This is a genomic window from Novilysobacter longmucuonensis (assembly GCF_046600735.1).
Classification (GTDB): domain Bacteria; phylum Pseudomonadota; class Gammaproteobacteria; order Xanthomonadales; family Xanthomonadaceae; genus Novilysobacter_A; species Novilysobacter_A longmucuonensis.
The window spans coordinates 225,989-337,480 of record NZ_JBJMAW010000003.1; the positions used below are offsets into that span (position 1 = coordinate 225,989).

General features: G+C 68.1%; 95 protein-coding genes, 4 tRNA genes and 3 pseudogenes. 58 read left to right on the plus strand and 44 right to left on the minus strand.

The annotated features are described in order from the left end of the window. Window positions 1-16: 16 nt before the first annotated feature. Window positions 17-2,125, minus strand: a complete 2,109-nt coding sequence (locus ACJQWM_RS05065) for a glycosyltransferase (RefSeq protein WP_332706917.1) — start codon at window positions 2,123-2,125, stop codon at window positions 17-19. 137 nt (window positions 2,126-2,262) lie between these two features. Here ACJQWM_RS05065 and mrcB point away from each other — a divergent pair, with 137 nt between their 5' ends. From mrcB to ACJQWM_RS05090, 5 genes and pseudogenes are all read left to right on the plus strand, one after another. Beyond that, on the plus strand, window positions 2,263-4,671 hold the full coding sequence (gene mrcB / locus ACJQWM_RS05070; RefSeq protein ID WP_332706920.1) for a penicillin-binding protein 1B: 2,409 nt from the start codon (window positions 2,263-2,265) through the stop codon (window positions 4,669-4,671). Next, window positions 4,668-5,252 (plus strand): hypothetical protein, encoded by a 585-nt coding sequence (locus ACJQWM_RS05075; RefSeq protein WP_332706923.1) that lies wholly within the window; start codon window positions 4,668-4,670, stop codon window positions 5,250-5,252. Before mrcB ends, ACJQWM_RS05075 begins: the two co-directional genes overlap by 4 nt. Window positions 5,253-5,271: 19 nt before the next feature. Continuing rightward, a pseudogene (locus tag ACJQWM_RS05080) lies at window positions 5,272-7,398 on the plus strand (ATP-dependent DNA helicase); the annotation flags it as partial. A 192-nt stretch (window positions 7,399-7,590) separates the two neighbouring features. Then, window positions 7,591-8,307 (plus strand): tRNA (adenosine(37)-N6)-threonylcarbamoyltransferase complex dimerization subunit type 1 TsaB, encoded by a 717-nt coding sequence (gene tsaB, locus ACJQWM_RS05085; RefSeq protein ID WP_332706925.1) that lies wholly within the window; start codon window positions 7,591-7,593, stop codon window positions 8,305-8,307. Between the two features lie 156 nt (window positions 8,308-8,463). After that, window positions 8,464-9,087, plus strand: a complete 624-nt coding sequence (locus ACJQWM_RS05090; RefSeq protein WP_332706928.1) for a hypothetical protein — start codon at window positions 8,464-8,466, stop codon at window positions 9,085-9,087. A 62-nt stretch (window positions 9,088-9,149) separates the two neighbouring features. Here the strand turns inward: ACJQWM_RS05090 and ACJQWM_RS05095 are convergent, their stop codons facing one another. Both ACJQWM_RS05095 and gshB read right to left on the minus strand, forming a co-directional pair. After that, window positions 9,150-10,022: an energy transducer TonB gene (locus ACJQWM_RS05095; RefSeq protein ID WP_332706931.1), complete on the minus strand. Its 873-nt coding sequence runs from the start codon at window positions 10,020-10,022 to the stop codon at window positions 9,150-9,152. A 149-nt stretch (window positions 10,023-10,171) separates the two neighbouring features. Next, window positions 10,172-11,107 (minus strand): annotated as a pseudogene (gshB, locus tag ACJQWM_RS05100) (glutathione synthase); the annotation flags it as partial. 300 nt (window positions 11,108-11,407) lie between these two features. On the opposite strand from gshB, the gene ACJQWM_RS05105 reads away from it, so the two are divergent. The 7 genes from ACJQWM_RS05105 (at window position 11,408) to ACJQWM_RS05135 (ending at window position 23,243) form a co-directional block, all read left to right on the plus strand. Then, entirely contained in the window at window positions 11,408-11,821 is a 414-nt protein-coding gene (locus tag ACJQWM_RS05105) for a response regulator (RefSeq protein WP_332706934.1), read from the plus strand. Between the two features lie 19 nt (window positions 11,822-11,840). Next, on the plus strand, window positions 11,841-12,206 hold the full coding sequence (locus ACJQWM_RS05110; protein ID WP_332706937.1) for a response regulator: 366 nt from the start codon (window positions 11,841-11,843) through the stop codon (window positions 12,204-12,206). 49 nt (window positions 12,207-12,255) lie between these two features. Beyond that, entirely contained in the window at window positions 12,256-12,798 is a 543-nt protein-coding gene (locus tag ACJQWM_RS05115; RefSeq protein ID WP_332706940.1) for a chemotaxis protein CheW, read from the plus strand. Between the two features lie 60 nt (window positions 12,799-12,858). After that, window positions 12,859-14,880, plus strand: a complete 2,022-nt coding sequence (locus ACJQWM_RS05120; protein WP_332706943.1) for a methyl-accepting chemotaxis protein — start codon at window positions 12,859-12,861, stop codon at window positions 14,878-14,880. A gap of 214 nt (window positions 14,881-15,094) precedes the next feature. After that, window positions 15,095-21,184 carry an Hpt domain-containing protein gene (locus ACJQWM_RS05125; RefSeq protein WP_411306704.1) on the plus strand — a complete coding sequence of 2,030 codons (6,090 nt, stop codon included), beginning with the start codon at window positions 15,095-15,097 and terminating at the stop codon, window positions 21,182-21,184. A gap of 12 nt (window positions 21,185-21,196) precedes the next feature. After that, a complete protein-coding gene (locus tag ACJQWM_RS05130; RefSeq protein WP_332702567.1) occupies window positions 21,197-22,672 on the plus strand; it encodes a chemotaxis protein CheB in 1,476 nt (491 codons plus the stop codon). Window positions 22,673-22,682: 10 nt separating this feature from the next. Beyond that, the gene (locus tag ACJQWM_RS05135; RefSeq protein ID WP_332702565.1) at window positions 22,683-23,243 is read left to right on the plus strand and encodes a chemotaxis protein CheW; all 561 of its coding nucleotides are present in this window, start codon (window positions 22,683-22,685) and stop codon (window positions 23,241-23,243) included. A gap of 467 nt (window positions 23,244-23,710) precedes the next feature. On the opposite strand, the gene ACJQWM_RS05140 is transcribed toward ACJQWM_RS05135, so the two are convergent. Then, window positions 23,711-24,448 (minus strand): 16S rRNA (uracil(1498)-N(3))-methyltransferase, encoded by a 738-nt coding sequence (locus ACJQWM_RS05140; RefSeq protein WP_332702563.1) that lies wholly within the window; start codon window positions 24,446-24,448, stop codon window positions 23,711-23,713. Beyond that, a complete protein-coding gene (gene bioA, locus ACJQWM_RS05145) occupies window positions 24,439-25,875 on the minus strand; it encodes an adenosylmethionine--8-amino-7-oxononanoate transaminase (RefSeq protein WP_411306711.1) in 1,437 nt (478 codons plus the stop codon). The genes ACJQWM_RS05140 and bioA overlap by 10 nt, the downstream gene beginning before the upstream one ends. A gap of 104 nt (window positions 25,876-25,979) precedes the next feature. On the opposite strand from bioA, the gene nudE reads away from it, so the two are divergent. From nudE to ACJQWM_RS05180, 7 genes are all read left to right on the plus strand, one after another. Then, window positions 25,980-26,528, plus strand: a complete 549-nt coding sequence (gene nudE, locus ACJQWM_RS05150; protein WP_332702559.1) for an ADP compounds hydrolase NudE — start codon at window positions 25,980-25,982, stop codon at window positions 26,526-26,528. Further along, window positions 26,525-27,343 (plus strand): 3'(2'),5'-bisphosphate nucleotidase CysQ, encoded by an 819-nt coding sequence (cysQ, locus tag ACJQWM_RS05155; protein ID WP_332702557.1) that lies wholly within the window; start codon window positions 26,525-26,527, stop codon window positions 27,341-27,343. The genes nudE and cysQ overlap by 4 nt, the downstream gene beginning before the upstream one ends. A 252-nt stretch (window positions 27,344-27,595) precedes the next feature. Next, window positions 27,596-28,450, plus strand: coding sequence for a nucleoside triphosphate pyrophosphohydrolase (mazG, locus tag ACJQWM_RS05160; RefSeq protein ID WP_332702555.1), 855 nt, complete (start codon window positions 27,596-27,598; stop codon window positions 28,448-28,450). Window positions 28,451-28,633: 183 nt separating this feature from the next. Beyond that, window positions 28,634-29,344, plus strand: a complete 711-nt coding sequence (locus ACJQWM_RS05165; RefSeq protein ID WP_332702553.1) for a response regulator transcription factor — start codon at window positions 28,634-28,636, stop codon at window positions 29,342-29,344. A 27-nt stretch (window positions 29,345-29,371) separates the two neighbouring features. Continuing rightward, on the plus strand, window positions 29,372-30,652 hold the full coding sequence (locus ACJQWM_RS05170; RefSeq protein WP_332702551.1) for a sensor histidine kinase: 1,281 nt from the start codon (window positions 29,372-29,374) through the stop codon (window positions 30,650-30,652). Window positions 30,653-30,727: 75 nt separating this feature from the next. Next, window positions 30,728-30,901 carry a hypothetical protein gene (locus tag ACJQWM_RS05175; protein WP_332702549.1) on the plus strand — a complete coding sequence of 58 codons (174 nt, stop codon included), beginning with the start codon at window positions 30,728-30,730 and terminating at the stop codon, window positions 30,899-30,901. A 434-nt stretch (window positions 30,902-31,335) separates the two neighbouring features. After that, window positions 31,336-32,307 carry an isoaspartyl peptidase/L-asparaginase family protein gene (locus ACJQWM_RS05180; RefSeq protein ID WP_411306712.1) on the plus strand — a complete coding sequence of 324 codons (972 nt, stop codon included), beginning with the start codon at window positions 31,336-31,338 and terminating at the stop codon, window positions 32,305-32,307. A gap of 121 nt (window positions 32,308-32,428) precedes the next feature. Here ACJQWM_RS05180 and ACJQWM_RS05185 read toward each other — a convergent pair whose 3' ends face one another. Then, the gene (locus tag ACJQWM_RS05185; protein WP_332702545.1) at window positions 32,429-32,911 is read right to left on the minus strand and encodes a VOC family protein; all 483 of its coding nucleotides are present in this window, start codon (window positions 32,909-32,911) and stop codon (window positions 32,429-32,431) included. A 230-nt stretch (window positions 32,912-33,141) separates the two neighbouring features. On the opposite strand from ACJQWM_RS05185, the gene gcvPB reads away from it, so the two are divergent. The 6 genes from gcvPB (at window position 33,142) to ACJQWM_RS05215 (ending at window position 38,288) form a co-directional block, all read left to right on the plus strand. Next, window positions 33,142-34,710 (plus strand): aminomethyl-transferring glycine dehydrogenase subunit GcvPB, encoded by a 1,569-nt coding sequence (gcvPB, locus tag ACJQWM_RS05190; protein ID WP_332702543.1) that lies wholly within the window; start codon window positions 33,142-33,144, stop codon window positions 34,708-34,710. Between the two features lie 7 nt (window positions 34,711-34,717). Then, window positions 34,718-35,098: a diacylglycerol kinase gene (locus ACJQWM_RS05195; RefSeq protein ID WP_332702541.1), complete on the plus strand. Its 381-nt coding sequence runs from the start codon at window positions 34,718-34,720 to the stop codon at window positions 35,096-35,098. A 112-nt stretch (window positions 35,099-35,210) separates the two neighbouring features. Then, window positions 35,211-35,960, plus strand: a complete 750-nt coding sequence (locus ACJQWM_RS05200; protein WP_332702539.1) for a TerC family protein — start codon at window positions 35,211-35,213, stop codon at window positions 35,958-35,960. A gap of 123 nt (window positions 35,961-36,083) precedes the next feature. Beyond that, window positions 36,084-36,962, plus strand: coding sequence for a prolipoprotein diacylglyceryl transferase (gene lgt / locus ACJQWM_RS05205; protein ID WP_332702537.1), 879 nt, complete (start codon window positions 36,084-36,086; stop codon window positions 36,960-36,962). A gap of 3 nt (window positions 36,963-36,965) precedes the next feature. Then, window positions 36,966-37,760: a thymidylate synthase gene (locus ACJQWM_RS05210; RefSeq protein ID WP_332702535.1), complete on the plus strand. Its 795-nt coding sequence runs from the start codon at window positions 36,966-36,968 to the stop codon at window positions 37,758-37,760. Between the two features lie 24 nt (window positions 37,761-37,784). Next, the gene (locus tag ACJQWM_RS05215; RefSeq protein ID WP_332702585.1) at window positions 37,785-38,288 is read left to right on the plus strand and encodes a dihydrofolate reductase; all 504 of its coding nucleotides are present in this window, start codon (window positions 37,785-37,787) and stop codon (window positions 38,286-38,288) included. Between the two features lie 283 nt (window positions 38,289-38,571). Here ACJQWM_RS05215 and ACJQWM_RS05220 read toward each other — a convergent pair whose 3' ends face one another. From ACJQWM_RS05220 to lptD, 6 genes are all read right to left on the minus strand, one after another. Then, on the minus strand, window positions 38,572-39,453 hold the full coding sequence (locus ACJQWM_RS05220) for a symmetrical bis(5'-nucleosyl)-tetraphosphatase (protein WP_332702533.1): 882 nt from the start codon (window positions 39,451-39,453) through the stop codon (window positions 38,572-38,574). Between the two features lie 10 nt (window positions 39,454-39,463). Continuing rightward, window positions 39,464-39,847 (minus strand): Co2+/Mg2+ efflux facilitator ApaG/CorD, encoded by a 384-nt coding sequence (gene apaG, locus ACJQWM_RS05225; protein ID WP_332702531.1) that lies wholly within the window; start codon window positions 39,845-39,847, stop codon window positions 39,464-39,466. Between the two features lie 160 nt (window positions 39,848-40,007). Continuing rightward, the gene (rsmA, locus tag ACJQWM_RS05230; protein ID WP_332702583.1) at window positions 40,008-40,841 is read right to left on the minus strand and encodes a 16S rRNA (adenine(1518)-N(6)/adenine(1519)-N(6))-dimethyltransferase RsmA; all 834 of its coding nucleotides are present in this window, start codon (window positions 40,839-40,841) and stop codon (window positions 40,008-40,010) included. A gap of 225 nt (window positions 40,842-41,066) precedes the next feature. Next, a complete protein-coding gene (pdxA, locus tag ACJQWM_RS05235; protein WP_332702529.1) occupies window positions 41,067-42,080 on the minus strand; it encodes a 4-hydroxythreonine-4-phosphate dehydrogenase PdxA in 1,014 nt (337 codons plus the stop codon). A gap of 1 nt (window position 42,081) precedes the next feature. Next, a complete protein-coding gene (locus ACJQWM_RS05240; protein WP_332702526.1) occupies window positions 42,082-43,428 on the minus strand; it encodes a peptidylprolyl isomerase in 1,347 nt (448 codons plus the stop codon). Beyond that, the gene (gene lptD / locus ACJQWM_RS05245) at window positions 43,425-45,767 is read right to left on the minus strand and encodes an LPS assembly protein LptD (RefSeq protein WP_411306705.1); all 2,343 of its coding nucleotides are present in this window, start codon (window positions 45,765-45,767) and stop codon (window positions 43,425-43,427) included. The genes ACJQWM_RS05240 and lptD overlap by 4 nt, the downstream gene beginning before the upstream one ends. A 120-nt stretch (window positions 45,768-45,887) precedes the next feature. Here lptD and msrB point away from each other — a divergent pair, with 120 nt between their 5' ends. Next, window positions 45,888-46,304: a peptide-methionine (R)-S-oxide reductase MsrB gene (gene msrB / locus ACJQWM_RS05250; protein WP_332702522.1), complete on the plus strand. Its 417-nt coding sequence runs from the start codon at window positions 45,888-45,890 to the stop codon at window positions 46,302-46,304. A 796-nt stretch (window positions 46,305-47,100) separates the two neighbouring features. Here msrB and ACJQWM_RS05255 read toward each other — a convergent pair. The 3 genes from ACJQWM_RS05255 to ACJQWM_RS05265 form a co-directional block, all read right to left on the minus strand. Next, window positions 47,101-48,015, minus strand: a complete 915-nt coding sequence (locus tag ACJQWM_RS05255) for a histone deacetylase family protein (protein WP_332702519.1) — start codon at window positions 48,013-48,015, stop codon at window positions 47,101-47,103. A gap of 7 nt (window positions 48,016-48,022) precedes the next feature. Next, entirely contained in the window at window positions 48,023-48,577 is a 555-nt protein-coding gene (locus ACJQWM_RS05260; RefSeq protein WP_332702517.1) for a cob(I)yrinic acid a,c-diamide adenosyltransferase, read from the minus strand. Between the two features lie 198 nt (window positions 48,578-48,775). Beyond that, window positions 48,776-49,306 carry a DUF6580 family putative transport protein gene (locus ACJQWM_RS05265; protein WP_332702515.1) on the minus strand — a complete coding sequence of 177 codons (531 nt, stop codon included), beginning with the start codon at window positions 49,304-49,306 and terminating at the stop codon, window positions 48,776-48,778. 153 nt (window positions 49,307-49,459) lie between these two features. On the opposite strand from ACJQWM_RS05265, the gene ubiH reads away from it, so the two are divergent. Next, entirely contained in the window at window positions 49,460-50,788 is a 1,329-nt protein-coding gene (ubiH, locus tag ACJQWM_RS05270; RefSeq protein WP_332702513.1) for a 2-octaprenyl-6-methoxyphenyl hydroxylase, read from the plus strand. Beyond that, on the plus strand, window positions 50,785-51,972 hold the full coding sequence (locus ACJQWM_RS05275) for an FAD-dependent oxidoreductase (RefSeq protein ID WP_332702511.1): 1,188 nt from the start codon (window positions 50,785-50,787) through the stop codon (window positions 51,970-51,972). The genes ubiH and ACJQWM_RS05275 overlap by 4 nt, the downstream gene beginning before the upstream one ends. 157 nt (window positions 51,973-52,129) lie before the next feature. Here ACJQWM_RS05275 and rlmM read toward each other — a convergent pair whose 3' ends face one another. From rlmM to ACJQWM_RS05295, 4 genes are all read right to left on the minus strand, one after another. Further along, entirely contained in the window at window positions 52,130-53,200 is a 1,071-nt protein-coding gene (rlmM, locus tag ACJQWM_RS05280; protein WP_332702509.1) for a 23S rRNA (cytidine(2498)-2'-O)-methyltransferase RlmM, read from the minus strand. A gap of 136 nt (window positions 53,201-53,336) precedes the next feature. After that, a complete protein-coding gene (locus ACJQWM_RS05285) occupies window positions 53,337-53,912 on the minus strand; it encodes a nucleoside deaminase (RefSeq protein WP_332702581.1) in 576 nt (191 codons plus the stop codon). Between the two features lie 14 nt (window positions 53,913-53,926). Then, a complete protein-coding gene (locus tag ACJQWM_RS05290; protein ID WP_411306713.1) occupies window positions 53,927-54,235 on the minus strand; it encodes a hypothetical protein in 309 nt (102 codons plus the stop codon). 215 nt (window positions 54,236-54,450) lie between these two features. After that, on the minus strand, window positions 54,451-56,211 hold the full coding sequence (locus ACJQWM_RS05295) for a glutamine--tRNA ligase/YqeY domain fusion protein (RefSeq protein ID WP_332702507.1): 1,761 nt from the start codon (window positions 56,209-56,211) through the stop codon (window positions 54,451-54,453). A 165-nt stretch (window positions 56,212-56,376) separates the two neighbouring features. Between ACJQWM_RS05295 and ACJQWM_RS05300 the strand changes: the two genes are divergently transcribed. After that, entirely contained in the window at window positions 56,377-56,652 is a 276-nt protein-coding gene (locus ACJQWM_RS05300) for a putative signal transducing protein (protein WP_332702505.1), read from the plus strand. A gap of 122 nt (window positions 56,653-56,774) precedes the next feature. Beyond that, window positions 56,775-57,449, plus strand: coding sequence for a peptide-methionine (S)-S-oxide reductase MsrA (gene msrA, locus ACJQWM_RS05305; protein WP_332702503.1), 675 nt, complete (start codon window positions 56,775-56,777; stop codon window positions 57,447-57,449). A 118-nt stretch (window positions 57,450-57,567) separates the two neighbouring features. Here msrA and ACJQWM_RS05310 read toward each other — a convergent pair whose 3' ends face one another. From ACJQWM_RS05310 to ACJQWM_RS05325, 4 genes are all read right to left on the minus strand, one after another. Next, entirely contained in the window at window positions 57,568-58,485 is a 918-nt protein-coding gene (locus ACJQWM_RS05310) for a LysR substrate-binding domain-containing protein (RefSeq protein ID WP_332702501.1), read from the minus strand. Between the two features lie 168 nt (window positions 58,486-58,653). After that, entirely contained in the window at window positions 58,654-60,243 is a 1,590-nt protein-coding gene (gene ahpF / locus ACJQWM_RS05315) for an alkyl hydroperoxide reductase subunit F (RefSeq protein ID WP_332702499.1), read from the minus strand. 260 nt (window positions 60,244-60,503) lie between these two features. Next, window positions 60,504-61,067 (minus strand): alkyl hydroperoxide reductase subunit C, encoded by a 564-nt coding sequence (gene ahpC / locus ACJQWM_RS05320; RefSeq protein WP_332702497.1) that lies wholly within the window; start codon window positions 61,065-61,067, stop codon window positions 60,504-60,506. Window positions 61,068-61,335: 268 nt separating this feature from the next. Beyond that, entirely contained in the window at window positions 61,336-62,217 is an 882-nt protein-coding gene (locus tag ACJQWM_RS05325) for an alpha/beta hydrolase (RefSeq protein ID WP_332702495.1), read from the minus strand. Between the two features lie 138 nt (window positions 62,218-62,355). Between ACJQWM_RS05325 and prmC the strand changes: the two genes are divergently transcribed. The 5 genes from prmC to ACJQWM_RS05350 all read left to right on the plus strand — a co-directional run bounded on the left by prmC (window position 62,356) and on the right by ACJQWM_RS05350 (window position 70,104). Next, entirely contained in the window at window positions 62,356-63,180 is an 825-nt protein-coding gene (gene prmC, locus ACJQWM_RS05330; protein WP_332702579.1) for a peptide chain release factor N(5)-glutamine methyltransferase, read from the plus strand. 239 nt (window positions 63,181-63,419) lie between these two features. After that, window positions 63,420-64,361: a prolyl aminopeptidase gene (gene pip / locus ACJQWM_RS05335; RefSeq protein ID WP_332702493.1), complete on the plus strand. Its 942-nt coding sequence runs from the start codon at window positions 63,420-63,422 to the stop codon at window positions 64,359-64,361. Between the two features lie 241 nt (window positions 64,362-64,602). After that, complete coding sequence (locus tag ACJQWM_RS05340) at window positions 64,603-66,999, plus strand: glycosyltransferase (RefSeq protein WP_332702491.1); 2,397 nt, start codon at window positions 64,603-64,605, stop codon at window positions 66,997-66,999. Between the two features lie 360 nt (window positions 67,000-67,359). Continuing rightward, the gene (locus ACJQWM_RS05345; RefSeq protein ID WP_332702489.1) at window positions 67,360-68,319 is read left to right on the plus strand and encodes a glycosyltransferase; all 960 of its coding nucleotides are present in this window, start codon (window positions 67,360-67,362) and stop codon (window positions 68,317-68,319) included. Between the two features lie 3 nt (window positions 68,320-68,322). After that, complete coding sequence (locus ACJQWM_RS05350; protein ID WP_332702487.1) at window positions 68,323-70,104, plus strand: capsular polysaccharide export protein, LipB/KpsS family; 1,782 nt, start codon at window positions 68,323-68,325, stop codon at window positions 70,102-70,104. Between the two features lie 201 nt (window positions 70,105-70,305). Here the strand turns inward: ACJQWM_RS05350 and ACJQWM_RS05355 are convergent, their stop codons facing one another. From ACJQWM_RS05355 to ACJQWM_RS05365, 3 genes are all read right to left on the minus strand, one after another. Next, window positions 70,306-70,806 (minus strand): NUDIX hydrolase, encoded by a 501-nt coding sequence (locus ACJQWM_RS05355; protein ID WP_411306714.1) that lies wholly within the window; start codon window positions 70,804-70,806, stop codon window positions 70,306-70,308. A gap of 120 nt (window positions 70,807-70,926) precedes the next feature. After that, entirely contained in the window at window positions 70,927-71,874 is a 948-nt protein-coding gene (locus ACJQWM_RS05360) for a 5'-3' exonuclease (protein WP_332702483.1), read from the minus strand. Then, window positions 71,871-72,395: a nitroreductase family protein gene (locus tag ACJQWM_RS05365; RefSeq protein ID WP_332702577.1), complete on the minus strand. Its 525-nt coding sequence runs from the start codon at window positions 72,393-72,395 to the stop codon at window positions 71,871-71,873. The genes ACJQWM_RS05360 and ACJQWM_RS05365 overlap by 4 nt, the downstream gene beginning before the upstream one ends. Window positions 72,396-72,615: 220 nt before the next feature. Between ACJQWM_RS05365 and ACJQWM_RS05370 the strand changes: the two genes are divergently transcribed. Beyond that, a complete protein-coding gene (locus ACJQWM_RS05370) occupies window positions 72,616-74,913 on the plus strand; it encodes a DUF1631 family protein (protein WP_411306706.1) in 2,298 nt (765 codons plus the stop codon). A gap of 222 nt (window positions 74,914-75,135) precedes the next feature. Next, window positions 75,136-76,263, plus strand: coding sequence for an NAD(P) transhydrogenase subunit alpha (locus ACJQWM_RS05375; protein WP_332702479.1), 1,128 nt, complete (start codon window positions 75,136-75,138; stop codon window positions 76,261-76,263). Window positions 76,264-76,360: 97 nt separating this feature from the next. Here the strand turns inward: ACJQWM_RS05375 and ACJQWM_RS05380 are convergent, their stop codons facing one another. The 3 genes from ACJQWM_RS05380 to ACJQWM_RS05390 are packed head-to-tail and all read right to left on the minus strand — an operon-like array spanning window position 76,361 to window position 77,783. Continuing rightward, a complete protein-coding gene (locus ACJQWM_RS05380; protein WP_332702478.1) occupies window positions 76,361-76,819 on the minus strand; it encodes a DUF3106 domain-containing protein in 459 nt (152 codons plus the stop codon). 2 nt (window positions 76,820-76,821) lie between these two features. Then, window positions 76,822-77,229: a hypothetical protein gene (locus tag ACJQWM_RS05385; RefSeq protein ID WP_411306707.1), complete on the minus strand. Its 408-nt coding sequence runs from the start codon at window positions 77,227-77,229 to the stop codon at window positions 76,822-76,824. Beyond that, window positions 77,220-77,783: an RNA polymerase sigma factor gene (locus ACJQWM_RS05390; RefSeq protein WP_332702575.1), complete on the minus strand. Its 564-nt coding sequence runs from the start codon at window positions 77,781-77,783 to the stop codon at window positions 77,220-77,222. Before ACJQWM_RS05390 ends, ACJQWM_RS05385 begins: the two co-directional genes overlap by 10 nt. A gap of 330 nt (window positions 77,784-78,113) precedes the next feature. Here ACJQWM_RS05390 and ACJQWM_RS05395 point away from each other — a divergent pair, with 330 nt between their 5' ends. Both ACJQWM_RS05395 and ACJQWM_RS05400 read left to right on the plus strand, forming a co-directional pair. Next, window positions 78,114-78,413, plus strand: a complete 300-nt coding sequence (locus ACJQWM_RS05395) for an NAD(P) transhydrogenase subunit alpha part 2 (RefSeq protein ID WP_332702474.1) — start codon at window positions 78,114-78,116, stop codon at window positions 78,411-78,413. A 112-nt stretch (window positions 78,414-78,525) separates the two neighbouring features. Further along, window positions 78,526-79,962 (plus strand): NAD(P)(+) transhydrogenase (Re/Si-specific) subunit beta, encoded by a 1,437-nt coding sequence (locus tag ACJQWM_RS05400; protein ID WP_332702471.1) that lies wholly within the window; start codon window positions 78,526-78,528, stop codon window positions 79,960-79,962. A gap of 223 nt (window positions 79,963-80,185) precedes the next feature. Here ACJQWM_RS05400 and ACJQWM_RS05405 read toward each other — a convergent pair whose 3' ends face one another. After that, window positions 80,186-80,605 carry a hypothetical protein gene (locus ACJQWM_RS05405; protein ID WP_332702470.1) on the minus strand — a complete coding sequence of 140 codons (420 nt, stop codon included), beginning with the start codon at window positions 80,603-80,605 and terminating at the stop codon, window positions 80,186-80,188. 126 nt (window positions 80,606-80,731) lie between these two features. Between ACJQWM_RS05405 and sufT the strand changes: the two genes are divergently transcribed. Both sufT and ACJQWM_RS05415 read left to right on the plus strand, forming a co-directional pair. Continuing rightward, a complete protein-coding gene (gene sufT / locus ACJQWM_RS05410; protein WP_332702468.1) occupies window positions 80,732-81,283 on the plus strand; it encodes a putative Fe-S cluster assembly protein SufT in 552 nt (183 codons plus the stop codon). A gap of 491 nt (window positions 81,284-81,774) precedes the next feature. Then, window positions 81,775-83,493 (plus strand): annotated as a pseudogene (locus ACJQWM_RS05415) (S8 family peptidase); the annotation flags it as partial. Between the two features lie 558 nt (window positions 83,494-84,051). Here ACJQWM_RS05415 and ACJQWM_RS05420 read toward each other — a convergent pair. After that, entirely contained in the window at window positions 84,052-84,540 is a 489-nt protein-coding gene (locus ACJQWM_RS05420) for an asparaginase domain-containing protein (protein ID WP_332702466.1), read from the minus strand. 361 nt (window positions 84,541-84,901) lie between these two features. Next, a complete protein-coding gene (locus ACJQWM_RS05425; RefSeq protein ID WP_332702573.1) occupies window positions 84,902-85,252 on the minus strand; it encodes a helix-turn-helix transcriptional regulator in 351 nt (116 codons plus the stop codon). 328 nt (window positions 85,253-85,580) lie between these two features. Between ACJQWM_RS05425 and ACJQWM_RS05430 the strand changes: the two genes are divergently transcribed. Then, on the plus strand, window positions 85,581-90,776 hold the full coding sequence (locus tag ACJQWM_RS05430; protein WP_332702464.1) for an RHS repeat-associated core domain-containing protein: 5,196 nt from the start codon (window positions 85,581-85,583) through the stop codon (window positions 90,774-90,776). A gap of 737 nt (window positions 90,777-91,513) precedes the next feature. Further along, window positions 91,514-91,774, plus strand: coding sequence for a hypothetical protein (locus ACJQWM_RS05435; RefSeq protein WP_332702462.1), 261 nt, complete (start codon window positions 91,514-91,516; stop codon window positions 91,772-91,774). A gap of 252 nt (window positions 91,775-92,026) precedes the next feature. Here ACJQWM_RS05435 and ACJQWM_RS05440 read toward each other — a convergent pair whose 3' ends face one another. Together ACJQWM_RS05440 and wrbA are read right to left on the minus strand one after the other, a co-directional pair. Continuing rightward, window positions 92,027-92,368 carry a DUF2069 domain-containing protein gene (locus ACJQWM_RS05440; RefSeq protein ID WP_332702460.1) on the minus strand — a complete coding sequence of 114 codons (342 nt, stop codon included), beginning with the start codon at window positions 92,366-92,368 and terminating at the stop codon, window positions 92,027-92,029. Next, window positions 92,365-92,958: an NAD(P)H:quinone oxidoreductase gene (gene wrbA / locus ACJQWM_RS05445; RefSeq protein ID WP_332702458.1), complete on the minus strand. Its 594-nt coding sequence runs from the start codon at window positions 92,956-92,958 to the stop codon at window positions 92,365-92,367. The genes ACJQWM_RS05440 and wrbA overlap by 4 nt, the downstream gene beginning before the upstream one ends. Before the next feature lie 172 nt (window positions 92,959-93,130). Here wrbA and ACJQWM_RS05450 point away from each other — a divergent pair, with 172 nt between their 5' ends. From ACJQWM_RS05450 to ACJQWM_RS05460, 3 genes are read left to right on the plus strand one after another with little or no spacing between them, the layout of a single operon-like run. Further along, window positions 93,131-94,399 (plus strand): YihY family inner membrane protein, encoded by a 1,269-nt coding sequence (locus ACJQWM_RS05450; protein WP_332702456.1) that lies wholly within the window; start codon window positions 93,131-93,133, stop codon window positions 94,397-94,399. Window positions 94,400-94,403: 4 nt separating this feature from the next. Further along, a complete protein-coding gene (locus tag ACJQWM_RS05455; RefSeq protein WP_332702454.1) occupies window positions 94,404-94,988 on the plus strand; it encodes a TlpA family protein disulfide reductase in 585 nt (194 codons plus the stop codon). Further along, complete coding sequence (locus ACJQWM_RS05460; RefSeq protein ID WP_332702452.1) at window positions 94,985-95,254, plus strand: acylphosphatase; 270 nt, start codon at window positions 94,985-94,987, stop codon at window positions 95,252-95,254. Before ACJQWM_RS05455 ends, ACJQWM_RS05460 begins: the two co-directional genes overlap by 4 nt. A 60-nt stretch (window positions 95,255-95,314) precedes the next feature. On the opposite strand, the gene ACJQWM_RS05465 is transcribed toward ACJQWM_RS05460, so the two are convergent. The 10 genes from ACJQWM_RS05465 to hemA form a co-directional block, all read right to left on the minus strand. Next, a complete protein-coding gene (locus ACJQWM_RS05465; RefSeq protein ID WP_332702450.1) occupies window positions 95,315-95,983 on the minus strand; it encodes an NrsF family protein in 669 nt (222 codons plus the stop codon). Beyond that, entirely contained in the window at window positions 95,976-96,641 is a 666-nt protein-coding gene (locus ACJQWM_RS05470) for an RNA polymerase sigma factor (protein ID WP_411306708.1), read from the minus strand. The genes ACJQWM_RS05465 and ACJQWM_RS05470 overlap by 8 nt, the downstream gene beginning before the upstream one ends. Before the next feature lie 33 nt (window positions 96,642-96,674). Continuing rightward, window positions 96,675-97,202, minus strand: a complete 528-nt coding sequence (locus tag ACJQWM_RS05475; RefSeq protein WP_332702446.1) for a DoxX family protein — start codon at window positions 97,200-97,202, stop codon at window positions 96,675-96,677. A 1-nt stretch (window position 97,203) separates the two neighbouring features. After that, window positions 97,204-97,992 (minus strand): HvfC/BufC family peptide modification chaperone, encoded by a 789-nt coding sequence (locus tag ACJQWM_RS05480; protein ID WP_332702444.1) that lies wholly within the window; start codon window positions 97,990-97,992, stop codon window positions 97,204-97,206. Then, window positions 97,989-98,876, minus strand: a complete 888-nt coding sequence (bufB, locus tag ACJQWM_RS05485) for an MNIO family bufferin maturase (RefSeq protein ID WP_332702442.1) — start codon at window positions 98,874-98,876, stop codon at window positions 97,989-97,991. Before bufB ends, ACJQWM_RS05480 begins: the two co-directional genes overlap by 4 nt. A 57-nt stretch (window positions 98,877-98,933) precedes the next feature. Beyond that, window positions 98,934-99,248, minus strand: a complete 315-nt coding sequence (locus ACJQWM_RS05490; protein WP_332702440.1) for a BufA1 family periplasmic bufferin-type metallophore — start codon at window positions 99,246-99,248, stop codon at window positions 98,934-98,936. Between the two features lie 162 nt (window positions 99,249-99,410). Continuing rightward, the gene (gene moaB / locus ACJQWM_RS05495; protein WP_332702438.1) at window positions 99,411-99,932 is read right to left on the minus strand and encodes a molybdenum cofactor biosynthesis protein B; all 522 of its coding nucleotides are present in this window, start codon (window positions 99,930-99,932) and stop codon (window positions 99,411-99,413) included. Window positions 99,933-100,117: 185 nt separating this feature from the next. Continuing rightward, window positions 100,118-100,591 (minus strand): GNAT family N-acetyltransferase, encoded by a 474-nt coding sequence (locus ACJQWM_RS05500; RefSeq protein WP_332702436.1) that lies wholly within the window; start codon window positions 100,589-100,591, stop codon window positions 100,118-100,120. Window positions 100,592-100,725: 134 nt separating this feature from the next. Next, window positions 100,726-101,811 (minus strand): peptide chain release factor 1, encoded by a 1,086-nt coding sequence (gene prfA, locus ACJQWM_RS05505; protein ID WP_332702433.1) that lies wholly within the window; start codon window positions 101,809-101,811, stop codon window positions 100,726-100,728. Between the two features lie 52 nt (window positions 101,812-101,863). Further along, window positions 101,864-103,153, minus strand: coding sequence for a glutamyl-tRNA reductase (hemA, locus tag ACJQWM_RS05510; RefSeq protein ID WP_332702431.1), 1,290 nt, complete (start codon window positions 103,151-103,153; stop codon window positions 101,864-101,866). A gap of 281 nt (window positions 103,154-103,434) precedes the next feature. Between hemA and ACJQWM_RS05515 the strand changes: the two genes are divergently transcribed. The 12 genes from ACJQWM_RS05515 to ACJQWM_RS05570 form a co-directional block, all read left to right on the plus strand. Next, window positions 103,435-105,081: a tetratricopeptide repeat protein gene (locus tag ACJQWM_RS05515; RefSeq protein WP_332702571.1), complete on the plus strand. Its 1,647-nt coding sequence runs from the start codon at window positions 103,435-103,437 to the stop codon at window positions 105,079-105,081. Further along, complete coding sequence (lolB, locus tag ACJQWM_RS05520) at window positions 105,078-105,710, plus strand: lipoprotein insertase outer membrane protein LolB (protein ID WP_332702429.1); 633 nt, start codon at window positions 105,078-105,080, stop codon at window positions 105,708-105,710. The genes ACJQWM_RS05515 and lolB overlap by 4 nt, the downstream gene beginning before the upstream one ends. Before the next feature lie 249 nt (window positions 105,711-105,959). Beyond that, window positions 105,960-106,835, plus strand: a complete 876-nt coding sequence (gene ispE / locus ACJQWM_RS05525; RefSeq protein ID WP_411306709.1) for a 4-(cytidine 5'-diphospho)-2-C-methyl-D-erythritol kinase — start codon at window positions 105,960-105,962, stop codon at window positions 106,833-106,835. A gap of 24 nt (window positions 106,836-106,859) precedes the next feature. Beyond that, window positions 106,860-106,936: transfer RNA gene (locus tag ACJQWM_RS05530), tRNA-Gln, on the plus strand. A gap of 170 nt (window positions 106,937-107,106) precedes the next feature. Next, window positions 107,107-108,066 carry a ribose-phosphate diphosphokinase gene (locus ACJQWM_RS05535; protein WP_332702425.1) on the plus strand — a complete coding sequence of 320 codons (960 nt, stop codon included), beginning with the start codon at window positions 107,107-107,109 and terminating at the stop codon, window positions 108,064-108,066. A 105-nt stretch (window positions 108,067-108,171) separates the two neighbouring features. Then, a complete protein-coding gene (locus ACJQWM_RS05540; RefSeq protein ID WP_332702423.1) occupies window positions 108,172-108,804 on the plus strand; it encodes a 50S ribosomal protein L25/general stress protein Ctc in 633 nt (210 codons plus the stop codon). A gap of 71 nt (window positions 108,805-108,875) precedes the next feature. Next, window positions 108,876-109,481, plus strand: a complete 606-nt coding sequence (pth, locus tag ACJQWM_RS05545; RefSeq protein WP_332702420.1) for an aminoacyl-tRNA hydrolase — start codon at window positions 108,876-108,878, stop codon at window positions 109,479-109,481. Between the two features lie 174 nt (window positions 109,482-109,655). Then, on the plus strand, window positions 109,656-110,747 hold the full coding sequence (gene ychF / locus ACJQWM_RS05550) for a redox-regulated ATPase YchF (RefSeq protein ID WP_332702418.1): 1,092 nt from the start codon (window positions 109,656-109,658) through the stop codon (window positions 110,745-110,747). A gap of 120 nt (window positions 110,748-110,867) precedes the next feature. Next, window positions 110,868-110,953: transfer RNA gene (locus ACJQWM_RS05555), tRNA-Tyr, on the plus strand. A 92-nt stretch (window positions 110,954-111,045) separates the two neighbouring features. Next, window positions 111,046-111,119: transfer RNA gene (locus ACJQWM_RS05560), tRNA-Gly, on the plus strand. Window positions 111,120-111,154: 35 nt separating this feature from the next. Continuing rightward, window positions 111,155-111,230: transfer RNA gene (locus ACJQWM_RS05565), tRNA-Thr, on the plus strand. Between the two features lie 43 nt (window positions 111,231-111,273). Further along, the coding region (locus ACJQWM_RS05570; RefSeq protein ID WP_411306710.1) for a GTP-binding protein at window positions 111,274-111,492 on the plus strand (219 nt) is incomplete at its 3' end.

Consider the following 111,492-nt stretch of genomic DNA (forward strand, 5'->3'; position numbering starts at 1 on the left):
CGGAGCAAGCTCCGTTCTACGCCTGCGGCTCTCCAAGCAACACCCGCCGCACCACGCTGCGCCCGGCGTCGAGCGAGAAGTGCCGCTGGACATTGGTCCGGCCGTTGGCGGCCAGGCGCTGCCACAGGACCTCGTCGCAATAGCCGCGCAGCAAGGCCGCGGCGAAGCCTTCGGCATCATCGGCGACCAGCACGTCCTCGTCCTCGCGCAGGTGCATGCCCTCCACCGCGCAGCGCGTGGCGACCACCGGCTGGCCGTGCGCCATGCTCAGGTTGACCTTGCCCTTGACCCCGGCCCCGAAGCGCAGCGGCGCCACCGCCAGCCGCGCACCGTCCAGATGCGGGGTGAGGTCGGGCACGTGGCCGTGGATCACCACGCCGGGTCGGCGGGCGAGGGCGGCGATCTGCGCCGGCACGTCGCCGCCGATGCAGTGGAAGCGCATCGCCGGTTCGCGTGCGAGCACGCGCGGCCACACCTGATCGACAAACCAGCGCACCGCATCGACGTTGGGCGGATGGCGGAAACCGCCGACGAACACCACGTCGCGGCGCGCCTCGAAGCCCGGCCCGGCAGCGGCCACGCGATGCAGGTTGGACAGCACCGCAACCTGTGCGCCGGGCGCGTCGCTGGCCAGCAATTCGCGCTCGACCTCGCTGACCACCAGCGTCGTGTCGCTGCCGGCGATCACCTGGAGTTCGAGCGCGCGGGTACGCTCGGCCGCCCGCGCCAGCGCCGCATCGCCGGCCAGTTCGGCGCCGCGGCGCTCGCGCAGGTAGTGCAGATCGACCGTGTCGAACACCACCCGCGCCTGCGGCGCGTGCCGGCGCAACAGCGGCAGCAGCTCGCGCATTACGTAGTGGCGGCACACCAGCACCGTATCGAAGCGCGCCCCGTGCGCGCGCAACCAGTCCGGCATGGGCCGCGCGAACGGCGCGTACCAGACCTCCACCCCGAGTTGCTGCAGCGCTTGAGTATGGCGCCCGGCATGGTCGCGGTCGGCCGGCATGAACACGACATGCGCGCCCTCCTCGCGCAGCAGCCGCATCAGGTTGACCAGCCGCAGCGAGCCCGAATCGCGATCCGGTTGCGGGGTCAGCGCATCGACGATCAGCACGCAGCGACGGCCGCGCCCGAGCGCGGCACGGTCCGCAGGCGTGTCGCTGCCGGGCTGGCGCGACAGCGCGTCGCGCCATTTCTCCGCGAACACGGCCTGGTTAAGGCGCTGGTAGGCCTTGGCCCCCGCGGCCAGATCGGTGCCGGCGGTCGAGCCTTCCTCGTGCACGACCCGCGAGGCGGGCTGGTACCGCACCGCCAGTCCGCAAGCGCGCACTGCCATGGCCAGGTCGGTGTCCTCGTAGTAGGCCGGCGAGAAGCGCGGGTCGAACCCGCCGAGGCGCCCGAACAGCGCGCGCGGGATCGCGATGGCCGCGCCCGAGCAGTAGTCGGCGTCGCGGACGAAGGCGTAGCGCGGATCGGCCGGCGCGCCGAAGCGTCCGTAATTGAAGCCGGCGCCATCGGCGAACACCAGCCCGCCGGCCTCCTGCAAGCGCCCGTCCGGATACAGCAGCTGCGCCCCGGCCAGCCCGGTGCCGGGGTGCTCCTCGAACGTCGCCAGCAATGCGTCCAGCCAGCCCGGTTGCGGCACCGTGTCGTTGTTGAGGAACACCAGGTACTCGCCGCGCGCGAGCGCCGCACCGTCGTTGCAGGCGGCGATGAAACCGCCGTTGGCGGCGCGCCGGTGATAGCGCAGGCCGTCGATGCGCGGCAGCAGGACGGCGCTCTGGTCGGTCGAGCCGTCGTCGACCACGATCAGCTCGACCGCGACCCGCGGCGGGTGCGCGGCGAGCGCGCGCAGGCACGCCAGGGTGTGGGCGAACTGGCCGTAGACCGGGATCACGATGCTGGCGCGCGGCGCGTCGCTCGCGGGCACCGCGAACGCGGCAAACGGCGCCGCTTCGGGCAGGTACAGCGCCGCGCGCTGCGCCGCCGGAACGCGCTGGAACTGCTTCAGCACGCGCTGCCAGGAGGCCGCCGCGCCGCGCGTGCGCAGGCTGGCCACGCCGCGCCGGAACAGGCCCGTCCCCCGGTCGAGAAGGAACCGAAGGTCGGTCCACGACATCGGCATGCTGCAGAGACTCCTGTCTTGATGAACTTGTTGATGAGTGTGTTCGATGAACGAGTGTCGTGGCGGCCGGCGGAGGCGTGCGCCGGCTGCGTTAGACTCGTGTTTGCGGGGGCGCAGCCCTGTCATTGTCCCATGCCGTGGCTCGAACCGATTACGACAAAGCCGCCAAGTCCAACAGGCGCGGCGGCCAGCGCGCCTCCGACGGCAAGGCGCCGCAGTGGCGCTGGCGACTGGTGACCTGGGCACTGGCCGCCATCGGGTTGGGGCTGGGCTTCCTGATTCCCTACACGCTGTATCTCAATGCCGAGGTCGGCGAGCGTTTCGGCCAGTTGCAGTGGCAGATCCCGACCCGGGTCTACGCGCGACCGCTGGAGCTGGCGCCGGGCCTGGCGCTGGACGCCGCCACACTGAAGACCGAACTCGATGCGGCCGCCTACCACGAAGGCGACGGCCGTCGCGAAGGCAGCTATGCGCAAGACGGGAATCGTTGGCTGATCTCCAGCCGCGGCTTCAACGATGTCGACGGGCCGGTCGCGCCGCGCCGGCTCGAAGTGGTGCTGTCGGGTGGACGGGTCAGCGCGCTGCGAGATGCGCGCAGCGAGCAGGCGCTGGATTCGGCGCGGCTCGATCCGGCCCGCATCGCCACGCTGTATGGCCAGAAGCAGGAAGAGCGCCGCCTGGTCCGCATCGAGGAAGTGCCGGAGCTGCTGGTGACCGGCCTGCAGGCGGTCGAGGACCGCGGTTTCGGCACTCATCACGGCATCGACCTGGGCGGCATGCTGCGCGCGGCCTGGGTCAACCTGCGCTCGGGCGAGGCCCGGCAGGGTGCCAGCACGTTGACCCAGCAGCTGGCACGTAGTGGATTGCTCGGCATCGGCCGGGAGCAGACCTTCGCCCGCAAGGGCAAGGAGATCCTCTACGCGCTGCTGATCGAGGCGCACTACGACAAACAGGTGATCCTGGAGGCCTACCTCAACCAGGTCTATCTCGGCCAGCGCGGTGCGCAGGCCATCCGCGGGGTCGCCGCCGGTGCGGAATTCTGGTTCGGCCGCGACCTGTCGGACCTGAGCACCGAGCAGATCGCGCTGCTGATCGGCATCGTGCGCGGGCCGTCGTACTACGACCCGCGGCGCAATCCCGACAACGCCACCGAGCGGCGCAATTTCGCTCTCGGCGAGATGCACGAGACCGGCCTGATCGACGACGCCGAATACCGGCGTGCGCTGAGCGCTCCGCTGGGGGTGACCCCGACCCCCGGCAGCACCGCGGCCAATCGCTTTCCGGCCTACGTCGACCTGATCCGCCGGCAGCTCGCGCGCGAGTACCCGGCCGACGCGCTCGCCGGTGCCGGCCTGGCGGTGATGAGCGGCATGGCGCCATCGGCCCAGGCCCAGGCCGAGGGCGCGGTCAGGCGCACGCTGGAGAGCCTGGACGGCAGGGATCGCCCACCGCTGCAGGCCGGCGTGGTAGTGACCGACGTGCACAACGGCGAGGTGCTCGCGGTGGTCGGCAGCCGCAACTTCGCCCAGCACGGCTTCAACCGCGCGGTCGAGGCGCGGCGCCCGGTCGGCTCGCTGCTCAAGCCGTTCGTCAGCCTGCTGGCGCTGGCGCAGCCCGGGCAGTGGTCGCTGGCCAGTTGGGTCGATGACTCGCCGGTCACCGTGACCCTGGGCCGCGGCAGGACCTGGAGCCCGGGCAATTCCGACGGCCGCAGCCACGGCAGCGTGCGCCTGATCGATGCGCTGGCGCTGTCCTACAACCAGGCCACGGTGCGCATCGGCATGCAGGTCGCGCCGGAGCGGCTGGCCGACCTGATCCGCGTGCTGGCCGGGATCGAGGCCGAGCCGAACCCGGCGCTGATCCTCGGCTCGCTCGACCAGAGCCCCTACGCGATGGCGCAGCTCTACCAGTTCCTCGCATCCGGCGGCGAGATCCAGCCGCTGCACGCGGTGCGCGGGGTGATCGACGCCAGCGGCCGCACCCTGAACCGCTATGACAAGGAGCCCGCCCCGGCGCAGGAGGGCGATGCGATTGCCGCGCGGCTGATCACCATCGCCTTGCAGCACGCGGTATCGGGCGGCACCGGTCGGCGGCTGGTGGCCGACGGCCTGGGGCGGCTGTCGCCGGCCGGCAAGACCGGCACCAGCAACGACAGCCGCGACAGCTGGTTTGCCGGCTGGACCGGTGACCACCTGGCGGTGGTCTGGGTCGGCAACGACCAGAACGAATCGACCGGCCTGTATGGCGCCAGCGGCGCGATGCGGGTGTGGTCGAACCTGTTCCTGCGGCTGCCGAGTGCGCCGCTGACGGTCGGCGACGCAGGGCTGGACTGGCGCTGGGTGGTCGGCGACAACGTCAGCGGCGCCGATTGCGCCGGTGCGCGGCGGTTCCCGTTTGTTGCCGGGTTCGCGCCGCCTTATGCGCCCTGCCCGTTGCCGGAGCCGGAACCGGAAGAGAACGGCGGCTGGCGCGAATGGTTCGGCTTCGGGCGCGACCGCGAGCGGACGCCGCCGCAAGCCGAACGTGCTCCCGCGGAGACCCCATGAACACCTTGCGTATCGCACCCGGCCTGGCGTGTGCCGCGCTGGCCCTGATCCTCGGCGCATGCGTCTCGACCGCGCCGGTGGCGCCGGTGGTGTCGCCCGATTTCGATGCCGCGGCCGCGATCGGCGCGATCCGCGCGGCCGGCGCCGCCGATGCCGACGAACTCCAGGTGCAGCCGCTGCGCGACCCGCAGGTCGAGGACCTGCGCGAGCAGGCCGCAGCACTCGAAGCACAAGGCGCCCATCGCGCCGCGGCCGACCGCCTCGACCAGGCCTTGGCCATCAATCCCGATGATCCGGCCTTGCTGCAGGAGCGCGCCGAAGCGGCACTGCTGCTGCGCGAGATCGACGATGCCGAGCGGCTGGCGCTGCAGGCGTTCGAACTCGGCTCGCAGGTCGGGCCGCTGTGCCGGCGGCACTGGGAGACGATCGCGCAGGTGCGTAGCGCGCGGCCGCCGGCGGCGCCTGGCTCGTCATCTCAAAGCCCGTCATCGCCGGATGCGTCATCGCCGGGGCCGGCCACGCCGGAGGCGGCGCGCGAACGCCGCGATGCCTGCACCGTCGCCCCGCCTGCGCGCTTCTGACTGCGCGGCACCGATCACCATGGGCAACAGCCGCCTCAGCGAGGCCTCGCGCGCCGCCCTGAGCGACGGCGGCGACCTCGCGCGCAACATCGCCGCGTTCGCCCCGCGCATCGCCCAGCAGGATCTGGCCGCGGCGATCGCCGATGCCTTCGACCGCCGCGGCACGCTGATCGCCGAAGCCGGCACCGGCACCGGCAAGACCTTCGCCTACCTGGTCCCGGCAATCCTGTCGGGCCTCAAGACCATCGTCTCCACCGGCACCCGCGCGCTGCAGGACCAGCTCTATCACCGCGACCTGCCGCGCGTGCGCGACGCGCTCGGGGTCGGGTTCAAGACCGCGCTGCTCAAGGGCCGGGCGAACTACCTGTGCCATTACCGCGTTGCCCAGGCCAAGGGCGAACCGAAGTTCCACAGCCGCGAAATGGCCGCGCAGTTCCAGCGCATCGTCGCCTGGGGCGGGCGCACGCGGATGGGCGACCTGGCAGAGCTGGAAGCGCTGCCAGAGGACTCGCCGCTGCTGCCGATGGTCACCAGCACCGCCGAGAACTGCCTCGGCAGCGAGTGTCCGTTCTTTTCGGACTGCTTCGTGGTGCAGGCGCGCCAGCGCGCGCAGGCCGCCGACGTGGTGGTGGTCAACCACCACCTGCTGCTGGCCGACCTGGCGCTCAAGCAGGAAGGCTTCGGCGAGATCCTGCCGGGCGCGCAGGCGTTCGTGGTCGACGAGGCCCACCAGTTGCCGGAGCTGGCCGCGCAGTTCTTCGGTGAGGCGCTGAGCGCGCGGCCGCTGGTCGAGCTTGCGCGCGATTCGCTGGCCGAATGCAAGGAGGTGGCCGGCACGCTCGCGGCGGTGCAGGTCCCGGCCCGCGCACTGGAACACCAGGTGCGTGCGCTACGGGCGGCGATGGACGAGCTGCCCGTGCGTGGCACCCGTCGCCGCGCGGGCGAGCTGAGTGCGGTCGAAGACGCCTTCGATGCACTGGCCGCGGCACTGCGGCAATTGCAGGAAACGCTGGCGCCGCTACGCGAAGCGGCGCCGGGCCTGGATGGTTGCCACGCGCGCGCGCGCGAGTTCGAGGCGCGCTTGCAGCGCTGGCGTGGGTGCGAGCCGGAGCCGGGGACAGGGGACCGGGGACCGGCAATCGCCGCGTCGGGTGGTGCGTCGCCATCCGCGGCCGGCGTGCCTTCGATTTCGGGGCGCGAAGCACCACCCGACGCAGTGCTCGCCGGTCCCCGGTCCCCGGTCCCCGGTCCCGATGAAGGTGGCGCCGGCGCGGGCGAGTCGCTCTGCGATGAACCGGCTACAGGCACCGCTGACGGCGACAGCGCTAGCGTGCTCTGGTACGAGCTCACCGCACGCGGCTTCCGCCTGAGCCGCACGCCGCTGGACGTCGCCGGCCCCCTGGCCGATCACCGCGAGAAATCGCACGCGGCGTGGGTGTTCACCTCGGCGACGCTCGCCGTCGGCGGGCGCTTCGAGCACTACGCGACCAAGCTCGGCCTGCGCGAGCCGGCCACGCTGCTGGCACCCAGCCCGTTCGACTGGCCGCGGCAGGCCTTGTGCTACCTGCCGCCGGGTCTGCCGGAGCCTGCCGCGCGCGGTTACAACGAAGCGCTGGTCGAAGCCCTGAGACCGGTGCTGGAAGCCTCGGGCGGCCGCGCGTTCGTGCTGTTCGCCTCGCACCGCGCCCTGCGCGATGCCGCCGGATTGTTGCGTGGTGGTCCCTGGCCGCTGTTCGTGCAGGGCGAGGCGCCGCGTCCGGCGCTGCTCGAGCGCTTCCGCGCGTCCGGCAACGGCGTGCTGCTGGGCGCGGCGAGTTTTCGCGAGGGCGTCGATGTCGCCGGCGATGCGCTCAGCGTGGTGGTGATCGACAAGCTGCCGTTCGCTGCCCCCGATGATCCGGTGTTCGAGGCCCGGCTGGAGGCGATCCGCCGCAGCGGCGGCAATCCGTTCCGCGACGAGCAACTGCCGCAGGCGGTGATTGCGCTCAAGCAGGGCGCCGGCCGCCTGATCCGCAGCGAGACCGACCGCGGCGTGCTGGTGCTGTGCGATCCGCGGCTGTCGACCAAGAGCTACGGCCGGATATTCATGGAATCATTGCCGCCGCTGCCCAGGACCCGCGCGGTCGCCGACGTGGAGGCATTCTTTGCAGCGACCGCCGTTGCGGACCCGGTCTCCGGACTGTCGTCCTGAGCGCAGCGAAGGATCTGCTTCCCGCCTTCAACCTGGCCTGCGCCGCTCGGGGCCAGGCTGGTTTAGCCTTTCCGAGTCCCGAGTCCCGAGTCCCGAGTCCCGAGTCCCGAGTCCCGAGTCCCGTCCCGCCAACCGACCATTCCGCCGATGAAACTGCTCGCGTTCGAACTTGCCACCGAAGCCTGCTCGGTCGCGCTGTGGCTCGACGGCGAGGTGCGCGAGCGCTTCGAGATCGCCCCGCGCCGCCACGCCGAACTGGCGCTGCCGTGGGCCGAGCAGCTGCTGGCCGAAGCCGGCATCGGCAAAAAGCAACTTGATGCGATCGCCGTCGGCCGCGGCCCCGGTGCCTTCACCGGGGTGCGGCTGGCGATTGCGGTTGCGCAAGGCATCGCGCTGGCACTCGACAAGCCGGTGGTGCCAGTCTCCACGCTGGCCGCGCTCGCCGCGTCGCGCCAGCTTCCGGCGGCGGGAGAAGTCGGAGCAGAGCATCGCGTCCTCGCCGCGATCGACGCACGCATGGGCGAGGTTTATCACGGTGCGTTCGCAGTGCGGGACGGCAGCGCCGTGGCAATCGGCGAAGAAGGCATCCACGCGCCGGACGGCGTGCCGGTGCCGAGCGAAGGCGAATGGCACGGCCGCGGCACCGGCTTTGCCGCGGCCGACGGATTGCTGCGGCGGCACTGCGGACATTTCGCCTCGATCGAGCCGAGTGCGCTGCCGCACGCGGCCGCTGTCGCGCGCCTGGGCGCGGCGGCGTTCGCCCACGGCACCGCAGTGGCGCCCGATCGGATCGAACCGGCGTACCTGCGCAACCAGGTCGCGCTGACGCTCGAGGAGCAGCGGGTGCTGCGTTCGCGTCGTTAGCGCAGTACGTACTGAATGATTGCTTAGCGCTGATGTGCGATCACCTGCCGGCAAAGCGGCGGCGCCTGCACACGCGGCCTGCACCGCGCGGTCACGTCGGCTTATCGCGGGTTCGTGCAGCCTGATCGAAGGGGAACCAACCTTCAGGAGAACATCATGCACACCAAGAAAACCGTGGCCCTGCTTGTATCGGCGTTCCTGCTCGCCTCGACCTCCCATTCGATGGCGCAAGGGCGCAGCGACGAGCGCGGCGCGCAGGGTCGGATGAATCCGGCGCAGGTCGAGCAGATGACGCAGGGCTGGCCGGAGTCGTCGCGCAAGGCGATCGAGTTCATGACCGACACCTATGGTCCGCCGGCCGCAGTCACCGCCGACAGCGCGATCTGGGGCGAGACCGGGCCTTGGAAGCGCACCGTCGTCTACCGCAACGAAGTGCAGCACGACTTCCCGATGCCGCATCCCGACGTGCTGCAGCAATGGGTCGACTTCGAGGCGCCGCTGGATAAGTACGATGAGCTGGCGCAATTCGATGGCAGCGTCGTGGTCGAGCGTACGACTGGCGAAGCCTCAGCCCGCTGCGACAAGGAAGCCGCCAATTTCCTGGCCTTGAACCTGGCTCACGATGTCGCCATGGACGGACGCTCGGTCGAGGAGGCGCGCATGGAGTACGGCCGACAGATCAAGGCGATGAAGGCGAACCAGCCGGCGCCGCTGACCGAGCGCCTGACCTTCGATATGAACAATACGAAGGATCCGGGCGAGGCGCTGCCGGGCATGTAGTTGGAGTGCCGTCCGCTGGCGGGCGATAGCCGAGGACGCGGTGTCCGGCCCTGTCGCGCCTACTACTCGTCGACCAGCTCGCCACCGGCCAGGAAGCTCCAGGTCCGGGTCACGTGCAGGATGTCCGGATCGTCCTGGGTCTCGGGCAGCGGCGGGTAGGGTTCGGCCAGCCGCGCGATGCGCAGCGCGGAGGCGTCCAGCAGCGCGATCCCGCTGGAGCGCACGATCTGTGCGTTTTCGACGCTGCCGTCGCGGCGGATCGCCACGCTGATCACGACCTGCCCGGCAAGCCGGCGGCGGCGAGCCTCGTCGGGGTAGTTAAGGTTGCCGACGCGCTCGACCCGGGTCACCCAGTCGCGCAGGTAGGCGGCCCACGCGTATTCCTGGGTGCTGGCCGAGACGAACTTGCGCTTGGGCCGCTTGGCGTACTGCTCCGAGCGCAGGTGGATTTCGGCGGCCAGCCGCGCCATCGCCATGTCGCGCTCGATCTTCTCGCGGCCCGGCGGCAGAAGCTGCTCGCTCGGGGTCGGCGTGGCCTGGGGCGTCGGCGTGAGCGCCTCACCGCGCGTGCTGCTGATGATGCGTGCCTGCGGCGGCGGTTGCGGCAGCGGTGACTGCGCACGCAGCGGTCGCGGCGCGATGCCGGGCTCGGCCTGTGGCGCGGGTCCCGATTGCGGCGAGCGCGGCCGCCTGCTCTGGTCGTGCTCGCCGCCGCCCTGGTTGCTGGCCTGGGCGAGAAAGTCGGCCTGCTGCTGGGTGAGCGGACTCTGCGTCTGGGTCAGGATCACGTCGAGCGTCGGCATCACCGGCGCGGCGCTGTCCAGCGCAAACCCGACACCGAGCAGCAGCACGCCGTGCACCAGCAAGGACAGCACCAGGGTGGCGGTCAGTCGCTGGTTTTCGCCGATGGCTGGGGGCGCCGCGGCTGCGTTCATGCGCGCGCGTCGGGACCCGGGACCGGGGACCGGGGACCCGGAAAAGCGGATTCGTGGTGATCCGGTCGCATCGCATCCGGCGGCAGGTGCTGCGCTTGCTCTTGCTCTTTCCCCGGTCCCCGGTCCCCGGTCCCCGGTCCCGGATGCCGCGCCTCGATCGCATCAAACAGATCGCCCGCGATATTCAGCCCGAACTGCGCATCGAGTTCGCGGATGCAGGTCGGGCTGGTGACGTTGACCTCGGTCAGGTAGTCGCCGATCACGTCCAGGCCGACAAACACCATGCCGCGGCGTTTCATCTCCGGGCCGACCTGCGCGGCGATCCAACGGTCGCGCTCGCTCAGCGGGCGGCCTTCGCCGCGGCCGCCGGTGGCCAGGTTGCCGCGGAACTCGTCGCCCTGCGGAATACGCGCCAGGCAGTAGTCCACCGGTTCGCCGTCGACCAGCAGGATGCGTTTGTCGCCGGTGGTGATCTCGGGAATGTAGCGCTGCGCCATCGCCAGGCTGTGACCGCCATTGGTCAGCGTCTCCAGGATCACGTTGAGGTTGGCTTCGCCCCGGCTGGCGCGGAAGATCGAACGCCCGCCCATACCGTCCAGCGGCTTGAGCACCGCCTGGCCGTGTTCGCCGACGAAGGCCTTAAGCGTGGCGATGTCCCGGGTGACCACGGTCGGCGGGCAGCACTGCGGAAACAGCAGCGCGGCCAGTTTCTCGTTGTAGTCGCGCAATCCCTGCGGGTCGTTGACCACCCGCGCGCCGGCCTGCTGGGCGATGCCGAGGATCTGGGTGTCGTGGATGTATTCGGCGTCGACCGGCGGGTCCTTGCGCATCAGCACGACGTGGCCGTGGCCAAGCGCGACCTGGGTCATCGGGCCGAGCTCGAACCAGCCCTCGGCGTCCTCGCGCACCCGCAGCGGCGCGGTCCAGGCCATCGCCGCGCCATCGCGCAGTCCGAGCCCGCCGGGCCGCACGTAGTGCAGGCGGTGACCGCGGCGCTGCGCTTCGAGCAGCATCGCGAAAGTGGAGTCCTTGGCGATCCTGATCGAGCCGATCGGATCCATCACGACGACGATGTCGAGCGGCATGGGCGAGCCGTGGTGGAAAGCTACGCCGATGGTAGCAGGCGGGCCGGACGGGACTCCGTGGCCGATGCGCCGCGCGCCCCGGGGGCACGCCGCTTGCGTGGGCCGGCTGCCGCGGTCACAAAGCGCCTCTTTGCGACCCTTTGCGACAGCCGCAGTCGCGCCGGCGGCGGACGGGTGCTGGTTGCCGCATTCACAATCGCGATACGGCACGCCGTGCTTGACAGCGTGCGTGCAGCTTGGAATAAAGGCACCATCGCGAAACGCCACCAACGAGTGGCGACCGCACCAGGGGAATTCTGAATGCTCGACGAGAGCCGCAGCGGCAGTCTCGACGGTTTGCGGGTCATGGTCATCGATGACTCGAAAACGATCCGTCGTACCGCCGAGACATTGCTCAAGCGCGAAGGCTGCGACGTGGCTACCGCCACCGACGGCTTCGAGGCCTTGGCCAAGATCGCCGACCAGCAGCCGCAGATCATCTTCGTGGACATCATGATGCCGCGGCTGGACGGCTATCAGACCTGCGCGCTGATCAAGAACAACCAGTTGTTCAGGAGCACGCCGGTGATCATGCTGTCGTCCAAGGACGGCTTGTTCGACAAGGCGCGTGGCCGCATCGTCGGCTCCGAGCAGTACCTGACCAAACCATTCACGCGCGAGGAACTCCTCGGCGCGATCCGCACGCACGTATCCGACGGCGTACGCAACGCCTGACCGGGGGGCAAGGCATCCAATGGCACGCATTCTTCTGATCGAGGACTCGCCGACTGACACGGCGGTCCTGACCCAACTGCTCGAGCGCAATGGCCACCAGGTCATGGCCTCGGGCAGTGCCGAGGACGGCATCGAGACCTGTCGCCGAGAGCAGCCCGACCTGGTCCTGATGGACGTGATCCTGCCGGGCATGAACGGCTTCCAGGCCACCCGGGCGCTGTCGCGCGACACCGACACCAAGGCGATCCCGGTGCTGATCGTCAGCACCAAGGGCATGGACACCGACAAGGCCTGGGGGCTGCGCCAGGGCGCCAAGGACTACATCGTCAAGCCGCCGCGCGAAGACGAACTGATCGCACGCATCAACGACCTGCTGGGCGATTGACGATGCCGGGGCCGCTTTCATGGGCGTGGAACGCACGGTGACGCAGCACATGAGTCCCTTCGAGGTGCTGTCGGACTATGAGCGCCGCAGCCTCGCGCATGTCGCCGGCCTGCCCGAGCAGCTCGATGCGCCGGGCCTGTGGCGCGGCGTCGGCTACCGCATCGGCGAGCGCCGGCTGGCCTCGGGCTTCGAGGAGGTGCGCGAGATCCTGCCGTTGCCGCAGGTCACCCCGGTGCCAGGCGCGCAGCCATGGATGCTGGGCCTGGCCAACGTGCGCGGCAACCTGCTGCCGATCGTCGACCTCAAGCAGTTCCTCGAAGGCGAGCGCACGGTGCTGCACGACGGCCAGCGCATCCTGCTGGTGCGCCAGCCCGGTGGCGACGTCGCGGTGCTGATCGACGAACTGTTCGGCCAGCGCAGCTTCAACGAGCAGCAGCAGATCTCAGACGAGCAGGTCGAAGCCGAACAACTCGCCGCCGGCCGCTACACCCACTTCATCGACCGGGCCTACCGCCTGGGGGACCAGCCGTGGGGGGTGTTCAGCCTCGAGCGGCTCGCCCGTACGCCCGAATTCCGACAAGCCGCGGCGTAAGCCTTCATCGCGCCCGATCAATAAACCCTCTGCCGCAAACGCATCACACCGAGGTCGAACATGAGCACTGAGATGAATTCCGCAGCCGGCAAGGTCCGCAACCTCGGCGTCAACACCTGGTTGGTGGTGCTGGGCCTGGCGGTGCTGGTGTTCGGCCTCAACACCGGTTACGCAACCTGGAAAGCCGCGCGCCTGGGCGGTGCCAGCAGCGCGGCCTCCGATTTGCGCGTGTTCTCGCAGCAGCTCGCCAACCAGGGCCGCGAGGCCGCCGCCGGCGATGCCGAGGCCTTCTCCGCGTTCAAGGCGACCAAGGCCGAGATCGACCAGGCGGTCAGCCAGCTCAACAGCGACTTCGGCGCCGAGCCCGGCGTGGCCGACCCGATCGAGACCGTGAGCACCACCTGGGTCGACCTCGGGGAAAACGCCGAACAGGTGATCGCCAGCGAGCGTGCGGTGATGGCGCTGGCCGGCAACGCCGAAAGCTTCGCCGACCAGGTGCCGCAGCTGCAGGCGCGCCTGGACGAGCTGGTCCGCGCGATGTCGACCAGCGGTTCGCCGTCCTCGCAGGTCTACTACGCGCTGCGCCAGGTCGTGCTGTCGGGCACCATGGATCGCCGCCTGACCGAGATCCGCGCCGGTGGCCCCGGCGCCGCGGCCGCGGGCGAAGGCCTGATGCGCGACGCGGCCGTGTTCGGCAACGTGCTGGCCGGATTGCGCGAGGGCGACGAGTCGCTCGGCGTGACCGCGCTCAGCAACGCCAACGCGGTGGCCGCGCTGGGCCAGGCCGAGAGCTTGTGGCTGGACATGAAGGAGGACCTCGACGCGATCCTCGCGACCGCCGAGAACCTGTTCCGCGCCCAGGCCGCCGCCGATGCGATCACGGTCGGCTCCGACCAGTTGCTGGCCGACGCCGAGCGCGTGTTCGATGCCTTCACCGCATTCGGCTCGCTGCGCGACACCAGCATCCTGGGCAACCTGTGGATCAGCCTGATCTCCGGTGCGCTCGGACTGCTGGCGATCGCCGGCCTGCTGGTCTCGCTCAACCGCGCCCAGCAGAAGCGCTACCAGACCACCAAGGAACTCAACGACCGCAACCAGGAGGCGATCATGCGCCTGCTGGACGAAATGGGTTCGCTCGCGGAAGGCGACCTCACCGTCAAGGCCACCGTCACAGAGGACATGACCGGCGCGATCGCCGACTCGATCAACTTCGCGGTCGAGCAGCTGCGCAGCCTGGTGCAGACGATCACCGACACCTCGGTGCAGGTCGCCTCCAGCGCGCAGGAGACGCAGGCCACCGCCATGCACCTGGCCGAGGCCGCCGAGCACCAGGCGCAGGAAATCTCCTCCGCGTCGGGGCGCATCAGCGAAATCGCCGCCAGCATCGACCAGGTGTCGAAGAACTCGGCCGAGTCGGCCGAGGTGGCGCAGCGCTCGGTGCAGATCGCCACCAAGGGCGCCGGCGTGGTGCGCCAGACCATCCAGGGCATGGACAGCATCCGCGACCAGATCCAGGAAACCTCCAAGCGCATCAAGCGCTTGGGCGAGTCCTCGCAGGAGATCGGCTCGATCGTCGAACTGATCAACGACATCTCCGAGCAGACCAACATTCTGGCGCTGAACGCCGCGATCCAGGCGGCCTCCGCCGGTGAAGCCGGTCGCGGCTTCGCGGTCGTGGCCGACGAAGTGCAGCGCCTGGCCGAACGCGCCTCCAATGCGACCAAGCGCATCGAGACGCTGGTGCAGACCATTCAGTCCGATACCAACGAAGCGGTCAGCTCGATGGAGCAGACGACCTCGGAAGTGGTCGCCGGTGCGCGCCTGGCCGAGGACGCCGGTACCGCGCTGGGCGAGATCGAAAAGGTGTCGTCGGATCTGTCCGGTTTGATTCAAGGCATCTCGACCGCGGCGCAGCAGCAGTCCGGCGCCGCGGCCAACATCACCCAGACCATGCACACGATCCAGCAGATCACCTCCCAGACCACACAGGGTGCCAACCAGACCGCCGAGTCGATCGGAAACCTGGCGCAGCTGGCCGCCGACCTGCGCCGTTCGGTTGCCGACTTCAAGCTGCCGGCGTGAGGGGCGGGGAGTCGCGCCGGCGGCGCCCGGGAGGCAGTCAGTCGCGCCTGCGGCGCTGTGAGTAATCAATCGCGCCTTCGGCGCTGTCAGTAGGTTCAGTCGGTCAGTCAGTGGATTCCAGTTCAGTGAATGTTTTTACTCACTATTTGCAGGCGGCGCAGCCGCCGACTGACAGCCCGCATCGCGGGCGACTGACCGCATGCGGAGCAGCGCGATGACCGTGATGCGCGATGCCATCGACACCACCACGCTCGGCTGGATCAAGCCCGAGCTCGACCAGACCTTGCGCCAGGCGCGCGAGGAGATTGAGGCGTTCGCCGAAAACCCGTCCGACGGCGCGCGCATGCGCGCCTGCGCCGGCCACCTGCACCAGGTGCACGGCACGCTGCGCATGGTCGAGCTGTACGCCCCGGCGATGGTCGCCGAGGAGATGGAGCGCCTAGCGTTGGCGCTGCAGCACGGCGAGGTCGGCGGACGCGACGACGCCTGCGCGGTGCTGATGCGCGGCGTGGTGCAGCTGCCCGACTACCTGGAGCGCCTGCAGGGTGGGCACCGCGACATTCCGATCGTGCTGTTGCCGTTGCTCAACGAGCTACGCGCGACCCGCGGCGAATCGGGCCTGAACGAAAGCGTGCTGTTCGCGCCGAACCTGGACCGGCCGTTGCCCGCGCACCTGCCGGCGCCAGTGCCGAGCGCGATGGCGCCGGCAACCACGCCGCACCTGGCCGATTTCCGCGCGGCGCTGGCGGCGTGGCCGGAAGATGGCGCGCCGGCCGACCCGGCGCGGCTGGCCGCGGCGGTCGACGGCATGCTGGCCGACGTCTCGGTCGAGCCGCTGCGGCGCATGCTGTGGGTGGCCTCGTCGGTCGCCGGCGCACTGCGCGACGGCGCCCTGCCGGCGACGCGTGCGCTGCGCCAGGCCTTCGGCGGCGTCGAGCGCGAAGCCCGGCAAATGCTCGAGGGCGATGATTTCAGCGGCCCGCGCAGCGAACCGGCGGCCGAGCCGACCCGCCAACTGCTCTACCACGTCGCCCACAGCGACGGCGGGCATCCGGCGCTGGACGATCTGCGCCAGACCTTCGACCTCAGTGTGCAGGCGCCGAGCGAATCGGAGATCGAGCATGCCCGCGGCAGCCTCAGCGGCCGCAACCGCGCGCTGCTCGACACCGTCTCGGCCGCGATCAAGGAAGACCTGCTGCGGGTCAAGGACGCGCTGGACCTGTACCTGCGCACCCACCAGACCGACATCGGCGAGTTGCGTCCGCAGGTCGAGGCGCTGGACCGCGTCGGCGACACCCTCGGCATGATGGGCCTGGGCATCGCGCGTGGCGTGGTGCAGCAGCAGCGCGACGCGATGCACGAGATCGTCTCCGGCCAGCGCGCCGCTGACGAAAGCGCGCTGCTCGACGTGGCCGGCGCCCTGCTTTACGTCGACGCCTCGCTGGACGACCAGGTCTCGCGCCTGGGCCTGCCCGAGGACAAGGCCGACGAGGACCTGCTGGCCGGTGAATCGCGCAAGGTGCTGGAAGTGGTCGTGCGCGAGGCGATCGCCAACTTCGGCGACGCGCGCCAGTCGTTCGTGGCGTTCGTGGAGACCAACTGGGACCACGCCGAGCTGACCGACGTGCCCCGCCTGCTCGATGAGGTTGGCGGCGCATTGCGCATCATCGAGCTGCCGCAACCGGCGGAGTACCTGGTCGGCATCAAGCGCTATGCCGAGGTCGAGCTGATCGCCCGCAAGCGCGTGCCCAACGGACAGCAGTTGGACACCATCGCCGATGCGCTGGCCAGTATCGAGTACTACCTCGAGGCGGTGCGCGAGCAGCGCCCGAACCGCGCCCGGATCCTCGACATCGCCCGCCAGAGCCTGGAGTCGTTGGGCTACTGGCCGGTGCCGGACACCGCTGGCGAGACCCACGAGCCGGTCACGGAGATTCCGCGCGGCAGCGATTTCTCCGAGATCGAGCCGTCGCAAGCACCGACGGTCGACAGCGCTTCGCCCGGCAGTTCCGGCGATGCAGCCACGCCGGTCGCTTCGCCGCAACAACCGGCGACGCCCAAGCCCGCGCCCGCCGAACCCGCGCCGACGGCGGAATTGATGCCCGGCACTGCACAGCCCGCCGCCGGCGGATTTGAGCACAGCGACGACATTGACGACGAGATCCGCGAGGTCTTCCTGGAAGAACTCGAGGAGGAGATCGCCAATCTCGGCCAGATGCTGCCGCCCTGGCGTGCCGCACCGGACAACGCCGAGCTGCTGCGCCCGATCCGCCGCGTGTTCCACACGCTCAAGGGCAGCGGCCGGCTGGTCGGCGCCAAAACCCTGGGCGAGTTCAGCTGGAAGGTCGAGAACATGCTCAACCGCGTGCTTGATGGCACGCGCGGCGCATCGCCGGCGGTGATCGCGCTGGTCGGGCAAGCCCACCAGGTCCTGCCGCAGCTGCATGCGGCACTGCATGGCAGCGCTTCGATCAGCGCCGACCTGGCCGGGATCCAGGCGGTTGCCGACCGCCTGGCCGCCGGCGAAGAAGTGCTGTACACCCCGCCCGAGCCGGTGGCGGCAGAACCCGGGCTTCCCGACGAGGGAACCGGCGTGGCCGATGGCGATACGGCCGCCGCGGATGGCGAGCAGGCCGCGGCAGACGCGCCCGACACCGCGGAGCAGGCCGCTGACCAGGCCGATGCGCCTGCGCCCGAGGACCTCCCCGGCGTGCCGGCGTCGGTCGACCCGGTGCTGCTGGAAATCCTCGGCACCGAGGTCAACGGCCACCTGGCCACGATCGAGCAGTGGCTCGCCGCCGCACAGGTCGCGCCGCGTCCGGCCGACGACCGCCTGCAACGCGCGATCCACACGCTCAACGGCGCCTTCGCGATGACCGAAGTGCCGGTGATCACCGAAATCACCGGGCCGACCGAAGCCTACGTCAAGCGCCTGCTGGCGGCCGGCACCCCCGCCAGCATCGAGGGCGTGGCCGCGATGGCCGCGGTATCGGCGGCCATCGAGCGCACCCTGAGCGCGCTGCAGTCCGATAATCCGCGGGTGCCGGTGTTCGAAGGCCTCGCTGACCGCATGGCGGCGCTGCGCGACGAATTGCCCGACGCGCGCGCGATGCGACCCTACGAGGACGAGCAGGAACCATCCGGGGACGCGGCGCCGCAGGAAGACTCACCGGCGTTGACCGCGCTCGACCTGAGCGCGTTCACCGACTTGGCCGACGGCCTCGCATCCGCGCCGGTCTCCGGCGACGCGAACGGGGAAGCCGAGAGCCCACAGACGCCGCAGGAAAACGCCGGAGACGAGCCGCTCGCATCCGAAGAAACCCAGGCCGAACAGATCGACGCGCAGCGCGTCGAGGCCGAAGCCGAAGCCGAGAAAGCCAGGGCCGAAGCCGAGCGCGCCGAGGCGGAAAAAGCCGAAGCCGATCGTATCGAAGCCGAGCAGGCCGAGGCCGAACGGATCGAAGCGGAGAAGGCCGAAGCCGAGCGCATCGAGGCCGAACGGGTCGAAGCGGAAAAGGCCGAAGCCCAGCGTGCCGAAGCCGAACGGGTCGAGGCGGAAAAAGCCGAAGCAGAACGCATAGAGGCCGAACGCGCCGAAGCCGAGAAGGCCCAAGCCGAACAAGCTCAAGCCGAGCAAGCTCAAGCCGAGGCCGAGCGCCTCGCCGAAGAAGAGCGCCTGGAATACGAGCGGCTGGAAGCCGAGTACGCCGAGGCCGACCGCCTGGCGCGCGAACAAGCCGCCGCCGCGGCCGCCGACCAGTCCGATGCTGCTGCCGATAGCGATGTCGAGCCAGCGACAGAGACCTCGCCTGCCGACGCTGAAGACACGGCCGACGACGACACGACCGCGCCGACCGCGCCGGCCGAGGCAATCGAGCCGGTGCAGGCGCTCGACCATGCCGCCGCCAGCCTGCTGGCCTTGGCGATCGCCACCGAACAGGACCCCGACGAAGCGCTCGACCTGAGCGACCTCGATCCGGAGCTGGTCGATATCTTCGTCGAGGAAGGCAGCGACCTGCTGGATCATTCCGACGGCCTGCTTGCGCAGCTGCGCGAGGCGCCGGCCGAGCGCGAGCCACTGGTCGGCCTGCAGCGTGACCTGCACACCCTCAAGGGCGGCGCGCGCATGGCCGGCATCATGCCGGTGGGCGAACTCGGCCACGTCATGGAGTCGCTGCTCGAAGCGGTGGTCGACCAGCGCCGTGAGCTCGGCCATGACGGCATCCCGCTGCTCGAGCGCGGCTTCGACCGCCTGCACGCGATGCTGACCCGGGTCGGCGAGCGTCTGGCGATCGCCATGCCTGAGGCGCTGATCGCCGAGTTCGACGCGCGCTCGCGTGGCGTGGTCAGCCCGGCTGCGGTTTCGGCCGCTGCGCTTGCGGGCGATCAGCCGGCCGCGCCCCAGGATCTCAGGCCGCTGTCGGCACCGATGGGCGACGCCGCCGGCGACGACGAGGACGACATCGGTGTTCGCGCCCCGCAGGAGCAGGTCCGCATCCGCGCCGACCTGCTCGACCGGCTGGTCAACTATGCCGGCGAGGTGGCGATCTACCGCGCCCGCCTGGAGCAGCAGCTCGGTGCATTCCGCGGTGCGATCTCGGAGATGGGCGCGACCAACACGCGTATGCGCGATCAGCTGCGCCGGCTGGAAATCGAGACCGAAGCGCAGATCATCGCGCGCTACCAGCGCGAAGGCGACGACGGCGAGCAGGCGTTCGATCCACTCGAGCTCGATCGCTTCTCCAACCTGCAGCAGCTTTCGCGCGCGCTGTCGGAATCGGCGGCCGACCAGAACAGCCTGCAGCTCACGCTCGACGACCTGACGCGCCAGTACGAAACCCTGCTGCTGCAGCAGTCGCGGGTCAGTTCCGACCTGCAGGAAGGCCTCATGCGCACGCGCATGGTGCCCCTGGACGCGCTGCTGCCGCGCCTGCGCCGGGTGATCCGCCAGGCCTCCGGTGAGCTGGGCAAGCACGTCCAGCTCAAGCTCGACGGCGCCCAGGGCGAGCTCGACCGCAACGTGCTCGAGCGCATGACCGCGCCGTTGGAGCACATGCTGCGCAACTCGGTCGCGCACGGCCTGGAAAGCCCGGCTCAGCGCAAGCAGGCCGGCAAGTCCGAGGAGGGCGTGATCCGCATCGCGGTCCGCCGCGAAGGCTCCGAGGTGGTGCTGGAGGTCGGCGATGACGGCCGCGGCCTGGACCGCGCCGCCATCCGCCGCCGCGGCGAGGAGCGCGGCCTGGTCCGCAGCGGTGCGATCCTGGCCGATCACGACCTCGACGCGCTGATCCTGGAGCCGGGCTTCTCCACCGCCGACGAAGTCAGCCGGCTGTCCGGCCGCGGCGTCGGCATGGACGTGGTCGCCAGCGAAGTGCGCCAGCTCGGCGGCACCCTCGACATCCACTCCACCCCGGGCCAGGGCGTCACCTTCACCCTGCGCCTGCCGCAGACGCTGGCGGTCACCCAGGCGGTGTTCGTCAGGATCGGCGAGACCAGCTTCGCTGTGCCGATCGCTTCGGTGCGCGGCGTCGGTCGCATCGCCCGCGACGAACTCGGCGGCGACGCGCCGAACTACAGCTACGGCGGTGAGGACTATGCCGTGCACGACCTCGGGCGCCTGGTCGGCCACGCGCCGGCCAAGGCCGAGGGCAGCCTGCAGATGCCGGTGCTGCTGATCCGTTCCGGTGACCTGCGTGCGGCGGTGAGCGTCGACCAGGTACTGGGCAACCGCGAGATCGTGGTCAAGCCGGTCGGCCCGCAGGTCGCCTCGGTGCCGGGCATCTTCGGCGCCACGATCATGGGCGATGGCCGCGTCGTGGTGATCCTGGACGTCGCACCGCTGGTGCGCCGCCAGGCCTCGCTGCCGCGCGACCACGTGCCGGCGCCTGCCGCGGCGGCCGAATCGCGCCCGGTGCCGCTGGTCATGGTAGTCGACGATTCGGTGACCATGCGCAAGGTCACCGGCCGCGTGCTGGAGCGCCACAACTTCGAGGTCGCCACCGCCAAGGACGGGATCGACGCGCTCGAGCGCATGACCGATGTCGTGCCAGACCTGATGCTGCTCGACATCGAGATGCCGCGGATGGACGGCTACGAGCTGGCCACGACGATGAAGGCCGACCCGCGCCTGCGCAACGTGCCGATCGTGATGATCACCTCGCGCACCGGCGACAAGCACCGCCAGCGCGCCTTCGAGATCGGCGTGGAGCGCTACCTCGGCAAGCCCTACCAGGAGCCGGAGTTGATGCGCAATGTCTATGACCTGCTCGGTATCACGGTGCGCCAGGACGACGCTTCGCCATGACGGCCAGTCGCCATGAACAATGAGCCCCGCCGCGTTGCCCTGCTGGCGCGCCCGGGACCGGCCAGCGACCGCCTGGGCGAAGCGCTGGCCGCGGCGGGCGTGATCCGGGTGCTGCACGCCGACCCGACCCAGCTCGACACGCCGGAACTGCTGGCGGCCGAGCCGCAGGTGGTGCTGGTTGCGCTGGATGCGGCCACCGAGGACGTGCTCGAACGCTTCGACGCGGTGCTGGGCGATCCGGCCATCGACGTCATCTACGAGGAAGCCGATCTCGCCGCGGCGCGGGACGGCTGGGACGCGGCACGCTGGATGCGGCATCTGGTCGCCAAGCTGCAGGGCCACGCCGACGTGCTGCCGCCCGGTGCCGGGCCGGCACCGGAAAGCGCCCGCCGCGAGGCGGATGCCGCGGCGCCGGCTTCGCCCACCGGGGCGCTGGCCACCGATGCGGCCGATGGGGGTGGCTCGGACTTCGACCAGACCGAGCCTGCAAGCTTCGATGCCGATGCCGCGCCCAACGGCACGGCAGCCACCGATTTTTCCGCGTTCGATCCGCTCAACGCCGAAGCCTCGGACTACGAGTTCCAGGACTTCGACGTCGCCATCAGCCAAGCCGACGGGGAGGGCGCAGCGCCCGATCCCGCCACGGAGGAGGTCGAGTTCGACGCGGCGTTCAACCCGATGCTGGCCGAGGCGACGGCCCAAGCCTTCCCGAACGAAGCGACCGCCGCTGACGGGGACAACCTGGAAGCCGAACTCGCCGCCGCGCTGGAGGCGCAGGATGCCGTGGCGCTGGGCGCATTCGACAGCCGGCTGAGCCTGGAGGTCGAGTCTCCCGACGCCCCGGCGTCGCGCGAGGCGCCTTCGCCGCAGTTCCAGCGTGACCTGACCGACCTGGAGCGTCGCATCTCGTCGCTGGAACTGGTCGACGACACTCCCGCGAATGGCCCTGAACAGCCGCGTGACGCGGTGCTGGCGTGCGGCGCCGTGCTGGTGATGGCCGGGATCGGCGGGCCGGACGCGGTGCGCCAGCTGCTCGGTGCGCTGCCCGCCGGTTTTTCCCGCCCGGTGCTGGTGCGCCAGCGCCTCGATGGCGGCCGCTACGACAAACTGGTCGCGCAGATGCAGCGGGCGACGTCGTTGCCGGTCGAGCTGGCCGAGTCGGGCCTGCCGGCACTCGCCGGCACCGTCTACATCATGCCGCCGGAACTGGGCGTAAGCGCGTCGGCCGACGGGCTGCACTTCAGTGACGATGGCGACGTGCTGTCGAACCTGGTCGATGGCGACAGCGCAATCGTGCTGCTCAGCGGCAGCGATCCAGCCGACGTCGAGGCGGTGATGAACCACGGCAGCGCCGGTGCCCTCGTCGCCGGACAGTCTCCCGACGGCTGCTACGACGCCGCGGCGCCGACCGAACTGGCCGCGCGCGGCGGCGACACCGGACAACCGGCCGAACTGGCGCAGCGCCTGACGCAGCGCTGGCCGGCCTGAGGACCTGCAGATGCCCAAGCACAACAAGAAAAACCCGCAAGCGCCCCGCCAGCCGACCGCCTCGGGCACGACCACGCCCGCTGCGCACGCTCCCGCTGCGCCGCCGCCGACCGCCGACATCCGCGGCGTGTTGATCCAGATCGCCGGTGCGCGCCTGCTGCTGCCCAATGCCACCATCGCCGAGGTGCTGTCGTACGCGCCGCCGGAACCGATTGGCGAGGCCGCCCCGGACTGGCTGCTCGGCCGCATCCGCTGGCGTGGCTGGCAGTTGCCGCTGGTCGCGTTCTCGCAGCTGGCCGGGATCGGCCCGGAGCAGGCCGGGCTCGGCAGCAAGGTCATCGTGCTGAAGGCACTCGGCGGCGATGCCAAGGCGCCGTACTTCGCGATGCTGACCCAGGGCTTCCCGCGCCTGGTCACGGTGTCGCGCGACGGCCTGGTCGTCGACAACAGCGACCAGGCGCTGCCCCAGGGCGTCCAGTCCCGGGTGATGCTCAACCAGGACGATGCCTTCGTACCCGATCTCGAAGCCATCGAGACCCTGGTCGGCAATGCGATCGCGCAGGCGGCCTGAACTCGAACCTAGCGGCTGCGCCGCCCCTGTAGGAGCGCCCCATGGGCGCGGACGCAAACCGGACAGGCGCGATAGCTCGATTTCCATCGCGGCCATGGGCCGCTCCTACAAAAGCGCTCGATGATGCTGTAGAGCCGCGTGCTCGGCTGCGCATCCACGCTACGCTGCGCGCACCCACCGAACCGCAGCGGAGCAAGCTCCGCTTTACGCCCGCACCGCCGCACTCCGGCCGCCGCTACTCTGTAGGAGCGCCCCATGGGCGCGAACGCAAACCGGACAGGCGCGATAGCTCGATTTCCATCGCGGCCATGGGCCGCTCCTACAAAAGCGCTCGATGATCCCGTAGAGCCGAGCTCGCTCGGCTGCGGCCGCACCGCAGGGTTCGCGATAGCCGTGCAGGCGCAGCGGAGCAAGCTCCGCTCTACGCGAACGTGGGAGCGCTCCATTGGCGTGAGAGCTACGGCGCCCTAGCCGAGATCGCCAAAACCGGCCTGCAGGGCAGCGATGGCCGCCAGTCCCGCGGTTTCGGTGCGCAGTATCCGCGGGCCCAGGCGCAAACCCTGGAAGCCGGCGGCCTGCAACTGCTCGCGATCCAGCGGCGACCAACCGCCTTCGGGGCCGACCGCGAGCCGCACCGCCGCGTCCGGCGCGATCGCCAGGGTTGAAAATGCCAGGTCACCCGCGGGATCTAGGATCAGGCGCAAGCCGCCGCCGGGCAGCTCGGTGAGCGCGGCCGCCAGCGTTTGCGGTGGGAGCACCTGGGGCACGCGTGCGCGGCCGCTCTGTTCGCAGGCCGACACCACCACGCTGCGCCAGTGCGCCAGACGCTTCTCGGCGCGCGCGGCGTCCAGCTTGACCTCGCTGCGTTGCGACGACAGCGGCCGGATCTCGGTTACGCCCAGTTCGGTCGCCTTCTGCAGGATCAGGTCCATCTTTTCGCCGCGCGCGATCCCCTGCAACAACGTCATGCGCAGCGGCGACTCGTTGGTCAGCGCAGCGGCCGAGTCGATCGCCACGCGCAACTCGCGCTTGCCCAGTGCGACGATGCGTGCGGCGTAGTCGTGGCCATCGCCGTTGAACAGCACGCAGGCATCGCCGACGCCGAGCCGCAGTACCCGGCCCAGGTGCGCCGACGCCGCGTCCGGCAGCGCGAGATCGCTGCCCGGATGCAGCGGCGCATCGACGTGGACCCGGGTCAGTCGCATGCACCGGTCCGCAGCGCGTGCTCGATGGCGATGCCGGTGGTGTCGGCGAGCAGTTGCAGTGCATCGTCGTCGATACAGTACGGCGGCATCCAGTACAGCACGTCGCCCAGCGGGCGCAGCACCACGCCACGTGCCAGTGCCGCGCGGTAGGCATGCAGGCCGAGCCGCGCGGCCGGCGCGAAGGGTGTGCGTCGCTCGCCATTGCGGCTCAGCTCGAACGCCACCACCATCCCTGCCTGGCGCACATCGGCGATCTGCGGATGGTCGACGAACGGCGCGGCGAGCTCGGCCATCCGTGCCGCGGTGGCGCGGTTGCCGGCGATCACCGCGTCGGTCTCGAAGATGTCCAGTGTCGCCAGCGCCGCCGCGCACGCCAGCGGATTGCCCGTGTAGCTGTGCGAATGCAGGAACGCGCGCTCGCGCGAATCGTCCAGGAAGCCGTCGTAGATCCCCTGCGTGGTCAGCACCGCCGCCAGCGGCAGTGCGCCGCCGGTCAGGCCCTTGGACAGGCACAGGAAATCCGGCGCGATGCCATCCGCACCGCCGGCCCCGGCGGGGGCCTGCTCGCAGGCGAACATCGTGCCGGTCCGGCCGAAGCCCACCGCGATCTCGTCGGCGATCAGGAACACGCCGTGCGCGTCGCACAGCTCGCGCGCGAGCCGCAGGTACACCGAGTCGTGCATGCGCATGCCACCGGCGCACTGCACGCGCGGCTCCAGGATCAGCGCGCAGACTTCGCCGGCGTGGCGCTCGAGCAGTTCGCGCAGGCCCTCGGCGGCGCGGTGCGCTCGCTGCGCGGGGGTCTCGCCCGGTTCGCACAGGTACGCGTCGGGCGACGGGGCGAACATCGCCTCGGCCAGCAGCGGCGCATAGACCCGGCGATACAGCGGGATGTCGCCGACCGCGAGCGCACCCAGGGTCTCGCCGTGGTAGCCGCCCTCCAGCGCGATGAACTTGCGTCGACCGGTCTCGCCGCGATTGTGGAACCAGTGAAACGCCATCTTCAGCGCCACCTCGACCCCGGCCGAACCGTTGTCGGCGTAGAACACCTTCGCCAAGGGCGCGCGCCCGGTCTCGCGCGGCGCGAGCGCCAGCAGCTTCTCGGCCAGCTCCACCGCCGGTGCGTGCGAGCAGCCGGCCAGCATCACGTGCTCCAGGGTGCGGGCCTGGGTGGCGATCGCCTCGGCGATGCGCGGTTCGGCATGGCCGAACAGGTTGGTCCACCAGCTCGAAATCGCATCCAGATAGCGGCGGCCGTCGTGACCGATCAGCCACGGTCCCTCGCCGCGCGCGATCGGCAGCAGCGGCAGGGTTTCGGGGTGCTCGCGCATTTGCGTGCATGGGTGCCACAGCACCGCCAGGTCGCGCTTGCGCCAGTGTTCGGCACGTTCCTCGCCGGCGGCGGAGTCGCCGGCCTCTGCTAGCATCGCCGCATCGTGAGTCGTCTTCTGCATCCCGTCATTATCGCCTCTGTGGCCGCGAGCGCATCCCGCCCGCGGCGCCTCGCCGCGCGGCGGGGCGAGGTGCTCCAGTGAGCCGGCGCCTGCCGGTCATCCACGGGGTGACCGAACACGAGGCCGGGCCATATCGGCTGGAGCGTCTCGACCTGGAGTTCAGCAACGGCGAGCGCCGCCAGTTCCAGCGCCTGCACGGGCGCGGCCACGGCGCGGTGATCGTGGTGCCGCTGCTCGATGACGACACCGTGCTGCTGGTGCGCGAGTACGCCGCCGGGATGCATCGCTACGAGCTGGGCCTGGTCAAAGGCCGCATCGATGCGGGCGAAACCGCGCTGCAGGCGGCCGATCGCGAGCTCAAGGAAGAGGCCGGTTATGGCGCGCGTTCGCTCATCGAGCTGCGCGCGCTGAGCCTGGCGCCGACCTACATGAGCCACCAGGCGCAGCTGGTGATTGCGCGCGATCTCTACCCCGAGCGCCTGCCCGGCGACGAGCCCGAGGAGCTCGAACGGGTGCCGTGGAAGCTCGACGCGTTGCACGAGCTGATCCTGCGCGAGGACTTCTCCGAAGGCCGCAGCATCGCGGCGTTGTTCATCACCCGCGAATGGCTGAGAAACCATCAATGACGACCCGCACGACCATCACCGCGGCACTGCGCGACGGCGTCATCGGCATCGCGCGCGCGGCCGCCGCCGAGATCCTGCGCGTCTACGGCGAGGACTTCGATGTGGTGCGCAAGGCCGACGCCTCGCCGGTGACCGCAGCCGATCTGGCGGCGCACCACTGCATCGTCGACGGATTGGCGCGGCTGACCCCCGACATCCCGGTGCTGTCGGAAGAGGCCGCGCACGAGGTGCCCGCCGCGCAGCGGCGCCAGTGGCGGCGGCTGTGGGTGGTCGATCCGCTCGACGGCACCCGCGAATTCGTCAAGCGTAACGGCGAGTTCACCGTCAACATCGCCCTGATCGAGGGCGGCGAGCCGGTCTTCGGCGTGGTCCAGGCGCCGGTGACCGGGGTGCTCTGGCATGGCGGGCGCGGCCTGGACGCGCTGCGCTGCGACGACCGCGGCGAAACCCGGTTGCACGTGCGCAAGCCGGCCACCGCGCCGCTGCGCATCGCCGCCAGCCGCTCGCACCGCGACGCCCGCACCGAAGCCTTCATCGCGCGCATGGGCGAGGTCGAGGAGGTCGGGCTCGGTTCCTCGCTCAAGTTCTGCCTGCTCGCCGGCGGGGGCCTGGACGTCTACCCGCGCTTCGGGCCGACCAGCGAATGGGACACCGCCGCCGGCCAGTGCGTGCTGGAGGCCGCGGGCGGCTGCGTGCTCGACCGCAAAGGCCGCCCGCTGCGCTACAACCAGCGCGACACGATCCTCAATGGCGACTTCATCGCGCTGGGTGATCCGTCGCTGCCGTGGCGCGATTGGGCGGGGCAAAGCCTTTGACGCGGATCAGAGCGAAAAAGGCGAAAAGGGCATACAAAAGGGAAATCATGAGTAAGGCGAACAAGTGAAGCGCCGGCGGAATAGCTGATCAGTGCAATGCTCGGCACGTCCGGGATGGATTTCCGGTTTTCACCGATGAGCAAGAAAGGCCTGTTCACGCACCGGCATCAGGACTCCGCAACCCAACCCGATTTTTGCCTGATCCGCCTTTTTTGCTCTGATCCGCGCCAAATGCTTTTATCGGAACCCCACATGAGCGACCGACCTTCGAGCGACATCCAGCGCCTGATCGAGATCATGGCCAGGCTGCGCGACCCACAGCACGGCTGTCCATGGGACCTGCAGCAGGACTTCGCGACGATCGCGCCGTACACGATCGAGGAGGCCTACGAGGTCGCCGACGCGATCGACCGCGGCGACCTGCCCGCGTTGAAGGACGAGTTGGGCGACCTGCTGCTGCAGGTGGTGTTCCACGCCCGCCTGGCCGAAGAGCAGGGCGTATTCGCATTTGGCGACGTGGTCACCGCGATCAGCGACAAGATGGTGCGGCGCCACCCGCATGTGTTCGCTGGCGTCGCGGTCGAGAATGGCGAGGCGCAGACCCGCGCCTGGGAGCAGCACAAGCGCGACGAGCGTGAAGCCGCCGGCGAAACCGACCCCTCGGCGCTGGCCGGCATCGCCCGCGGCCTGCCGGAGTGGCAACGCGCGGTGAAGTTGCAGAAGCGCGCCGCGCGGGTGGGGTTCGACTGGCCCTCGGTGGCGCCGGTGATCGCCAAGCTGCACGAGGAGATCGACGAGGTGCGCGCCGAGTTCGATGCCGTCGCGGCCGACCCCGGCGATGGCGCGGCGCATGCGCGCCTGCAGGACGAGATCGGCGATCTGTTGTTCGTCTGCGCCAATATCGCGCGCCACGCGGAGGTCGACGTCGGCACTGCGCTGCGCCTGGCCAACGGCAAGTTCGAGCGCCGCTTCCGCGCCATGGAAGCCCAGGCCGCAGGCGACGGCGTGTCACTGGCCGAGCTGCCGCTGGACGCCCAGGAGCGCTACTGGCAAGGGGCCAAGGCCCGCGAGCGCCAGGACCACGACGCGCCGCAACAGCCCCTGTAGGAGCGGCTTCAGCCGCGATCGCGATACCAACGCTGCCGGCCGCACCTCGCACTTCGCACCGCTCCGGCAATCGCATGACCTCCGACGATCGCTTCCGCGGTTTGCGCGCCCGGGCATATCTTCACAACGCGTAAACCCCGACTTCGGCACCCTTCACAAAACTGAAGGTATGGAGAACTCTGTATGCAGAGCACGCGGGACGGGGGTCTGGTCCTCATCGTCGAGGACAACCGCAACATTTCCGAGATGGTCGGCGAGTACCTGGAAGGGCGCGGCTTCGAAGTGGACTACGCGGCCGATGGGCTGGACGGTTACCGCCTGGCCGCGGAGAACAGCTACGACGTGATCGTGCTGGACCTGATGCTGCCGCGCCTGGACGGCACCGAGGTCTGCAAGCGCCTGCGCGAGGAGGCACGCAAGTCCACGCCGGTACTCATGCTGACCGCGCGGGACACGCTCGATGAAAAACTCACCGGCTTGTCCGCCGGCGCCGACGACTACCTGATCAAGCCGTTCGCGATCCAGGAGCTCGAAGCCCGGCTGCGCGCGCTGATCCGCCGCGAGCGGCGCCAGGTCGGTGGTGAGGTGCTCAAGGTCGCCGACCTGGTGCTCGACCCGGCCAGCCTGCGCGTCACCCGCAGCGGCAGCGAACTGCAACTCTCGCCGATCGGCCTGCGCCTGCTGACCATCCTGATGCGTGAGTCGCCGCGGGTGGTCAGCCGCCAGGAGATCGAGCGCGAGATCTGGGGCAATGGCCTGCCCGATTCGGACACGCTACGCAGCCATCTCTACAACCTGCGCAAGACCATCGACAAGCCTTTCGATAAACAGCTGCTGCACACCGTGCAGAGCGCGGGCTACCGCGTCGCCGACATTTCGCAGCCACCGGACTGACCCGGCAGCGGATCGCCGGGGGACGGCATGGCACAGGGGCTCGCACGGAAGGTCAGGCTTGCGTTCATCACGCAGGCTTTGATCGGCAGTGTCCTGATTTCGGGCGGCATCCTGCTGGCCGGCGTGCTCGTGCGCGATGCCGTGCTCACCGATCGCATGCAGCGCGAAGCGGACGACTTCTGGACGGGCCACCGGCTCGACCCGAGCCATCCGCTGCCGCTCACCTCCAGCGTCACCGGCTACCTCGACCTGCCGGGTGCGCCGAGCGCCGACCTGCCGCCGCAGTTGCGTACGCTCGATCCGGGCCTGCACGCGTTCTCCGAGCAGGCCAGGATGGTCTACATCGATGAGGACGAACGCAGCGATGGCCGCTTCTATGTGACATTCACCTCGGCCCTGGTCGACCGCGCGATCCTCTACACGGGCCTGGTCTCGCTGTTGCTGTCGCTGCTGGCAACCTACCTGACCACCTGGCGGACATACCGGCTGTCGCAGCGGCTGGTCGCGCCGGTCAGCTGGCTGGCCAATGTCGTGCGCCAGTGGGATCCGCGGGATCCGGACGTCAGCACCATTGCCCCGGCCAACCTGCCCGGCGATTCGGGTTTCGAAGTCCAGCGGCTGGCGCGATCGCTCAGCGGCCTGGCCGACCGCGTCGCCGACTTCGTCCAGCGCGAGCGTGACTTCACCCGCGATGCCAGCCACGAGCTGCGCACACCGCTGACGGTAATCCGCGTCGCCACCGACCTGATGCTGGCCGACTCCGAACTCACCGCGCGCGCGCAGCGTTCGCTGAGCCGCATACAACGCGCCGGCCGCGACATGGAGGCGGTGATCGACGCCTTCCTGATCCTCGCGCGCGAGGCCGACATGTCGACGCAAAATGAGGAGTTCGAGGTCCGGTCGGTGGTCGACGAGGAGATCGAGCGCGTGCGTCCGCTGCTGGTCGGCAAGCCGGTCGAGCTGACCCTGGTCGATGAAGGCGGTCCGCAACTAAACGCGCCGCCGCACGTCCTCAACGTGATGCTCGGCAACCTGCTCACCAACGCCGCGCGCTTCACCGACCGCGGCCGGATCGAGGTGAGGATCGAAGCCCGGCGCATCGAGGTGCGCGACAGCGGCATCGGCATGACGCCAGAGGCACTGGCGAAGGTGTTCAATCCGTTCTACCGCGTCGACATCACCCGCGAGGACGCCAAGGGCATGGGCCTGTCGATCGTACGCCGGCTGGGCGACCGCTTCGGCTGGCCGGTCACCCTGGAGAGCGTCGCCGGCGAGGGCACCGTCGCCACCATCCGCTTCGACGGCTGATCGCCTTGCCGTTGCTGCGCCGGGGGGGCAGCCGCACGTGTCCGTCATTCCGGCGAAGTGGAGTCCACTTTGATCTTGACCTCGACCTCGACCCTGCCGTTGCCGTTGCTGTTGTCGTTGCTGTTATCAGGCAAACAGGCGGAAGCTCTTGATCTTGATCTTGATCTTGATCTTGATCTTGATCTTGATCTTGATCTTGATCTTGTTTCTGATCGCGCCGGGACTCCTGGAAAGATCCGCAGGCGGTAGACAGGCAAGGATCAAATGCTTTCGCCTGAAGGCGAGTCAGTTTCTTTGGTTGGGCTTACAAAGAAAGTAACCAAAGAAAGGCCCTTCCCCGACACTTCAAACACCTCGCCGTGCGGGCGACGCGGGGATTTTCCGACTCGGCATCCTGCCTCGGTCGAAAAACGGCGCACATCCATGTGCGCCGCCCCTTCGGGGTCTGTGGAGATGCGAGGTGGATTGATTTGCGTTGAACAGCAAATCAACGACCAAGGCACAGGCGCATGCGCACGCATAGCGGAATCAGAGGCAGAGGCAGACCCCCCGGACCCCTTCTTTGCCAAAAAGGGGAGCTTGCTTGTAAGGAGTACGGCGTGGTGCCGACAGCGTTATCCTCGGCCTACGCCAAAGAGAGAGTCATCATGCGCCCACTGATCCTGCTGCTCGCCCTCACCGCCATGACCGCCCACGCCCACGACCCAGCGACGCCCGCGCCGGCCACCGAAGCCGGGCCGAAGACCGCGCTGGTGATCCACGGCGGCGCCGGCTTCGTGCCCAAGGACGCACTCAGCGAGGCCGACGTGCGTGACGTGCATGCCACCCTGAATCGCGCGCTGGATGCCGGCCACGCGATCCTCGCCGATGGCGGTGCCGCGCTGGATGCGGTCGAGGCCGCGGTCCTGGTGCTGGAGGAGTCGTCGCGCTTCAATGCAGGCAAGGGTGCGGTGTTCAACGCCGAGGGCCGGCACGACCTTGATGCCTCAGTGATGGAAGGCCATACGCGCCGCGCCGGCGCGGTGGCCGGGCTCACCACCGTACGCAATCCGGTCAAGCTGGCGCGTGCGGTGATGGAGCACAGCCCGCACGTGATGCTGGCCGGCGATGGCGCGGAAGCGTTCGCCGACACGCGCGAAGACATCGCCCGGGTGCCCAACGAATGGTTCGATACCGACCACCGTCGCCGCGCCCTGGAAAAGGCGCAGCAGCAGGCCTCGCTCGGTGACGCGCCGGACAAGTACTTCGGCACCGTGGGCGCGGTCGCGCTGGACGCGCACGGCCACATCGCCGCGGCGACCAGCACCGGCGGCATGACCAACAAGAAGTGGGGCCGGGTCGGCGACGTGCCGGTGATCGGTGCCGGCACCTGGGCCGACGAGCGTTGCGGCGTGTCGGGCACCGGCTGGGGCGAGTTTTACATCCGCAACGCGGTGGCGCACGACATCTGCGCGCGCGTGGCCTACCGCGGCGACAGCCTGGAGGCTGCGGCCAACGAAGTGGTGAACAAGGTCGTGCCGGCAGCCGGCGGCAATGGCGGGGCGATCGCACTGGACGCCGACGGCAACATCGCCATGCCGTTCAACAGTGGCAGCATGTTCCGCGGCTGGATCAAGCCCGACGGCAGCCGCGGCACCGCGATCCACGAGGAGTAGCCCTAGGGCGGTTGGCCCGGATGTACTAGGAGCGCCCCATGGGCGCAATGCCGTTGGTGGGCGGTCGCAGTAAAGCATCGCGGCCATGGGGCGCTCCTACAGGAACGCGGAAGCGGGAAGGTCAAGCGCCCTGCTGCTCGCTCCACGCTTTCATGCGCTGCTGCAGCTCCTCCGGCGGCACGTCCTGGACATGCGTCGCCAGGGTCCATTTGTGGCCGAACGGGTCGATGATCGAGCCGGTGCGGTCGCCCCAGAACTGATCCTCGACCTGGCCCCTGGGCTTGCCGCCGGCGTCGATCGCCTTCTGCACCGCCGCGTCGGCATCGGGCACGTAGATCATGAAGCCGGTGGTCGCGCCGCCGCGCTTGCTCGGCCCCAGCGCGTCCATGTCCGGCCATTCGTCGGAAAGCATGAGGTTGCAGTCGCCGATGCGGATCTCGGCGTGTGCGATCTTCTCGCCGCCGTTGCCGTCGGGCATCGGCAGCCGGAACAGCTCCTCGGCGCCGAACGCGCGCTGGTAGAAGTCGATCGCGGCGGCGGCATCGTCGACGGTCAGGTACGGGGTGACGCTGTGGTAGCCATCGGGGACGGGGTTCACGGCCATCGGGCGGGTTCCTTGTGCGGGTGGGTCGAAACGGCAGCCTAGCGCGGATCTGCCCCTTCCGGCGCAGGACACCGCCGCAGGCGCGGGGGGTCGCGATGAACGCGGCCGGCGCGGCGGCGGGCCGCCCCTTGTGGCAAAATTCGCGGTCTGCCGCGGCTCGCGCCGCATCTGCCCAGCACCTGCCCAGCATTTGCCCAGCACTTGCCCAAACCAGGGACGTTTCCGACTTCATGTTGATCTTCGAGCAATCCCAGCCCGGCCGCAGCGCGGTCGCCCAGCATCCCGCCCACGCGCCGACGGCACCGACGGACATTCCCGCGGCGTTGCTGCGCGATACGCCGGTCGGCCTGCCGGAGGTCTCCGAGCTGCAGGTGGTGCGGCACTACACCAACCTGTCGCGCAAGAACTTCTCGATCGACACCAACTTCTACCCGTTGGGTAGCTGCACGATGAAGTACAACCCGCGGGCCTGCCATTCGCTGGCGCTGCTGGACGGCTTCGCCGGCCGCCACCCGTACGCGCCGGAATCGCTGAGCCAGGGTTTCCTGGCGTGCATGCACGACCTGCAGGAAATCCTCGCCGGGGTGACCGGCATGAAGGGCGGGGTATCGCTGGCGCCGATGGCCGGGGCGCAGGGCGAATTCGCCGGCGTTGCGATGATCATGGCCTACCACAAGCACCGCGGCGATCACGAGCGCAACGAGATCATCGTGCCCGATGCCGCCCACGGCACCAATCCGGCGACCGCGGTGATGTGCGGCTGCGTGGTCCGGGAGATCCCGACCCAGGCCGATGGCGACATCGACGTGGAGGCGCTGAAGAAGGTGCTCGGTCCGAAGACCGCCGGCATCATGCTGACCAACCCCTCGACGATCGGCCTGTTCGAGCGCCGCATCCAGGAGATCGCCCGGCTCGTGCACGAGGCCGGCGGCCTGCTGTACTACGACGGCGCCAACCTCAACGCGATCCTCGGCAAGGTGCGGCCCGGCGACATGGGTTTCGACGCGATCCACATGAACCTGCACAAGACCTTCTCCACCCCGCACGGCGGCGGTGGCCCGGGGTCCGGGGCGGTCGGCGTGTCGGAGCGTCTGCGCGATTTCCTGCCGATCCCCATGATAGAAAAGGTCGTTCGCGAAGCGGACGACACCGGTTCCCTTCCCCCGTCTGCGGGGGAAGGTGCACGCAGTACGGATGGGGGCAGCGGAAACAATGCTCCCGCGAAAGTCTGGTACCGCTTCATCCGCAAGAAGGACCGCCCGCTGTCAATCGGCCGGCTGTCGGCGTTCGCGGGCAATGTCGGGGTACTGCTGCGTGCCTATGTCTACGCACGCATGCTCGGCCGCGAGGGCATGACCCGGGTGGCCGAATACGCCACCCTCAACGCCAACTATCTGGCCGCCCGGCTCAGGGATGTTGGCTTCACCCTGGCCTATCCGGAGCGTCGCGCCGGCCACGAGTTCATCCTCACCGTGCAGCCGCAGAAGAAGGCCAGCGGCGTGACCGCGATGGACTTCTCCAAGGGCCTGCTGGACCGCGGCATCCACGCCCCGACCAACTACTTCCCGCTGCTGGTGCCCGAGTGCATGCTGATCGAGCCGACCGAGACCGAGAGCAAGGAGACGCTCGACGAGTTCGTCGCGGCGATGGCCGAGCTGCTGCGCGAGTCCTCGGAGAATCCCGAGCGCATGAAAGGCGCGCCCTACACCATGCCGGTGCGCCGGCTGGATGACGTCAAGGCGGTGCGCGAGCTGGACGTGACGTTCGTGCCGGCGGCGGACCCGGTGCGGGCCGCCTGAGTACGCCATGGCGGACGAGTACGGCCACCTGCCGCGTCGTCCCGGGCGCATCCTCCAGGCGGCCCGATGGTCGATGCAGGGACTGGGCGCGGCATGGCTGCACGAGTCCTCGTTCCGGCTGGAGGTCTACCTGTTCGTGCTGCTCACGCCGCTGGGCTGGTGGCTCGGCGACACTGCGGTCGAGCGTGTATTGCTGGTCGGCTCGATGCTGCTGGTGCTCAGCGTCGAGTTGGTCAATTCGGCGGTGGAGGCGCTGATCGAGCGCTACGGCGCCGAGTTCCACGAGCTGGCCGGGCGCGCCAAGGACATGGGTTCGGCCGCGGTGATGCTGGTGATGCTCAACGTGCTGCTGACCTGGGCGACGATCCTCGGGCCGAAATTGTTCTGATTGCACCGTGGGGCGGGCACTTTTTTGGTGTCCACCATCTTTGGTGCCGGTGGGCGCAGAAAACGTGCCCACCCTACGTTTTTTTTGACGTGTTCGCCAAGGAATCTTGCAAGTGATCGAACTTTTCAGCGACCCGCAAACCTGGATCACCCTGCTGACGCTCAGCGCGATCGAGATCGTGCTCGGTATCGACAACCTGGTGTTCATCTCGATCGCGGTCAGCCGCCTGCCGGTGCACAAGCGCGAGGTCGCGCGCAAGTTCGGCATCGCGGTCGCCTGCATCACCCGCATCTTGCTGCTGCTGACCCTGGCCTGGCTGGCCGGGCTCACCCACGACCTGTTCCAGGTGCTGGGCCAGGGGATCTCGGTGCGCGACCTGGTGCTGATCCTCGGCGGCGCGTTCCTGCTGGTGAAGGGCACGATGGAGATACGCGAGCTGATCGGCGGCGAGAAGGAGCACGACGACATCCAGCACAAAGTCGCGACCTCGTTCTGGATGGTGATCGCGCAGATCGCGGTGATCGACATCGTGTTCTCGCTGGACTCGGTGATCGCCGCGGTCGGCATGGCCAACGACACCATCATCATGGTGATCGCAATCCTCTCGGCGGTCGCGGTGATGCTGCTGGCGGCGCGGCCACTGGGCCAGTTCATCGACCGCAACCCGACCATCAAGATGCTGGCGCTGGCCTTCATCGTGCTGATCGGCGTCTATCTGGTCGCCGACGGGCTGGACATGCACATCCCGCGTGGCTACATCTACGGGGCGATGGGCTTCTCCGCGCTGGTCGAGGTGTTGAACCTGATGGCCAAGCGCCGTGCGGCCCAGCGCCTTGCCACGGCGGAGCAGCACAAGGCGTAAGCGGCATGCCGCGCAGCCCGCCGGTCACGCGGGCCAGGCGCGGCGATGCCTGAGGCGCCCGGACGTGCGTCGGCCGCTCGGGCACAATAGCCGCTTCGCCGCCGCCCGGAAGCGCATCAAAGCATGACCGTCCTGCACCAGATCGACCCGATCGCCCTCGACCTCGGCCCGTTGCAGGTCCACTGGTACGGCATCATGTACCTGCTCGGCTTCGGCCTGGCGTGGTGGCTCGGCCGCCGCCGCGTGCGCGCCGGCCGCCTGCCCGGGGTCAACGAGCAGGCCTACGGCGACCTGCTGTTCTATTCGATGCTCGGCGTGGTGCTCGGCGGCCGTTTCGGTTACGTGCTGTTCTACTCCTTCGGCGAGTTCCTGCGCGATCCCTTGATGCTGCTGCGCATCTGGGAAGGCGGCATGAGCTTCCACGGCGGGCTGCTCGGGGTCATGGCCGCGGCGCTGTGGTGGGCGCGCAAGTACCGGCTGCATTTCTTCGACGTGATGGATTTCGTCGCGCCACTGGTGCCGCCGGGGCTGGGCTTCGGCCGGCTCGGCAATTACATCGGCGGCGAGCTGTGGGGCAAGTTCACCGACGGCGGCTGGGGGGTGATCTTCCCGCGTGCGCCGGAGTTTGCCGGCTGGAGCCAGACGCAGTTGCAGGCGCAGTTCGCCAGCGGTGCGCTGGAGCGGTTCGCGCGGCATCCCTCGCAGCTTTACCAGGCCGCGCTGGAAGGGCTGGCGATGTTCGTCATCCTCTGGTGGTACTCGCGCAAGCCGCGGCCGCGTTACGCGGTGTCGGGCCTGTTCGCGCTGCTGTACGGCAGCTTCCGCTTCCTGGTCGAATTCGTGCGCATGCCCGATCCGCAACTGGGCTACCTTGCGTTCGGCTGGCTGACCATGGGCCAGGTGCTGAGCCTGCCGCTGATCGCGCTCGGCCTGTTCTGGCTCGGCCTGTCGCGGCGTGCGCCGACGCTGATGCCCGCTCCGATCACCGCGTCCAAGGGTTGACCGATGCGTCCCTATCTCGATCTGCTGCGCCACGTACTGGACCACGGCACCGACAAGGCCGACCGCACCGGCACCGGCACGCGCAGCGTGTTCGGCTGGCAGATGCGGTTCGACCTGCGCCAGGGCTTCCCGCTGGTCACCACCAAGAAGCTGCACCTGCGCTCGATCGTGCACGAGCTGTTGTGGTTCCTGCAGGGAGCCACCAACATCGGCTACCTGAAGGAGCACAAGGTCGGCATCTGGGACGAGTGGGCCGACGAGCACGGCGAACTCGGGCCGGTGTACGGCAAGCAGTGGCGGCGCTGGGCGGGCGCGGACGGAATCGAGATCGACCAGATCCGCTGGGTGATCGAGGAGATCAAGCGCAACCCCGATTCCCGGCGGTTGATCGTCAGCGCCTGGAACGTCGCCGACCTGCCGCAGATGGCGCTGATGCCATGCCACACGCTGTTCCAGTTCTACGTGGCCGACGGCAGGCTCAGCTGTCAGCTCTACCAGCGCAGCGGTGACATCTTCCTTGGCGTGCCGTTCAACATCGCCAGCTACGCGCTGCTGACGCAGATGGTGGCGCAGGTATGCGACCTGGAGGTCGGCGATTTCGTGCACACCCTTGGCGATGCGCACCTGTATTCGAACCATCATGAGCAGGCCCGCGAACAACTCGCGCGCGAGCCGCGGTCCCTGCCGACGCTGAAACTCAATCCGCAGGTCCGCGACATCTTCAACTTCGGCTTTGAGGACATCGTGATCGAAGGCTACGAGCCACACCCGGCGATCCGGGCACCGGTGGCGGTCTGACCGGTGGAGCCGGTCTTGCCGGAGCTGGTTCTGATCGCCGCGCTGGACCGCCACCGCGCGATCGGTCGCGGCAACGAACTGCCGTGGCGACTGCCCGACGATCTCAAGCGCTTCAAGGCGCTGACGCTGGGCAAGCCGGTGCTGATGGGGCGCAGGACCGCTGAATCCCTGGGCCGGGCGTTGCCGGGGCGCCGCAACCTGGTGCTGACCCGGTCGGGCCGGGTGCCGTTCGAGGGCATGCAGGCGGTCGCGTCACTGGATGCCGCGCGCATCGCCGCGACCGATGGCGGCAGCGCCGCCGGGGCTCCGCACGAGCTGTGCGTGATCGGCGGCGGCGAGGTCTATGCGCTGTGCCTGCCGCAGGCGCAGCGGATGCACCTGACCCACGTCGATACCGTGGTTGGGGACGCCGATGCGTTCTTTCCCGTGTTCGACCCGGGGCAGTGGCAGGTCACCGCGCGCGAGCCGCACGCGGCCGACGCCCGCCACGCGCATGCATTCGCCTTCACCGACTACCGCCGCCTGTAGGAGCGGCTTCAGCCGCGCTGGTTTGACACCACAGGTGGGAACCGGATCGCAACCGGCGGCGTCCGGCCGCCCTCGTCGCTCCAGCTGCAGCGCTCAGCTCCCTCCTTGGGAAAAGGAGGGTTGGGGAGGATTTGCTTCTGCTCTTCAAGCAACGGCACCAGCAACAGCAAATCCCCCCAACCCCCTTTTTCAAAGGGGGGAACTGCCGGCAGCCACAAGCGGCATCACTCGATGCTTGGCTCGATATGCCGTCGGCCTTAGAACTTAAAACCTCCGTTCCGTATCACCGCCGCCCACGCTGCTTCTGCGGCCGCCGCGGCGGCCGCGACCTCGGCGGATCGGCCGGTACATCGCGCCCGGGCACCTGCACCACGCGCAGTTCCTCGGTGTCGAGCTGCAGCGCGGTGAGCTTGCCGCCCCAGACCGCGCCGGTGTCGATCGCATGCACGCCGTGGCCGATGAACAGCCCCAGCGCCGACCAGTGGCCGCAGACGATCTTCAGGTCGCGCTCCGCCCGCCCCGGCACCGCGTACCACGGGTACAGGCCGGCCGGCTGGGTGCCGGGGACGCCCTTGTCCTCGAATGCGATGCGGCCGCGCGGAGAGCAGTAGCGCAGCCGCGTCATCGTGTTGATGATCGCGCGATCGCGCTCGACCCCGCTGAGCTGCGGGTTCCACGCCGGCCCGTCGCCGTACATGTTCTTGAGCAGGCGCCGGTACTGTTCGCCCTGCAGTTTCTCCTCGATCTCGCGTGCGTGGCGCTGGGCGAGTTGGGTGGTCCACTTCGGGGCGAGCCCGGCGTGCACCATCATCCAGCCGAGTTCGCGGTCGACATGCACCAGCTTCTGCATGCGCAGCCAGCCGAGCAGCACGTCGCGGTCCTCGGCCAGCACGATGCGCTGCAGGTCCGGGTTGACCTTGCGTTGCTCCTCCTCGCGGCGCTCGCCGATTGCCAGCAGCGACAGGTCGTGGTTGCCCAGCACGACGCTCGCGCACTCGCGCAGCGAATGCACCAGCCGCAGGGTCTCAAGCGACTGCCCGCCGCGGTTGACCAGGTCGCCGCAGAACCACAGCCGGTCGCTTGCCGGGTCGAACGAGATGCGCTCGAGCAGGCGCGCGGTGGCGTCGTAACAGCCCTGCAGGTCGCCGATGGCCCAGGTGGTCATGCGATGCCCATCAGTGCAGCGTGCGCGGCACAGTCAGGGTGAATGCCGGGACCGGCGCCTCGAACTCGGTGCCATCGTCGGCGAGCATCGCGTAGCTGCCCTGCATCGTGCCCAGGTCGGTCTCCAGCACCGCCCCGGAGGTGTAGCGGAAGCCTTCGCCCGGCTTCAGCCACGGCTGCTCGCCGACCACCCCTTCGCCCCGGACCTGCTGCACCTTGCCGTTGGCATCGGTGATCTCCCAGCGGCGCGACAGCAGGCGCGCCGGCACGCGGCCGCTGTTACGGATGTGGATGGTGTAGGCGAAGACATAGCGAGCCTGCTCGGGCTCGGACTGGTCGTGGAGGTAACGCGTGGCGACTTCGATGTCGAAGACGTAATCGGTGTGGGGATCCATGCAGGCAGTGTAGTTGCAGGGCGGGGTGAGCGGAATGATGGTGAAGCGGGAAACAGTGAAGCGGCAACAATGAAGCGGGAGTGGGGAACGGAGGCGGGTTGGCAAACAAGTTTTCGTCCAGGGGCGCGATAGCGGTAAGGCAGCACCCCAGCGACGCGGTTCAACCCTCCGTTCCCTGTTCCCTGTTCCCCGTTCCCTGCTCCGAAAGCGCATTGGCCAGGCGTACGAAGTCGGCCACCGGCAGTTGCTCGGCGCGCGCGTCGGACCGTACGCCGGCGGCTTCGATCATGCCCGCCTCGCAGATCCTCGACAGAGCATTGCGCAGCGTCTTGCGGCGCTGGCCGAATGCGTCGCGTACGACATTGGCGAACGTCGTGCGGTCGGCGATGCCGATGCTTTCTGGCGCATGCGGCAGCAGGTGCACGACCGCCGATTCAACCTTGGGCGGCGGGTGGAACGCACCCGGCGGCACGCTGAACAGCGACGTGACCGTGCAATACGCCTGCAGCATCACGCTGAGGCGGCCGTATATCTTGCTGCCCGGCCCGGCCGCCATGCGGTCGACAACCTCTTTTTGCAGCATGAACACCATGTCGCGGATCGACGCGGCGTGGTCCAGCGCATGGAACAGGATCGGCGAGGACAGGTTGTAGGGCAGGTTGCCGACCAGCCGGATCGGACCTTCGTCGCCGGCCAACGCGTCGAAGTCAACGCTCAGCACGTCGCGGTGGATCACCGTCAGCGTGCCGTGCGCATGCGCGGCCTCGGTCAGCGGGAAGATCAGGTCGCGGTCGAACTCGATCACGGTGAGCTCGCCGTGGCGGTCGAGCAGCGGGAAGGTGATCGCGCCCTGGCCCGGGCCGATCTCGACCAGCCGGTCACCGGGCTTGGGGTTCACCGCCTGCACGATCTTGTCGATGATGCCGCGCTCGTGCAGGAAGTGCTGGCCGAGGCTCTTCTTGGGCGGCTCGTGGAAATGGCTGCTGCGGGTCATGGCGGATGGCCGGTTGAAGGGGCGTTTTTTGACGCGGATTAACGCGGATGGACGCGGATGGACGCGGATCAAGGTGAAGAAGCAGAGGGGAATTCTGTTGCGAATGCCGGTATTGGGAGTCATCGCAAAACAGTTCCCACTCTGGAGATCCGTTTTCGCGGGGATAGGGCTTGGTCCGGCGGGCGGCAAGGCCCGATCCGCCGAACAGCATCGTTCCACTGATTCTTATCCGCTCTTATCCGTGTTCATCCGCGTCAAAACCGCTTCACTCCGAACCCGCACGATCCGCGCACAGGCCTCGGCGGCGGCGAACAGGCTCGACGGGTCGGCCGTGCCGGTCCCGGCCAGGTCGAGCGCGGTGCCGTGGTCGACCGCGACGCGCGGGTAGGGCAGGCCGAGGGTGAAATTAACCGCCTGCTCGAAGCCGCTGTACTTGAGCACCGGCAGGCCTTGGTCGTGGTACATCGCCAGCACCGCATCGAAATCGTGCAGCTTGCCGGGCAGGAACGCGGTGTCGGCCGGCAACGGGCCGATCAGCTGCAGGCCCTCGCCGCGCAGGTGCTCGAGCACGGGCTCGATGATGTCGATTTCCTCGCGGCCGAGATGCCCGGCCTCGCCGGCGTGCGGGTTCAGGCCGAGCACCGCGATGGCCGGCGCGGCGATCCCGAAATCGCGCTGCAGGGCGCGATGCAGGATGCGGATGGTGCCGGCCAGCCGCGGGCCATCGATCGCGTCGGCGACCTGGCGCAACGGCAGGTGGGTGGTGGCCAGGGCGACGCGGACGATGTGATTGGCCAGCATCATCACCACCTCGCATCGGGCGTGGGCGGCGAGCAGCTCGGTGGTGCCGGTGTAGGCGATGCCGGCCTGGTTGATCACGGCCTTGTGCACCGGCCCGGTCACCAGGCCATCGAAGCGGCCCTGCAGGCATGCCTCCGCGGCGGTGTGCAGCGCATCGATCACCGCGCCGGCGTTGCGCGGCTCCAGCACCCCCGGGCGCGAGGGTGCGGCGTTGCGGATCTCGACCAGACCGAGCGTGCCCGGCACGGTCGCCGGCGCATCCGGATCGTCGGAAAAGGCCAGCGGCAGGCCGAGCCGTTCGGCCGCCTGCCGCAGCACATCGGGATCGCCGAATGCGGTCAGCCCGTAGTCGCGGCGCTGCTGCGCGAGCCGGACACACAGCTCCGGGCCGACGCCGGCCGGTTCGCCCGGTACCAGCGCGAGCCGGCGCGGGGGCATCTCAGCCGTCGCTGGCGGGCGCCGGCGCGTCCGGCGCATTGCCAGAGGCGTCGTCGTCGGGCGGGCCGATGCGGTAGTCGACGTACGCTTCGCCGCGCATCTCGCGCAGGAAGCGGTTCCACTCGTCCTCGAGCTTGCGGCGGCCGATGGTTTCGCTGACCTGGGCGCGGCGGTTGTCGGCGCCCACGTCGCTCTGGCGGCTGCCGAGGCGCTCGACGATGTGCCAGCCGGCCGGGGTGCGGAACGGCTTGGACACCTGGCCGTCCTGCAGTGAGGTGATCTGGGCGCCAAAATCAGGGCCGAACTGATCCGCCGTGAACCAGCCCAGATCGCCGCCACGGCTCTGCGAACTCGGGTCGTCGGAATGCTCGCGTGCGACTTCCGCGAAGTCGGCACCGCCGGCGATGCGCGCGCCCAAGGTGTCGATCTCGGCCTTGGCCGCGGCATCACTGACGTTGGGGTCCACGCGGACCAGGATGTGTCGGCCGTGGTACTGGGTCACCAGGTCGGGGCCGTCCTCGGAGGCGTCGCGGGTTTCCACCATCTGCAGCAACTGGAAGCCGCTGGGGCCACGCAACGTCGCGCTGACCTCGCCGGGCGCCATGTCTCTGACCAGCGTGGCGAACGCGACCGGGATCTCATCGAGGCTGCGCCAGCCCAGATCGCCGCCTTCCAGCGCATTGGGACTGTCGGAATAACGCACCGCCGCGGCCGCAAAATCCATCTCGCCGCGATCGAGCAGGCCCTTGATGCCTTCGACCTTCTGCTGTGCGATCGCGATCTGCTCCGGGGTCGCGCCTTCGGGCAGCGCCACCAGGATGTGGGCGAGGTGGAACTGTGCCCCCGACGCCTGCTGCGACTCCAGCGCCGCGTCGATCTCGGCATCGCTGACCGACACCCGGGTCTGCGCAAACCGCTGGCGCAGCCGCTGGATGATCAGTTCGTCACGAATGGAGTCGCGGAATTCGGCATAGGAGGTGCCGTCGCTGGCGACCTGCCGGGCCAGTTGTTCGACGCTGACCTGGTTCTGGGCGGCGATGCCGGCGATCGCCTGGTCGACTTCCTGGTCGCCGACGCGCACGCCGGTGCCCGCCGCCCGCGCCACCTGCAGGTTGATGAGCACCAGCCGCTCCAGTACCTGCCGCTCGAGGATCTCGCGCGGCGGCAGCTGCTCGCTGCGGCCGGCGTACTGCAGCAGCACGTTGTTCAGCGCACGGTCGAGCTCGCTGCGCAGGATCACATCCTCATCGACCACCGCGGCGATGCCGTCGATGGGCTGCACCTGCTGGGCCTGTACGGAGGCAGCCAGTAACGCGGCGGCAAGGAGACACGCGAATAGTTTCTTCATAGGATCGAGTCGGGGGAGGGGTCGACTTCGCCGGGCGGCACGAAGGACGGTGGTACGAGATAAAGATCGTCGCGATCGTAGCCGAGGATAGCACGGCGCAATACGCCTTCGGTCTTCTGGCCGGCCGAGCCCAGGCCCTTGAGTTCGATCTCCAGGCGCAGTGAATCGTCCAGATCGCCGTCGCGGTCGCGCACGTAGCGCCGCGCGACCAGGCGCACCGCCACGCAGCAGCTTTCCCACTGCACGCCGGCGATGGATTCCAGCAGTTTGTCCTCCTCGATCGAGTAGTAGTAGCGGCCGACCAGGCTCCAGTTGCGGTCGATCGGGTACAGGAACGAGAAGTCCGCCTGCTCGACCAGCCCGCGCCGGTAGCGATAGCCCAGGTTGACCACGCCGCTGTCACCGACCAGGTAGCGCGCGCGGATGCTGGCCAGGTCTTCGCGGCGGAAGTTGGGGTCCCACTGGTAGGCGGCGTTGATCGTCCAGCGGTCTCCGGGCGAGACGCCGATGTCGGCGACCCAGGCCGACTGGCCGCGCTGGACCGCGTTGGTCTCGCCGGCGGAGACCCGGCTGTCCTCGAAATAGTGGATCTGGCCGACGCTGGCCGACAACCGCTCGCGCCCGTCGTCCTCGCTGATCAGGCGCGTGGTCAGCGCGGTGGTCAACTGGTTGGCGTCGATCTGCCGGTCCGGACCGGTATAGCGGTTGTCGCGGAACAACTGGCCCCAGCTGAAGGTCATCGGCCGGGTGTCGAACCGCGGTATCCCGCTCTGGTCGCGGTAGGGCACGTTGAGGTAGTAGATGCGCGGCTCGAGCGTGTGCAGGTAGGACTCGCCGAACAAGCGCGCCGGCCGGTCGAAGAACATGCCGGCGTCCACCGAGGTGATCGGCAGGGTGCGCGTGGGCGAGCCGTCACCGGTGCGGGCCGCCAGCGAGTCGTCCAGCTGGTAGGTGGTATAGCGCCAGGCGAGTCTCGGATTGACGAACCAGCTCGCGCCTTCCAGCGGCATGGCGATGTAGGGCTTGACGTCCAGCCGGCTGCCTTCTTCACGCACCGAGTGCTGGAAGCGCACCGCCTCGGCGTTGAGTCCGGCCTCGAACCAGCGCCCGACCGGCTGCGACCAGTTGAAGTATGCGCGCGGCAGCCGGTCGTACTGCAGGTTGCGTTCGGTCAGCGTGTAGTCGGCCAGCTGGTAGTGGTACGCCATCAATCCGGTGTTCCAGTGCCGGCCGCCGCCGAAAATGCCGGCCGTGCTGCGGATGGTGTAGGTCGATACCGCGTACAGGCTGTTGCTGAAGTCCTCCAGGTAGTGCGGGTCGCTGACCCAGCCCAGATTGGCGCGTACCCGCCAGCGGCGACTCAGGTCATGGCTGGCATTGAGCCGGAACAGGCCGCGCTGGTCAGGCAGGGTGTCGCCCGCCACTCGCAGGTACCGCTCCGGCTCCCGCTCGGGCAGCTCGTCGCTGGGCATCCACTCGCCCGACACCGTGCCGCGGCCGTCGGGATACAGCCAGCGGAACTCGCCGCCCAGTTGCGTGCCGCGATCGGTCATCAGGCGCGGCGTCAGGGTGGCGTCGTAGTTGGGCGCCAGGTTGAGGTAGATCGGCTGCTTCCAGTCGAAGCCGTTGCGGCTGGATAACGAGATCGACGGATACAGCAGGCCGGTGCGGCGGCGGTCGTCGATCGGAAACATCAGCCACGGCACGTAGAGCACCGGCACGCGGCCGATCTGCACGACCGCGCCGTGGGCGACGCCCATGCCTTCCTCGGTGTCGATGTCGATGCGGCGCGCGCGCAGCTGCCAGGCGCGCTGGTCGGGGTCGCAGGTCGAGTAGGTCGAGCCGATCAGTGCACCCTGCGCGCCCTCGAGCTGGATGCGCTCGGCGCCGCCATTGCCGCGGCGCTCGACCAGCTGATATTGCAGGTTCTCGATCCGGTGGCGGTCGGCGGTCTGGTTGCCTTGCGCGCGTTCGGCGACGATGCGCATGCCCGCGTCCTGGTAGCGCACGCTGCCCTCGGCGACGTACTGCCCGGTCTCCTCGTCGTAGGTCAGCTTGTCGGTGCCCAGGAACTGGTCGCCGCGGCTGAGCCGCACGTTGTCCTGCACCACGAGGTTCTCGCCCTCGCCGGAGCGCGACAGCTGGCCGCCTTCGATGTCGGTCGGCTCCTGTGCGCGTTGTTGCGCGGTCCCCTGCGGCACCGGCGCGTCGTCGAACGCCGGCACCACATCGCCGATCGGGCACAGGCCCCAGTCGTCGGCGTCCTCGTCCTGTGCATGGACCGGCAGGGCCAGCGAGATGCACAGCGTGAGCGGAAGCAGGCGAAGGGGTTTGCGCACGCGGCGATCCGATGGGTAAAAGCGGCGGTTAGCTTGCCGCATACCTTGCAGGGGGGCAACGCGGACACCATCTTCACGGCCAGGGCATTCATCTTGACCGGTATTTCGCAGGAGACCACCGTGAGCACCCATCCGATCGAAAAAACCGAAGCGCAGTGGCGTGAGCAGCTATCGCCGGAGCAGTACGCGGTCTGCCGTTGCTCGGCCACCGAACGCGCGTTCACCGGCCGGTTCTGGAACCACAAGGAGCCCGGCACCTACACCTGCGCGGCGTGCGGCGCGCCGCTGTTCTCCTCGGAGACCAAGTACGAATCCGGCAGCGGCTGGCCGAGCTATTGGCAGCCGCTCACCCCCGAGGCGATCCACGAAGTCAGCGATGACAGCCATGGCATGCGTCGGATCGAAGCCAAGTGCGCGCATTGCGATTCGCACCTGGGGCACGTATTTTCCGACGGCCCCAAGCCGACCGGACTGCGCTATTGCGTCAATTCGGCGGCACTGGAGTTCGTGCCGCAAGCGGCGATCGGCGGCGGCTGACCCGGTACCCGCCATTCCAGCGAAAGCTGGAAGCCAGATGACCTCGATCTTGGCCTGCCCTTGTCCTTGCCCTTGCCCTTGCCTTTGCCCTTGCCCTTGCCCTTGCCCTTGCCCTTGCCCTTGCCCTTGCCCTTGCGCTTGCCGTTGCCGTTGCGCTTGCTATTGATTCAACGCAGATCAATCAACGACGCCTCTCCACAGACCCCGAAGGGGCGGCGGGGGATGCCCGCCGTTTTTCGACCGAGCCATGGATGGCGAGTCGAAAAATCCCCGCGCTACTCCATGCCCGCACGGGAGGTGTGTCGGGGAAAGCCCTTTCTTTGTCTTTGGGCTTAGCAAAGAAAGTGACCCGCCTTCAGGCGGAAGCTCTTGATCTTGATCTTGAGCGCGCGCTGCGATCTTAAAAACATCCGCAGGCGGTAGACAGGCAAGGATCAAATGCTTTCGCCTGAAGGCGAGTCACTTTCTTTGCGAGGGCCAAAGAAAGTAGCCAAAGAAAGGCCCTTCCCCGACACTTCAAACACCTCGGCGTGCGGGCGACGCAGGGATTTTCCGACTCGGCATCCTGCCTCGATCGGAAAACGGCGCACATCCATGTGCGCCGCCCCTTCGGGGTCTGTGGAGATGCGAGGTGGATTGATTTGCGTTTGCAAGATCAACGGCAACGGCAACGGCAACGGCAACGGCAACGGAAAGGCGCCGCGAACCGCGCACCAGCGGCATGACCGTAGCCACGGCGAAGCCGGTGCGGAGTCGGGCGGGAAAGTAGTGCCTACAGCGAGGCGGGCAGCATGCCTCAGGGCGCCAGCAGCGCCCCGACGTGCGCCACGCTGCACTCGCGCAACGCCTGCAGGTCGTAGCCGCCCTCGAGCATCGACACCAGCCGCCCATGCGCATGGCGCTCGGCAATGGCGACCAGTTCGGTGGTCAGCCAGCGGTAGTCGTCGGTCTCCAGTTCGAGTTGGGCCAGCGGGTCTAGCCGATGCGCATCGAAACCGGCCGAGATCAGCAGCATCTGAGGGCGGAAGGCGTCCAGCGCCGGCAGCAGGTGCTCGCGCCATGCCGCCCTGAAGGGCTCGCTGCCCGCGCCCGGCGGCAGCGGCGCATTGATCACGTTGCCGACGCCGTGCTCGTCGGCTCGGCCGGTCTCCGGGTACAGCGGCAACTGGTGCGAGCTGAGATACATCACCCGCAGGTCGGTCTCGAAGATGGCCTGGGTGCCATTGCCGTGGTGCACGTCGAAATCGACCACCGCGACTCGGCTCAGGCCATGCTTCTCACACGCATGCGACGCGGCCACCGCGATGCTGTTGAACAGGCAAAAGCCCATGGCCGCCGAGCCGGTGGCGTGGTGACCGGGCGGGCGTACGGCGCAGAACACGCGGCGCTGGCCGCCGACAAGCACCGCGTCGACGGCCGCCACGCCGGCACCGGCGGCGCGCAGCGCGGCTTCGGCCGAACCCGGCCCGAGCATGGTGTCGGGATCGAGCGCGATGCGGGTGTCCACCGGGTTATCGAGCACCAGCGCCAGCAGTGCGTCGTCGTGCACGCGCAGCAACTGGCCGCGGGTCGCGCGCGGCGCCTCCTGCCACTGCAGGGCATCGAACGTGGCACGCAGTGCGTCGGTGACGGCCGAGAGCCGCTCGGGCCGCTCCGCGTGCGTGGGGCCGGGATCGTGCCGCAGGCAGGCCGGATGGGTGTAGACGTACACGCGGCGCTCAGCCCTTGCGACGCTCGTGGTTCCAGAGCACCTCGCCGTGACCGCTATCGCGTGCGAGCACGCGGGCCAGTACGAACAGTAGGTCTGACAAGCGATTAAGGTATCGCACTGCTTCGGGCCGCACCGTTTCCAGCTGCGCCAATGTGACTGCCTCGCGCTCGGCGCGGCGGACGATGGTGCGGGCGAGGTGGCAGCGTGCCGCGGCCTCGCCGCCGCCGGGCAGGATGAAGTCCTTCAGCGGCGGCAGCGATTCGTTGAAAGCGTCGAGCTGCTGCTCGAGACGTTCGACATCGGTATCGAAGATCGCGGCATGGCCGGGAATGCACAGCTCGCCGCCGAGGTCGAACAGCTGGTGCTGCACTGAGGTCAGCAGGTCGCGCACCGGATCGGGCAGCTCGGCGGCGAGCAACAGCCCGATGCTCGAGTTGGCCTCGTCGACGGTGCCGTAGGCGGTGACCCGAGCCGAGTCCTTGCCGACGCGGCTGCCGTCGCCCAGGCCGGTGCTGCCGTCATCGCCGGTGCGGGTGTAGATCTTGGAGAGGCGGTTACCCATGGGAGCGGGTGCGGGTCAATGGTGGGGAGTGAGAAGTGAGAAGTGAGGAGGGGCTCCTTCGCTTGCGCTTGGGAGAGAGGCGTTTAGCCTTTCCCGAGTCCCGAGTCCCGAGTCCCGAGTCCCGAGTCCCGAGTCCCGAGTCCCGAGTCCCGAGTCCCGAGTCCCGAGTCCCGAGTCCCGAGTCCCGAGTCCCGACCTTCAGACCGTCTGTGCCCGCAACGCCGGGATGCGATGGCGCAGCAGGGCGAAGCCGCCGAACAGCGCCGCCGCGTAGAACAATGTGCCGAGCACGGTCCACTGGAAGAACGGGATGCCGGCGGCATATGAGGCGGCCAGGCCGCCGGCGTTCTGCGGGTACATCGGATTGCCCAGCCACGCACCGAAATTGGTGATCAGGAAAAACAGCGCCGAGCCGGCCAGCGAGTAGCCCAGAACGCGGGCGCCGCTGACCTTGCCGCGCAGCCCCAGGCCCAGCACGGTGGTCAGCGCGATGCAGGCATACACCAGCCACATGCCGGCGCCGCCGAAGTAGCCCGCGTACAGGCCGCCCAGGGTCGCAGCCATCACCAGATCCGATATCAGCAGCGCCGCCAGCGGGACCAGCAGCGCCCAGCCGCGCGAGGCGAAATACGCCCCGCCGAACAGCGCGATCGCCGCGACCGGCGAGAAATTCGGCGGATGCGGCAACAGCCGGGTCAGCGCCGCGACCACGATCAACGCGGCGAGCACCCACGGGCCGGGCGCAAAGAGTTTGTCGGAAAGCCCGGCCTTGTCGGAAGCGCGCTTGCCGGAAGCGTGGGAAGACGGGCCGGAAGGGCGGGAAGCGGGACGGTTCATAGTGTGCAGACAGGCGATGCCGACGGGAGCCGGTAGCATAGCGCAATGCCTGCCAGCTCCCTGTCGTCACAGTCCGCGCCCACGTCCCGCTCCGGTGCGTCGGACGCATCCGGCGAAGCACCGCTGCACGACGTGCTGATCGTCGGCGGCGGGCTGGTCGGCGCCAGCCTGGCGATTGCACTGGTGCGTATCGGGCTCGATGTCGGCCTGATCGAAGCCGCGTCGCCGGGTGCGCTTCCAGCCGCGTTCGACCAGCGCAACCTCAGCTTTGCCGAAGCCACGGTCAATGCCCTGACCGCGCTGGGCGTGATGCAGAAGCTGCGCGCGCCGACCGGGGCGATCGAGCGGATCCACCTCAGCCGCCAGGGCGACTTCGGCCGTGCCGTGCTCGACGCGCGTCGGCATGGGCGTACCCAATTCGGGCAGGTCGTGGTGGCGCGCGATTTCGGCGAGGCGCTGGAGACGCGGCTGGCGGAGTTGCCGCAACTGGCGCGCTACCGGCCGATGCGCTTCCTCGGACTCGCCAATTCGACTGATCCCGGCATGGCCGCTACTGGCGTGCGCCAGTTGCGGGTGGCCGACGGCGGCGGCGAACGCCTGTTGCGCGCGCGCCTGCTGGTCGGCGCCGACGGCACCCGCAGCGGTGTGCGCGATGCGCTGGGCATCCACGCCCGGCAGCATGACTACCGGCAGAGCCTGCTGGTCACGCGCCTGCGCGCCGAGCGCGCGCCCGACGGCACCGCTTACGAGCGATTGACCGAGCACGGCCCGACCGCGTTGCTACCGCGCGGCGACCGACACTACGGGCTGGTGCTGGGGGTCGCGCGCGAGCAGGCCGATGCCGTGGCCGCGCTCGACCAAAGCGGCTTTCTCGCCCGTGCGCAGGCGAGCTTCGGCTGGCGGGTCGGTCGTTTTCTCGGCTGCGGCGAGCGCAGCGCCTATCCGGCGATCCGGGTGCTGGCCGAGCGCACCACCGCGTCGCGCGCGGTGCTGGTCGGCAATGCCGCGCAGACCATCCACCCGATCGGCGCGCAAGGATTCAACCTCGGCCTGCGCGACGCGCTGACTCTGGCCGAGCTGATCGAGCAGGGCCGCGCGGGCGCAGGCGCGGGCGACCTGGACTGCGGCGCGCCGGCATTGCTGCAGGCTTACGTCAGCCGCCGTCGTGAGGACCGCAAACGCACCCTGGCGTTCTCCGACGGGCTGGCACGGCTGAGCGCGAATCCCGCCGGCCTGCTGCGGCCCTTGCGCAGCCTCGGCCTGTTCGCCTTCGACCGGCTGCCGTCGGTGCAGGCGGCGCTGGTCGGCGGGGCGCTGGGCTATCGCGGCGAGGTCCCGGCGCTGTGCCGGGAACCAAACATGGACCGCGCATGAGCCGGCGCGATCCATTCGACGTCGCGGTGGTCGGCGCCGGCGTGGTCGGCGCGGCGGCAGCGTTGGCGTTTGCCCGCGACGGCCTGCGCGTGGCGCTGGTGGAAGCGCGCGAGCCGCGGCCGTGGCGCGCCGCTGCCCCCGACCTGCGCGTGTACGCGTTCGCGCCCGACAACGCCGCGTTGCTCGACGACCTGGGCGTGTGGCACGAGGTGCGCAAGGCCCGCGCGCAGCCGTATCGCGCGATGCGGGTATGGGACGCGGGCGGTGGCGGTGAACTGGCTTTCGATGCCGATGTCTTGGCCCGGCGCGAACTGGGCTGGATCGTCGAGCACGGGCTGCTGGTCGATCGCCTGTGGGCGGCGCTACCGGCCGCCGGCGTGCAGCTGTACTGCCCGGAACAGGTGGTTGCGCTGGACCAGGACGAAGGCGGCGTCCGGCTGCAGCTCGACTCCGGCCCGAGCCTGCATGCGCGGCTGGTGGTCGCCGCCGACGGGGCCGACTCGCGGCTGCGTGCACTCGCCGGCATCGAAGTCGAGCAACACGATTACCGGCAGCGCGGCCTGGTTGCGTTCGTCGACAGCGAGCGCCCGCATGAGGCGACGTGCTGGCAACGCTTCCTGCCCGGTGGGCCGCTGGCATTCCTGCCGTTTGCGGACGCGTCCGAGCGGCGCAGCTCGATCGTCTGGACCTTGCCCGAGGCCGAGGCCGCGCGGCTGCTGGAGGCCGATGACGCGGCCTTTTTGCTGGAGCTCGAGCGAGCGTTCGACGGGCCGCTCGGTTCGATGCAAGCGGTGTCTCGACGCATCGCGTTCCCGCTGCGGCGGAAACTGGCCCGGTCCTGCGTCGCCGGCCGCGTCGTGGTGATCGGCGATGCCGCGCATGTCGTGCACCCGCTGGCCGGTCAAGGCGTCAACCTCGGCCTGCGCGATGTGGCGGCATTGCGTGCGGCAGTGGCAGCTGGCCGCCAGCGCGATGTCGACATCGCCGCCCCGGCGCGGCTCGCGCGCTGGGCGCGGCAGCGCCGCAGCGAGAACGCACTGGCGGCGTACGCATTCGACGGACTCAACCGGCTGTTCTCCAACGATGCGGTGGCGGCCACGTTGTTGCGCGGGCCCTTGCTCGGCCTCGCCGGCCGGCTGCCGCCATTGACGCATGCGTTGTGGAGGCGGGCGGCGGGGCTGTAGCACCGGAAAACCCGCTGCGTGTGCCGGCGAACCTGCGGTCTTTGTAGGAGCTGCGACCGCGCAGGCTCCCGTGGCGCCGTCATCGCGACTCACGTCGCTCCTACCAAGGAGCCCGCGGCGTAGGCTGGGCTGACAAGCCCAGCAGCCGCGGCGTTGCTCAGGGCGCCGGCGTCGCAAACACGGTGATCTCCTCGCGGTCGTGGAACAGCTGCTTGGCACGCACGATCATCGGCTTGCGCGCGTGCTGCTCGAACAGGTCCAGGCAGAGCCGGGTTTCGTCCCAGCGCTTCTTCATCGGTAGCTTGAGGTTGAAGATCGCGTGGCGGCACCAGCCTTCGCGGAACCAGACCCCCATGCGTTCGGCGACGCGTCGGGGCTGCTCGACCATGTCGCAGACCATCCAGTCCAGCGGGGCCTTGGGCTGCCACTGGAATCCGTCGGCACGCAGGTGCTCGACGCGGCCGCTTTCCAGCAGTTGCGGCCGCAGCGGACCGTTGTCGATCGCGACCACGCGCAAGCCGTTGCGCATCAACACCCAGGTCCAGCCGCCGGGCGCGGCGCCGAGGTCGGCGGCGCGCATCTCGTCGCGCAGCATGCGTGCGCGCTCCTCGTCGTCGAGCAGGGTGAACAGCGCTTCTTCCAGCTTCAGCGCCGACCGGCTTGGCGCGTCGGCATGCATGCGCAGGCGCGGGATGCCCTGGGGCCATGGCGAGCTGTCACGGGTGTGGCCGGTGGCGAGCACCGCATGGTGGCCGCCGAGGAACACCACGTGCAGCCGCGGCCGGGTCGGGTCCTCGCTGCGGGCCAGCCATCCCGACTTGCGCAGCACCGGGCGCAGCGCGTTGCCGAAGCTGCGCGCCAGTCCGGCCAGCGGCTTGCCGGTGTCGGAGTCGGGGTGCTCGACCCAGAGGTCGCCGTAGGTGGTGTGGCCGTGCGCAGCGGCGTGCGCCTGCAGCGCCTGCACGATCGGAGTGATGCGGTCGGTCGCGTCGAGCCCCGGCAGGTCGGCCAGGCGCAGCAGTTTCTGGCGGGCGAAGATCAGCTGCGCGAACGGCAGCGCACGCCACAGCGCGGTGGCGTTGTCGCTGATGAACTCGACATAGCCGTCGCCGCGCTGGGTGCGCGCATAGCCGTGCAGCCCGAGCGCGCCGGCGCGTTCGGCCAGTTCGGCCGCCAACTCGGGCTCGAAGCCCGGTCGGCACCAGCAGAACAACGCGTCGGGAGTCATTCGGCCAGCCCCTGTAGGAGCGGCTTCAGCCGCGATGACGGTCGGGTGGAGACCGGTTCGGCCCCCGCTTTGGGGACTGCCCATGACGGGCACCGAAAACGTGCCCGCCCTACGCGATCCGGCGCGGTGCGCCGCATCAGTACGGCACGCCGCCGAGTTCGCCGTAGCGGGCGAGCACCGCACGCGCCTGCTCCCGGAGCAGGTCGCGCACGACCGCGATCCCGCGCTTTTCCAGTTCGCCGATCCAGTCGGCCGGCAGCGGGCCTTCGTCGAACTCGGTCAGCGCCTCGACGTCCTGGCTGCGCGCGCCGATCAGCAGCCGGTCGATGCCGGCCCACATCGTGGCGCCGTAGCACTGGCAGCATGGCTGCGCTGAGCTCGCCAGGGTGATCGGGCCGCAGGGCTCGTCGTCGTCGGTCCGGTTGAGGCGCGGGCGCTGGGTGCGCTGCTGGGCGAGCATGTAGGCCATCGCCTCGGCATGCGCGAGCGAGCACGCCTGCGGCCGCACCCGGTTGACGCCGATGGCGATGATGCGGTCGCCGGCGCCGAACACCACCGCGCCGAACGGCCCGCCGCTGTGCGCCTCGATATTCCGCCGCGACAGGTCGATCGCCAGTGCCACCTTGGCCTCGTCGCCGGGGTAGGTCCGTGCGGTGTCGACCGCGTCATGGACCCACGCCGGCAGGGTCAGGTGGATCTGTGAATGCACCATCTGCGCGTTGGCCATCAATGCACGACCGCCGCGTTGCTGCCTTCGCACTCGCCCTGCACGCACTGGCAACTGCTGATCGCCGGGAAACCACAGGTCGAGACCATGCCCTGCGCGGCGCAGCGTGCCTGTACGCCGGCCGGATCGGTCGGGCTGTCGACGTTGACGCAGGCCGGATATTCGCCGCAGCAGTTGCCGACGTTCTTGATGGTGCAGTCGGCATCGCGGTGGCAGCTGCGGTCGAGCGTCACGCCTGCGTCGCCGGGCGCGGTTTGCGGCGGTGCGGGCTGCTCGGGCGCGACCTGGGGAGGCAGGGGGTCGCTCATCGGCGGCGCCTGGCGACCGGGAGGTGTGCTGGCCTCGGCCGGCGCGCCGGACGCAGGCAGGTGCGCGCGCGCGGCGTCGCCATCGCCCTGCATGGGCGCGGTGCAGGCAGCCAGCGCGAGCAGGCAGGTCGAGATCGACAACACGAACAGACGGCGCAGGGACAGACGGTACATGGCCGGACGGTACATGGCATGTCTCCGGAGTGGTTGGATCCTCAAGCCTTGCTCGCCCAGGTGTCACGCAAGGTGACGCTGCGGTTGAACACCGGCGCGCCCGGGCTGTAATCGCGGCGGTCGGCCACAAAATACCCGAGCCGCTCGAACTGCAACGCCTGCTCGGGCGCGACCTCGGCCGCGGACGGCTCGACATAGCCGGTGACGATGCGGCGCGACTCCGGATTGAGATGGTCCTGGTAGGTCTTGCCGTCGCCGGTGTCGTCGGGGTCGGCCACCGAGAACAACCGGTCATACAGGCGGATCTCGGCGGCGACCGCATGGCGCGCGCTGACCCAGTGGATCGTGCCCTTGATCTTGCGGTTGGCGCCTTCCATGCCGGGTCGGGACTCGGGATCGAGCTCGCCGCGCAGCTCGACCACCACGCCATCGGAGTCCTTGACGACCTCGTCGCAGCGGAAGATGCCGGCGCCGCGCAGGCGCACCTCGCCCCCGGGGACCAGGCGCTTGAAGCCCTTCGGCGGCACCTCGGCGAAATCCTCGCGCTCGATCCACAGCTCGCCCGAGAACGGCACATCGCGCGAGCCAAAGCTCTCGTCCTTGGGGTGGTTGGGGAACCTCAGTGATTCCTCGTGTCCGGCGTCGAGGTTGGTGATGACCAGCCTGAGCGGTTCGACCACCGCCATGCGGCGCGCGGCCGCGGCGTCAAGGTCCTCGCGCAGGCAACCCTCCAGCACCGAGAAGTCGATCAGCGAGTTCTGCTTGCTTACGCCCAGGCGTTCGGCAAACAGGCGCAGCGATGCCGGGGTATAGCCGCGGCGGCGGATGCCCTGCAGGGTCGGCATGCGCGGGTCGTCCCAGCCGTCGACCAGCCCGGCCTGCACCAGCGCGGCGAGCTTGCGCTTGCTCATCACCGTGTAGTTGAGGTTGAACCGCGAGAACTCGATCTGGCGCGGCTTGCTGGCCTCCAGCGGCAGCCCCCTGGCGGCCAGCGGCGCCAGCAGCTCGGGGCTGTGGGCGAGGTCGACCTTGTCCACGCACCAGTCGTACAGCGGCCGATGATCCTCGAACTCCAGCGTGCACAGCGAGTGGGTGATGCCCTCGATCGCATCGCTGAGCGCGTGCGCGAAGTCGTACATCGGGTAGATCGGCCAGGCATCGCCGGTGTTCTGGTGCGCGACCTGCTTGATCCGGTACAGCGCCGGATCGCGCATGTTGATGTTGCCGCTGGCCATGTCGATTCTGGCGCGCAGGGTGTGGCTGCCGTCGGCGAACTCGCCCGCCCGCATGCGCCGGAACAGGGCGAGGCTGTCCTCGGCGCTGCGCTCGCGGAACGGCGAGGGCCGGCCCGGCTCGGTCAGGGTGCCGCGGTACTCGCGGATCTGCTCGGCGCTCAGGTCGCAGACGAACGCATCGCCCTGGCGGATCAGTTTTTCCGCGGCCAGGTAGAACACCTCGAAATAGTCGGAGGCATGGCGCAGCTCGTGCCAGTCGAAGCCGAGCCAGCGCACGTCCTGCTGGATCGCGGCGGCGTACTCGGGGTCTTCCTTGGCCGGGTTGGTGTCGTCCAGGCGCAGGTTGCAGGCGCCGCCGAATTCGCCGGAAAGCCCGAAGTTCAGGCAGATCGCCTTGGCGTGGCCCAGGTGCAGGTAGCCGTTGGGCTCGGGCGGGAAGCGCGTCTTGATCGCGTCGTGCTTTCCGCTGGCGAGATCGTCACGAACGATTTGCCGTATGAAGTCCTGGCGTGCCGGGGGAGCGACGATGGGGTTCTCGGTGACGGAGGGCGGGGGCGTTGCGGACATGCGGCACGACACGGCGGGGGACGAACGCGCAGTTTAGCCGGTGGGGATGGGCCCCGCGGTTGAAAGCCGGGAGCCCACCCCCTCCAGCCCCCGACGGTTTCACCAGGGCAGGGGCGGGCGCCGCCTTCGCAAGCCCAACATTGCCCCCGGCGTATGCTCATCGCGATGAGAACCGTGTACGACGCCGCCAACCTGATCGACGCCCACCTCGTGCGCCATGCGCTGGAGGACGCCGACATTCCGGTGTTCCTCAAGGGCGAGGCGCTGGTCGGCGGCATGGGCGAGCTGCCGCTGTTCGGCGTGGTGCAGGTCTGCGTGCCCGAGTCGGCGGTGCCGAAGGCGCGCGAGGTGGTGGACGCGCTGGGCTTCGGCACGCCGGCCGCGCGAGACGAGGAATCACCGGATGCCGGGGTGTTTCCATCCGGCGCGCCGCGATCTTGATGGTAGGAGCGGCTTCAGCCGCGATCGGGAACGGTTCGCGCGCGCCGACTTCGGATCGCGGCTGAAGCCGCTCCTACAGAGGACCGCTTCCAGGAACCCACGACAACACCAGGAGACCCCCCATGCTCGGTATCGGAGCCTTCAAACAACGCCTGCCGCAGCCGGACGCGGCATTGCCTGGTCGCGCCGACGAAATGCGGCTGCGTCGCAACGCCCACCACGTCCACGGCCGGCCGCTGCGCGATGCATTTGCCGGTCTGGCGCAGGTGCAGTTCGGCATGGGTTGTTTCTGGGGCGCCGAGCGCCTGTTCTGGTCGATTCCGGGGGTGTTCACCACCGCGGTCGGATACGCCGGCGGCTATACGCCCAACCCGACCTACCGCGAGGTCTGCAGCGGCGAAACCGGGCACACCGAGGCGGTGCTGGTGGTCTACGATCCCGCCGAGATCGCCTTCGAGACGCTGCTGCGGACGTTCTGGGAAGGCCATGATCCGACCCAGGGCATGCGCCAGGGCAACGATACCGGCACCCAATACCGCTCGGTGATCCATTGCGACACTGAGGCGCAGCACCGCGCGGCATTAAACAGCCGCGATGCGTTCCAGGCGCGGCTGCGCGCCGCCGGCGTGGGCGAGATCACCACCGAGATCGTCTATCCGGCGCCAAAGTTCTATTACGCCGAGGACGAGCACCAGCAGTACCTGTCGAAGAACCCGGGCGGCTACTGCGGCTTGGGCGGGACTGGCGTGAGCTGCCCGATCGGCGCGGCGGTTCCGGCCCAGTCTACGCAGCCGTAGGAGCGGCTTCAGCCGCGATGCCTTTGGTCCGGGATGGTCGCTGGCGCGCCGGGGAGGCGATCGTCGCGATCGGCCGGGGCGTGGGATAACCCGTTCTGGCTCGCGGCTGAAGCCGCTCCTACAGGGGGTTGATGGGCGGCTGCAGCAGGGCGGGGGGCAGCTGGCGGAACTGCTCGGCCAGTTGCCGCAGGAAGCCATCCATCGCCGAGCTCTTGCGCCAGACCATCGCGATCTGCCGGTGCGGCGGCTGGCCGCGGAACGGGATCAGCGCGAGGTCCGGCGAGGCCGGCATTGGCGGCTGCACCGCCAGCACCGGCAGCAAAGTGATGCCGACGCCGGCGGCGACCATCTGCCGCAGGGTTTCCAGGCTGGTCGCGCGGAAGCCGTCGCGCTCGTTGGCGCCGGCCAGGCGGCAGACATCGAGGGCCTGGTCGCGCAGGCAATGGCCTTCCTCCAGCAGCAGCAGGTGCTGGTCGTCGAGTTCGCCCAGGGCCAGTGATGCCTGCCGCGCCATCGCATGCTGGCGCGGCACCGCGAGCAGGAACGGCTCGTCGAACAACGGCTCAATGTGCAATTGCTCGTCATGGATAGGCAGGGCGAGGATGCCGGCATCGAGCTGACCATCGCGCAGCCGCGCGAGGATCTGGTCGGTCTTCTCCTCCACCAGCAGCAGCTCCAGCCGCGCGAAGCGCTGGCGCACGCCAGGCAGCACGTGCGGCAGCAGGTACGGCGCCAGGGTCGGGAACAGCCCCAGCTTGACCGTGCCGGCCTCGGGGTCCTGGCTGCGGCGGGCGATCTCGGCCATCTGCTCGACCTCCGCGATCACCCGGCGCGCACGCTGGGCGATGTCCAGCCCGATCGGGGTCAGCATCACCCGCCGCGGCGCGCGCTCGACCAGCGATACCCCCAGCTCGTCCTCGAGCTTCCGGATCTGGGTCGACAGGGTCGGCTGACTGACGAAGCTGGCCGCGGCCGCGCGGCCGAAGTGCTTGTGCTCGGCCAGGGCCACCAGGTACTTGAGGTCGCGCAGGTTCATATGGGCGTCCCACGGTGAGGCGACTCTTGCTTCTGCACTTATCCGGCTTGCGGGAGAAGGTGCCCGAAGGGCGGATGAGGACGCTTTTCGGCGACTTGCGCCGCACGCCGGCTGTCGCGTGCCCTCACCCCAGCCCTCTCCCGCAAACAGCGGGAGAGGGGGCAACACTCATGCCGCAGCCGCCTGTTCCGCCGGCGCCGAGCTGCGGATCAGATGGTCGAACGCGCTCAGCGCGGCGGTCGAACCGGCGCCCATTGCCACCACGATCTGCTTGTAGGGCACCGTGGTGGCATCGCCGGCGGCGAACACGCCCGGCATCGAGGTCTGGCCGCGCTCATCGATCACGATCTCGCCGCGCGGCGACAGCTCGATCGCACCCTTGAGCCACTCGGTATTGGGCAGCAGCCCGATCTGCACGAACACCCCTTCCAGCGCGATCGTGTGGCTCTCGCCACTGCTGCGGTCGCGGTAGACCAGTTCATTGACCTTGTGGCCGTCGCCGAGCACTTCGGTGGTCTGCGCGCTGACGATGACGTCGACGTTGGGCAGGCTGCGCAGCTTGCGCTGCAGCACCTCGTCGGCGCGCAGCTGGCTGTCGAATTCGATCAGGGTGACGTGGGCGACGATGCCGGCCAGGTCAATGGCCGCCTCGACCCCGGAATTTCCACCGCCGATAACCGCCACGCGCTTGCCCTTGAACAGCGGCCCGTCGCAGTGCGGGCAGTAGGCCACGCCCTTGTTGCGGTACTGGTCCTCGCCGGGCACGCCCATTTGCCGCCAGCGCGCGCCGGTGGACAACACCACCGACTTGGACTTCAGCGAGGCGCCGTTGGCCAGTTGCACCTCGACCAGGCCATCGCTGCCGGCACTGGCCGGCACCAGTTTCTGCGCACGCTGCAGGTTCATGATGTCGACGTCGTACTCGCGCACGTGCTGCTCCAGCGCGGTGGCGAACTGGGGGCCCTCGGTGTACTGCACCGAGACGAAGTTCTCGATCGCCATCGTGTCCAGCACCTGGCCGCCGAAGCGCTCGGCGGCGATGCCGGTGCGGATGCCCTTGCGCGCGGCATAGATCGCCGCGGCCGCGCCGGCGGGGCCGCCGCCGATCACGAGCACGTCGAACGCCTCCTTGGCGCGGAGCTTCTCCGCGTCGCGCTTCTCGGTGCCGCGGTCGATGCGGGCGACGATCTGCTCCAGGCTCATCCGGCCCTGGTCGAACACCTCGCCGTTGAGGAACACGGTCGGCACCGACATCACCTGGCGCGCGTCGACCTCGTCCTGGAACAGCGCGCCGTCGATCGCGACGTGCTCGATGCGCGGGTTCAGCACGCTCATCAGGTTCAGCGCCTGCACCACGTCGGGGCAGCTCTGGCACGACAGCGAGTAGTAGGTCTCGAACCGATAGTCGCCGTCGAGCCCCTGGACCTGCTCGATCACATCCTGCGCGGCCTTGGACGGATGGCCGCCGACCTGCAGCAGGGCGAGCACCAGCGAGGTGAACTCATGGCCCATCGGGATGCCGGCAAAACGCACGCCGATATCGGTGCCGAGCCGGTTGATCGCGAACGAAGGCTTGCGCACGTCGTCCCCGTCACGGCGGACCAGGGTGATCTTGTCGGACATCGAGGCGATGTCGTGCAGCAGCACGTCGAGCTCCTGCGACTTCTCGCCCTCCTCGAGGGACGCCACGATCTCGATCGGGTGCGTGACCTTTTCGAGGTAGGTTTTGAGTTGGGTCTTGAGCGTGTCGTCGAGCATGGTCACGGCTCCAAACAGAAGGGGGAGGGAAGCGGAGGACACTTGCAGAAGCGGCCCGGGCCAGGGGAGGGAGCCGATGGGGAAATCGGCGCCGCCCGGGCCGCTGATGCAAACATCCGCGCTTTCGGCATGCGCGCGTTTGCTGCGCTGTTGCTTGCTGCGCGGGCTTTTTGCTGCGGCGGTACTGCGGTCGGGACAGCGGGCGCCGCGGGGGAATCCGGGCGCGGACGCCCGGGTTCCAGTGCCTTGCGGCGGCCTGATCAGATCTTGCCGACCAGGTCCAGCGACGGGGCGAGGGTCTTCTCGCCTTCCTTCCACTTGGCCGGGCAGACCTCGTTGGGATGCGCGGCGACGTACTGCGCCGCCTTGACCTTGCGCAGCAGCTCGGAGGCGTCACGGCCGATGCCGCCGGCGTTGATCTCGATGATCTGGATCTTGCCGTCCGGGTCGATGACGAAGGTGCCGCGATCGGCCAGGCCGACCTCCTCGATCATCACCTCGAAGTTGCGGCTGACCAGCCCGGTCGGGTCGCCGATCATCGTGTACTGGATCTTCTTGATCGCCTCGGAGGTGTCGTGCCAGGCCTTGTGGGCGAAATGGGTATCGGTGGAGACGCTGTAGATCTCCGCGCCCAGCTTCTGGAACTCGGCATAGTTCTCGGCCAGGTCCTCAAGTTCGGTCGGGCAGACGAAGGTGAAATCGGCCGGGTAGAAGAACACCACCGACCATTTGCCTTTCAGGTCGGCCTCGGACACTTCAAAGAACTTGCCGTTCTTGAATGCCTGCGCCTTGAACGGCTTGATTTCGGTATTGATCAAAGACATTTCGATGGTCCTCTGGGTTGGGAGTGGAAATCGGGAATGGCCATCCTAGAGTTGCCTATCGTTTTGATCAAATCGATTGATACAATTGAAACGATAGGTCTAGGCTATGAATTGCGGTCCGGGCGAAGGCCTTCTGCTTCTTCAGCCGCGCGTATTTCCCTTCTCCCGCTGCGGCGCCCGAAGGCTGTGCAGAGCTGAAAAGGTGCCCGAAGGGCGGATGAGGGCGCGCGACAACCCGGCAGCCGACGCAAGCCGGTTCCGCGTGCCCTTACCCCTGCCCGCTCGCCGGCTGGCCGGCCGCCTCCGCCGCCCGGATGAATCCCAGCACCGCCGGCAGCACCGCCGGCGCGCGCTGCGGCTGGTACAAGCCGAGAAGCGTTGTGCTGTGACCCGCATCCGGCAGGACCAGCAGTTCGGCCGCCACCCCGTGCTCGCGCAGCTTCCCGGCCATCTGCACGCTGTCGCGCGCCTCCACCACGCCATCGTCGGCGCCATGGATCAGCAGGAACGGCGGCTCGTCGCCATCGACATGGTTGATCGCCTGCGCCTGCGGCCACTGCGCCGGCGGGCCGAAGACCTTGCGATAGCGGCCACTGATCACGAAATCGTACGGCCCCGACAACCCGACCACGCCCGCGATGTCGGCCAGTTCGAGCCCGTGCCTGTCCAGATAGCGCCCGTCGCTGCCGAGCAGGCCGGCAATCTGCGCACCGGCGGAATGCCCGGCGATGAACAACTGCCGCGGTTCGCCGCCGTACTCCTGGGCGTGCTCGCGCGCCCAGGCCACTGCTCGTGCGGCGTCGTCCATGAAGCCCGGAAATTCCGCATCGGGCCAGGTGCGGTAGTCGGCGACGATCGCGAGCACGCCGTTGCGGGCCAGGCGCCGGGCGACGAACCGGTACTGCCCGCGCTCGCCGCGCTGCCAGTTCCCGCCGTAGAAGAACACCACCACCGGCGAAGTACCGGCGCCCGCGCGTTGCGGCCGGTAGACATCCAGCGCCAGCCCGAGTTCGGGTGCATAGGTGACGGTGGTCTCGGGCGGCTCCAGTCCGCCGTTGGCGAAGCCGAACAGCAGGCTCTCGCAGCCGGTGGTGAACACGGCGGCCACCGCCAGCGTCGAGCCGGCCAGTACGTTTCGCAGGGATCGCATGCAGCGATGATGGAGCGCCGCGGGTGAGGCCGATGTCCTCGCAGGGGTCGGCCTCGCCGGCCGTGGCCTCGCCGGGTAGGATGCGCGCTGATGCGGCAGCGCGCCGCATCGAGACTCGTACAGGGTGGCCGCGGCGCAATGATCCGGATAGATGCAGTGCTGCGCGCGACGCGCGAGCGGATCGACAGCGCCGATGCCGAACTGCTGCTCGGCCACGCGCTGCAGCGGCCCCGCAGCTGGCTGTTCGCGCATGGCGACGAGTCGATACCGGAGGCGGCGCAGGCCCGGTTCGAGGACTTGCTCGCCCGGCGCATCGCCGGCGAGCCGGTGGCCTACCTGACCGGCCGCCGCGGCTTCTGGCGCCTGGAGTTGCAGGTCACGCCGGCCACGCTGATCCCGCGGGCCGAGACCGAACTTCTGGTGGAGCTGGCGCTGGCGCGATTGCCCGATGGCGCCCGGTCGCGGGTGGCCGATCTGGGTACCGGCAGCGGCGCCATCGCGCTGGCGCTGGCGCTCGAGCGGCCGGCCGCGCGGGTGGTCGCTACCGACGCCAGCAGCGCCGCCGTGGCGATCGCCCGCGACAACGCCCGTTCGCTGGGCGCGACCAATGTCGAGCTGCGCCACGGCGACTGGTTCACGCCGTTGGCCGGTGAGTGCTTTGACCTGATCGCCAGCAATCCGCCTTACATCGCCGAGGCCGACACGCATCTGCGCGAGGGCGACCTGCGGCATGAACCGCGCACGGCGCTGGTCTCGGGCATCGACGGACTCGATGCGATCCGCGCGATCAGCCGCGGCGCACCGGCGCACCTGGTGCCTGGCGGTTGGCTGCTGATCGAGCATGGCTGGGAGCAGGGCGCCGCGGTACGTGCGCTGCTGAACGCGGCCGGCTTGATCGATATCCGGACCGACCGCGACCTGGAGCAGCGCGAGCGCATCACTTCGGGCCGACGCAGACCATGACACCGTGCTACAGGGCCCGGAACGCCCGCGACACGTAGGGCCGAGCTTGCCGGATTGCGCTCGCATCGGTCGCGCAGATGCAGCGGAGCAAGCTCCGCTCTACGAAAGGCCCGGCTGGTCCGGCAACCGTAGAGCCGAGCTTGCTCGGCTGCGCGCCGCGCCCCGGTGCAGCGGCCATCAAGGCTGCCATCCACGGCACCCCTCGCTACACTCGAGCCAATGCTTCCGCAGGAGTCCGCATGCGCACGCTTTATCCCGAGATCCAGCCCTACGACACCGGCCTGCTGAAGGTCGATGACCGCCATACGCTCTATTACGAGCAGTCCGGCAACCCCGACGGCAAGCCGGTGGTGCTGCTGCACGGCGGCCCCGGCGGCGGCTGTAACGGCAAGATGCGGCGTTTCCACGACCCGGCCAAGTACCGCATCGTACTGTTCGACCAGCGCGGCAGCGGGCGCTCGACCCCGCATGCGGATCTGGTCGACAACACCACCTGGCATCTGGTGGCCGATATCGAAACGCTGCGCGAAACGCTCGGCATCGGTCGCTGGCAGGTGTTCGGCGGCTCGTGGGGTTCGACCCTGGCGCTGGCCTACGCGCAGACCCATCCGCAACGCGTCACCGAGCTGGTGCTGCGCGGGATCTTCATGCTGCGTCGCTGGGAGCTGGAGTGGTTCTACCAGGAGGGTGCTTCGCGCCTGTTCCCCGACGCGTGGGAGCACTACATCCGTGCGATCCCTGAAAACGAGCGCCACGACCTGATCGACGCGTTCCATCGCCGCCTGACCTCCGACGACGAAGCCACACGCCTGGACGCCGCGCGCGCCTGGAGCGTCTGGGAAGGCGCGACCAGCTTCCTGCACATCGACGAGGATTTCGCCAGCAGCCACGCCGACCCGCACTTCGCGCTCGCGTTCGCGCGGATCGAGAACCACTACTTCGTCAACGGCGGCTTCTTCGAGTGCGACGACCAACTGCTGCGCGACGCGCACAGGATCGCCGACATTCCCGGCGTCATGGTGCACGGCCGCTATGACGTTGTGTGCCCGGTGACCAATGCCTGGGACCTGAAGAAGGTCTGGCCCAAGGGCGAACTGATCATCACGCCCGCCTCGGGCCATTCGGCATTCGAGGCCGAGAACGTCAACGCGCTGGTGCGGGCGACCGACCGATTTGCGTAGCCGGTACCGGCTCGGTCCAGCGCTCAACGTCAAAATACCGGCGGGGCCGCAATCACGGTCGACCTGATCGCGCGACCGCGTCAATGACCCGTCAGTTCGGCTGAATTATTCAGCGAAAACGCGTGAAGCGAGCCTTTGCGCGAGGCTGGTTGGCCCGACTGCGGACGCGTTGTGTAGTTGAGGAACGGTCCTTGCACCACTGCTGCTGACTCGGCACACGATCAGGCGGCAGGTGATATCGATGTGGTTCCCAACAGCCGGCGGCGTTGCTCTGGCCCCGATGCAGCAGTTGCTTGTGCGGGGGGCGGGCAATGGCCGGGGCGATTACGAATCGACAGGCGACGACCCGCAGTTCGACGTGCGCCCCGACGGCGGCTTCTCGGTGCTGCCACCGGGTTGGTACCGGCTGTCGGTGCAATTGGTTCCTACCGAGGGGCAGATCATCGAGCCCTGCCTGTACCCGGACTACGGCGAGGGCGCATCGGAAACCACTCGCATCGACCTGCCGGAGCCGGACGCGGCCGGACTGCTGAATTGCGTGGTGCTGATCAGGGCCACCCTGCGCACGTTGCGCTTTGATCCGACCGTCGAGCGGGCACGGTTCACCCTGACGGCGCCGACGTTTAGCCGGATCTCACCGTGGCGCGCGGCAGGGGCAATGCTGCGTGGCATCCAGGCCGCCAGCGGCTGCACATTGCTGGGAGAAACGCTACCGGCCGCAGCAGGTTTTGCGCGGCGGTTCGCGCGGTGCGGCTTCGCCGCGGCAGCCGATCTCCTGATCGAGCGATATGTTTCCAGCTTCCGCCGCGATCGCCGCGACTATCAGCACTGGATTGCCCTGTTCGATAGTTATAGTCCGGCGCGCCTGGAGCAGGGCCGCTCGCGCGCCGCGGCGCTGGCCAGTCTACCGTTGATCTCGATCGTCCTGCCGGTGCACGACACGCCGGTGGAATTCCTGCGGCGTTGCATCGACAGCGTGCTGGCGCAGACGTTCGTGCGTTGGCAGCTGTGCATCGCCGATGACGCGTCATCGGGCGCGGTGCGGCGCGTATTGCGCGAGTACGCCGAACGCGATCGGCGGATCCAACTGCATCTGCGCGATCGCCACGGACATATCTGCGAGACCACCAACGATGCGTTGGAGAGGGCGCAGGGCCAATACACCGGCTTTCTCGACCACGACGACGAACTCGCGCCGGACGCACTGTTCGAGGTCGCGAAGGCGCTGGTGGCCAGCCCCGACGCGCGACTGGTGTATTCCGACGAGGACAAGATCGATCGTTCCGGCCGGCGCTTCGATCCCAACTTCAAGCCGGCGTGGAACCCCGACCTGCTGCGGGCACAAAACTACATCTGCCACTTCGCGGTGTTCGAAACCGCGCTGGTCAGGTCGTTGGGCGGGCTGCGGCCGGGCTTTGAGGGTGCGCAGGATCACGACTTGCTGCTGCGTTGTATCGAGAAGCTGCGGGCCGACCAGATCGTCCATGTTCCAAAGGTGCTGTACCACTGGCGCGCCATTCCAGGCTCGACCGCACTGGGCGGAGGTCAGAAGCGGTACGCGCTGGAGGCCGGACGCCGCGCGGTGGAAGAGCACCTGGCCAGGACAGGCGTTGTGGCGACGGTGGAGGCAATGCCGAGCGGCTATTACAAGGTCGTCCGGGCGGTGGCTTCACCGCAGCCCACAGCCACGATCGTCATACCAACGCGCGACCGTAGGGACCTGCTCGAGCCCTGCATCCGCAGCATCGTCGACCGGACGCGCTACGCCAGCTACGACATCGTCGTGGTCGACAACGGCTCGGCGGACCCCGACGCACGCGACTACCTGGACCAGTTGCAAATGCAGCCACGCATAACCGTGCTGGACCACCCTGCGCCCTTCAATTTTTCCGCAGTGGTCAATCACGGCGCCCGCCACGCCACTGGCGAGGTGCTGTGCATCCTCAACAACGATGTCGAAGTGATCAGCGAAGGCTGGTTGCACGAGATGGTGGCGCAGGCCACGCGACCCGACATCGGCGTGGTTGGAGCGATGCTCTACTACCCCGACGACACCATCCAGCATGCCGGTGTGGTGCTGGGTATCGGCGGCGTCGCCGGGCACATCCACGGCCGCCTGCACCGCGGTGACGGCGGGTACCTCGGCCGCGCTGGCATTACCCACAACGTCGCTGCCGTCACCGCGGCATGCATGGCCGTGCGCCGCCGCGTCTTCGACCGAGTCGGCGGGTTCGACGAAGGCCTGCCGGTCGCCTTCAACGATGTCGACTTCTGCATCCGGGTAAGCCAGCTGGGTTACTTCAACCTGTGGACGCCGCACGCGGAGCTGTACCACCACGAATCAGCCACGCGGGGACTGGAAGACACCCCCGAAAAGCGCGCACGTTTCGCCTCCGAGCTGGAACAGATGAAGCGCCGATGGGGTGGCGTGCTGCAACACGACCCCGCCTACAACCCGAACCTCTCGCTGGAAGGCCTGCATTTCGAGCTGGCATTCCCCCCACGATCCCGCAGCGGGCGATGCCATGCGCCTACGGCCACTACCAACACCCAACGGTCTCCCCATGATCTATCTGATGCGGCACGTCGCCGAAAACTTCAAACGCCCCGCCCATGGGATGCGCGCCGACTGGCTTGAGCATCAATGTTACGGCAAGACCGTCCTAGGCCTGCTGCGGGTGCTGATTCCATAGGCGTTCTACATCTGGGGCATCGGCGGCTTCATCGGCGCGCCGCAACCCGGCATCGTGTTGGCGAGCTCCCTCGCGCTTGTGGGCGTCCTCATCGCCACATCCGCAGCGACCACGCCGGTCGATCAGACGTCTGGGTTGGTCGGGGAAAGGCTGCCACGGCGGCTCCTTTACTAGCAAGCCACAAGAGTTAGGGTGAAGGTATGTTATTCAAGAGCAAAGTTAGCCCGCGTGTTCTTTTTGTAAGTTGGACAGCACGAAACGCGAGGCCATTCAGCGACCCATCGGTGCGATATCGCTGCTTCAACATGTCGCAGGAGCTGACGCGCCGCGGCTACCGATCCGAGGTTGTTTCTCAGCTAAATTTCGAAAGATCTTTCGAGGAGCTGGATAGGTATGACGCGTACATTTTCCACCGCCCTTATCTAAACAGCTTTTTGGCCGATTTCCTGGCCGCTCACAAAGGCCAGTGCATCGCCGACTTCGACGACTTTATTTTTGACGTCCGTTTTGCTGATCAGACGCCCATGGTACGGGTTCGAGGTGCGTCTTCAGTCGCCACCAGGTCTTACGTGGCGAGCACAGCAGAGGCGGCGAGCATGTTTTCGAGGTTCACTGTGTCGACTGCGCCGCTCAAGGCTCACTGTGAGCGGCTATTCGAGGGCGCCACCGAAATCATTCCTAATTCCGTGGATCGTGGGTTCGTAGGGTCAGCTCGTGTCATTCGAAGGAATTCCCGCTATCAGGATCGTCCGTACGCGATCGGCTATTTTTCCGGCACGGCGACCCATGATCTAGACCTTGTTGTTGCCGCTCCAGCCATCGCAAAATTTCTGAAGGCCAATCGCGGTGCACGGATGCTTGTCGTTGGCCCCGTAAAGATGCCACAGGAGCTGAGCGCCTTCTCCGCACAGATTAATGTACAGGATCTAGTTCCCTATCATCGGCTCCCACGAATAATGGCGCAATGCAAGCGGGTGATAGCACCGCTGGAAGATACCGTATTCACTCGCTCCAAGAGCGGACTGAAGTTTTTTGAGGCCGCACTAGTAGGCTGCGATGTAGTTGCTACACCGATTCCGGATATAGATCGGTTCGACTCCTCAGTTCTATTCAAGTGTCAATCGACGGAAGACTGGGAAGAAGCTTTGACAGCGCCATGCCTGCTTTCCGAGAGTGACAGGGAGGAGGCAATACGTAGCGTTGAGGACATGGTGAGGATAGAAGCCTCCTTCTCAAACTGGCGCAGTTTCGTGGGCGTGAAGTGACCGATGAAAATTCTTGTCTATATTGAGCCGCACCCTATACGAAATTATCACGAGGAGTTTCGTGACGTTGGGAAGATGATCGTAGAGGCCTTGGTGCGCACGGGGAGAGGCGGGAGATTCGATTTCCGTTTCTTTTCCAACAACATTGTGGCCGATGATATCGTCGCGGCTATACCTGCGGCATCTTTACAGGTTATAAGGCCGACTTTGGAAGAGTCGACGGTCATGAGTGAGTTCGACCGGACCTGGAACAAGCCGGCCATCGACGAATGGCTCAAGCTGGTTCGCGGGGACGGTGCGATATCCATGACGTATACACATATGCTGGAGAGGATCTACGGCGAGTTTCCCTTCGATGTCATCGTGATGTGGTCCGAAAACGGGGCGGCCCGCAGCTTCGGCGCTGCACGGAACATGCCCGTGGTCAACCTTGAATACGGCCCCACGCGAAGTCCTTTGCACAAGACGTTCTACATGGACGGCAACGGGACGAATGGCAACGCATCGGTGCTGAATGTATCCGATGAGGTTTTGGCGTCGCTGGACCCGCTGCCGCCCGAGACCTGGATAGCGGCTCAGGCCGGCCAAGGTGTCGACGAGGATCAAGTCGGATTGCTGGATGCGGGAAACACGCTAAGGTCACAGGGCGCGGACCAGTTGGTCCCGTCGGCGCCTTACGTTTTTGTCCCGCTGCAATTGGCAGACGATCTGAACACGCTTGTGCATTCTCCGTTTGCGTCTCCTGAGGAGTTCTTGCGAGCGATACTGCCGCTCTATACGCGCGCAGGCTATCGAGTCGTCGTAAAGGGACACCCGGGCGCAGCGGGTCGACCGTACAACCTAGCTCGCGAGGCCGAGGCGCTGCTATACGCAAGGTCGTTTGGTGAGAATGTCGTGCTTGTCCCACGGGAGCTTCCCTTTGCGTCATCGATAAACCTGATAGTGCAAAGTTCGCTCGTAGTAACTATCAATAGTTCAGTCGGATTCGAGGCAATATTGCTCGGGAAAAAGACAGCGCTATTTGGTGCCGCGGTGTATGGCCGAAGTGGGCTGCTGAGTTACGACTCGTCCGGTGATCAGTCCGCCCTTGAAGCGTGGGTGACGTTCTTGTGCGGCCATTACTTTCTTCCCTTGGAAGCATTGACCGATGGGGACGCGCTAATAGAAGGGATATTCGCCATTTCAGCAGAGCATCATCGGGGAGGTAAGTACGACGACGCTTTTTGGCGCGACTGGATCGAGCGGATGCCGCAAGGTATGCAATGGGCGACTGCGGGTGACGCAAATAGGCCGCTGTGTGCGATGACTGAGCCCGGGACTGGTCGGACTTTGGCGGGCTTCAGCGAACTATCTGAAAGTCGCGAGCGGGCTATCTTCCGCAGATCCGGATCAGTACATGTACGCGCCACCTTGCACGGCAGCGGTATACAGGCGTTCGCAACCTCGCAAGCCGGTAAGTTTTTCGGGTTCGTGGATGAGCTAGCCGAAAAAGACGAGAGCACCGTGGTCGTGCGCGGATGGGCGCTTGAATCGAGCGGGCAGCGGCCGCCGGTGCAGGTGTTTTTCTGCGCGGATGATCGCATCGTGTCTTGCCATCGGGCAGCCACTGAGCGCAAAGACGTGTTCGATCATTTCGACGGCATGATCGCGAAGCGTGTTGGATTTACTTTTGAGGTAGACAAGAAAGTGTTACGTGACGCTGGATTTTGCAGCCTGATGCTGCTCTCGTCGGACAACTCGGTGCAGGAAGTGCTGCTCCGAGAGGGCGCGATAGGTTCTGTCTAGCTGGCCTTCGGTCTCCAGCGATAGGAATGGCGAGACGTCTCGACCTGGCTTGGAGGATCAGCGCCAAATCAGTCAGTCGGGCTTGCGGGGGCGTTTTCTGCCGTAGCGCCATGGCCCGCCGCCAGCCGCCGCCCACAATCCAGAATGCGCATGGCATCGTGCCTAAAGGAGAGGAACGCGGTCTTTTTACAGTGGGCCGATTCACCCCGCCGGCGAGCCATCCGGATTGAACTCGATCATCCACAGGCCGGCCCATAGCTTGAGGTCGACCTCGTAGCCTTCGGCGTACTTCTGCATCAGCCAGGCCGGCGCCTGCGCGCGCGGCACTTCGTGCACGATGATGTCCTCGCCGTCGACGCCGCCGCCGTTGCCGACCTTGCTCAGCCCGCGCGCGCGCACGAAGGCGATGCGCTCGCTGCTCATGCCCGAGGAGGTGGGGCCGGTCAGCAGTACGTCGACGTGTTCCGGCCGCCAGCCGGTTTCCTCGATCAGCTCGCGGTACGCGGCTTCGGCCAGGCTGTCGTCGGCCCGGTCGTCGCCGACCAGCCCGGCCGGCATCTCGATGGTGCGGGCGCGCAGCGGCATGCGGAACTGCTCGACAAACAACACGTTGTCGGCCGGGGTCACCGCGATCACGATCACCGCCATGCCGCGTTCGCCGTGGGTGCGTTCGGCATACTCCCAGCGGCCGCGGCGGACCATGCGCAGCCAGCGGCCTTCGTACAAGGTTTCCAGCGGGGCCTCGGCCTCGGCTGCGATGCGATCTGCAGGGGTGTGCTCGGCGTGCTTGTCCATTGGGCCTCCGGGTGCGATCGCCCGATGCTACGCCGGCTGCGGTGATCCGACGAAGTCGAGCCCGGCCGACTGGTACAGCCGGCGCCGCGTCAGCGGCCCGAAACGCAACGACTCGCACAAGCTGCCCAAGCCGACGGGGTCGGCGTTGCCGCGCACGAAATGCAGCGCTGCGCCGTCCAGCGGCACTTGGCAGGCGATCGTCGCCAGTTGCCGGCACAGCAACGCCTGCTCGCGGTGCAGCTTGAGTCTGGCCGCGGTGCTGGCGGCGCCGCGCAGGCGCAGGTACGGCACCTCCTCGACCCGCTCCAGCAGCGCATCGAGCGTGCCGAAATGCGCCAGCAACGCCGCCGCGGTCTTGGCACCGATGCCCGGCACGCCCGGGATGTTGTCGACCGGGTCGCCGCTGAGGGCGAGGTAGTCGGCGATCTGCCCAGCCTGCACGCCGTGGCGTGCGTGCACCCCGTCCATGCCCCAGCGCTGGTTGCGCGCGTAGTCCCACTGCTCGTCGCCGTGCTCGAGCAGTTGCGAAAGGTCCTTGTCGGCCGAGACGATCACCGCGCGGAAGCCATGGGTGCGCGCGGCCACGCAGGCGCTGCCGATCAGGTCGTCGGCCTCGTACTGCTCGTGTGCGAGTACCGCCAGCCCCAGCGCCACGCACAGCGCCTTGCAGTGCTTGAACTGGCGGCGCAGCTCCTCCGGCGCGGCTTCGCGGTTGGCCTTGTAGGCCGGATACAAGGCGTTGCGAAAGCAGGAATCGTGGGCCTCGTCGAACGCGACCGCGATGTACTGCGGGCGGGCGCGTTCCAGCAGTTCCAGCAGGAATCGGGCGAAGCCCTGCACCGCGTTGGTTGGCCAGCCATCGGCGCCGCGGAACTCGTCGGGCATCGAGTGCCACGCGCGGAACACATAGAGGCTGGCGTCGACCAGGTACAGCGCGCGCCGCGGCGGGATCGATGGAGCGCTGCCGTCGCTCATGCCGGGGTCCAGTCGCTGAGCAGCTCGTGCGGATCGGGACGGTCGCGCTCGGGCACGTGCAGCTTCGGCGTGCCGATGTGGACGAAACCGACGACGTGCTCGTCCTGCGCCAGCCCCAGCCAGCGCGCGACCTCGGCATCGTATGCCGCCCACCCGGTCAGCCAGACCGCGCCGAACCCGAGCGCGTGCGCGGCCTGCAGCAAAGCGAAGCACACGCAGCCGGCGCTGAGCAGGCGTTCCTGCTCCGGAATTTTTTCATCGGGCCCAAGCCGGGCGACCACCGTCACCACCAACGGCGCATGCGAGAAACGCGCACGGTCCTTCTCGATCACCGCATCGCTGGCCTCGGGGTCGCGCTGGAGGCTGCGCACCGCCAGGCGCTCGCCGAGTGCATCGCGCGCGGCGCCGCGGATCGTGAGGAAACGGAACGGCACCCGTTTGCCGTGGTCGGGTACGCGCACGGCCGATCGCAGCATGCGCAACAGGGTGAGCTGATCCGGCGCGGGCAGACCCAGCTGCATCGGCGGCACCGAGCGGCGGGTATCGAGCGCGGCCAGCGCGGCATCGGCCTCGGCGGGGGCGGGGCTGCTGGTGCAGGGGCCGTCTTGGAGAAAACCACGGTCAATAGGCGACATCGGTCACAAATCGGAAACAAGGGGGGCGACCGGCCCTATGTTGACACTATGCTGCGACCTATGTCGTAAGGCGACCTTTCCCGTCCTGCCTGTCAGGGGAACTGATGTGTCCACTCCTTCGCTAGGCGCAAACGATCCTCTGAACGCGGTCGCTGGCGCGCCCGCCGATCCCCAGCGCGTGCTGGAGGAGATCAAGCGCCTGTCCGTCGAGCAACTCGGCGGGGTGCCGGGCCTGTTGTTCCGCGGGGTCGAGCAGGCCCTGAACGCGGCCGCGCAGGACGACACCGCACAGCCCGGCAATTTCGAGGACCTCTCGGCGCTGCGCCAACTGCGCCAGCAGAACGCCAGCCTGATGATGCGCTTCCGCCAGCAGGTCGCGCAGGGCTTCGACGACTTCCGCGGCCTGCGTGTGCGCCGCCGCGGCGATCTGCCGCTCGGCCTGGTCGACCACGAACACCTCGATTTCCACCTGGCCGGCCAGCGCGTCGGCGAGCAGCTGGCGCAGCGCTACTCGCGGCCGCTGGAGATGATGCAGGCGCGCCTGCGCTCGCTGACCGGCGCGCTGGGCGTGGCGGAGTCGGGCAACCCGATCGGTCCGGAGCGGCTGGTGGCGGCGTTGGTCGAGACTTTCCGCGAGACCGAGCCGACCGCCGAGATACGCATCCTGCTGTTCCAGCAATACGAGCAGGAGCTCGCGCGGGTGCTGGGCGACCTGTACGGGCGCATCAACTCGCTGTTGGCCTCGGCCGGCTACGACGTCACTGCCGCCACCCGTGCCAAGCAGCGGCAGGACACATCGTTCGTGCTCGACACCGTCGAGCCGGTACCGCATCCCAGGGCCCCGGTCGGAGCACCCCCCGCGCGGGACCCGGCCGCAGCCGCGGACGCAACCGCGCCAGGGGAAGGGCCGGCGCTCGATGGCGCGCGCACCATGCAGCCGCGACCATCGCACGCGCAGGTTTCCCCGGGACTGGCGGCCGAACTGTCGGAACTGCACTCGCTGCTGCACGCCTGGCGCGAAGGGTCGCAACAGCGCGCGCAGCCTGCGCGTGCGCAGCAGGACGTCTCGCCGCCGCGCCGGGAACTGCGCGTGGAGGAGGTGTTGAGCGTGGCCTCGATGCTGCAGCCGGAGCCGCCGGATGCATTCGCCCGCGCGCTGGCCGGCTCGGGCCGGCTCGGCGACACCATTCGCGACCACCTCAGCGACGGCGCCCGCCGGCTCGGGCTCAGCCCCGACCAGACCCGGTTCAGCGCACAGGAAGAGGACGCGATCGACCTGGTCGCGCTGCTGTTCGATTCGCTCTTCCGCACCCATTCGTTGCAGGACCGAGCGCGCCGCTTGTACGCGCGGCTGGTGCTGCCGTACGTCAAGGTCGCGCTGACCGACGAAAGCGTGTTCGTCGCCGGCGAGCACCCCGCGCGCAAGCTGCTCGATGCGATCACCGAAGCCTGCGAGGGCAATGTGGCGGCGACCCCGCACGAGCGCGAACTGCTGGACCGCGCCGCGGCCGCGTCGCAGCGCATCGTCGCCGAGTACAACGAGGACATGGCCGTGTTCGAGCTGGCCCACGCCGAGCTCGACGCCCTGCTCAGCCAGCAGCGTCGCCGGGGCGAGTTGCAGGAGCAGCGCGCGGTCAAGGCGACCATGGGCCGCGAGCGCCTGGGTTGCGCGCGATCGACCGCCGACGGCGCACTGCAGCAGACGCTGGGCGAGGCGCCGGTGACCGACGCGGTGGCGGAGTTCCTGTCGATGTCCTGGCGCCACCACGTGGTGCAGACGGTATTGCGCGAAGGCGACGACAACGAGCGCCGCAACGAGGTACTCGGGCTGGGCGAGGCGCTGGTGGAGGTCGACGGGCTGGCCGGGGCGAACCGCGGCTGCGAGCTGGCCGACCGCCTGCTCGAGCTGGAGCCGGCGATCATGCAGTGTCTGGCCGGTTCCGGCCTCGACGAGAGTGCCGCGCGCCAAAGCCTGGCCACGCTGGTGCATGCGTTGGCCACGCCCGATCGGGCGCGCCACAAGCCGGCGCCCGCTCCGCTGGCTGCCGACAACGAGAACGACGGTGCCGATGACCGCCGCCTGTGGCTGGCCGGTGGCACCGACACGACCGGTCACGACGAGGCGCTCGCCGCGCGCATGCGCAAGCTCGCGCCCGGCGAATGGCTGCGCCTGACCGACACCAACGGCGAGGTCAGCGCCGCGAAGGTCGCCTGGGTCAGTCCGCTGACCTCGCGCTTCCTGCTGGTCAACCGCCGCGGCGTGCGCGTGCTGGTCGCCTCGGCCGAGGAGTTGGCCTTGCTCGCCAGTGCCGGCCGCGTGCAGGTCGGCACCGAGCGCACAGCTTTCGATGAGGCGATGCGGCAGGTGCGGCAGCGTTTGGACAAGGCGGTCGGCCAGCGTTAGGTCGGCACGTACAAGCGAGCGTAGGCCGGGCTGCAAAGCCCAGCGCGTTCCGCCATCGATTGCCGGCGGCTGGCTGCCGAGCTGAGCTTGCAAGCCCAGCCTGCGGAAATGTCAGGCTCTCCCGAGTTCCGAGTTCCGAGTCCCGCGCCGCGCCGCGCCGCGCCGATCGCGCCGTCCCGACGCATTCGTTACGATGCCGCGAACCGCGTACGGAGCGATCGCATGGCAGAGACGGCAGGCAATGGGGCAGGCGTGGTCGTGGGTATCGCGCGTGAAACCGCAGCGGGTGAACGGCGGGTGTCGCTGAGCCCGGAAACCTGCAGGAAACTGGTTGCCGCCGGCGCCCGGGTGCGGGTCGAACGCGGCGCCGGGCGCGGCGCGGCCTTCAGTGACGACGCCTACGCCGAGGCCGGCGCGCAACTGGTCGGCGATGCCGCTGCTGCCCGCGATGAGGCCGATCTGGTGCTCTGCGTGCAGCCGCCGGAAGCCGCCGCACTGCATCGCATGCGCCAGGGCGCGACGCTGGTCGGGCTGCTCGCGCCGCAGGCCGATGCCGCGCGCGCCGAGGCGATCACCGCGCGCGGGTTGCAGGCGTTCCCGCTGGAGCGCTTGCCGCGCACCACACGGGCGCAGGCGATGGACGTGCTGAGCTCGCAGGCCAGCGTCGCCGGCTACAAGGCGGTGCTGATCGCGGCGCAACTGGCGCCACGGTTCTTTCCGATGCTGACCACCGCCGCCGGCACGATCCGCCCCTCGCGGGTGCTGGTGATCGGCGCCGGCGTCGCGGGTCTGCAGGCGATCGCCACCGCGCGCCGGCTCGGCGCGCAGGTCGAGGGCTTCGATGTGCGGCCGGAGACGCGCGAGCAGATCCAGTCGCTCGGCGGCAAGTTCCTCGACCTCGGGGTCAGCGCCGCGGGCGAGGGCGGTTACGCGCGCCAGCTCACCGATCAGGAACGCGCCGAGCAGCAGCGCCGGCTCGGCGAGCACCTCAAGCACGTCGACGTCATCGTCTGCACCGCGGCGGTGCCGGGCCGGCCGGCGCCGAAGATCATCAGCGCGGCGATGGTCGCCGGGATGAAGCCCGGCAGCGTCGTGGTCGATCTGGCCGCCGAGAGCGGCGGCAACTGCGAGCTGACCCGGCGCGGCGAAACCGTCGACGTCGACGGCGTCAGTGTCGCCGGGCCGCTCGACCTGGCCAGCAGCGGCGCGGTGCATGCCAGTGAGATGTACGCGCGCAACCTGCTGAACTTCGTCAGCTTGTTCATCAAGGACGGTGCGCTGGCGTTCGACTGGAGCGACGAGTTGCTGGCGCGGACGGTCTGGCCCGAACGCGCCGCCGCGGCCGCCTGACCCGAGTCCCGGATCCGTGTTCCACGACTCGTAGGATGGGTTGAGCGCAGCGATACCCATCGAGCGCGCATGCCTCGAGTACGCACCTGCCGCGAGGTCACTCCCGCGGCCGGGCCGCCGGTGGTGTCTCGCAGGGACGATTGGCCTGCACCCAGTTGCGACGCTGTTCGGTGGTCATCTGCTTCCACCGGGTCTTCAGCGCACGCCGCTGTTCCGGCGCCAGGCCCTGCATTTTTGCGTACAGCGCACGCATTTGCTCGCGCTGCTCACGGTTCATGCCGTGCCAGCGTTGCATGCCGTGATGGGCGCGCTCGCGCTGCTCCGGCGTCATTTCCCGCCAGCGTTGCGCGTGCTGGAGCATGCGCTCGCGCTGGTCCGGTTCGGCGTTCCAGCGGTCGCGGATCGGAGTGATCAGTTGTTCGCGTCGGGCCTGATCGAGCTGCTCCCACGCCGGCAGCGGGGCGCTGGGCGGTGTGGCGAGTCCTGGCAGGCCGACGGCCATCAAGGCCAGCAGTGCGGCAACGCGGCACCAATGGCGGGTAGGGGCGGTGCTCATGGTCATTGCTCCGGAGCTGGCGGCAGGGCGTCGTCGTTGGCGGCCAGCCACAAATAGAGGTCGGGGTTTTCATCAAGTGCGGCGACTGCCAGGTCAACTTGCGCAACCGGCGTGATCTCGTCCAGCGGTGGCGGCGTCGATGGCGGCATCGAGGGTGCAGTGAAGTGCTGCAGGCCCAGCGCCAACGCGAACACTGCGGCGCAAAGGCCGGCGAGTCTCCAGCCGGTGCCACTCACCGAGGAAGCCGTACCGTTCGCGGTGGCGTGACGGTGCGCGCGCAGGCGCGCGTGGATCGATGCCGGTACCTGCCTCAGCGCCTCGGCATGGCGCGCACGCACTGCCCGGTCGAAAGCCTCGTCATGCAGGTCAGGGTCGTGCCGACCGGCGCCTGTCGGGATGTTCATCGCCATGCCTCCAGTTGCCGCTGCAATGCTTCGCGCGCGCGCGACAGGTGGGTCTTGACCGAGCCCTCGCTGCACCCCATCGCCCGCGCGGTGGTGGCGACGTCGAGCTCCTCCAGGATGCGCAGGCTGAAGGCCTCGCGCTGGCGTCGTGGCAGCGCGCCCAGCGCATCGACCAGCCGTTCGTAGGCCTCGCGGTTGTCGTGGCTGCGCGACGGGCCCGGAGTGCTGTCGTCGGTCCATTCGACCACGCCGCCGTCCTCGCGGTCCGCGGCCGGCGCCAGCCAGCGCATCCGGAAGGTGCGGCGCCGCTGGATGTCGACGATGCGGCTGCGCAGGATGCTCCAGAACAGCGGCGTCCACTCCGGGGGCGGCCGGTCGGCGTAGGCGAGCATCTTGATCATCGCGTCCTGCACCGCGTCCATCGCGTCATCGCGCTGGCGCAGGCCGATCTCGGCGAAGCGGAACGCGCGCGCACCAATGTCGGCGAGAAACTGCTCCAGCGACACCGGTTCGCGCGTGGCTTCGCCCGCGGTGGTTTCGCGCGGAGCGGCATCGCGCACGCCAGCAGCGGCGGAGTCAACGGCATCGGGGCTCACGTGCAGCAGCATAGCGCCCGCGGCTCACCCGCCGGCACGACGGCCGTGGCGTGCACGCGAGGCCCTCGTGACCGGACAGCACTGGGCTGGACCCACATGGTTGCTCATCGGCGCCTCCCTCATGCCGACCTCGCTGGCGGCTTGGTGAGGACAACGTCCGAGGCGGGCGACGGTTGACAACCGCGGAGCGCCGGGCTTTCGCCGGATGCGCGGATGGTTATGATGCCGGGGGTGCCGCAGCCGATGAATGCGGCCCAGTCACGCTATTGGGGCGGTCACGCCACGGGGGACGAGATGAGCGAAGGGTTCGAGGCGCTGTACATCTTCATGCTGGCGGCGATCGCCGGCCACGTGATCATCTCGCGGGTGCCGGTGATCCTGCACACGCCGCTGATGTCGGGCTCCAACTTCATCCACGGCATCGTGCTGATCGGCGCGATGGTGGTGCTGGGGCACGCCGACACCACCCTGGAGAAGGCCATCGGCTTTGTCGCGGTACTGCTGGGCGCGGGCAATGCCGCCGGCGGCTACGTGGTGACCGAGCGGATGCTGGAGATGTTCAAGTCGTCCCGGCGGCCGGGGGGCCAAGCGTGAGCAACGGGACCGGGGACCGGGAACCGGGGACCCGGGTAGAGCCCCGGCGCGCGTCGGCGGTTGCTGTTTCCCGGGTCCCCGGTCCCGGGTCCCGAGTCCCGGAGTCCCAGCCATGAGCGCCGGCGAACTGCGCCTGCTGCTGGTCGGCGCCAGTTACTTCATCGCCGCGACCCTGTTCCTGATCGGCCTGCAGCGCATGGCCTCGCCGGTGACCGCGCGCAGCGGCATCCGATGGGCCGGGGTGGGGATGGTGCTTGCGACCGCGGCGACGTTCCTGCTGCCGGACCTGCACAACCTGGGGTTGATCGTGACCGCGCTGGTGATCGGCACGGCGGCGGCCTGGATCTCGGGCAGGAAGGTCGCGATCACCGACATGCCGCAGATGGTCGCGCTGTACAACGGCATGGGCGGCGGTTCGGCCGCGGCGATCGGTGCGGTCGAGCTGCTGCGCTGGTCGGCGCTGGTGCCGTCCAATCCGCTGCTGGCACAGTTGCAGGCGCAGATCGGACCGGACACGTTCACCCGGACGCTGGCCGTGACCGGCGCGGCGATCGGTGCGATCGCGCTGTCGGGGTCGGTGATCGCCTGGGCCAAGCTCGACGGCCGGCTCGACCGGCGCGTGGTGTTTCCCGGTCAGCAGCTGTTCAACGCTGCGGTCTTCGTGGCGATGGTGGTGCTGGGTGGCATCGTGATTGCAACGCTGGACCCGCTTGCGATCGTCGGGTTTTTCGCGCTGGCACTGGCACTGGGCGTGCTGATGACGCTGCCGATCGGCGGCGCCGACATGCCGGTGGTGATCTCGCTCTACAACGCGCTGACCGGCTTGGCGGTCGCGTTCGAGGGCTATGTGCTGGGTTTCGATGCGCTGATCATCGCCGGCACCATGGTCGGCGCGGCCGGCATGCTGCTGACCAGGCTGATGGCCAAGGCGATGAACCGGCCGATCAGCGGCGTGCTGTTTTCCAGTTTCGGCGGTGGCGGCGCCACGGCGCAGGAGATCGCCGGCAGCCAGAAGCCCATCGAGGCCGGCGACGTCGCCGCGATGATGGCGTACGCCGAGCGCGTGGTGATCGTGCCCGGCTACGGCATGGCCGTGGCGCAGGCGCAGCACAAGATCTGGGAGCTGACCCAGAAGCTGGCCGAGCGCGGGGTCAAGGTGAAGTTCGCGATCCACCCGGTGGCAGGTCGCATGCCCGGCCACATGAACGTGCTGCTGGCCGAAGCCGGCGTCCCGTACGACCTGATCGCCGACATGGACGACATCAACCCCGAGTTCCCCAACACCGACGTGGCGCTGGTGATCGGCGCCAACGACGTGGTCAATCCGGTGGCGAAAACCGACCCGGCCAGCCCGATCTTCGGCATGCCGATCCTCGACGTGGTCAATGCGCGCCACACCATCGTGATCAAGCGCGGCAGAGGCACGGGTTTTGCCGGCATCGAGAACGCGCTGTTCTACGCCGACAACACGCGCATGCTCTACGGCGATGGCGCGGAGATGGCCGGCGCGCTGGTATCGGAGCTCAAGGCGCTCGAGGGCGGGCATTGATCGCGGATACCGCATCGCCGGCGAACCCGTACGCTGGGCTGCCAAGCCCAGCACCGGTCGAACGCGGTGCTGGATCGATCGCGATGGCGGGTTGAAACCCGCCCCACGCCGGCGCGGACGGATGCGCGGTTGTTGTAGGAGCGCCCCTGCCCTGACAAGCATGGGGCGCGAAGCCGACGCGGTCGCGGGCATGGCCCGCTCCTACAGCAGGCTTTCGTAGCGCTCAGCGTGCGGTCAGCGCCGCAAGCACCAGCGCCAGTACGATCCAGGCGACATCAGCGGGTCCATTGGCAAGCTGCGCCAACGTCCATGCATGCTGGCTGCCGAGTTTCAGCGCCGACTCCCACGGCTGCAGGCCGAGTGCCGCGCCCAGGTGCGAGGCGGTGATGCCCCAGTTGGCCAGGACCACGATCAGCCCGGTGCCGATCAACGCCAGGCCTGCGCGGATGCTGCCGGGCCGCCATCCGCCCAGGCGCAGCATCCAGGCCACATCGAGCGCGCCCAGTGCGGCCATCCAGCTCTGCTGGCCCTCGGTGTAGAGGCTCACAAGCACCCAGATGGCGGCAAAGCCGGCCACGCTGAGCAGCAGCAGCAGCCACGACAGCCAGTTGGCGCGGCGCGAGGAAGAAGCAGCGGGTTTCATTCAGGGAGCGATCCGGTCTACCGGCAAGCCGCACAGCATAGCGGCCAAGCTGGCCGGTAGAATGGCCGGCCTTGTGCCAGCGCCCGGCACCCCAATCTTCTCGACACCTCTTTGGCGTATCCCGGTATGTACTCCCGCAGCAGCGAACCTGTCCGTTTCGAGCGCGATTGCGCCGCCGTCCTGGTGCCGCAGGGCGAGGCCGTCAACTTGCCCGCCGGCAGCGTCGGCTACGTCACCCAGGCGCTCGGCGGCAGCTACACCGTGTTTGTCGAGGGCAACTTGTTCCGCATCGCCGGCCACGACGCCGATGCGATCGGCAAGGAGCCGCCGCAGCCGCTGCAGTTGCCCGAAGGCGCCGACGACGACACCGTCGAGCAGATGGTGTGGAAGCAGTTGCGCACCTGCTTCGATCCGGAGATTCCGATCAACGTGGTCGATCTGGGCCTGGTCTACGAGGCCGTGGTGAAGCCGGCCGACGATGGCAGCCGGCTGGTCGAGGTGCGCATGACCCTGACCGCCCCCGCCTGCGGCATGGGCGACATCCTGGTCGACGACGTGCGCGACAAGATCGAGATGATCCCCACCGTCAGCGAGGCCGATGTCGAGCTGGTGTTCGACCCGCCGTGGAACCGCACGATGATGTCCGAGGCCGCACGCCTCGAGACCGGCATGCTGTAGCGGGCCGGGCAGCACTCTCGACAAGCAACTGCGCCGGCCTGCGCCTGACGGCCGGCACGCTCAGCCCCCGTGCATGCCGCTGATGCACATGACTTCGGTCATGGCGAGGCGGGTGGCGCCCTACCACCCGCAGCGATGCGGCTGCCGGAGAAACAGCGCGCAGCGCAGCGCGGCCGGCGGTGTAGTACCGAGCGATCGACGCTCGCCAGATAGGCACTGACGCGCCTGCCGACCAGCGCGGGACATGACCATTGGCATAGGTCGAGGCGCTCGGATTGTGCTTGATCGGCCTAACCGCGACCTCCGTCACAAAAGCATGCCGTTAAATGCTGCGACTGCAGCTTGAATCGACCCTGAACGGACCGATAGCGTGGGTTTGCTGACGTCATGCGTCAGTTTCTGGCGTCGTCGGATCGGGATGTCGAGCAGGTATCCACTTGCGCGGTCCCGATGCACGGCGTCTCGTCCAATCTTCGGGGGTTCAATCAGATATGTCTCAGTCCTATTCGCGTCGCCTGCGCGTACGCGCGCTCGCGGCCGCCACCACGATGGCGCTGCTGTCCGCTCCTACCTGGGCCAATGACCGCGTCAACATGAGCGGCCTGCAGTCCGCGCCGACCCACGACCGGTTCATCGTCAAGTACCGCGATGGCAGCAGCGAGCACGCCAGTACCGCCGCGCTCGAGCGCGCGCTGAACAATGCAGCCGCCGCAGCCCGCAGCGGCCGGGCGCTCGGCCTGCAGCACCTGCGCCGCATCGCCACCGGCGCCGAGGTGGTGCGCAGCAACCGCAAGCTCGATCGCGCCGAGGCCGAAACCTTGATGCGCCAGCTCGCCGCCGATCCGAACGTCGAGTACGTCGAGGTCGACCAGCTGATGCAGCCGGCACTGACGCCCAACGACACGCATTACGCCGGGTACCAGTGGCACTACCACGAAGCCACCGGCGGGATCCGCGCCGATCAGGCCTGGGACGTGAGCAACGGCAACGGTGTGGTGGTGGCGGTGCTGGATACCGGAATCACCGCCCACAGCGACCTGGACGCCAATATCGCGGCGGGCTACGACTTCATCAGCGATGCGGGCAAGGCGCGCGACGGCAACGGCCGTGACAGCAACCCGCAGGACCAGGGCGACTGGGCCGCCGCCGATGAATGCTACAGCGGCAGCCCGGCGAGCAACTCCAGCTGGCACGGCACCCACGTGACCGGCACGGTCGCGGCGGTCACCAACAACGCCAAGGGTGTGGCCGGCGTCGCCTACGGGGCCAAGGTCGTGCCGGTGCGCGTGCTCGGCAAGTGCGGCGGCTTCACCTCCGATATCGTCGACGGCATCACCTGGGCGTCGGGCGGCAGCGTCTCCGGCGTGCCGGCCAATGCCAACCCGGCCGAGATCATCAACATGAGCCTCGGCGGCTCCGGCACCTGCTCGAGCACCTACCAGAACGCGATCAACGCCGCGGTCAACCGTGGCACCACGGTCGTGGTCGCGGCCGGCAACTCCAACGCGGACACCGCCAACTTCACCCCGGCCAGCTGCAACAACGTCATCGCGGTGGCCTCGACCACGCGCCAGGGCGGCCGCTCGAGCTTCTCCAACTACGGCAGCCTGATCGACGTCGCCGCGCCGGGCAGCGACATCGCCTCGACCGTCAACAGCGGCAGCACCACGCCGTCGACCGAAAGCTACAGCCTGATGTCGGGCACCTCGATGGCGTCGCCGCACGTCGCCGGCGTGGCCGCGCTGATGCAGGCCACTGCCGGCGGTGCGCTGACCCCGGCCGACATCGAGTCGACGCTCAAGAGCACGCTGCGCGCATTTCCGACCAGCATCGACAAGGACATCGGCGACGGCATCGTCGACGCACGTGCCGCGGTCGACGCGAGCGGTGGTGGCGGTGGCGGCGGCGGCACTCTGACCAAGGGGGTGACCGAAACCAACCTGTCGGCCTCCACCGGCAATTCGCTGAGCTACACCCTGGAGGTGCCCTCCGGCGCCACCGACCTGAGCTTCGTGATCAGCGGCGGCACCGGCGATGCCGATCTGTACGTGAAGTACGGCAGCGCACCGACCGACAGCTCCTACGACTGCCGGCCGTACAAGAGCGGCAACGAGGAGCGCTGCGACTTCGCCAGCCCCGCGGCGGGCACCTGGTACGTTCGGGTGGATGCGTACTCCAGCTTCTCCGGCGTCAGCCTGACCGGCGACTACGCCGAGTCTAGCGGCGCGCCATGCACCGGTTGCACCCAGTACACCGGGTCTCTCACCGGCAGCGGCGATTCGGAGATCGAGCCGGACGGCACCTACTACTACAGCGGATCGTCCGGCAGCCACCAGGGCTGGCTGGAAGGCCCGTCCGGGACCGACTTCGACCTCCGGCTGTACAAGTGGAACGGCAGCAGCTGGAGCCAGGTGGCCACCTCGCTCAACTCCGGCTCCAGCGAGTCGATCAGCTACAGCGGCACCGCCGGCTACTACTACTGGAAGATCGAGTCCTACTCCGGCAGCGGCAGCTACGACTTCTGGCTGAAGAAGCCGTAATCCACGGCGACGGCACCGTGTCCCAGGACCCCGGCTTCGGCCGGGGTTCTTTTTTGTGCGGCGGAAGTCGCTCGTTGCGCTCGCTGCGAGGAGCAAAGTCGACGGCTGCGCCGCCTGTGAGCAGACACAACGACGGTTGCAGAGCTTTTGCTGCTGTCTCTACTCACGCCCCTCACAGCCAGCGGAGCGAGCGACTCCTGCGGCGGCGCAGCCGCCGGACTTACTCCCTCAGCCCAGCGCCTCGAAGCGGTTGGCGGCGACGTTCTTGCGCACCCGGGCCGGATCCCAGATGCGCCCGTTCATCGCGATGTAGACCCCGGCCGGCAGCGACTGCACCGCGCCGACCGCGGTGCCGATGTTGAACTCGGCATCGGAGCCGCGGAAACGCGCCGGGTTGAGCGCACCGGTCAGCACGATGGTCTTGTCCTGCACCTGCGACAGCACCCGGGCGGTCGCGACCATCGAATCGGTGCCGTGGGTCACCAGCACATGCCGCGCCGGCTGCGCGGCCACGGTCGCGCGCAGCAGCTCGCGGTCCTCATCGGTGATGTGCAGCGAATCCTTGCGCAGGATCGGGACGACGCTGTAGCGGAACGCCACCCCGAGCTCGTCGAGAATGCGCCCGATCTGCGGCTCGCCGATCTGGTAGTCCGACTTGTCGTCGAAGTAGATCTTGTCGATCGTGCCGCCGGTGGTGACGATGCAGAGCTGGTCCATGGGGCGTCGCGATGCGGAGGAGTCGGCGGATTATACGACCCACGTCCCCGCCGCCGCCGCGGTGCTGCGGCATCTGCGGCCTGTAGGAGCGGCTTCAGCCGCGATCGATCGGCAGGTCGCCGATGCCGACTCCAGATCGCGGCGGAAGCCGCTCCTACAGGGGCGGGTTGCGCTTCCCACCGAACCGCGCACGCAGCCCCGGCAGGCTGCCGGCGACCACGATGCCCACCGACAGCACGATGGCCAGCGATGCACGCAGCAGCTCCGCGGAAAGCGCCTAGGCCACCCTCACCGCGTGGCTGAACATCCGAGTGCCGCGCTCTGAGCAGACTACTCATCCGCTTACGATCAGGGCAGGCGTCTATTTGGATAGCAATTCAAGAATTGCGCAGGCCGTCTCCTGCTTCTTCGGCGATAGGCGCCGAATCAACTCCAGAACTCTGCTTTCCTGCTCGTTCTGGGCAAAATCATGGACGGTGACCGCTAGATCAAATTTATCGCCCTGATGGCAATGCTGTCCGCGACCAGTAGCGAGCCAATCGAAGCAGACATTGGTAGCAACTGCTACTTGGGCAAGGTGGCGAGTGCTAGGAGCGGTGCCAGCGGTGCACTCCCATTGCGCAACGGCGCTGCGTTTGACCCCGACGCGCAGAGCGAGACTCGTCTGAGTCAAGTTCGCCATGCCGCGGGCGCGGCGGATACGTGAGGACATCGCAAACACTTGACTCTCCTTGTCTACTTGGCACGGCGGCTGTCAGAAGTCCGCGCGACTAACCCGTTAGTGATTCTAGCGTCATCTTGTACAGAACTTCTGTCACCAGCCTACCTCGCCGCTGCGTCCAATCGTACCGAGCAATCGGAGTAAGGCGCTCTTATCAGCCCGCCGCCGGCATTCGCTTGCACGTGGCCCGAGGCCGCCCTAGGTTGCAATCGGGGAGGCTCTGCAACCAGGCGACGCAAACCGTGCGTGCAACGGTCGTCCGACCGCGCCCGGGCATGCCTGCTATGACTCTCATGGATGACTATCAAGGGGCGGGCTCATGTTGCGATTCATTGTTGCTAGCGGGCTGTTGATCGCTGGAGTGGTTACGGGAGCGCAGGTCGCGCATGCCGGTGAACCGAATTTAAAGCCGAGATTTATCAGCACCCAGACAACAGTCGAACGTTCCGACGGCGCGATCATTAAATTCATACCGATGGCTTCGAGCCAGGAGCTCCTTTCCGCGGGCGCTGCTGAGATACCCACGGAAGACGACATCCTGCCATGTTTGGTGCGCACCTACTCGGACTGGGTATCGTGGTCACCGTGCAGCATCGCTGGCAATGTCATGGCATCCACCGACTACGGAATGGGCTATCGAGTCAATCTCGATGGTGAGACTCCACGTTACAGCGTGCGATGGTGGACGGACGGAGCTAACCTCGGCAGCGACTATGAATTCGACGACAGATGCCCTGAAAACTGGTACTTCGACTATGGCGGGACGTTCGCTGGCGATGAAGTTTGTTGGTCGGCGGGAACACTGTATACAACCTGGCGATATCCAGCTCATCCCGCAGGCGAATACACCTTCTATCGGTCAACAACTTACGGTCCGCTCCCAAATGACGCGGCAACCGTGATGCCGGGAACCCTGGAGATCGAGTCCGGAAACGGGCAGGTAACCTTGACCGATCAGCAGGCGCAGGCACCGCTGGTCGTCGGCCTCCGGGACTTCCGGGGTGAGCGTGTCAGCTTCCCCGTGGATCCACAGCGCGACAGCACCAACTCTTTCAATTTCACAGTCAGCGGTCCCCACAGGAGCGTGGGCGCGGCAACATTGCCTGCCAGCGATGACCCGGACAGCACAGGGCTGGTCTCTGTCATGTTCCGTTCCGGCAACAAAACTGGCGATTACACGGTCGATGTTTCATCGGAAGACGCGACGCTGCTCTCACCGGGGTTCCGAGTCACAGCGGTGGAGCGACGCGAGCCGCCGGACAATACCGATGACGAGGAAGGCAATGGCGAGGAAGAATGTACCGTCGCCGACCCAGTCAGCGTCGGAATAGGGAACAGCTTCCAGCAGGAGGTCGATTACGCGCGAACCGGGCTGTCTCCACTGGAGTTTGTCCGGTCGTACAACGCATTGGGCTCGAAATCACGGCTGATGCGAAATTACTGGACGACGACCTTCGACCGGGAAGTATTGCCGGCAGCCGTCGGGGGGGCGCCCACGCGAGTGCGGAGGCCGGATGGTCGCGTCATCCCGTTCACGCTGGTGGGAGGGAGCTATCAGTCGGCTCGACCCTACTTTCATGGCACATTGAAGGCCCAAGAAACCGGCTGGCAATATGTGAATGAAGACAATGTTACGGAAACTTATGATTCCAGTGGCCGCTGGATGACTATCGCCGATGCGGATGGACGCACGCTTTCCTCGACATGGAACACCAAGGGTTTGCTCACGGAAGTCACCGCAAACACCGGCGAGTCATTGACTTTCGACTACGAGAGAACGACTCGGCAGTTGGAAGCAGTCACCGATCATGCCGGCCGCACCTGGAGGTATCGGTACAACGGTTACGCCAACCTGCTGCAGGTGGTGCGCCCGGATGGCATTTACCACACCTACCACTACGAGGCCCATCACAACCCCTATTTGTTGACCGGAATCAGCATCGGACGTAACGAGGCGCCCAACAGTTTGGACCGATATGTTACGTGGGAGTTCGATACATCCGATCGCGTGACGGCCAATTACCTGACTGGCGGGCTGGAGCGCTACGATATCGTTTACAACGACGTCACTGACGAGCGAACTGTCACCGACGCGCTCGGCAATGAAAGTACCTATCAGGCATTAGTCATTAATGGCCGTGGCTTCGTCGATGCTGTGGTCGGCCCCGGTTTTGCGTCCTGCGGTTTAGCGGATTCCGTGATCGAACGCGACGAAGAGATGAACGTGGTCAGTCGAACGGCTTTCGGCCGCACGACGCAATATGGCAATTACGACGACCACGGGCAGTACGGATCAGTGGTCGAAGCTGCCGGAACGGATGCGCCGCGCCACGCTGAATATGCTTATGACCCGCGCTTTCTAAACAAGCCGATTTTCATAATCCAGCCCTCTGTCGCTTCCGGTCGATACAAGACCACAGAGATGTTTTACGACTATGCGGGCAATATGACCCGGCAAGTCTTGAGTGGCTACCGACCGGATGGTACCGCTGTATCACGCACGATGGATATTGAACATAACGGACCGTTCGGGCAGGTTTCGGCCATCGATGGGCCGCGTTCGGATGTCGTGGACGTTACGCGTTTCGAGTACGACCCGCAAAGCCGACGGCTGCTCCGCGTGATCGATGCCAATGGCATAGCGTTGCGCAACAACGTCACCTACACGGCGACGGGTCAGGTTGCGGCCGAGGACATGCCTAGCGGCGGCCGCCTTGCCTACAGCTATTACCCTGGTTCGGACCTGCTCGAGTCGGTGACGGAGACCGGGCCGGGTGTATTACGAACGACCTCGTGGACCTATAGCGATCGGCGCTGGGTCACTGCGATCAGCTTTAGCGATGGCGTCAATCCCGACTCAACTGCTCGGTTCGACTACAATGCAGCCGGTGACATCGTCAGTATTTCGTCACCCGATGCGGGTTACATCCGATTTTCGTACGACCGTGCCGGAAACCGAATCCGGGACAGTTATATCGCCGGCTTCGTCGGTCCGGAGCGCCGATGGATCGAGCGCATCTTCGATGCATACGGTCGTATCGAGTCGCTGATCAACCCATACAACAGTTCCAGTACGCAGACGCATCCGGATGGAACGCGCTCAAGCGACATCGGCGGACGCGGTCAGGTCACCCGGTACAGCTACGATGATCTCAGGCGTCTGACGCAGGTTCTCCAACCCGGACAACTTCCGACTACGTTCGGCTACGACGTCGAGGATCGGCTGACGAGTGTCACCGACGCCAACGGAGCCAGCACGTTAGAGGTCTACGACGATCTCGGAAACAGACTGCGCTTGGACAGCCCGGATACCGGCGTGACGCATTTTGCCAGCGACTCGGCCGGAAATGTGGTCCAGTCCACCAATGCGCTGGGTGAAGTCACGTCATACGCATTCGATGCCGGCAACCGCCTGCTGGAAGTGGATCGCCTGGGTACCGCCGATGACGAGCTCTATTTGTACGACGACTGCGCACACGGGCTTGGCCGTGTGTGCAGTATCACCAATGGCATAGGCGAGTTTGTCGAGTATGAGTACGACGCATCCGGTCGCATCGCCACCCAGAGAACGAACTCCGGGTCGCTCGCGTATGAGTACGACGCAGCCGACAATATCGTGGCGCTGACTTACCCGTCGCGACGTCGGGTGAGCTATCTCCGCAACAGTGTTGGACAAGTCACAGATATAACGGTCACCGATGGCGGCAGCACGTACTTCATAGCGCGGGATATTCTTCGCCTCCCGTTCGGGCCGGCCACACGCTGGATCTACGGAAGCGGCCTGGTTGAAAATAGAGAGTACGACCTGCAGTACCGCCCGATGTCATTCGACGCCGGCGGCCGCTCGTCCGTGACCTACGACGTTTACGACGGCGACAGCAATCCGGTACGGCGGACGGTCAACGGCGACGCGCAAACTTTTGCCTTCGACCTGCTGGGTCGTCTGGAGGTGGCTACCGGCGGGTTCGGCTCGCGCGACTACGACTACGATCCGGTTGGCAACCGCACTTCCGTGACCGTGGACGGGCTGACGAGGTTCTATACCTACCAGGACCAATCCAACCGCCTGCTGGCCGATACGCAGTGGGCGTACGCGCTGGATGCCAACGGCAACGAGGTCCAGCGCCAAGCCGCCGACGGCAGCGGACGGGATCTGATACATACCGCCAAGAACCGTCTGCTAGGGGTCACTGACCTGCAGGACCCTGTCACCCTGTTCGGCGGCTATCGCTATAACGCGCTCGGCCAGCGGACGATCAAAAGCACGCCCCACGGCGATACACTGTTCGTATACGGCCTTTCCGGTGAGCTGCTGGCCGAATCGCTACCGGGAGGCAGCGTCACCCAGGAATACGTCTACCTGGATGGAGCGCCGATCGCCCTGCTCGGCGCGCCCACTTCTCCCGTGGAGCCGGTGGCTGTTGATCAGATCATCGATAATCCGGTACCGGCGCTGCCGTACTGCTCAAGCTTGAAATCCCGGAAAGCAGTCGAAGGAAATTACCTCGAGTGCACCGACTCAACTGCGTTTCGATTGGAGTGGCCGTGGGAGCCTCCTTATTCAGGCTATTACGACGTCTACGTCAAATGGGCTTGGAGGTCCGGCGATCAGTGCTACATTTTTGAGGGGGAGTCTACCTACACCTGTGGTGGGAGCAATTTACGTGCGGGCGCCTGGCTCTCCCTCGGCAATCATCACCTTCGTGAGGGCGGCCGGTATCCTGTCGTGGGTCCGGTCGATGCGACGAACTTCACGATCCGGATGGATGCCGTCCGCTATGTGCTGACCAAGGCGGATTCGGCGCCGCGCGACTACAAGTACGTCCATACGGACGCGCTCGGCACACCGCTGCGGGTAACCGATCAGGGCGGCACCGTTGTCTGGGCGGCAATGTATGATCCGTTCGGAATAGCCGCAGTTGACAGCGACCCTGATGGCGATAGCACGCAGCTAACGCTCAATCTGCGCTTCCCGGGACAGTATTACGACGCGGAAACCGGCTTTCACTACAACTACTTCCGAGACTACGACCCCAGCAAGGGCAGGTACCTCCAGTCGGATCCGATCGGGCTGGCGGGTGGAGTAAACACCTATGCCTATGTCGGGGGGAATCCGATCATGTGGATTGACCCACTTGGCTTACAGTCAAGAACGAATGACTGGGTTCAGAACCAGATGGGCGGCAGCCCAGAGAACGGCTCGCTTGGTTTGGCGGGGAGTCGTGACGCATTTGAAGGTTGGTTCAATACGTTCAGAGGGCTTCCTGAGTACACCGGAAACGCAAGCGTGCGAATTGGAAGCTGTGTTCTCAAGTGCGGAGTGAATGAGTTCATTGGATCAAGTGCAGGGGAATTCATATTCAACGCGCATGAGATGGCGGCTGAGAAGGCCATCGGAGATGCTGCGAAGGAAGCGGGCTACAAATGCCTAGGTAAGGCTGCGGGTCTGTACGGTGCCGCTAACACCATTGCTGATACAGTGAAAACAGCTGGATGTTCTTTGGAGTGCAGGTAGTGGCTTCACGTAAAGAGAAACTGGCTGCTGTCGCTGTCGCTGTTTGTTTACTCACATTGACATTCCTAAACAGGCTATACCGAACTGCGAGCAGAAATGATTTGCCGATGTTCTCAAGGCAGGCGCTTGAAACAGGCTGGCTTTACTGGGTTGGTATTCTTCTCGGTGTGATCGGATACATTGGGTATTGGATCTATTCCGCGAATCGAAAGTAACGTCAGAAGCCCTACCAAGTGCGGGGCTTCTTCTTAGCAGCTGCTGTTGTCGCGGTTGTCAGGAACGCAGCTCGCAGAATTCAGGTGGGACTTCTCATGAGTTGGAAGCGCACTCTTACTTGGTCGGCCTTGATATTCTTTGCGGCTTTTGTCGTTGGTTCTTCCCTAGGCACTGGTACTGCATCAATGGTTGGGATTTTTGTGAGTAGCTCCACTTTGTATTGCCTATTCCTTAGGCCAATTCGCAAAAATCGCTTTCGACACGCGTTCGCCGCATTTCTTTTGGTAGAGGCGATTGATTGGATTGCCCCACTATTGCTCGGGGCGTCGCTCAGCCAGGTCCTTGGCAACTGGGACTCGTCAGCCCGCCATATGGGCGCTGCATTACTCGGACTCGCAGTGTCCAGCCTGACGGCCATACGGCGGGTAAGCGACGATGCGTAGATCTCGTAGGGCGGACCCGCCTTGAGGCACCCGAAGCCCCGACCTTGCCGGAGGGCTTCTTGTTTAGCGGCTGGCCTGTTGCTGCTGCAGCACGGTACCGATCATTTGCATGACGAAGCGCTGCTGGGCCTTGGCAGGCGGGTGATGCGTTCGAGCTGCTGTTGCAGCTTCGGCGCCGCCCGCGCTTGTCGCCGCCGCGTGCAGTCTGTAGCCGATCAACTTCGCCCAAAAGCACCGTTGCACACCGCGTCCATCGCTCCGCATCGCTTCGGCAAGCTTTACCGCGGGCGCGTGGTCCTTACCAGCTATTTCCGCGACTTGATCGGCGATTATGTGTAAGCGGAAGTGTTCGGCGCAGGATTGGCGCTCAGCTATTCGTAAGAAGGCCGAATGCTAAGAATATCGGGGAATTAGATGCGCAGGGGTTCGCACAATCAGCATCGGCATCGCCCGAGGTAGTGCCCCCCAAGGCCTGCCGTGGCCAACCGCCTACATGAGATGAGGTCGAAAAGGATTCTTGCGGTCGCGGAAACGACGAAGCAACGCAACGTGTGGTGAGGCGCACCGGTGGACAACGGGCGGCGGCGGTCTTCAGCGCTCGCGCTTCCCACCGAACCGCGCACGCAGCCCCGGCAGGCTGCCGGCGACCACGATGCCCACCGACAGCACGATGGCCAGCGATGCCGGCAGCAGCGCCGCGGGCCTGGCCCACGCGATCATCACTGCGTGGGCGAACCAGCCCAGCGCGAACACCCCGGCCCAGAAGCCGGCGCTCGTGACGCCGCGCCACACCGCAAGCGCCAACAGCAGTGGCGGCAGCGCGAACACCAGCAGCGCCGCCAGCACGTGCGCGTCGTTGCGAAACCACGCTGCGTACAGCGCGGCCAGCGCCAGCAGCGCGGCAGCCAGCCAGCGATCGGAGCGGCGCATCATGCGGCGAGCTTCCGCGCGAGGGTCGCGAGCCGGCGCCCGAGCGCGCGTGCCAGTTGTGCTTCCTCGTCGCTGAGCTGCGGGTCGTCGTCGTTACCGGCGACGTGGCTGGCGCCGTACGGCGTGCCGCCGCTGCGCGTGCTGGTGAGCAGCGATTCGGTGTACGGGATGCCCAGCAGCACGCAGCCGTGATGCAGCAGCGGCACCTGCATCGTCAGCAGGGTCGCCTCCTGGCCGCCGTGCATCGAAGCGGTCGAGGTGAACACCACCGCGGGCTTGCCGACCAGGGTCCCGCTGGCCCACTCCGCGCCAAGGCCATCGATCCAGTGCTTGAGCGGGGCGGCCATGTTGCCGAAGCGGGTCGGGCTGCCCAGCGCCAGGCCGACGCATTCGACCAGGTCCCGGGACTCGACGTACGGGGCGCCTTCCTCCGGCACCGGCGGCGCGCTCTGCCGGGTGACGGCGGCCACCGGCGGCACGCTGCGCAGGCGCGCGCTCATGCCCTCGACCTCGCCGATGCCGCGCGCGATCTGCCGCGCCAGCCGCGCGACCGAGCCGCCGCGGCTGTAGTACAGGACCAGGATCTCGGGCATCGCGTTCTCAGGCGTTCGGCGTCGGGTGCAAGGATAGAGGATCGCGTGGCGTCGGCGCCGCCCGCGTACACGCGCGTAGGAGCGAGGTGGGTCGCGATCGCACGATCGGGTGCGGGTCGCGGGCGGCGACCCGTGTCGCCCCCGCAACGCGCCATCGGTTAATCTCGCGACGATGGCACCACTGGACTCACTGCAGCGCCTGGGCGATCGCGTCGGCGATCGTGCGCGCGCAGGCGCTTTCTTCCGGTTCCTGGGCAGGCGCGTGCTCGACGACAACCTGTTCCAGGCTGCCGGCGCGCTTTCGTTCACCACCGTGTTCGCATTGGTGCCGCTGTCGATGGTGGTGTTCGGCGTGCTCTCGGCGTTTCCGGTGTTCTCCGAGTGGAGCGACCAGCTCAGCGACTACATCTTCTCGAACTTCGTGCCCAACGCGGCGCGGTCGGTGGAGGACTACCTGCGCCAGTTTTCGGCCAACGCCGGGCAGCTCACCAGCGCCGGCGTGGTGGCGCTGTTGGTGTCGCTGCTGATCACGCTGCACGGGGTGGAGACCACCTTCAACCGGATCTGGCGGGTGCGCGCGGCGCGGCCGCAGCTGGGCCGGTTCCTGGTGTACTGGACGGTGCTGACGCTGGGTGCATTCATGGCCGCGGCGAGCCTGGCGCTGTCGGCGCGTTTCTTCGCGATGTCGGTGTTCGACACGCAGGCCGGACACCTGCTGGAATCGACCATGCTGCGGCTGGCGCCGATGGCGCTGGAGCTGCTTGCGTTCGCGGCGATCTACCGGGTGGTGCCGCACCGCACGATCAAGTGGCGCCACGCGCTGGCCGGCGCGCTGCTGGCGATGCTGCTGTTCGAGCTGGTCAAGTGGGGTATCGGCCTGTACCTGGGGACGTTCGGCCAGTACTCGCGCATCTACGGCACGCTTGCGTTCGTGCCGATCTTCCTGCTGTGGATCTTCCTGAGCTGGGTGGCGGTGCTGCTGGGCGCCTCGCTGGCCGCATCGGTTTCGGCCTTCCGCTACCAGCCTGCGGCGCTGCGCCTGCCGGACGGCTACGAGATGTACGGGCTGCTGCGGCTGCTCGCGCGTTTCACCGAGGCGCGCAGGCATGGCCACGGCCTGCACACCGACCGCATCCAGCAGCTCGAGCCGATCCTGACCGATACCCTGGTGCAGGAGATGCTCGCGCAACTGCTCGAGATCAACGTGGTCCGCCGCGCCGAGGACGGCGAGTGGCTGCTGGCACGCGATCTTGACGAGCTCACCCTGGGCGAGCTTTATGAAGCGTGCCAGCTGCGCATCCCGATCGCCGAGGCGCACCTTCCGTGCCGCGACGATGCGCTGGGAAAATCGGCGATAGAGGCGCTGGACGGACTGCGCATCCCGCTGCGCAACCTGCTCAAACGACGCGTGGCTTCGATCCACGCCGAACACGAGGACTGACTCGATGCCAAGACCCCTGACCATGTTGCTGGCCGCACTGCTGATCGGCGGCGGGCTGGCTGCCTGCGACCCGGGCAGCGACACGCCCGGGCCCGCCCCGGCATCGACCGCGCCGGAGCCGGCCGTGGCCGAGGCGCCGATGCCGGAATCGAGCGAACCGGCCATCCCGTCGCTGCAGGTCGCCACGCTGGCGGGCGAGCAGTACGATCTCGCCGCGCGTCGCGGCCAGTGGGTGGTGGTGAACTTCTGGGCGACCTGGTGCGCGCCGTGCCTCAAGGAAATGCCGGAGCTGTCGGCGCTGGATGCGATGCACGAGCACATTGAGGTGATCGGCCTGGCCTACGAGGAGATCGACCCGGCGGCCATGCGCGAGTTCCTCGACGAGCATCCGGTGGTCTACCCGGTCGCGATCGTCGACACCTATGCGCCGCCGGCGGACTTCGCGACCCCGCGCGGGCTGCCGATGACCTATCTGATCGCACCCGACGGCCGCGTCGCCGGGAAGTTCCTCGGCCCGGTCACCGCCCACGATATAGAGGCGGCGATCGCCGCGGCCGGTGGGCCGGCGGCGACAACGGAGGCGACTTGAAGGCAGCGCGCTTTCACATCAGCGGCACGGTCCAAGGGGTCTGGTTCCGCGCCTCGACCTGCGAGCAGGCGCAGGCGCTGGGCCTACGCGGTTACGCGAAGAACCTCGCCGACGGCCGCGTCGAAGTGCTTGCGGTCGGCGACACGGCCGGCATCGACGAGCTCGCCGAATGGCTGCGACATGGGCCGCCGCGCGCGCAGGTCGAGCGCGTCGAGCGCAGTGCGGCCCATCCGAATGAGGCTGGTGCCGAGTTTGGGGTCCGCTAATGATTCAGAACTTTCCTGGGCGACTCTGAGCGGGTTCGGACCTCTGCTGAACGATCAGGATCAACCCTCGCGCCGCGCATAACCGATCCAGCCGAACAGTTGCCGGCCGAACGCCCAGCTCAGCAGCGACAGCAGCACGACCGCACCGGCGTGCCACAGCAGCACCATCAGCGCGGTCTCGCCTTCGTGGATGAGGCTGACCGCCGCGGCCGAGAGCGCGGCGGCGCTGAGGGCCGCGAGCAACGCGGTTGGCGCCGGACGCACCGCCCCGGCATGCCGCACCATCAGCAGCAGTGTCAGACCCAGCGGCAGGCTCACCAGCGTGATCGTCCACGCGCATTCCGCGCTGGCGGCATCGAACGCGAAGGCATCGCCGCCGAACCGGGCAAAGTCGCGCATGCAACCCCAGCCCAACCCGAGCAGCCACAGCATCGACGCCGGCAACGGCAGCCACGTCCATGACGGCGAGCGGCCGGGCACGCTGATCTGGAACACGGCGTACGCGGCCAGTGCTCCGGTCAACAGGCTCGCGAGCCATTGGGTTGCGGAGGCACCTCCGGCCAGCGCCTGGGTCAGGTCCGGGCGTGGGCCGTGGCTGGCGATCACGACGGCGATGATCGTAACCGCCAGCGCGAGCCACAGCAGCGTGCGCCGCAGCGGAGGGGCCAGGCGCCGGACGGGCGCCGCGCGCGCGGCGAGCTGTTGGATCAATCGGTCGGCGTCATTCATAAGGTCGGTCTCTTGGTTCCAGCGTGCGCCGGAGCGATTTCAATGCGCGGTGGCAGGCGACCTTCAGCGAGCCGATGCTCTGTTCGGTGCGTTCGACCGCCTCGTTCAGCGACAGCTCGTCTAGCCGCAGCAGGCGCACCGCCTCGCGCTGCCGCGCCGGCAGCGCATCGACGGCCTGTCGCAGGGTTTGGGCGGTGTGCTGGCCCGAAACCGCCTCGTCGGGCCCATGCATGCGATCGGCGGGCTCCGGTAGCAAGCCATCGCTGCTTTCGACCTCGTGACGCAGGCGCTGCGTTCGCCGCCGCAACAGGTCAATGCAGCGGCGACTAGCGATCGTGGCGAGCCACGGTTTGAACGGCCGCCCGAGCTCGTAGGTATGGCGGATGCCGTGCACGATCAGCAGGATGTCCTGCAGCGCGTCGTCGGCATCGTCGCCGCGTCCGAGGTAGCGGTGGGCAATTGCGCGCAGATACGGCGTGACGCTCAGCAGCAGCGCGCGGTAAGCGCTGCGGTCGCCGTCCTGGGCCTGCAGCATCAGTTCACCCCACGCGTCGGCGCCGGATTGCGCAGCGTCGCGGTCGGACGTAACCGCCTGCGTGGGTTCGGAGTGCATTGGCGCGGCCGGTTCGGTCCGTGCGAAAGGAAGGACTTCGGCCATGATGCGCGGGCTCCTGCTGCCTGCCAAGCGCGCTCAGCGCTTGCTTCGACCGGCGATGAGCGCATCCAGCGACATTGCGCCCGGACCCCGCGCCATCAGGTACAGCATCAGCGCCGCCCACAGTGCGTGGGTCGGGTAGGCGCTCGGGTAGACGAAGAACTGGATCACCAGCGTCATCAGCAGCAGCCCGAACGCCGACAGGCGCGTCGCCAGGCCCAGCAGCAACAGCGCCGGCAGCAGGTGCTCGGCGGTCGCAGCGAGGTAGGCGGCAGGCTCCGGCGCAATCAGCGGCAGGGCGTATTCGTTGCGGAACAGTTCCAGCGCGTTCTCGGACAGGCGCGGCAGGCCGAGTTCGACGCGGCCGCCGATCGGGTCCAGCACCAGGCCTTCGATCTTGGTCTGCCCCGACACCCAGAACGTCAGCGCAAGCGACAGGCGCGCCAGCAATGCGATCGCGTCTTGCGGGATGCGTGCGAACAGCGTGGTCAAACGCGTGACCGCCTGGGCACTGCGGCCAGAACGGCCGTGGTGCGGCTCGGTGGCAGGATCAATGGCGTGCATGTCAGTGCTCCAGTGGAGGGTCGAGTGCGATCGCGAGGCCGTACTCGACGATCAGCGCCAGCAGTGTCGAGAGCTGCGCCGTGGGGTGGCGGGTGGATGCGGCCGCCGCCGCATCGCCGAGCGTATGTCCGGTCGACAGCGCATCGAGCAGATCGGCGCCGCCGGGCGGCAGCGGGACGGTGACGACCCGCAGCTGCGGGCGCGCGACCAGCACGGCTTCGGCGCGGGTCGGGTCGAGGACGGATAGATCGGCGTCAGCCGTGTCTTCGAGGTGCTGGTGTGCGTTCCAGATCGACCGGACCGCATGCGGCGAGCACAGCCAGCGGGCCGCCGGGTGCAGACGCAGGCGGGTGGCGGTGAGCCGGGCCGGATCGGCGAGGAGCGCGGCAAATGCGTTGCTGTCGAGTGCAGTCGCATCGGCGGCATGGAACGCCTGTACCCGCAGGCATTCGAGTCGGGCGATGTCGGCCAGGTACGGCACCGATGCGGCCGGCGCGAAGCCTTCGATGAATTCGGCGAAGCCGGCGCCGTACTCGCCGAGCACCGGCGAACGCGGCGGGTCGCGCACGATGCGTGCGCGTGCCATCGCGCGAAAAAACGCCTCGCCGACCAGCGCCCGCGTGACCGGAAATCCAGCCGCCAGTGCGTCGGTAAGCGCACTCGAAATGTTGTTGCGATGCACCGCGAAGCGCCGTGCCGCATCGACCCCTTCGGCCACGCGCAGCCCGGGCGGCACGAGCGGCTGCGGATCCAGCAAAGCGGCGGCGAACGCGCGCTGCGGGTTGTTCATGCCGCACGCTCGGTGAGGGCCGAGCCGGCCGCGGCGAGCGCGCGATCGGCCTGCCGCGCCTCGGCGCGCAGGCGCGCATACGCCGGTACATCGTGGTCCCATTCGATCAGCGTCGGCACCGGTCCGGTCTGCCGCAGCACCTGTGCGTACAGCGTCCACACCGCGGCCGCGACCGGCGCGCCGTGCCGGTCGATCAGCAGCAGGTCGTGTTCGTCCACGCGTTCTTCGGCATGGCCGGCCAGGTGGATCTCGCCGACCGCGCCCAGCGGCAGCGCCGCGATGTAGGCGAGCGGATCGCGGCGACGGCTTTGGCAGGACGCATTGTGGCAGGACACGTAGACGTTGTTCACATCGAGCAGCAGCCCGCAGCCGGTGCGCTGCACGACGCGGGCAATGAACTCGGCTTCGTCGATGGTGCTCGCGGCGAACTCGAAATACGTGCTCGGGTTCTCCAGCAGCATGCGCAGGCCGAGCCGCTCCTGCACGCGGTCGACGTGCCGGCAGACGCGGTCGAGCGTGTCGAGGTCGTAGCGCAGCGGCAACAGGTCGCTGAGGAAGCGGCCGTCATGGGTCGACCAGGCCAGGTGCTCGGAGAACACCTGCGGGCGGTGGCGCTCGATCAGCCGCGCCAGCCGGTCCAGGTGCGTCTCGTCCAACGGCGCTTCGGCGCCGATCGAGAGGCCGACGCCGTGCAGCGACAGCGGCATGTGCTGTCGAATCTCGTCGAGCCAGACATGCGCGGCGCCGCCCGCGCCCATGTAGTTCTCCGCGTGCACCTCGACGAATGCCGGGGGGTCGTCATCGGCCAGCAGCTCGTCCAGATGCTGCGGTTTGAAGCCGAGACCGGCGCGCGCCGGAAGCGGTGCGACAGGCGCGGCGCGCATGCGGGGGAGGGGCGGGCACGCCGTCATGTCGCAGGCTCCGGAACGCGGCGGCCGCGCTTACGTGCGATCCGGCTTCTTGGCGGTGAACGCGGCCAGCTGCCCATGGCCGGTCGGCGAGGTCTTCGATGTGGTCTGCTCGCAGGTGCCGGCCGGCACGTATTTCCACGCGTTGGCCTGGTGGTCGCTGCGCGAGCTGCCCGAGCAGGTGGTGCCGGGGCCGGCGGCGCAATCGTTCTTGCCGGCCATCGCGATCCCGTAGCACTTTTCCTTCGCGGCCGGCTTATCGGCTGCTTCGGCCGGTGCGGTGGCGAGCGCGGCGCCAAGTGCGGCGGCAAGGGCGAGGGCGGGGACGGCGACGTGGATGCGGGACATGGAATTCTCCTGAGGATGGGGTCGAGGCGGACCGGTCGGTCCGTCAGCGACGGCAGGCGTTGCCGCCTCCCGTATCAGAAGCATTCGTTCGAGGCCGGCCAGGGTTACGCCCCGACAGAATAAAATGTGCGAATCGGCTTGCCCGCCGCTCGGATCGGCGGCTCAAGGTTCGCGCAGGCGCGGCCGCAAGCTGGCGAGGTTGCAGGGCCGGGTCCGCGCGTCGAGCTGGGCGCGGATGATCTTCTCCCAGGCGGTGCGGCAGGCCGAGGTCGAGCCCGGCAGGCAGAACACGAAGGTGCCGTTGGCCAGCCCGGCCAACGCGCGCGACTGCAAGGTGGACGTGCCGATCTCCTCGAAGCTGATCGCGCGGAACAGTTCGCCAAAGCCGGGCATTTCCTTGTCGAGCAGCGGCAGCAGCGCCTCGGGGGTGGAGTCGCGACCGGTGAAGCCGGTGCCGCCGGTGACCAGCACCCCGTCGATGGTCTCATCGGCGATCCATTGCGACACCTTCGCGCGAAGCTGGTAACGGTCGTCGCGCAGCAACGCGCGGTCGGCAAGGCGGTGACCGGCGTCGCCCAGCGCCTGGACCAGGTAGTCACCGCTGGTGTCGTTGTCGGCGCTGCGGCTGTCGGAGACGGTCAGCACGCACAGGGCAAGCGGAATGAAATCGGTGTCGGCGTTCATGCCGTAAGTGTAGGGCGCGATGACCGGGTCGCGCACCGCCGATCGGTAGGAGCGGCTTCAGCCGCGATCTTGACGGCAAGAGCATTCGACACGGATCAAAGCGAAAAATGGCGGATCAATGCAAAGCGCACTTTATGCACAGAAGCCGATCGTGCGGCGTGCTTCGGTGCGCGGGTCGGCCGGCGTCATCGCGCGGCGCCTCCGTCGCCCGGATCAAGCAGGTCCAGCCCGTACCACTGGCTCTGGTCCTCGTGCCAGCCGACTGCACGGTAGAGCGCACGCGCGGCGGCATTGTCGCGGCCAGTCTCCAGCGTGATCCGCACTGCGCCGTCGGCGCGCGCGAACTGCGCGGCGGCGTCGAGCAGCGTCCGCGCGACCCCGCTGCGGCGCGCAGGCTCAACGACGTAGAGGTCGTTGAGGATCCACAGGCGTGCGGTGTGCACCGAGGAAAACATCGGATACAGCTGGACGAAGCCGGCTGCAGTGTCGTCGCGCTCGGCCAGCAGCACGACCGACTCGTGCTGCCGCATCCGTTCGCACAGCCAGGCGCGGGCACGCGGCAGGTCGGCGGCTTGGCCGTAGAAGCGGCGGTAGGCGTCGAACAGTGGGGCGAGGGTGTCGAGGTCGCCGGTATCGGCGCGGCGGATCTGGGTGTGCATGCGGTGAGCTTACCCGGGCGTGCACATCTGCCGAAGGGGGCGACGAGGGTTCTGTAGGAGCGACGTGAGTCGCGGTAACGCAAATTCGGTCATTGGCGTTGTCGCGACTCACGTCGCTCCTACACAAAAACCGGTCAGGCGCCGTCGGTGAGGCGCGCCAGCTCGTCGGCCTGATGCTCCTGTTGCAGGCGCCCGATCAGTGCATCGAGATCGCCGGTCAGTACGTTGGGCAGGTCGTACAGGGTCAGGCCGTCGACCCGATGGTCGGTGATGCGGCCCTGCGGGAAGTTGTAGGTGCGGATGCGCTGGCTGCGGTCGCCGCTGCCGACCTGCAGCTTGCGGTCCTGCGCCTGCGCCGCCGCGGCCTTGGCGGCCTGCGCATCGGTCAGCATCGCCGCGAGCCGCTTCATCGCCTTGTCGCGGTTGGCATGCTGGCTGCGCTCGGTCTGGCTCTCGACCACCACCCCGCTGGGGATGTGGGTGATGCGGATCGCCGAGTCGGTCTTGTTGACGTGCTGGCCGCCGGCGCCGGAGGAGCGGAACGTATCGACCCGGAGGTCGGTGGCATTGAGCTCGATCGGCTCGCCCTCGGGTTCGACCGCGATGATCGCGACCGTTGCCGCCGAGGTGTGGATGCGCCCTTGTGATTCGGTCTCCGGCACGCGCTGCACCCGGTGGGTGCCGGACTCGAATTTGAGCCGCGAGTACGCGCCGCGCCCTTCCACCCGCGCGATGACCTCCCTGAAACCGCCGTGTTCGCCGGGGCTGGCCGACTCCACATCGACCTTCCAGCCCTGCCGTTCGGCGTAACGCGCGTACATGCGGAACAGGTCGCCGGCGAAGATCGCGGCCTCGTCGCCGCCGGTGCCGGCGCGCACCTCCAGGTAGATGTCGCCCTCGTCGCGGGCGTCGCGGGGGATCAGGTGGGCTAGCAACTCGGCGTCAAGCTGCTCCAGCCGCGCGGTCGCGGCGGTGATTTCCTCCTCGGCCAGCTCGCGCATCTCCGCATCGTTGCGCATCGCCTCGGCCGCGGCGAGGTCGCGCTTGGCCGCGGCTTCGTCGGCCAGCGCGTTCGCCATCGGCTCGAGCTGGGCAAATTCGCGCGACAACTTGCGGAAGGCAGCGTTGTCGGCGATCACGCCCGGATCGGCGAGCAGGCGCTCGAGCTCCTCGCGGCGTTCGGCGAGCGCTTCGAGTTTGCGGCGCAGGGAAGGAGTCATAAGACCAGTGGAGAGTGGAGAGGAGAGAGAAACAGTGTGGCGTCGACCGTCCCTACGTCTCTCCTTCCTCTCTTGCCTCACTCCTCTTCACTCTTTCTTCGCTTTCTGCGAACAGCTTGTCCGCCGCCCGCGCCAGGTCGGCGTCGCCGCTCAGCGCGGCGTCTCGCAGCGCCACGGTCGGGGCGTGCAGCAGGCGGTTGGTCAGGGTATGGGCGAGGAAACTCAGCACCTCCTCGGGCGCTTCACCGGCGGCCAGCTGCTGCCGGGCCCGGGCCAGCACCTCCGTGCGCGCGGCCTCGCCATGCTTACGCAGGCGCTTGAGCGGCGCGGTGCGGGTGCTGGCGACGAAGTGCTCCATGAACCGTGCGACCTGCAGCTCGATGATCGCCTCGGCTTCGATCGCCGCGGTGCGGCGGCTGTGACGGTTGTCCTCGATCGCACGCTCCAGGTCGTCGACCGTGTACAGGAACACGTCGTCGAGCTCGGCCACGTTGCTGGCGATGTCGCGCGGGACCGCCAAATCGAGCAGCAGCATCGGGCGGTGCTTGCGCGCGGCCAGCGCGGCGGCGACCTGCGGCTTGTGCAGGACCGGCTCGTGGCTGGCGGTGGCCGACAGCACGATGTCGGCCTCGTCGAGGTGGCGGTCGACCTCGCTCAGCGGCAGCGCGACCCCGCCGTGCCGGCTCGCCAGTTCCTGCGCATGGACCAGCGTGCGGTTGGCGATCAGCAGGCGCTTGACCCGGGCCTGCACCAGGTGCCGTGCGGCCAGTTCGATGGTCTCGCCCGCGCCGATCAGCAGCACGCTGGAGTCCTCGATCCGGGCGAAAGATTCCTGTGCCAGGCGCACCGCGGCCGATGCCACCGACACCGGATTGGCGCCGATGCGGGTGTCGGTGCGCGCCCGCTTGGCGGTCGAGAACGCGTGCTGGAACATCCGGTCGAGCTGGCCACCGAGGCTACCGGCGGCGCGCGCGCTGGACCAGGCGTCCTTGACCTGGCCCAGGATCTGCGGCTCGCCCAGTACGAGCGAATCCAGGCCGGTGGCCACGCGGAACAGGTGGCGCACCGCATCGGCGTCGCGGTGGCGGTACAGGTAGGCGTGCAGATCACCTGCGCCGCTCGGGTGCATGGCCAGCCAGTCGCTCAGCGCACGGCCGTCGTCCTCGGTCACCGCGTACAGCTCGGTGCGGTTGCAGGTAGACAGCAGCGCCACCTCCTGAACCTGCGGCAGCGCGCGCAATGCCTCCAGCGCGGCCGGCACCGCGTCGGCCGAGAACGCCACCCGCTCGCGCAGGCTGACCGGCGCGGTCTGGTGATTGATGCCTAGGACGAGCAGGCTCACGGGGCAGGCGGACTCACGGGAATGTGCACGGGAATGTGGGGCTCACGGGACAGCGGGGCTCACCAGCCTCACTGGACCCATACGGCAGACTCCGGAGAATCTGGTTCAGGTGCTTGCGATAAGCTGCCGGCTGCCGAGGGCGCCATTCTACCGGGGCCGTCGTTTTCTACGAATCTGGTGAGTCGATGCCCGCAACGCCGCGTTCAGTCGCTGCTTTCCTCGCCGCTGCCGGGCTGCTGACCGGCCTGCTGGAATCGCCGGGTCATGCCGCCCCGACCCCGATGCAGGCCGACCTGGTGCAGTCTGCCCCGGCGAAGGCCGGCGCGGCGCCCGGGCGCGCGGACGATGCGACCACCCAATCGCTGGAGCCGCTGCTGGCTGGCGAGTTCGCGCTGCAGGCCGGCCGCCTCGACGCCGCCGCGCGCTGGTACCTGGAAGCCGCCCGCGCTGCACAGGACATCGGACTGGCCGAACGCGCCACCCGTATCGCATTACTTGCCCGGGACGATGAGCGTGCGGCGCAGGCGCTCGGCTTGTGGCGCGAGCACGGCGGCAGCGGGGCCTCGTTGCTGGCCGCCGAGGCCACCCTGGCGATGCGTCGCGGCGACAATCGCGCGGCACGGCGCCACCTGCTGGCGCTGATGCGGTCCTCCGACCAGGACAGCTGGCGCCAGGCGCTGGGCGTCCTGGGTGCGGGCGCACGCGATCCGGACCAGGCCGCCGAACTGCTCCAATACCTGGTCGAGCGCAATGCGGTCCCGGCGCAGTTGGAGGCCTGGCTGACCTTTGGCGCACTGGCGCAGCGGCTCGAACAGCCGGTGCTGGCCGAGCGCATCGTCGCCGAGGTGGTCGAGCGCTTCCCGGGCGAGCCGCGCGTGGCGCTGCTGCGCGCCAGCCAGTTGCGCGAGGCCGACAAGCCCGACCAGGCCCGCGCCGCGCTCGCCCTGGTGGAGGAGCAGGCCGCCCGAGACGCCGGCCTGCGGCTGGCGATTGCCGCCGAATACGATGCGCTCGGTGACCTGCAGCGTGCCGAGCAGACCCTCGCGCGGGGCCCCCAGGACGATCAGACCTACGCCCTTCGCGCCTCGCTGCTCGCGCGCGAGGACGACAACAGCGCACTGGTTGGCCTGTACCGGGAACTGCGTCGCGACGCCGCCCGGCCCGACCCGCAGCGGCGCCTGCTGCTCGGCCAGATGGCCGAATTCCTCGAGCGCTTCGACGAGGCGCTGGACTGGTATCGCGGCGTCCCCGGCGGGCCGCAGCGCTGGGCGGCGCGGCTGCGCGCGGCCAACGTGCTGCACGAACTGGAGCGGGGCGAGGAAGCGTTCGCCGCGTTGCGCGACATCCAGTCCGACGCCGCCGCGCCCGAGGTGGCCCGTCGCGACGCCTACCTGCTGGAGGCGAACCTGCGGCAGCAGGGCAACGACGCCGCCGGCGAACTGAACGCCTTTGCGCGAGGCCTGGCCGCATTTCCCGACGAGCCAGAAATTCTCTATGCGCGCGCGCTGAGCCACGAGCGCCGCGACGACATTGCGCGCGCCGAGGCCGACTTCCGCCGCATCCTGTTAGCCGAACCTGACAGCGTCGCCGCGCTCAACGCGCTCGGCTACACCCTGGCCGACCGCACCACCCGCTACCAGGAGGCGCTCGAGCTGATCAACCGCGCGCGTGCCGCCGATCCCGACAACGCCGCGATCATCGACAGCTACGGCTGGGTGCTGTATCGGCTGGGCCGCCTGGACGAGGCGCTGATCGAGCTGCGCCGCGCATTCTCGTTGCAGAAGGACGCCGAAATCGCCGCGCATCTGGCGCAGGTGCTGTGGGCGCTGGACCGGCGCGAGGAAGCCCTCCGATACTTCGAGGAGGCGCGCGAGCTCGATCCCGACAACCGTGCCTTGCAGCGGGCCCTGGAGAAGACCGGCGCATGAGCCTGCGTATCGCCCTTGCCGTGCTGGCGCTGGTGCTGCTGAGCGCGTGTGCCGGTCGCCCGGTCCGTCCGGACCTCACCCAGGCCCAGGTCGCCGCCGCCGAGGCTGCCCAGCAATCCCGCGAACAGGCGCTGCGGATGGATGCCGCGTGGTCGCTGACCGGCCGGGTCGCGGTGTCCAACCAGGGCCGGGGCGGCAGTGGCCGGATCGAGTGGTCGCAGGCCGGGCCACGCTATCGGGTCGCGCTGAGCGCGCCGGTCACCCGGCAGGGCTGGCAGCTGTCCGGCGATGCCGCCGGCGCGGTGCTGGAAGGCATCGAAGGTGGCCCGCGCCGAGGTGCGGACGCGCATCTCCTGCTGCTGGAGGCGACCGGCTGGGACATTCCGGTGCAGGCGCTGTCGGAGTGGGTGCGTGGCGCCCGTGCCGAGGCGCTGGGGCCCGCGCGGATCGAGTACGGCGCCGGCGGGCTGCCCTGGCGGATCGAGCAGGGCGGCTGGCGCATCGAGTTCGAATGGCCGGAGCCCGTTGGCGTGGCACCGGCCGATGGCACCCTGCTGCCGACGCGGCTGGACGCCACCCGTGGCGAGGCGCGGGTTAAGTTGATCATCGATCAGTGGGGTGGGGCGTAGCGCTCTTCGACGCGAATCAAAGCGAAAAAAGGCGGATCAAAGCAGGTGACTCCGGACAAGCTGCGCAGCGGGCTGCGCTTGGTCACAATCTCGCAGGCCTCGCCGTCGCGTCCCGATCCCGCGGAAGGCTGGGTCCCGGACGGGGTGCAGCATTGGTGGCAATCAGCTTGGCTTCATGAAGCGGGTTCGCTTCCGCGGTGGACGGAACAACCCAGCAATACGTCGCGGTAAATGAACCAATCGAGCCCTATGAACGACATTTCCCCCGCCGCGGACTGGACCCGCTGGCCGGCCCCGGCCAAGCTTAACCTGTTCCTGCGCATTCCAGGGCGGCGCGCGGACGGCTACCACCTGCTGCAGACCGTGTTCCGCCTGCTCGACTGGGGCGACACGATCCACCTGCGCCCGCGGACCGACGGCCGGGTGGTGCGCCACGGCGGCTCGACCGCCGGCGTGGACGAGGCCGATGACCTGACGGTGCGCGCGGCGAAACTCCTGCAAATTGAAGCTAACGGTACGCAAGGAGTGGACATCGCCGTCGAAAAGCGAATTCCGGTAGGCGGCGGCTTTGGCGGTGGCTCATCCGACGCCGCGACAGTGCTGGTGGCGCTCGATGCGTTGTGGGGCGCCAGTCTGGGCCTGGACCGGCTTGCCGCGCTGGGCCTGCGGTTGGGCGCCGACGTGCCGGTGTTCGTGCGCGGCGACAATGCCTGGGCCGAGGGCGTGGGCGAGCACCTCACGCCGGTCGAGCTGCCGCCGGCGTGGTACCTGCTGGCCGATCCGGGCGTGCACGTGCCGACCGCGGCATTGTTCCAGGCGCCTGAATTGACGCGCGATGCCGCGCCCGCGACAATGCGCGACTTCATTTCGGGCGGACCGCTCGGGAATGCGTTCGAGCCGGTACTGCGCCGACGCGAGCCGGCCGTGGAGGCCGTGTTCGCCGCCCTGGCGCAGGTCGGCACGCCCCACCTGACCGGTTCCGGCAGCGGCTGTTTCGTCGAGTTCGCCACGCGCGAATCCGCCGAGGCCGCGCTGGCGGCGCTGCCTCCGGGCCTTGCGGTCTGGCTGGCAGCGGGCGCGGCGCGTTCGCCGCTGCACGTCGCAGTCGAGGCCAGCTTTACCTAGTACCACCACCAGCAACATCGCTGCAGGGGCGTCGCCAAGAGGCCCAAGGCACCAGGTTTTGATCCTGGCATTCGTAGGTTCGAATCCTACCGCCCCTGCCAAATCGAAAGCGGTAAACGGTAAGAAGTAAGTCGCCCGCTGCGCGGCTGTGAGTCAAGGCAGAAGCGAGGGCAAGTGGCTCTTGTTGTGCTTCAACTTGCAGGCGGCGAAGCCGCCGACTTTCCTCTTGCAGGCTGCGCCAGCAGCCGACTTCCAGCTCCAAGGGCCCCAGATGCAAAACGATCGCAACCTGTTGGTGTTCAGCGGTAATGCCAACCGCCCCCTTGCCGAAGCGGTATGCAAGGAGTTGGGCATCCGCCTGGGCAAGGCACTGGTGGGCAAGTTCTCCGACGGCGAGGTGCAGGTCGAGATCGAGGAGAACGTACGCCGGCAGGAAGCCTTCCTGATCCAGCCGACCAACGCGCCGACCGCCGAGAATTTCATGGAACTGCTGGTGCTGGTGGACGCGCTCAAGCGCGCCTCGGTCAGCAGCGTCACCGCGGTGGTGCCGTACTTCGGCTACGCCCGCCAGGACCGTCGCCCGCGTTCCTCGCGCGTGGCGATCACCGCCAAGGTCGCGGCCAAGATGTTCGGTGCGGTGGGCTGCGACCGGGTGTTGACGATCGATTTGCACGCCGACCAGATCCAGGGTTTCTTCGATATACCGGTCGACAACGTCTATGCCTCGCCGCTGCTGCTGGCCGACATCTGGCGCGCGCACGGCACCGACAACCTGATCGTGGTCAGCCCCGATGTCGGCGGCGTGGTGCGCGCCCGCGCGATCGCCAAGCGGCTCGACGATGCGGACCTGGCGATCATCGACAAGCGCCGGCCCAAGGCCAACGTCGCCACCGTGATGAACATCATCGGCGATGTCTCCGGCAAGACCTGCGTGATGGTCGACGACATCGTCGATACCGCCGGCACGCTGTGCGCCGCGGCGGCTGCGTTGAAGGAGCACGGCGCGACCAAGGTCGTGGCCTATTGCACCCATCCGGTGCTCTCGGGCGCGGCGATCGACAATGTCCGCAGCTCACAGCTCGACGAGCTTGTGGTGACCGACACCATCATGCTCAGCGACGCCGCCAAAGCGTGCGACCGGATCCGTCAGCTCAGCGTCGCCGAATTGCTGGCCGAGACGATCCGCCGGATCGCGTTTGGCGAGTCGGTGAGTTCCTTGTACGTGGATTGAATCTCGGGTCCCGAGTCCCGGGTCCCGATCCAGACTCTCCTGGTCGCGGGTGAGTTCTCCGGCTGCAGCGATGTGGCCTAACACAGCAACAGTGAGTAAATCGAAATGTCCGAACACACCATCAAGGCCACTGGCCGCAACGTCGCAGGGAAGGGTGCGAGCCGCCGCCTGCGTCATGCCGCCAGCATCCCGGCCATCGTCTACGGCGGCACCGCCGAGCCGCAACCGGTCCAGCTCGACCACGAGAAAATCTGGCTGGCCAGCAAGAACGATTGGTTCTACTCGTCCATCCTCAACCTGGACGTCGACGGCAAGGTCGAGAGCGTGCTGCTGCGTGACATGCAGCGCCATCCGTTCAAGCAGCTGATCCTGCACCTGGACTTCCAGCGCGTCAGCGCCGACCAGCCGGTTCGCGTGGCGGTCCCGCTGCACTTCCTCAACGAGGACACCTCGCCGGCCGGCAAGGCCTCCGACGTGGTGATCACCCACGAGCACAACGAGGTCATCGTCAGCTGCCTGCCGAAGGACCTGCCGGAGTTCATCGAGATCGACCTGGCCAACCTGAGCCTGGGCGAGACCGTGCACCTGTCGGACATCAAGCTGCCCAAGGGCGTGGAGATCCCCGAGCTCAAGCTGGGCAAGGAGCACGACGTCGCGGTGCTGGTGGCGCGTCACGGCCGGGTCGACGTTGAGGAAGGCGCCGCCGACGAAGGCGAGGGCGCCAAGGGCGAAGAGTAAGCAGTCCTGTCGCCGCGCCCGCTTGCGCGGGCGTGGCGGCGTGATGGCTTGCTCGGGCTCTGTCGCATCCGATGGCGGTGCTGCGCCTCATCGTCGGGCTGGGCAATCCCGGGCCCGAATATGCCAGGTCTCGGCACAACGCCGGGTTCTGGTTCGTGGACGCCCTGGCCGACAAGCTGGGCGGCCGCTTCGGCCTGGATGCCAAGCTGTTCGGCGAGACCTGCAAGGTCGAGATCGCCGGCGAGCCGGTGTGGCTGTTGAGGCCGGGCACTTTCATGAATCTCTCGGGCAAGTCGGTCACCGCGGCGCTTCGCTACTGGAAGATCGAGCCCGAACAGGCACTGCTGGCGCACGACGAGCTCGATCTCGCGCCAGGTACCGCGCGTCTCAAGTTCGACGGCGGCCATGGCGGCCAGAACGGGCTGCGCGACACCATGCGGCTGCTGGGCCACGGCCGGTTCCATCGGCTGCGGGTCGGCATCGGCCATCCCGGTCACAAGGACCTGGTCACGCCCTGGGTGCTGGGCCGGCCCGGCGGCGACGACGACATGCTGATGCGCCGCGCCATCGATGACGCCATCGGGGTGCTGCCGCTGCTCGTGGCCGGTGATGCCAGCGAGGCGATGAAGCGCCTGCATACGCCGCGGGACTCGGGACTCGGGACTCGGGACTCGTAGGAGCCCGTTCGCGCTCGGTTGTGCTCCCGAGATTCAGCCTGTTCTCTTATCGGATATCCAAGCCCATGCGCATGCACCTGCTTTTCACGAGTCCCGAGTCCCGAGTCCCGGGTCCCGGATACCGACCGTACGCGGGCGCGGCAACGCCCCTCCCCGCGGCAACCGGAGCGCATCATGGGAATTAAGTGCGGCATCGTCGGCCTGCCCAACGTCGGCAAGTCGACCCTCTTCAATGCGCTGACCAAGGCCGGCATCGCCGCGGCCAACTTTCCTTTCTGCACGATCGAGCCGAACGTCGGCGTGGTGCCGGTGCCGGATCCGCGGCTGAACGCGCTGGCGGCGATCGTCAACCCGCAGAAGTGCATCCCGACCGCGGTCGAGTTCGTCGACATCGCCGGGCTGGTCGCCGGTGCGGCCAGTGGCGAAGGCCTGGGCAACAAGTTCCTCGCCCATATCCGCGAGGTCGATGCGATCACCCACGTCGTGCGGTGCTTCGAGAATCCCGACGTCATCCACGTCAACAACCGGATCGACCCGATCGCCGACATCGAGACGATCGATACCGAGTTGGCGCTGGCCGACCTGGACTCGGTCGACAAAGCGCTGCAGCGGGCCGAGCGTTCGGCCAAGACCGGCGACAAGGAGGCCAAGCTGCGTGCCGAGGTGCTCGGGCGCGTCCGCGCCGGCCTGGATTCAGGCAGGCCGGCGCGCGCGCTGGGGCTGTCGGACGAGGACAGGCTGGTGCTGCGCGACCTGTTCCTGCTGACCCTGAAGCCGGTGATGTACGTCGCCAACGTGCTCGAGGACGGATTTGAGGACAACCCGCACCTGGATGCCGTGCGTGCCCGCGCCGTGGGCGAGGGCGCCCAGGTGGTGCCGGTCTCGGCGGCCATCGAGGAGGAGCTGAGCCAGCTTGAGGATGTGGACCGCGATGCGTTCCTGGCCGACCTGGGTCTCGACGAGCCGGGTCTGAACCGGGTGATCCGCGCCGCCTACACCCTGCTCGGCCTGCAGACCTACTTCACCGCCGGCGTGAAGGAGGTGCGCGCCTGGACCGTGAAGGGCGGCTCGACCGCCCCGCAGGCCGCGGGCGTGATCCACACCGACTTCGAGAAGGGCTTCATCCGCGCCGAGACCATTGGCTACGACGATTTCATCCAGTACCGGGGCGAGTCCGGAGCGCGCGATGCCGGTCGCCTGCGCAAGGAGGGCAAGGAGTACGTGGTGCAGGAAGGCGACGTGCTGCACTTCCTGTTCAACAACTGATGATGCGATCGGGGACTCGGGAAAGGCAAGGGCCGTCGGCTGGCTGGGCCTTCCCGGGGCTCGGGACGAAACGCCCCGTTGACTTCCGGCGAAGCTGACGCCAGAATTGCGGGCTCTTTTGGAGGGATACCCAAGCGGCCAACGGGGGCAGACTGTAAATCTGCTGGCTTACGCCTTCGGTGGTTCGAATCCACCTCCCTCCACCAGCGATACCCGAGCAGTACACGTTTATAGCCACTTGCAGTACCCGGATGCCTTACCAGCCTCCGGCGCAGTGCCCCAGCAGGTTTTGTCCGGCGCGGGAGTAGTTCAATGGTAGAACCTCAGCCTTCCAAGCTGATGGTGCGGGTTCGATCCCCGTCTCCCGCTCCATTGCTGCCGCGACGTCCGACCCGCTGGAACAATTTGCTCACGTAGCTCAGTCGGTAGAGCACCTCCTTGGTAAGGAGGAGGTCGAAGGTTCGATTCCTTTCGTGAGCACCATCTTTCACACCGAAACACACGACCTAACAGCGAGAAGCGAGTCATGGCCAAGGGTAAATTCGAGCGCACCAAGCCGCACGTGAACGTAGGCACGATCGGCCACGTCGACCACGGCAAGACCACCTTGACCGCCGCGCTGACCAAGGTGGGTGCGGAGCGTTTTGGTGGCGAGTTCAAGGCCTACGACGCGATCGACGCGGCGCCGGAAGAGAAGGCGCGCGGCATCACGATCTCGACCGCGCACGTGGAATACGAATCGGCC

Excerpts from the sequence above, each read along its gene's own strand:
- ACJQWM_RS05065 (WP_332706917.1), bottom strand. The coding sequence starts at position 2,125 with ATGCCGATGTCGTGGACCGACCTTCGGTTCCTTCTCGACCGGGGGACG.
- ACJQWM_RS05075 (WP_332706923.1), top strand. The coding sequence starts at position 4,668 with ATGAACACCTTGCGTATCGCACCCGGCCTGGCGTGTGCCGCGCTGGCC.
- tsaB (WP_332706925.1), top strand. The coding sequence starts at position 7,591 with ATGAAACTGCTCGCGTTCGAACTTGCCACCGAAGCCTGCTCGGTCGCG.
- ACJQWM_RS05090 (WP_332706928.1), top strand. The coding sequence starts at position 8,464 with ATGCACACCAAGAAAACCGTGGCCCTGCTTGTATCGGCGTTCCTGCTC.
- ACJQWM_RS05095 (WP_332706931.1), bottom strand. The coding sequence starts at position 10,022 with ATGAACGCAGCCGCGGCGCCCCCAGCCATCGGCGAAAACCAGCGACTG.
- ACJQWM_RS05105 (WP_332706934.1), top strand. The coding sequence starts at position 11,408 with ATGCTCGACGAGAGCCGCAGCGGCAGTCTCGACGGTTTGCGGGTCATG.
- ACJQWM_RS05110 (WP_332706937.1), top strand. The coding sequence starts at position 11,841 with ATGGCACGCATTCTTCTGATCGAGGACTCGCCGACTGACACGGCGGTC.
- ACJQWM_RS05115 (WP_332706940.1), top strand. The coding sequence starts at position 12,256 with ATGAGTCCCTTCGAGGTGCTGTCGGACTATGAGCGCCGCAGCCTCGCG.
- ACJQWM_RS05120 (WP_332706943.1), top strand. The coding sequence starts at position 12,859 with ATGAGCACTGAGATGAATTCCGCAGCCGGCAAGGTCCGCAACCTCGGC.
- ACJQWM_RS05125 (WP_411306704.1), top strand. The coding sequence starts at position 15,095 with ATGACCGTGATGCGCGATGCCATCGACACCACCACGCTCGGCTGGATC.
- ACJQWM_RS05130 (WP_332702567.1), top strand. The coding sequence starts at position 21,197 with ATGAACAATGAGCCCCGCCGCGTTGCCCTGCTGGCGCGCCCGGGACCG.
- ACJQWM_RS05135 (WP_332702565.1), top strand. The coding sequence starts at position 22,683 with ATGCCCAAGCACAACAAGAAAAACCCGCAAGCGCCCCGCCAGCCGACC.
- ACJQWM_RS05140 (WP_332702563.1), bottom strand. The coding sequence starts at position 24,448 with ATGCGACTGACCCGGGTCCACGTCGATGCGCCGCTGCATCCGGGCAGC.
- bioA (WP_411306711.1), bottom strand. The coding sequence starts at position 25,875 with ATGCTAGCAGAGGCCGGCGACTCCGCCGCCGGCGAGGAACGTGCCGAA.
- cysQ (WP_332702557.1), top strand. The coding sequence starts at position 26,525 with ATGACGACCCGCACGACCATCACCGCGGCACTGCGCGACGGCGTCATC.
- mazG (WP_332702555.1), top strand. The coding sequence starts at position 27,596 with ATGAGCGACCGACCTTCGAGCGACATCCAGCGCCTGATCGAGATCATG.
- ACJQWM_RS05165 (WP_332702553.1), top strand. The coding sequence starts at position 28,634 with ATGCAGAGCACGCGGGACGGGGGTCTGGTCCTCATCGTCGAGGACAAC.
- ACJQWM_RS05170 (WP_332702551.1), top strand. The coding sequence starts at position 29,372 with ATGGCACAGGGGCTCGCACGGAAGGTCAGGCTTGCGTTCATCACGCAG.
- ACJQWM_RS05180 (WP_411306712.1), top strand. The coding sequence starts at position 31,336 with ATGACCGCCCACGCCCACGACCCAGCGACGCCCGCGCCGGCCACCGAA.
- ACJQWM_RS05185 (WP_332702545.1), bottom strand. The coding sequence starts at position 32,911 with ATGGCCGTGAACCCCGTCCCCGATGGCTACCACAGCGTCACCCCGTAC.
- gcvPB (WP_332702543.1), top strand. The coding sequence starts at position 33,142 with ATGTTGATCTTCGAGCAATCCCAGCCCGGCCGCAGCGCGGTCGCCCAG.
- ACJQWM_RS05195 (WP_332702541.1), top strand. The coding sequence starts at position 34,718 with ATGGCGGACGAGTACGGCCACCTGCCGCGTCGTCCCGGGCGCATCCTC.
- lgt (WP_332702537.1), top strand. The coding sequence starts at position 36,084 with ATGACCGTCCTGCACCAGATCGACCCGATCGCCCTCGACCTCGGCCCG.
- ACJQWM_RS05210 (WP_332702535.1), top strand. The coding sequence starts at position 36,966 with ATGCGTCCCTATCTCGATCTGCTGCGCCACGTACTGGACCACGGCACC.
- ACJQWM_RS05220 (WP_332702533.1), bottom strand. The coding sequence starts at position 39,453 with ATGACCACCTGGGCCATCGGCGACCTGCAGGGCTGTTACGACGCCACC.
- apaG (WP_332702531.1), bottom strand. The coding sequence starts at position 39,847 with ATGGATCCCCACACCGATTACGTCTTCGACATCGAAGTCGCCACGCGT.
- rsmA (WP_332702583.1), bottom strand. The coding sequence starts at position 40,841 with ATGACCCGCAGCAGCCATTTCCACGAGCCGCCCAAGAAGAGCCTCGGC.
- pdxA (WP_332702529.1), bottom strand. The coding sequence starts at position 42,080 with ATGCCCCCGCGCCGGCTCGCGCTGGTACCGGGCGAACCGGCCGGCGTC.
- ACJQWM_RS05240 (WP_332702526.1), bottom strand. The coding sequence starts at position 43,428 with ATGAAGAAACTATTCGCGTGTCTCCTTGCCGCCGCGTTACTGGCTGCC.
- ACJQWM_RS05260 (WP_332702517.1), bottom strand. The coding sequence starts at position 48,577 with ATGGGTAACCGCCTCTCCAAGATCTACACCCGCACCGGCGATGACGGC.
- ubiH (WP_332702513.1), top strand. The coding sequence starts at position 49,460 with ATGCCTGCCAGCTCCCTGTCGTCACAGTCCGCGCCCACGTCCCGCTCC.
- ACJQWM_RS05275 (WP_332702511.1), top strand. The coding sequence starts at position 50,785 with ATGAGCCGGCGCGATCCATTCGACGTCGCGGTGGTCGGCGCCGGCGTG.
- rlmM (WP_332702509.1), bottom strand. The coding sequence starts at position 53,200 with ATGACTCCCGACGCGTTGTTCTGCTGGTGCCGACCGGGCTTCGAGCCC.
- ACJQWM_RS05285 (WP_332702581.1), bottom strand. The coding sequence starts at position 53,912 with ATGGTGCATTCACAGATCCACCTGACCCTGCCGGCGTGGGTCCATGAC.
- ACJQWM_RS05290 (WP_411306713.1), bottom strand. The coding sequence starts at position 54,235 with ATGAGCGACCCCCTGCCTCCCCAGGTCGCGCCCGAGCAGCCCGCACCG.
- ACJQWM_RS05295 (WP_332702507.1), bottom strand. The coding sequence starts at position 56,211 with ATGTCCGCAACGCCCCCGCCCTCCGTCACCGAGAACCCCATCGTCGCT.
- ACJQWM_RS05300 (WP_332702505.1), top strand. The coding sequence starts at position 56,377 with ATGAGAACCGTGTACGACGCCGCCAACCTGATCGACGCCCACCTCGTG.
- msrA (WP_332702503.1), top strand. The coding sequence starts at position 56,775 with ATGCTCGGTATCGGAGCCTTCAAACAACGCCTGCCGCAGCCGGACGCG.
- ACJQWM_RS05310 (WP_332702501.1), bottom strand. The coding sequence starts at position 58,485 with ATGAACCTGCGCGACCTCAAGTACCTGGTGGCCCTGGCCGAGCACAAG.
- ahpF (WP_332702499.1), bottom strand. The coding sequence starts at position 60,243 with ATGCTCGACGACACGCTCAAGACCCAACTCAAAACCTACCTCGAAAAG.
- ahpC (WP_332702497.1), bottom strand. The coding sequence starts at position 61,067 with ATGTCTTTGATCAATACCGAAATCAAGCCGTTCAAGGCGCAGGCATTC.
- ACJQWM_RS05325 (WP_332702495.1), bottom strand. The coding sequence starts at position 62,217 with ATGCGATCCCTGCGAAACGTACTGGCCGGCTCGACGCTGGCGGTGGCC.
- prmC (WP_332702579.1), top strand. The coding sequence starts at position 62,356 with ATGATCCGGATAGATGCAGTGCTGCGCGCGACGCGCGAGCGGATCGAC.
- pip (WP_332702493.1), top strand. The coding sequence starts at position 63,420 with ATGCGCACGCTTTATCCCGAGATCCAGCCCTACGACACCGGCCTGCTG.
- ACJQWM_RS05340 (WP_332702491.1), top strand. The coding sequence starts at position 64,603 with ATGTGGTTCCCAACAGCCGGCGGCGTTGCTCTGGCCCCGATGCAGCAG.
- ACJQWM_RS05345 (WP_332702489.1), top strand. The coding sequence starts at position 67,360 with ATGTCGCAGGAGCTGACGCGCCGCGGCTACCGATCCGAGGTTGTTTCT.
- ACJQWM_RS05350 (WP_332702487.1), top strand. The coding sequence starts at position 68,323 with ATGAAAATTCTTGTCTATATTGAGCCGCACCCTATACGAAATTATCAC.
- ACJQWM_RS05355 (WP_411306714.1), bottom strand. The coding sequence starts at position 70,806 with ATGGTCCGCCGCGGCCGCTGGGAGTATGCCGAACGCACCCACGGCGAA.
- ACJQWM_RS05360 (WP_332702483.1), bottom strand. The coding sequence starts at position 71,874 with ATGAGCGACGGCAGCGCTCCATCGATCCCGCCGCGGCGCGCGCTGTAC.
- ACJQWM_RS05365 (WP_332702577.1), bottom strand. The coding sequence starts at position 72,395 with ATGCAGCTGGGTCTGCCCGCGCCGGATCAGCTCACCCTGTTGCGCATG.
- ACJQWM_RS05375 (WP_332702479.1), top strand. The coding sequence starts at position 75,136 with ATGGCAGAGACGGCAGGCAATGGGGCAGGCGTGGTCGTGGGTATCGCG.
- ACJQWM_RS05380 (WP_332702478.1), bottom strand. The coding sequence starts at position 76,819 with ATGAGCACCGCCCCTACCCGCCATTGGTGCCGCGTTGCCGCACTGCTG.
- ACJQWM_RS05385 (WP_411306707.1), bottom strand. The coding sequence starts at position 77,229 with ATGGCGATGAACATCCCGACAGGCGCCGGTCGGCACGACCCTGACCTG.
- ACJQWM_RS05395 (WP_332702474.1), top strand. The coding sequence starts at position 78,114 with ATGAGCGAAGGGTTCGAGGCGCTGTACATCTTCATGCTGGCGGCGATC.
- ACJQWM_RS05400 (WP_332702471.1), top strand. The coding sequence starts at position 78,526 with ATGAGCGCCGGCGAACTGCGCCTGCTGCTGGTCGGCGCCAGTTACTTC.
- ACJQWM_RS05405 (WP_332702470.1), bottom strand. The coding sequence starts at position 80,605 with ATGAAACCCGCTGCTTCTTCCTCGCGCCGCGCCAACTGGCTGTCGTGG.
- sufT (WP_332702468.1), top strand. The coding sequence starts at position 80,732 with ATGTACTCCCGCAGCAGCGAACCTGTCCGTTTCGAGCGCGATTGCGCC.
- ACJQWM_RS05420 (WP_332702466.1), bottom strand. The coding sequence starts at position 84,540 with ATGGACCAGCTCTGCATCGTCACCACCGGCGGCACGATCGACAAGATC.
- ACJQWM_RS05425 (WP_332702573.1), bottom strand. The coding sequence starts at position 85,252 with ATGTCCTCACGTATCCGCCGCGCCCGCGGCATGGCGAACTTGACTCAG.
- ACJQWM_RS05430 (WP_332702464.1), top strand. The coding sequence starts at position 85,581 with ATGTTGCGATTCATTGTTGCTAGCGGGCTGTTGATCGCTGGAGTGGTT.
- ACJQWM_RS05440 (WP_332702460.1), bottom strand. The coding sequence starts at position 92,368 with ATGATGCGCCGCTCCGATCGCTGGCTGGCTGCCGCGCTGCTGGCGCTG.
- wrbA (WP_332702458.1), bottom strand. The coding sequence starts at position 92,958 with ATGCCCGAGATCCTGGTCCTGTACTACAGCCGCGGCGGCTCGGTCGCG.
- ACJQWM_RS05450 (WP_332702456.1), top strand. The coding sequence starts at position 93,131 with ATGGCACCACTGGACTCACTGCAGCGCCTGGGCGATCGCGTCGGCGAT.
- ACJQWM_RS05455 (WP_332702454.1), top strand. The coding sequence starts at position 94,404 with ATGCCAAGACCCCTGACCATGTTGCTGGCCGCACTGCTGATCGGCGGC.
- ACJQWM_RS05465 (WP_332702450.1), bottom strand. The coding sequence starts at position 95,983 with ATGAATGACGCCGACCGATTGATCCAACAGCTCGCCGCGCGCGCGGCG.
- ACJQWM_RS05470 (WP_411306708.1), bottom strand. The coding sequence starts at position 96,641 with ATGGCCGAAGTCCTTCCTTTCGCACGGACCGAACCGGCCGCGCCAATG.
- ACJQWM_RS05475 (WP_332702446.1), bottom strand. The coding sequence starts at position 97,202 with ATGCACGCCATTGATCCTGCCACCGAGCCGCACCACGGCCGTTCTGGC.
- ACJQWM_RS05480 (WP_332702444.1), bottom strand. The coding sequence starts at position 97,992 with ATGAACAACCCGCAGCGCGCGTTCGCCGCCGCTTTGCTGGATCCGCAG.
- bufB (WP_332702442.1), bottom strand. The coding sequence starts at position 98,876 with ATGCGCGCCGCGCCTGTCGCACCGCTTCCGGCGCGCGCCGGTCTCGGC.
- ACJQWM_RS05490 (WP_332702440.1), bottom strand. The coding sequence starts at position 99,248 with ATGTCCCGCATCCACGTCGCCGTCCCCGCCCTCGCCCTTGCCGCCGCA.
- moaB (WP_332702438.1), bottom strand. The coding sequence starts at position 99,932 with ATGAACGCCGACACCGATTTCATTCCGCTTGCCCTGTGCGTGCTGACC.
- ACJQWM_RS05500 (WP_332702436.1), bottom strand. The coding sequence starts at position 100,591 with ATGCACACCCAGATCCGCCGCGCCGATACCGGCGACCTCGACACCCTC.
- prfA (WP_332702433.1), bottom strand. The coding sequence starts at position 101,811 with ATGACTCCTTCCCTGCGCCGCAAACTCGAAGCGCTCGCCGAACGCCGC.
- ACJQWM_RS05515 (WP_332702571.1), top strand. The coding sequence starts at position 103,435 with ATGCAGGCCGACCTGGTGCAGTCTGCCCCGGCGAAGGCCGGCGCGGCG.
- lolB (WP_332702429.1), top strand. The coding sequence starts at position 105,078 with ATGAGCCTGCGTATCGCCCTTGCCGTGCTGGCGCTGGTGCTGCTGAGC.
- ispE (WP_411306709.1), top strand. The coding sequence starts at position 105,960 with ATGAACGACATTTCCCCCGCCGCGGACTGGACCCGCTGGCCGGCCCCG.
- ACJQWM_RS05535 (WP_332702425.1), top strand. The coding sequence starts at position 107,107 with ATGCAAAACGATCGCAACCTGTTGGTGTTCAGCGGTAATGCCAACCGC.
- ACJQWM_RS05540 (WP_332702423.1), top strand. The coding sequence starts at position 108,172 with ATGTCCGAACACACCATCAAGGCCACTGGCCGCAACGTCGCAGGGAAG.
- pth (WP_332702420.1), top strand. The coding sequence starts at position 108,876 with ATGGCGGTGCTGCGCCTCATCGTCGGGCTGGGCAATCCCGGGCCCGAA.
- ychF (WP_332702418.1), top strand. The coding sequence starts at position 109,656 with ATGGGAATTAAGTGCGGCATCGTCGGCCTGCCCAACGTCGGCAAGTCG.